General features: G+C 43.2%; 97 protein-coding genes and 1 pseudogene (1 of these 98 cut by a window edge). 68 read left to right on the top strand and 30 right to left on the bottom strand.

Annotated features, from left to right (window positions below; all coding sequences use genetic code 11):
• The 6 genes from FFM84_RS14650 to FFM84_RS14625 all read left to right on the top strand — a co-directional run.
• Positions 1 to 12 carry the final stretch of a BglG family transcription antiterminator gene (locus FFM84_RS14650; RefSeq protein WP_130846187.1) on the top strand. It extends 1,926 nt beyond the left edge of the window, so the window shows 12 of its 1,938 coding nt (coding positions 1,927–1,938); its start codon lies beyond the left edge, outside the window; the stop codon is at positions 10 to 12.
• Positions 9 to 455, top strand: coding sequence for a PTS sugar transporter subunit IIA (locus FFM84_RS14645; RefSeq protein WP_130846186.1), 447 nt, complete (start codon positions 9 to 11; stop codon positions 453 to 455). The genes FFM84_RS14650 and FFM84_RS14645 overlap by 4 nt, the downstream gene beginning before the upstream one ends.
• 10 nt (positions 456 to 465) lie before the next feature.
• Positions 466 to 786 carry a PTS fructose transporter subunit IIB gene (locus tag FFM84_RS14640; RefSeq protein WP_130846185.1) on the top strand — a complete coding sequence of 107 codons (321 nt, stop codon included), beginning with the start codon at positions 466 to 468 and terminating at the stop codon, positions 784 to 786.
• Positions 787 to 800: 14 nt separating this feature from the next.
• Positions 801 to 1,925 carry a PTS fructose transporter subunit IIC gene (locus tag FFM84_RS14635; RefSeq protein WP_130846184.1) on the top strand — a complete coding sequence of 375 codons (1,125 nt, stop codon included), beginning with the start codon at positions 801 to 803 and terminating at the stop codon, positions 1,923 to 1,925.
• A gap of 3 nt (positions 1,926 to 1,928) precedes the next feature.
• Positions 1,929 to 4,532, top strand: coding sequence for a glycoside hydrolase family 38 N-terminal domain-containing protein (locus tag FFM84_RS14630; protein WP_130846183.1), 2,604 nt, complete (start codon positions 1,929 to 1,931; stop codon positions 4,530 to 4,532).
• Between the two features lie 70 nt (positions 4,533 to 4,602).
• Positions 4,603 to 5,460, top strand: a complete 858-nt coding sequence (locus FFM84_RS14625) for a GRP family sugar transporter (protein ID WP_130846182.1) — start codon at positions 4,603 to 4,605, stop codon at positions 5,458 to 5,460.
• Here the strand turns inward: FFM84_RS14625 and FFM84_RS14620 are convergent.
• The gene (locus tag FFM84_RS14620; protein ID WP_165444407.1) at positions 5,419 to 6,018 is read right to left on the bottom strand and encodes a TetR/AcrR family transcriptional regulator; all 600 of its coding nucleotides are present in this window, start codon (positions 6,016 to 6,018) and stop codon (positions 5,419 to 5,421) included. The two genes, FFM84_RS14625 and FFM84_RS14620, sit on opposite strands and share 42 nt — an antisense overlap.
• 98 nt (positions 6,019 to 6,116) lie before the next feature.
• On the opposite strand from FFM84_RS14620, the gene FFM84_RS14615 reads away from it, so the two are divergent.
• Positions 6,117 to 6,605, top strand: a complete 489-nt coding sequence (locus FFM84_RS14615; RefSeq protein ID WP_225425335.1) for an HXXEE domain-containing protein — start codon at positions 6,117 to 6,119, stop codon at positions 6,603 to 6,605.
• A 112-nt stretch (positions 6,606 to 6,717) separates the two neighbouring features.
• On the opposite strand, the gene FFM84_RS14610 is transcribed toward FFM84_RS14615, so the two are convergent.
• Positions 6,718 to 7,041 carry a hypothetical protein gene (locus FFM84_RS14610; protein ID WP_130846181.1) on the bottom strand — a complete coding sequence of 108 codons (324 nt, stop codon included), beginning with the start codon at positions 7,039 to 7,041 and terminating at the stop codon, positions 6,718 to 6,720.
• Positions 7,038 to 7,241 carry a helix-turn-helix transcriptional regulator gene (locus FFM84_RS14605; RefSeq protein WP_130846215.1) on the bottom strand — a complete coding sequence of 68 codons (204 nt, stop codon included), beginning with the start codon at positions 7,239 to 7,241 and terminating at the stop codon, positions 7,038 to 7,040. Before FFM84_RS14605 ends, FFM84_RS14610 begins: the two co-directional genes overlap by 4 nt.
• Before the next feature lie 219 nt (positions 7,242 to 7,460).
• On the opposite strand from FFM84_RS14605, the gene FFM84_RS14600 reads away from it, so the two are divergent.
• From FFM84_RS14600 to FFM84_RS14570, 7 genes are all read left to right on the top strand, one after another.
• On the top strand, positions 7,461 to 8,030 hold the full coding sequence (locus FFM84_RS14600; RefSeq protein ID WP_130846180.1) for a helix-turn-helix transcriptional regulator: 570 nt from the start codon (positions 7,461 to 7,463) through the stop codon (positions 8,028 to 8,030).
• A gap of 177 nt (positions 8,031 to 8,207) precedes the next feature.
• The gene (locus tag FFM84_RS14595; RefSeq protein ID WP_130846179.1) at positions 8,208 to 9,104 is read left to right on the top strand and encodes an MBL fold metallo-hydrolase; all 897 of its coding nucleotides are present in this window, start codon (positions 8,208 to 8,210) and stop codon (positions 9,102 to 9,104) included.
• A 164-nt stretch (positions 9,105 to 9,268) separates the two neighbouring features.
• Positions 9,269 to 10,105, top strand: a complete 837-nt coding sequence (gene nudC, locus FFM84_RS14590) for an NAD(+) diphosphatase (protein ID WP_130846178.1) — start codon at positions 9,269 to 9,271, stop codon at positions 10,103 to 10,105.
• A 493-nt stretch (positions 10,106 to 10,598) separates the two neighbouring features.
• Positions 10,599 to 12,890, top strand: coding sequence for a lectin-like domain-containing protein (locus FFM84_RS14585; RefSeq protein ID WP_130846177.1), 2,292 nt, complete (start codon positions 10,599 to 10,601; stop codon positions 12,888 to 12,890).
• Positions 12,891 to 13,173: 283 nt separating this feature from the next.
• Positions 13,174 to 19,074 carry a beta strand repeat-containing protein gene (locus tag FFM84_RS14580; protein WP_130846176.1) on the top strand — a complete coding sequence of 1,967 codons (5,901 nt, stop codon included), beginning with the start codon at positions 13,174 to 13,176 and terminating at the stop codon, positions 19,072 to 19,074.
• 180 nt (positions 19,075 to 19,254) lie between these two features.
• Complete coding sequence (locus FFM84_RS14575; RefSeq protein WP_130846175.1) at positions 19,255 to 23,202, top strand: bacterial Ig-like domain-containing protein; 3,948 nt, start codon at positions 19,255 to 19,257, stop codon at positions 23,200 to 23,202.
• Between the two features lie 159 nt (positions 23,203 to 23,361).
• On the top strand, positions 23,362 to 24,105 hold the full coding sequence (locus tag FFM84_RS14570; protein ID WP_130846174.1) for an HAD-IIB family hydrolase: 744 nt from the start codon (positions 23,362 to 23,364) through the stop codon (positions 24,103 to 24,105).
• On the opposite strand, the gene FFM84_RS14565 is transcribed toward FFM84_RS14570, so the two are convergent.
• Complete coding sequence (locus FFM84_RS14565; RefSeq protein ID WP_130846173.1) at positions 24,094 to 24,501, bottom strand: SRPBCC family protein; 408 nt, start codon at positions 24,499 to 24,501, stop codon at positions 24,094 to 24,096. The two genes, FFM84_RS14570 and FFM84_RS14565, sit on opposite strands and share 12 nt — an antisense overlap.
• Positions 24,502 to 24,684: 183 nt before the next feature.
• On the opposite strand from FFM84_RS14565, the gene FFM84_RS14560 reads away from it, so the two are divergent.
• Positions 24,685 to 25,503, top strand: coding sequence for a zinc-ribbon domain-containing protein (locus FFM84_RS14560; RefSeq protein ID WP_130846172.1), 819 nt, complete (start codon positions 24,685 to 24,687; stop codon positions 25,501 to 25,503).
• 71 nt (positions 25,504 to 25,574) lie between these two features.
• Positions 25,575 to 26,189, top strand: a complete 615-nt coding sequence (locus FFM84_RS14555) for an NAD(P)-dependent oxidoreductase (RefSeq protein WP_130846171.1) — start codon at positions 25,575 to 25,577, stop codon at positions 26,187 to 26,189.
• A 60-nt stretch (positions 26,190 to 26,249) separates the two neighbouring features.
• Here the strand turns inward: FFM84_RS14555 and FFM84_RS14550 are convergent, their stop codons facing one another.
• Together FFM84_RS14550 and FFM84_RS14545 are read right to left on the bottom strand one after the other, a co-directional pair.
• Positions 26,250 to 30,821 carry a BspA family leucine-rich repeat surface protein gene (locus FFM84_RS14550; RefSeq protein WP_130846170.1) on the bottom strand — a complete coding sequence of 1,524 codons (4,572 nt, stop codon included), beginning with the start codon at positions 30,819 to 30,821 and terminating at the stop codon, positions 26,250 to 26,252.
• Between the two features lie 731 nt (positions 30,822 to 31,552).
• On the bottom strand, positions 31,553 to 32,038 hold the full coding sequence (locus tag FFM84_RS14545) for a MerR family transcriptional regulator (protein WP_130846169.1): 486 nt from the start codon (positions 32,036 to 32,038) through the stop codon (positions 31,553 to 31,555).
• 194 nt (positions 32,039 to 32,232) lie between these two features.
• Between FFM84_RS14545 and FFM84_RS14540 the strand changes: the two genes are divergently transcribed.
• On the top strand, positions 32,233 to 32,712 hold the full coding sequence (locus tag FFM84_RS14540; protein WP_130846168.1) for an RpiB/LacA/LacB family sugar-phosphate isomerase: 480 nt from the start codon (positions 32,233 to 32,235) through the stop codon (positions 32,710 to 32,712).
• A 71-nt stretch (positions 32,713 to 32,783) separates the two neighbouring features.
• Here FFM84_RS14540 and FFM84_RS14535 read toward each other — a convergent pair whose 3' ends face one another.
• Entirely contained in the window at positions 32,784 to 33,269 is a 486-nt protein-coding gene (locus FFM84_RS14535) for a transglycosylase SLT domain-containing protein (RefSeq protein WP_225425334.1), read from the bottom strand.
• A gap of 816 nt (positions 33,270 to 34,085) precedes the next feature.
• Positions 34,086 to 34,997: a helix-turn-helix domain-containing protein gene (locus tag FFM84_RS14530; protein WP_225425333.1), complete on the bottom strand. Its 912-nt coding sequence runs from the start codon at positions 34,995 to 34,997 to the stop codon at positions 34,086 to 34,088.
• A 123-nt stretch (positions 34,998 to 35,120) separates the two neighbouring features.
• Here FFM84_RS14530 and FFM84_RS14525 point away from each other — a divergent pair, with 123 nt between their 5' ends.
• The 4 genes from FFM84_RS14525 to FFM84_RS14510 all read left to right on the top strand — a co-directional run bounded on the left by FFM84_RS14525 (position 35,121) and on the right by FFM84_RS14510 (position 40,698).
• Positions 35,121 to 36,626 carry an FAD-dependent oxidoreductase gene (locus FFM84_RS14525; protein ID WP_130846166.1) on the top strand — a complete coding sequence of 502 codons (1,506 nt, stop codon included), beginning with the start codon at positions 35,121 to 35,123 and terminating at the stop codon, positions 36,624 to 36,626.
• 20 nt (positions 36,627 to 36,646) lie between these two features.
• Positions 36,647 to 37,837, top strand: a complete 1,191-nt coding sequence (locus FFM84_RS14520) for an MFS transporter (protein WP_130846165.1) — start codon at positions 36,647 to 36,649, stop codon at positions 37,835 to 37,837.
• Positions 37,838 to 38,401: 564 nt separating this feature from the next.
• Positions 38,402 to 38,773, top strand: coding sequence for a cupredoxin domain-containing protein (locus FFM84_RS14515; RefSeq protein ID WP_130846164.1), 372 nt, complete (start codon positions 38,402 to 38,404; stop codon positions 38,771 to 38,773).
• Entirely contained in the window at positions 38,773 to 40,698 is a 1,926-nt protein-coding gene (locus FFM84_RS14510) for a copper-translocating P-type ATPase (protein WP_130846163.1), read from the top strand. Before FFM84_RS14515 ends, FFM84_RS14510 begins: the two co-directional genes overlap by 1 nt.
• A 57-nt stretch (positions 40,699 to 40,755) precedes the next feature.
• Here the strand turns inward: FFM84_RS14510 and FFM84_RS14505 are convergent.
• Positions 40,756 to 41,301 (bottom strand): annotated as a pseudogene (locus tag FFM84_RS14505) (LysM peptidoglycan-binding domain-containing protein).
• A gap of 131 nt (positions 41,302 to 41,432) precedes the next feature.
• Here FFM84_RS14505 and FFM84_RS14500 point away from each other — a divergent pair.
• The 4 genes from FFM84_RS14500 to FFM84_RS14485 all read left to right on the top strand — a co-directional run bounded on the left by FFM84_RS14500 (position 41,433) and on the right by FFM84_RS14485 (position 46,469).
• On the top strand, positions 41,433 to 41,801 hold the full coding sequence (locus tag FFM84_RS14500) for a hypothetical protein (RefSeq protein WP_130846162.1): 369 nt from the start codon (positions 41,433 to 41,435) through the stop codon (positions 41,799 to 41,801).
• A 285-nt stretch (positions 41,802 to 42,086) separates the two neighbouring features.
• The gene (locus FFM84_RS14495; protein WP_130846161.1) at positions 42,087 to 45,467 is read left to right on the top strand and encodes a MucBP domain-containing protein; all 3,381 of its coding nucleotides are present in this window, start codon (positions 42,087 to 42,089) and stop codon (positions 45,465 to 45,467) included.
• Positions 45,468 to 45,571: 104 nt separating this feature from the next.
• Entirely contained in the window at positions 45,572 to 46,135 is a 564-nt protein-coding gene (locus FFM84_RS14490) for a cadmium resistance transporter (protein WP_130846160.1), read from the top strand.
• A gap of 19 nt (positions 46,136 to 46,154) precedes the next feature.
• Positions 46,155 to 46,469 (top strand): ArsR/SmtB family transcription factor, encoded by a 315-nt coding sequence (locus FFM84_RS14485; RefSeq protein WP_130846159.1) that lies wholly within the window; start codon positions 46,155 to 46,157, stop codon positions 46,467 to 46,469.
• A gap of 55 nt (positions 46,470 to 46,524) precedes the next feature.
• Here the strand turns inward: FFM84_RS14485 and FFM84_RS14480 are convergent, their stop codons facing one another.
• Positions 46,525 to 47,724 carry an MFS transporter gene (locus FFM84_RS14480; protein WP_130846158.1) on the bottom strand — a complete coding sequence of 400 codons (1,200 nt, stop codon included), beginning with the start codon at positions 47,722 to 47,724 and terminating at the stop codon, positions 46,525 to 46,527.
• Between the two features lie 124 nt (positions 47,725 to 47,848).
• Between FFM84_RS14480 and FFM84_RS14475 the strand changes: the two genes are divergently transcribed.
• Positions 47,849 to 48,211, top strand: a complete 363-nt coding sequence (locus FFM84_RS14475) for a winged helix-turn-helix transcriptional regulator (RefSeq protein ID WP_130846157.1) — start codon at positions 47,849 to 47,851, stop codon at positions 48,209 to 48,211.
• Positions 48,212 to 48,316: 105 nt separating this feature from the next.
• On the opposite strand, the gene FFM84_RS14470 is transcribed toward FFM84_RS14475, so the two are convergent.
• A complete protein-coding gene (locus tag FFM84_RS14470; protein WP_130846156.1) occupies positions 48,317 to 48,715 on the bottom strand; it encodes an aggregation-promoting factor C-terminal-like domain-containing protein in 399 nt (132 codons plus the stop codon).
• Positions 48,716 to 49,170: 455 nt separating this feature from the next.
• On the opposite strand from FFM84_RS14470, the gene FFM84_RS14465 reads away from it, so the two are divergent.
• The 6 genes from FFM84_RS14465 (at position 49,171) to asnB (ending at position 56,099) form a co-directional block, all read left to right on the top strand.
• Entirely contained in the window at positions 49,171 to 49,815 is a 645-nt protein-coding gene (locus tag FFM84_RS14465; RefSeq protein ID WP_130846155.1) for a helix-turn-helix domain-containing protein, read from the top strand.
• Positions 49,816 to 49,994: 179 nt separating this feature from the next.
• Positions 49,995 to 50,774 (top strand): matrixin family metalloprotease, encoded by a 780-nt coding sequence (locus FFM84_RS14460; RefSeq protein WP_130846154.1) that lies wholly within the window; start codon positions 49,995 to 49,997, stop codon positions 50,772 to 50,774.
• A 186-nt stretch (positions 50,775 to 50,960) separates the two neighbouring features.
• Positions 50,961 to 51,503 carry a GtrA family protein gene (locus tag FFM84_RS14455; protein WP_130846153.1) on the top strand — a complete coding sequence of 181 codons (543 nt, stop codon included), beginning with the start codon at positions 50,961 to 50,963 and terminating at the stop codon, positions 51,501 to 51,503.
• A 145-nt stretch (positions 51,504 to 51,648) separates the two neighbouring features.
• On the top strand, positions 51,649 to 52,899 hold the full coding sequence (locus tag FFM84_RS14450) for a sensor histidine kinase (RefSeq protein WP_130846152.1): 1,251 nt from the start codon (positions 51,649 to 51,651) through the stop codon (positions 52,897 to 52,899).
• On the top strand, positions 52,892 to 53,632 hold the full coding sequence (locus FFM84_RS14445; protein ID WP_130846151.1) for a LytR/AlgR family response regulator transcription factor: 741 nt from the start codon (positions 52,892 to 52,894) through the stop codon (positions 53,630 to 53,632). Before FFM84_RS14450 ends, FFM84_RS14445 begins: the two co-directional genes overlap by 8 nt.
• 559 nt (positions 53,633 to 54,191) lie before the next feature.
• On the top strand, positions 54,192 to 56,099 hold the full coding sequence (gene asnB, locus FFM84_RS14440) for an asparagine synthase (glutamine-hydrolyzing) (RefSeq protein ID WP_130846213.1): 1,908 nt from the start codon (positions 54,192 to 54,194) through the stop codon (positions 56,097 to 56,099).
• Between the two features lie 353 nt (positions 56,100 to 56,452).
• Here the strand turns inward: asnB and FFM84_RS14435 are convergent, their stop codons facing one another.
• A complete protein-coding gene (locus tag FFM84_RS14435; protein ID WP_130846150.1) occupies positions 56,453 to 56,884 on the bottom strand; it encodes a universal stress protein in 432 nt (143 codons plus the stop codon).
• Positions 56,884 to 58,473 carry an Nramp family divalent metal transporter gene (locus FFM84_RS14430; RefSeq protein ID WP_130846149.1) on the bottom strand — a complete coding sequence of 530 codons (1,590 nt, stop codon included), beginning with the start codon at positions 58,471 to 58,473 and terminating at the stop codon, positions 56,884 to 56,886. Before FFM84_RS14430 ends, FFM84_RS14435 begins: the two co-directional genes overlap by 1 nt.
• 108 nt (positions 58,474 to 58,581) lie before the next feature.
• Between FFM84_RS14430 and FFM84_RS14425 the strand changes: the two genes are divergently transcribed.
• Positions 58,582 to 59,226: a metal-dependent transcriptional regulator gene (locus FFM84_RS14425; RefSeq protein WP_130846148.1), complete on the top strand. Its 645-nt coding sequence runs from the start codon at positions 58,582 to 58,584 to the stop codon at positions 59,224 to 59,226.
• 74 nt (positions 59,227 to 59,300) lie between these two features.
• Complete coding sequence (locus FFM84_RS14420; protein ID WP_130846147.1) at positions 59,301 to 61,619, top strand: ABC transporter ATP-binding protein/permease; 2,319 nt, start codon at positions 59,301 to 59,303, stop codon at positions 61,617 to 61,619.
• A gap of 174 nt (positions 61,620 to 61,793) precedes the next feature.
• Here FFM84_RS14420 and FFM84_RS14415 read toward each other — a convergent pair whose 3' ends face one another.
• The 7 genes from FFM84_RS14415 to FFM84_RS14385 all read right to left on the bottom strand — a co-directional run bounded on the left by FFM84_RS14415 (position 61,794) and on the right by FFM84_RS14385 (position 67,665).
• Entirely contained in the window at positions 61,794 to 62,066 is a 273-nt protein-coding gene (locus FFM84_RS14415) for a hypothetical protein (protein ID WP_130846146.1), read from the bottom strand.
• Positions 62,067 to 62,488: 422 nt separating this feature from the next.
• Positions 62,489 to 63,124, bottom strand: a complete 636-nt coding sequence (locus FFM84_RS14410; RefSeq protein ID WP_130846145.1) for a CBS and ACT domain-containing protein — start codon at positions 63,122 to 63,124, stop codon at positions 62,489 to 62,491.
• Entirely contained in the window at positions 63,121 to 63,831 is a 711-nt protein-coding gene (locus tag FFM84_RS14405; protein ID WP_130846144.1) for an ABC transporter ATP-binding protein, read from the bottom strand. Before FFM84_RS14405 ends, FFM84_RS14410 begins: the two co-directional genes overlap by 4 nt.
• Positions 63,831 to 64,613: an ABC transporter ATP-binding protein gene (locus FFM84_RS14400; protein ID WP_130846143.1), complete on the bottom strand. Its 783-nt coding sequence runs from the start codon at positions 64,611 to 64,613 to the stop codon at positions 63,831 to 63,833. Before FFM84_RS14400 ends, FFM84_RS14405 begins: the two co-directional genes overlap by 1 nt.
• Positions 64,606 to 65,556, bottom strand: coding sequence for a branched-chain amino acid ABC transporter permease (locus FFM84_RS14395; RefSeq protein WP_130846142.1), 951 nt, complete (start codon positions 65,554 to 65,556; stop codon positions 64,606 to 64,608). Before FFM84_RS14395 ends, FFM84_RS14400 begins: the two co-directional genes overlap by 8 nt.
• 9 nt (positions 65,557 to 65,565) lie before the next feature.
• The gene (locus tag FFM84_RS14390) at positions 65,566 to 66,444 is read right to left on the bottom strand and encodes a branched-chain amino acid ABC transporter permease (RefSeq protein WP_130846141.1); all 879 of its coding nucleotides are present in this window, start codon (positions 66,442 to 66,444) and stop codon (positions 65,566 to 65,568) included.
• Positions 66,445 to 66,468: 24 nt separating this feature from the next.
• Positions 66,469 to 67,665: an ABC transporter substrate-binding protein gene (locus tag FFM84_RS14385; protein ID WP_130846140.1), complete on the bottom strand. Its 1,197-nt coding sequence runs from the start codon at positions 67,663 to 67,665 to the stop codon at positions 66,469 to 66,471.
• Positions 67,666 to 68,244: 579 nt separating this feature from the next.
• Between FFM84_RS14385 and FFM84_RS14380 the strand changes: the two genes are divergently transcribed.
• From FFM84_RS14380 to FFM84_RS14345, 8 genes are all read left to right on the top strand, one after another.
• Complete coding sequence (locus tag FFM84_RS14380) at positions 68,245 to 68,901, top strand: nitroreductase family protein (protein ID WP_130846139.1); 657 nt, start codon at positions 68,245 to 68,247, stop codon at positions 68,899 to 68,901.
• Between the two features lie 192 nt (positions 68,902 to 69,093).
• Positions 69,094 to 70,266, top strand: a complete 1,173-nt coding sequence (locus FFM84_RS14375) for a pyridoxal phosphate-dependent aminotransferase (RefSeq protein ID WP_130846138.1) — start codon at positions 69,094 to 69,096, stop codon at positions 70,264 to 70,266.
• A gap of 741 nt (positions 70,267 to 71,007) precedes the next feature.
• Positions 71,008 to 71,817, top strand: a complete 810-nt coding sequence (locus FFM84_RS14370) for an HAD family hydrolase (RefSeq protein WP_130845969.1) — start codon at positions 71,008 to 71,010, stop codon at positions 71,815 to 71,817.
• Positions 71,818 to 71,819: 2 nt separating this feature from the next.
• Positions 71,820 to 72,761 (top strand): LacI family DNA-binding transcriptional regulator, encoded by a 942-nt coding sequence (locus FFM84_RS14365; protein ID WP_130845968.1) that lies wholly within the window; start codon positions 71,820 to 71,822, stop codon positions 72,759 to 72,761.
• A gap of 177 nt (positions 72,762 to 72,938) precedes the next feature.
• Positions 72,939 to 73,463, top strand: coding sequence for a MarR family winged helix-turn-helix transcriptional regulator (locus tag FFM84_RS14360; RefSeq protein WP_130845967.1), 525 nt, complete (start codon positions 72,939 to 72,941; stop codon positions 73,461 to 73,463).
• Between the two features lie 25 nt (positions 73,464 to 73,488).
• A complete protein-coding gene (locus FFM84_RS14355) occupies positions 73,489 to 75,255 on the top strand; it encodes an ABC transporter ATP-binding protein (protein ID WP_130845966.1) in 1,767 nt (588 codons plus the stop codon).
• A gap of 10 nt (positions 75,256 to 75,265) precedes the next feature.
• Positions 75,266 to 76,000, top strand: a complete 735-nt coding sequence (locus FFM84_RS14350) for a DUF4886 domain-containing protein (RefSeq protein ID WP_130845965.1) — start codon at positions 75,266 to 75,268, stop codon at positions 75,998 to 76,000.
• A 233-nt stretch (positions 76,001 to 76,233) separates the two neighbouring features.
• Positions 76,234 to 79,353 (top strand): LamG-like jellyroll fold domain-containing protein, encoded by a 3,120-nt coding sequence (locus FFM84_RS14345; protein WP_130845964.1) that lies wholly within the window; start codon positions 76,234 to 76,236, stop codon positions 79,351 to 79,353.
• Between the two features lie 59 nt (positions 79,354 to 79,412).
• Here FFM84_RS14345 and FFM84_RS14340 read toward each other — a convergent pair whose 3' ends face one another.
• Positions 79,413 to 80,420 carry a LacI family DNA-binding transcriptional regulator gene (locus FFM84_RS14340; protein ID WP_130845963.1) on the bottom strand — a complete coding sequence of 336 codons (1,008 nt, stop codon included), beginning with the start codon at positions 80,418 to 80,420 and terminating at the stop codon, positions 79,413 to 79,415.
• Between the two features lie 283 nt (positions 80,421 to 80,703).
• On the opposite strand from FFM84_RS14340, the gene FFM84_RS14335 reads away from it, so the two are divergent.
• From FFM84_RS14335 to pcp, 5 genes are all read left to right on the top strand, one after another.
• Positions 80,704 to 82,758, top strand: coding sequence for a beta-galactosidase (locus FFM84_RS14335; protein ID WP_130845962.1), 2,055 nt, complete (start codon positions 80,704 to 80,706; stop codon positions 82,756 to 82,758).
• Positions 82,759 to 82,781: 23 nt separating this feature from the next.
• Positions 82,782 to 84,737 (top strand): sugar MFS transporter, encoded by a 1,956-nt coding sequence (locus FFM84_RS14330; protein ID WP_130845961.1) that lies wholly within the window; start codon positions 82,782 to 82,784, stop codon positions 84,735 to 84,737.
• A gap of 161 nt (positions 84,738 to 84,898) precedes the next feature.
• Positions 84,899 to 85,588, top strand: a complete 690-nt coding sequence (locus FFM84_RS14325; RefSeq protein ID WP_130845960.1) for a DUF969 domain-containing protein — start codon at positions 84,899 to 84,901, stop codon at positions 85,586 to 85,588.
• Positions 85,581 to 86,504: a DUF979 domain-containing protein gene (locus tag FFM84_RS14320; RefSeq protein WP_130845959.1), complete on the top strand. Its 924-nt coding sequence runs from the start codon at positions 85,581 to 85,583 to the stop codon at positions 86,502 to 86,504. Before FFM84_RS14325 ends, FFM84_RS14320 begins: the two co-directional genes overlap by 8 nt.
• A 16-nt stretch (positions 86,505 to 86,520) precedes the next feature.
• Positions 86,521 to 87,168: a pyroglutamyl-peptidase I gene (gene pcp / locus FFM84_RS14315; RefSeq protein WP_130845958.1), complete on the top strand. Its 648-nt coding sequence runs from the start codon at positions 86,521 to 86,523 to the stop codon at positions 87,166 to 87,168.
• A gap of 394 nt (positions 87,169 to 87,562) precedes the next feature.
• On the opposite strand, the gene FFM84_RS14310 is transcribed toward pcp, so the two are convergent.
• Positions 87,563 to 88,543 carry a Gfo/Idh/MocA family protein gene (locus tag FFM84_RS14310; protein ID WP_130845957.1) on the bottom strand — a complete coding sequence of 327 codons (981 nt, stop codon included), beginning with the start codon at positions 88,541 to 88,543 and terminating at the stop codon, positions 87,563 to 87,565.
• A gap of 1 nt (position 88,544) precedes the next feature.
• Positions 88,545 to 89,219 carry a ribose-5-phosphate isomerase A gene (locus tag FFM84_RS14305; protein ID WP_165444405.1) on the bottom strand — a complete coding sequence of 225 codons (675 nt, stop codon included), beginning with the start codon at positions 89,217 to 89,219 and terminating at the stop codon, positions 88,545 to 88,547.
• A 197-nt stretch (positions 89,220 to 89,416) separates the two neighbouring features.
• On the opposite strand from FFM84_RS14305, the gene FFM84_RS14300 reads away from it, so the two are divergent.
• From FFM84_RS14300 to FFM84_RS14280, 5 genes are all read left to right on the top strand, one after another.
• Entirely contained in the window at positions 89,417 to 90,253 is an 837-nt protein-coding gene (locus FFM84_RS14300; protein ID WP_130845955.1) for a MurR/RpiR family transcriptional regulator, read from the top strand.
• 126 nt (positions 90,254 to 90,379) lie between these two features.
• Positions 90,380 to 91,681, top strand: coding sequence for a hypothetical protein (locus tag FFM84_RS14295; RefSeq protein ID WP_130845954.1), 1,302 nt, complete (start codon positions 90,380 to 90,382; stop codon positions 91,679 to 91,681).
• A gap of 422 nt (positions 91,682 to 92,103) precedes the next feature.
• Positions 92,104 to 93,003 (top strand): proline iminopeptidase-family hydrolase, encoded by a 900-nt coding sequence (locus FFM84_RS14290; protein ID WP_130845953.1) that lies wholly within the window; start codon positions 92,104 to 92,106, stop codon positions 93,001 to 93,003.
• 12 nt (positions 93,004 to 93,015) lie between these two features.
• A complete protein-coding gene (locus FFM84_RS14285; protein WP_130845952.1) occupies positions 93,016 to 94,638 on the top strand; it encodes a peptide ABC transporter substrate-binding protein in 1,623 nt (540 codons plus the stop codon).
• An 84-nt stretch (positions 94,639 to 94,722) separates the two neighbouring features.
• Complete coding sequence (locus tag FFM84_RS14280; protein WP_225425326.1) at positions 94,723 to 95,019, top strand: winged helix-turn-helix transcriptional regulator; 297 nt, start codon at positions 94,723 to 94,725, stop codon at positions 95,017 to 95,019.
• Between the two features lie 48 nt (positions 95,020 to 95,067).
• Here the strand turns inward: FFM84_RS14280 and FFM84_RS14275 are convergent, their stop codons facing one another.
• Positions 95,068 to 95,769 (bottom strand): SGNH/GDSL hydrolase family protein, encoded by a 702-nt coding sequence (locus FFM84_RS14275; protein ID WP_130845950.1) that lies wholly within the window; start codon positions 95,767 to 95,769, stop codon positions 95,068 to 95,070.
• Positions 95,770 to 95,873: 104 nt separating this feature from the next.
• On the opposite strand from FFM84_RS14275, the gene FFM84_RS14270 reads away from it, so the two are divergent.
• The 9 genes from FFM84_RS14270 (at position 95,874) to FFM84_RS14230 (ending at position 104,984) form a co-directional block, all read left to right on the top strand.
• A complete protein-coding gene (locus FFM84_RS14270) occupies positions 95,874 to 97,226 on the top strand; it encodes a M20/M25/M40 family metallo-hydrolase (protein ID WP_225425325.1) in 1,353 nt (450 codons plus the stop codon).
• Between the two features lie 19 nt (positions 97,227 to 97,245).
• Positions 97,246 to 98,148 carry a DMT family transporter gene (locus FFM84_RS14265; protein WP_130845949.1) on the top strand — a complete coding sequence of 301 codons (903 nt, stop codon included), beginning with the start codon at positions 97,246 to 97,248 and terminating at the stop codon, positions 98,146 to 98,148.
• A gap of 595 nt (positions 98,149 to 98,743) precedes the next feature.
• Positions 98,744 to 100,150 carry a subtype B tannase gene (locus FFM84_RS14260; RefSeq protein WP_225425324.1) on the top strand — a complete coding sequence of 469 codons (1,407 nt, stop codon included), beginning with the start codon at positions 98,744 to 98,746 and terminating at the stop codon, positions 100,148 to 100,150.
• A gap of 121 nt (positions 100,151 to 100,271) precedes the next feature.
• Positions 100,272 to 100,517, top strand: a complete 246-nt coding sequence (locus FFM84_RS14255) for a Mor transcription activator family protein (protein ID WP_165444404.1) — start codon at positions 100,272 to 100,274, stop codon at positions 100,515 to 100,517.
• A gap of 97 nt (positions 100,518 to 100,614) precedes the next feature.
• The gene (locus FFM84_RS14250; RefSeq protein WP_130845947.1) at positions 100,615 to 100,902 is read left to right on the top strand and encodes a hypothetical protein; all 288 of its coding nucleotides are present in this window, start codon (positions 100,615 to 100,617) and stop codon (positions 100,900 to 100,902) included.
• A gap of 96 nt (positions 100,903 to 100,998) precedes the next feature.
• Positions 100,999 to 101,271 (top strand): hypothetical protein, encoded by a 273-nt coding sequence (locus FFM84_RS14245; RefSeq protein WP_130845946.1) that lies wholly within the window; start codon positions 100,999 to 101,001, stop codon positions 101,269 to 101,271.
• A gap of 457 nt (positions 101,272 to 101,728) precedes the next feature.
• The gene (locus tag FFM84_RS14240; protein WP_130845945.1) at positions 101,729 to 103,201 is read left to right on the top strand and encodes a UbiD family decarboxylase; all 1,473 of its coding nucleotides are present in this window, start codon (positions 101,729 to 101,731) and stop codon (positions 103,199 to 103,201) included.
• Positions 103,202 to 103,311: 110 nt separating this feature from the next.
• A complete protein-coding gene (locus FFM84_RS14235; RefSeq protein ID WP_130845944.1) occupies positions 103,312 to 104,691 on the top strand; it encodes an SLC13 family permease in 1,380 nt (459 codons plus the stop codon).
• A gap of 107 nt (positions 104,692 to 104,798) precedes the next feature.
• Positions 104,799 to 104,984 carry a hypothetical protein gene (locus FFM84_RS14230; protein WP_130845943.1) on the top strand — a complete coding sequence of 62 codons (186 nt, stop codon included), beginning with the start codon at positions 104,799 to 104,801 and terminating at the stop codon, positions 104,982 to 104,984.
• A gap of 44 nt (positions 104,985 to 105,028) precedes the next feature.
• Here FFM84_RS14230 and FFM84_RS14225 read toward each other — a convergent pair whose 3' ends face one another.
• Positions 105,029 to 105,697: a CPBP family intramembrane glutamic endopeptidase gene (locus FFM84_RS14225; protein ID WP_130845942.1), complete on the bottom strand. Its 669-nt coding sequence runs from the start codon at positions 105,695 to 105,697 to the stop codon at positions 105,029 to 105,031.
• Between the two features lie 136 nt (positions 105,698 to 105,833).
• Between FFM84_RS14225 and FFM84_RS14220 the strand changes: the two genes are divergently transcribed.
• Positions 105,834 to 106,232 (top strand): hypothetical protein, encoded by a 399-nt coding sequence (locus FFM84_RS14220; RefSeq protein ID WP_130845941.1) that lies wholly within the window; start codon positions 105,834 to 105,836, stop codon positions 106,230 to 106,232.
• A gap of 44 nt (positions 106,233 to 106,276) precedes the next feature.
• Here the strand turns inward: FFM84_RS14220 and FFM84_RS14215 are convergent, their stop codons facing one another.
• On the bottom strand, positions 106,277 to 106,927 hold the full coding sequence (locus FFM84_RS14215) for an endonuclease III domain-containing protein (protein WP_130845940.1): 651 nt from the start codon (positions 106,925 to 106,927) through the stop codon (positions 106,277 to 106,279).
• Positions 106,928 to 107,312: 385 nt separating this feature from the next.
• Complete coding sequence (locus FFM84_RS14210) at positions 107,313 to 108,212, bottom strand: LysR family transcriptional regulator (protein ID WP_130845939.1); 900 nt, start codon at positions 108,210 to 108,212, stop codon at positions 107,313 to 107,315.
• A gap of 215 nt (positions 108,213 to 108,427) precedes the next feature.
• Between FFM84_RS14210 and FFM84_RS14205 the strand changes: the two genes are divergently transcribed.
• From FFM84_RS14205 to FFM84_RS14185, 5 genes are all read left to right on the top strand, one after another.
• Complete coding sequence (locus tag FFM84_RS14205; protein WP_130845938.1) at positions 108,428 to 108,622, top strand: hypothetical protein; 195 nt, start codon at positions 108,428 to 108,430, stop codon at positions 108,620 to 108,622.
• Positions 108,623 to 108,894: 272 nt separating this feature from the next.
• Entirely contained in the window at positions 108,895 to 109,890 is a 996-nt protein-coding gene (locus tag FFM84_RS14200) for a tRNA dihydrouridine synthase (RefSeq protein ID WP_130845937.1), read from the top strand.
• A gap of 85 nt (positions 109,891 to 109,975) precedes the next feature.
• Entirely contained in the window at positions 109,976 to 110,818 is an 843-nt protein-coding gene (locus FFM84_RS14195) for an aldo/keto reductase (RefSeq protein ID WP_130845936.1), read from the top strand.
• Positions 110,819 to 110,950: 132 nt separating this feature from the next.
• Positions 110,951 to 111,688, top strand: a complete 738-nt coding sequence (gene deoC / locus FFM84_RS14190) for a deoxyribose-phosphate aldolase (RefSeq protein ID WP_130845935.1) — start codon at positions 110,951 to 110,953, stop codon at positions 111,686 to 111,688.
• A 64-nt stretch (positions 111,689 to 111,752) separates the two neighbouring features.
• Complete coding sequence (locus FFM84_RS14185) at positions 111,753 to 112,463, top strand: GntR family transcriptional regulator (RefSeq protein WP_130845978.1); 711 nt, start codon at positions 111,753 to 111,755, stop codon at positions 112,461 to 112,463.
• A 368-nt stretch (positions 112,464 to 112,831) separates the two neighbouring features.
• On the opposite strand, the gene FFM84_RS14180 is transcribed toward FFM84_RS14185, so the two are convergent.
• Together FFM84_RS14180 and FFM84_RS14175 are read right to left on the bottom strand one after the other, a co-directional pair.
• The gene (locus FFM84_RS14180) at positions 112,832 to 113,425 is read right to left on the bottom strand and encodes a WYL domain-containing protein (RefSeq protein ID WP_225428141.1); all 594 of its coding nucleotides are present in this window, start codon (positions 113,423 to 113,425) and stop codon (positions 112,832 to 112,834) included.
• 30 nt (positions 113,426 to 113,455) lie between these two features.
• Positions 113,456 to 113,845 carry a hypothetical protein gene (locus FFM84_RS14175; RefSeq protein WP_130845933.1) on the bottom strand — a complete coding sequence of 130 codons (390 nt, stop codon included), beginning with the start codon at positions 113,843 to 113,845 and terminating at the stop codon, positions 113,456 to 113,458.
• Positions 113,846 to 114,003: 158 nt separating this feature from the next.
• Between FFM84_RS14175 and FFM84_RS14170 the strand changes: the two genes are divergently transcribed.
• On the top strand, positions 114,004 to 114,303 hold the full coding sequence (locus FFM84_RS14170) for a Mor transcription activator family protein (protein WP_130845932.1): 300 nt from the start codon (positions 114,004 to 114,006) through the stop codon (positions 114,301 to 114,303).
• A 136-nt stretch (positions 114,304 to 114,439) separates the two neighbouring features.
• Here the strand turns inward: FFM84_RS14170 and FFM84_RS14165 are convergent, their stop codons facing one another.
• Complete coding sequence (locus FFM84_RS14165) at positions 114,440 to 115,273, bottom strand: metallophosphoesterase family protein (RefSeq protein WP_130845931.1); 834 nt, start codon at positions 115,271 to 115,273, stop codon at positions 114,440 to 114,442.
• Positions 115,274 to 115,343: the final 70 nt, after the last annotated feature.

Raw genomic sequence — 115,343 nt, 5'->3', positions numbered from 1 at the left:
ATTGAGAAATGACAGTAGCAGCGATTGTTCAACCAAATTTAGTGAAATTTAATGTTGTCGGTCAAGATCGACAAGCCATTATTAAGCAATTAGCAACACTTTATTTGCAAGAAGGGGTAATTGGCGATGTCGATGAATACATCGCCGCAGTTAATGAACGTGAGCAAGAAGGCACGACTGGTGTAGGCGGGGGTATTGCCATTCCACATGGTAAAGCCGATACCGTCACTCGTTCGGCTGTGGCCATTGCGAAGTTGGCCCAGCCAGTGGAATGGCAAGCGTTAGATGATCAACCAGTTGAATACGTCTTTTTGTTAGCGATTCCAAATGACGGCGACAATGAACACTTGAAATTATTATCAGAACTTGCCGGCACGTTGATGGATGATGATGTTCGTGCCAAGTTACAAGCCGCAACGTCTAGTCAAGATTTAGAACAAATATTTGAAAAGTGAGGAAAAGATTATGAGTCGAAAATTAATTGCAGTAACCGCATGTGCCACTGGTGTTGCCCATACGTACATGGCTGAAAAAGCCTTGATTCAACAAGCTAAAAAAATGGGGGTTTTAATCAAAGTTGAAACCCAAGGTGCCACGGGAATTGGTAACCGATTGAATGCGAAAGATTGTCAGATTGGTGAAGCCGTTATTTTTGCTACCGATACTAAAGTCCGGGATTCTGATCGTTTTGAAGGTAAAAAAATCTTACAAGTTAACGTTAGTGATCCAATTAAGAATGCACAAAAAGTCATCGAAGATGCATTAGCCTTAGCTGATCAAAATTAAGAGGAGGGTGTCACATGAACTGGAAGAAGTTAGGTAAAGAGCTTGAACAGCATGTCATGACGGGGATTTCATACATGATTCCGATTGTGATTGCCGGCGCCGTTTTGATGGCGATTAGCCGGGTCGGCGCGTCATTTTATGGCATTAATAATATCTGGGATGCCCAGTGGGCCAAGAGTGCCAATGCTGTTATTCAATTTTTGCATACCGATGACGGTTGGGGTGGGACTGCGCTTGGTTTAATGTTCCCAATTATTTCAGCCTATATTGCTTATTCTGTCGCTGATAAAGGTGGGATTGCCCCTGGGATTATTGGTGGAACCTTAGTTGCTAGCATGAATGCGGGCTTCTTAGGTGCGTTGGCATCTGGCTTGATTGCTGGTTATACCGTTAAGTTCTTAGTCGCCCATATTCATTTACCAGAAGCTGCAAAATCAGTTTTACCAGTCTTTATTGTGCCGGTCGTCGGTTCATTTATCACGCTATTTTTGATTCAATATGTCATTGGTGTGCCGTTCGCTGGGATTAACACTGGATTAGCCGCTTGGTTAAAAGGTATGACTGGGACGAACCGCGTCTTATTAGCGGCCATTATTGGTGGTATGGTTGGCTTTGACTTAGGTGGCCCAGTTAATAAAGCCGCCGTTACAACTGCGATGGCGTTATTAACCAGTGGGGTTTATGATCCAAACACTGCCGCGCAAGTCGCCATTATTATTCCACCGTTAGGCTTAGGATTAGCGACGATGATCAATAAACGGAAATTCTCACCTGAATTACAAGAAGCTGGGAATGCGTCATTAGTCATGGGCTTGATCGGTGTTAGTGAAGGTGCAATTCCGTTTGCAATTGAATCACCACTTAAAGTCATTCCTGCCAATATGATTGGTTCGGCATTAGGTAGTGCGATTGCGGTTGGCTTGGGTGCCGTTAACCGCGCCCCAATCTCTGGATTTTATGGCTGGTTCGCCGTTGAAAAATGGTGGATTTACATTTTTGCCATTTTAGTTGGGACTTTAACGGTCACTGCATTGACATTGCTCTTTAGAAAAAATGTGACGGTAACAACTGAAGAAACGGCAACAACGACGGAAGATGCCGATGCAACTTATTTTTCTGAAGATCAGTGGGAGAACTAAGTGATGACAACGGAAAAAACAAAAGTCTATTTGGTTAATCATACCCACTGGGATCGAGAATGGTATTTTTCTAGTCAAGACTCGATAATCTTAAGTGATTTGTTATTTACCAATGCGATTAAAGAATTACAACAACATCCAGAAGCGAGTTTTACATTAGATGGTCAGTTGTCGATCTTGGATAATTACGTCACGATTCATCCAGAGATGCGCATGACGATTCAACAATTAGTTGCGAATAAACAGCTACAGATTGGCCCCTGGTACACCCAGCCGGACGCCTTACATTTGCAAGGCGAATCCTTGTTACGTAACGGGATGCTTGGTCAGTTGTCGGCGATGAAGTATGGGCAGCGATTGCCAGTGGGTTATTTGCCAGATACGTTTGGCTTCAATAGTCAATTGCCAGTGGTGCTTAACGAACTTGGTTTACACAGCTTTGTTTTCTGGCGTGGTATCGATCCTAAAAAGACGCACGGCTTTTACTTCAAATGGCATAGTTTAGGTGGTCAGCGAACGGTCACCGCGGTGAATATGCCACAAGGTTATGGTACCGGGATGTTACTGACGCCAAGTCATGACTATGTGGATCAGCGGCTTGATCCGGCAGTTGACCTCATTACGCAGATCTCACCACAATCGGCAAAGGCGGTCTTGATTCCAACCGGTAACGATCAAATGGAAATCATTCATGACTTTACGGACAAAGTCGCTAAAATCAATCAAATGGGTAAATATGAGTATGAAGTCAGTGATTATCCAGGCTTTATTGCGAAGTTGAACCCGACTGATTTGGCTGATTATACTGGTGAGTTCTTAGATCCGATTTATGCACGTGTTCACCGGACTTGTGGGTCTAGTCGAATGGACATTAAATTAGCGGCAACGAAACTAGAAGATAAATTAATTTATCAAGTGGAACCGTTGATGGTAATTGGACAACGCTGCGGGATCGACTTGAGTAGCGGTGACTTAGTCTTGGCTTGGCAAAAGTTGCTTGAAAGCCAAGCCCATGACAGCATGGCTGGCAGCATTGTGGATTCGGTCGCAGCGGATATCTTACAAAGACTCAAGTCTGGTCATGAATTAGCCGATAGTTTAATCAATACGATTGAGCGGCTGATCGCATTGAATCTAGGCTTAACGGATCAACAAGTTCTATTGCTTAATCCAGCTTTAACCACCACGGATGCTTATCAAACGGTTAAAGTGACTACTGCGAGTCCAGATGTGTATTTTAAAGACGTTGAACATGCTGTCTTACAGGATCAAACGAAAGTTGCTAGCCGTGAAAATGTGTTGTCACAAACGGCGAGTGGTGATCACTATATCACCGAACCTGCTTATTATTTAAGTACGTATCAGTTGAAGACCACATTACCACCGTTAGGCTATCGGGTGATTGATTTTGAAGCCACAGTAGCGACAACTAATCGGTTACAGCTCATTGCAACCCAAACGATTAGTAATGATCAGCTTGAAATTGCGTTTAATGATGGGTCATTAACGGCTACTTTGTTCGATGGTACCGTCTTGTCAGATTTCTTAACCTTACAAGATCAAGGCAATGCCGGGGATACGTATGACTTTTCACCTCTGGCTGGTGATCAGCCTCAAGCATTACGCTTTCAAACGGCAACGGTCAAGGCTAATCAAGATTGGCAACTCATGCAATTAACCGGGCAACTTAAGTTACCTAAGAACTTGACCGAACGAAAAAATACCCAAGCTACCGTTATGTTTAAGTATCATGTGGATTTAATCTTAACGGCTAATCACAATCTCACGGCCAAGCTGCATGTTGATAACAACATTGCGGATCATAAGCTAAGCTTAGTCGTTAATACCGGGAGTTCTGTTCCGGCAGTGGCGTCAGTACCGTTTGGCTTTTTAACCCGAGATCGTCAAGAACCAGAGCAATGGCAAGATCGTTATGCAGAACGACCAGTCGCCATCTGGCCATTAGATCATAGTGTGAGTGTCAATGGGGCGACCCATACCATAACGGCGATGACTTCGGATGTTAAAGAGTACGAGCAACAAGGTGATCAACTATGGCTAACTTTGTTGGCGACAACGGATCAACTTGGTAAGCCTGATTTAATTAATCGTCCGGGTCGCGCTTCGGGTGATACGACCAAGCTAGGGCATCCATTCTTCCCAACGCCACAAGCAGAATTGCAACAAGCGTTTGATTATCAGGTCACGATTAGGATTGATGATCGGTTTGACGAATTAGTGATTGCACAGCAAGCCCTTCAAGTCAGTCAAACGGCATTGGCCTATCAATCACAACAGCTCAATTTGTTTATCAATCGTCTTGATAATAAGTTGCAAGATGAATTGGCGCCGAAAGCCCCATTACCAGCGACAATGAGTCTGTTTGAACTACCAGAGCATGTGGTGGCGGGTGCTTGTTATCCGGATTTCTTCGATCATGACGCCGTGATTGTACGCGTGGTCAATCCAACGAAACATGCAGTTGAGTTTGCACTGCCAACTGGTGCAAAAGTGGTCAATGCAATTGATGAAGCACAAGACTATCAGGGTACTATTGCCAGTTATGATGTGTTAACACTGAAATTTAATAAAGCAGTATTCAAGTAGGATTAAGGTGCCAGTTTGAGAATGATTCTCAGGTTGGTGCCTTTTGTTTTGATGAAAGGAAGGTAACGTGATGTTGGCAGTTGGTGCTGGTTTAGTACCCGCAGTGATTTGGGGGATTATGCCGGTCATTCTACATTATATTAAAGGCTCAGCTTTTGAACAGTTGTTGGGGACAACGCTGGGGACGCTAATTATGGCGACATTACTATTTATGTGGCAACGGCCAGTCATAGATGCCGCCACACTGGTGCTGGCGGCTTTATCAGGACTGGCGTGGAGCGTTGGTCAAGTCGGCCAGTATTGGAGTTATCAACAGTTGGGCGTGAGTAAAGCTTTTCCGATTTCCACTGGGCTACAAATTGTGGGTAACTCATTAATTGGTGGTTTAGGACTACATGAATGGGCGACTGGAGCGGCGATTGGTAAAGGGGTGATCGGGGTCGCAATCATTATCATCGGTATTTTAGTGGGAAATTTGATTCTTAAGTCAACAACTCAGGCAGCTAAGAGTCAGTTGAAAGCTTATATTGTACTGATCTTAACAACAATTGGTTATTGGGGATATTCGTTCTTCCCTAAATTGATCGTCCATGAGAATCCGGTGGCGGCTATGTTGCCACAAGCATTGGGCATGGTCATCATGGCCTTAATCTTGATCAAGCTATTACGAACTCAGCCACGGCTGAACGGTTACCGAATTAAGCTAAACACGCTGGGCGGTTTGTTATTTGGGGTGGCAGCTATGGCCTACTTAGTTTCGGTGACGTTAAATGGTATGGTTAATGCCTTTTTGTTGTCACAACTAAATATGGTGATTGCAACGCTATTAGGTGTTTATTTATTAAAAGAGCCGCGTCAAGTCAGTTGGTGGCGCCTGTATACTGGCTTAGCGTTGATTATTATTGGTGGTGGCGTGATCGTTTTGTAGCTGCCATTGTGTGACGATTTCAGACAAAGCCATTGTTAACTGTGTCGTCAGTTGTTCGGGCGTGATACTGGTTTTTGGTTGTGTAAATAACGTATTGAGTAAAATCGTAAAACCACCAATGGAATAAGTTAAGGCATAACGATAGTTAGTCGTGTTTTGAGTGGTCGATTGACGCCAGGGGACATCAATGGTTAAAAGCGACTTAATAATTGTCTCAAGATGACGAGTCATTAGTGGGACTAGCACGTCGCGTTGAGCCAGTAGTTGTAGTTCCTGATGATGCGGCCAGAGTGCGGTAATGATTTGGGCCGGGAGCTGCGCTGGTGCTAGATCGATGTGGCTAAGTCGATCATGATAAGCTTGAAGACGCTGGGTAAATAAAGTATCTAAAATGGCTTCTTTATCATGGAAATATCGATAATAGGTACGGCGAGAATAGCCGGATTCTAAGACTAATTGTTTAATCGTAATATCGGTGAACGATTCGGTTTCTAACAATCGTAATAATGCTTGAACAAAGGCTTGTTTAGATTGATTAATGAGTTGATCACGTGGCATGGCACAATTCCTCCTTTTTTGTGGCACATGGCGCCAACCTATTTATTTGAACAATCAGTCGCCATATACTGCCATTATAGACGAAAGGAGTCTTGATAATGGCATTTCAGTCATTTTGGTTGCTACCACTATTGTTTATGTGGCATGACTTTGAGGAGCTGGTCGTGGTCCCGACTTGGCTAAAAAATCATGATCCACACATTGGTCGTCGGACTTTGTTTGGTGGTGTTGCGCGGGCGGATATTTTAGCCGTGGGTATTTGGGAAGAGTTCTGGTTGCTGCTTTTAATTGTGGCAGGGGCTTATTGGTGGCACTTGCCGGTATTGGTCATGGCGGCTAGTTTTCCGTATTTAGGGCATCTAGTTTTGCATCTGGTTTTTGTGGTCATTAAGCACAGCTATGTGCCAGGCGTGGTGACGGCGGTGATTGAATTGCCGTTGATGAGCTGGTATGTGATGAAGTTGAGTGAGTCATTATCACTAAATTGGGTCGCTTGGTTAGCTATGATTGTTAGTGGCTTTGGCTTCTTTGGTGGCAATTTGGTCTTGATTCATTGGGGAATGCCGCGATTGAAATTGATCATGTAAAAAAATACCGAGTATGTTTCAGCTGCTGAAATGTGGCTGAAGCATACTCGGTATTTTAAACTGAAGGCGTGATTGAAGCACAGTTGTGGCGATTAAAAGCTTTTTGATGAGATTAGATTAAACGATCAAACCGCTTGATGGCCAAGTATTCCACAAAAGCCCCTAACCCAATGACTAAAGTAAAAATTAGCAAGACTCGGTCCAAACTAATAAGTAATTGTTGTGGTGCGAAGAGCGACCAAGTCATGACTAGTGCCACGATGATAATCAAACTTTCGTAATAACGTTTGACCAAGCGATTAGCGCGTAACCGAATCTGCTGCCAACGTTCATCGTTGTGATAACGGCGCTGCAAGACATCAGTTTGCCACAACGCATAGAAATATAATCCCATTACTAAAATAATAGCAATTAGAATACTCGTTTGATTAATCATAAGGACCCCTCCAAGTAGAAGATTTGTTCAATTGGTTGATCAAAAAGTTTGGCGATCTTAAAAGTGAGTTCAAGCGACGGTAGGTACTTATATTTTTCAATTGAAATGACCGCTTGACGTGAAATCTGCAGACGGTCAGCCAATTCGGCTTGCGTCCAATTCCGTTCGGCACGTAAAACTTTGAGACGATTCTTTATCAAGGTAACACCATCTTTACAAAATGTCATGTTTTGTTTACATCAATATTATAGCAAAATAGTCGCTAAATTGATAGCGTTTTTCTAGAAAATAATTGATTCAAAATCTTGTTAAATCAGCGTTGCCAAATGATTTTGACAGCGCCTTTTGAGTGATGTTGGTTGATTTAAGCAAGCATAACGTCGGCGAGTTTGCAATAATGTGATTGGAGGGGATGCCCAATGAACTTGAATAAACAGATCAAAGCTTATCGGACACAATTAGCGCTATCACAGGCAGACTTAGCTGCCAAAGTTTACGTGACCCGACAGACCGTTTCTAATTGGGAAACCGGGCGGAGTTATCACGATGTGGAAAACCTGTTATTATTAGCAACCTTATTTGACGTGACGTTGGATGAATTAGTCACTGGGGATTTAGACGAGATGCAACGGGTCATTGACGGTCATCGCCATCTTGACTGGAGCTATGCGGTATTCGCCATCATCGGGATATTTCCGATTTTGCTCGCTGCTAGTTTAGTGTTCTTACCTGTGAGTGTCGCCATCGGCTTGTCTGGTGTTATTGCGGTGTTATTGTTTATTGCTGACTGGCAACTGCGACGACTGACAGCGCAATATCACGTTAAAACGTATCAAGAGATTCTGGCGTTTATGACTGATAAAAGATCGCGTGATCCTTATGTTCAAACGCAAACGAAGCAATGGGGAGATAAAGGCTGGCTGATAATCAGCTTGGCTGTAGTTTGGTTTGTCGGTCTGTTGTTTATCAGCATCGGATTCTTTAAGTAATTTTGAAATGAAAATGGTTGTAAAAAGGCTGGGTGTCTGGCATCGATGACAATAGCTGACGTGATAAGTCTCAGCCCTGATATTCAGCTAGCGTAGCTTGGTTTAGTGGGCGATGTCAAACAGTCGTGAGTAGCCGAATCAGTGTATTTGGCGTATGGTAATTGATGAGGTGAGCGCATGATTGACTTTAGTAGTAAGCATCATATTTTAATTCAGAATAGTGAAACGGCTATTTTGCGGCCAATGGATTATCCTTTTTTTGAATCTAAACTCATTGCAACTGGTGTTTGGCAAATTTTGAGTGATGGTGATTTATCTTATCTAGTGGAAGGTAATCAAGAAGCAATTGTGATTGATTCAGGTTATGGTGCTGGTGATTTGCGGAGCTTTTGTGAGCAATTAACGCTACGGCCAGTTCGACGAATTTTAAATACACATGATCATTTTGATCATACAGCAAACAATAGTTATTTTGATGTGGCTTTGATGTCAGCTAAGACGGCCCCATTAGCAACATTGCCGTTTCCGAGCTTTGCAGGAATTGATTTCCCACGTGATTATCCCAAACAAATTATTGCGGCCGGTGATGTGATTGAACTTGGTCAGCGACAATTGAACGTTTATGCGTTACCAGATCATGCGGTTGGAAGTTTGGCATTTTTAGATCAACAATCACGAATTTTGTTTTGTGGCGATGAAATTACGCCACTGGGGAAAATCATTAACGGTTCTGTGAGCGTCGTACGACAACAATTCAAACGATTGATGGCAGTGCGTGATCAGTTTGATTGGTTATGCAGCGGGCCACAAGCGATGTTGCCAGCGACTATGTTGGATGTTATCTATCAAGATCTAATTGATATTGTCGATCATGATGCGGGAACGTCGTTTACCGAATTCCCGTTAACTTTTCCCCCGCATCAGATTCGGACGGATGTTGCCCAGACTGTTTATTTACGGCAAGAAGCCCGGCCAGAAGATCGTCAGCTATCGATGAAAAGTGAAGATGATACCGATCAGCGCGTAATTGTGCATGATGGTTTTATGACGATGTACCATGCAGATCAACGATAAAGCGCGCTTGACCGTAGTTTGATTTATCCGTCTGTTATTTATCAGCCTCGGATTCTTTAAGCAGTTTTGAAACCTTTCGTGCCGAAAACTTAATGAAGTTGGTTATAATAGGAAACGTTCTGAATTTTCGGCTCATCCAACTGGACTAAGAAAGTAGGCGCAACATGTTTCAAGATATTCAACCGCATCACTTACAAAATCAAAATGATCAACAACGGCCACCTCGTGCTGGGGACTATGTGTTAATTGGCCGGCAAGGCGCAGTTGTATTAACCGCAGCTAGTGAGTTACCCACTTATGAGATGACCCAAACCGACTGGTCATTTACGGCCGATCAGTATGTTTACTTGTTAGCTGTTGATAAAACGGCTTTTTATTGGGTGGATGTGGATGCCCAAGCGCAAGCGACCGATGCTTATCAAGTTGGCGCAACCAGAGATTTCCGTCGCATGACGCCCAGCTGGTTAGCGTTCAGTAGCGCAACAGCCGCCCACCTTGCTTGGTGGTATGATACGAACCGTTTTTGTGGGCATTGTGGACAACCATTACGCCGCGGGACGACTGAACGTTCGTTGGTGTGTGATGCTTGCGGACAGACGAGTTATCCAACGATCATGCCGGCGATTATTGTTGGTGTGACTCATGGGGATAAGTTGTTATTAACAAAGTTCTTGGCAGGATACAATCACTATTCACTTATCTCAGGCTATACCGAGATTGGGGAAAGCTTTGAAGATACCGTGCGCCGGGAAGTCTTTGAAGAAGTTGGCCTGCAAGTGCATAACCTGAAATACTTTGGTAGCCAGCCGTGGGCGCCATCCCATTCCTTATTGGCAGGATACTTTGCTGAATTGGATAAGGATATCGCCATTGATCTAGAAACCGATGAATTGGCGAAAGCCCAATGGTTCCATCGTGATGACTTACCACATAATGCTGAAGATGGCACCATGAGTTTGACTTGGACAATGATTGAAGCCTTCCGTCACAGCAAAAACTAATAAACTGAATTAGAGTTAACGCACTGCGTTAGCTCTTTTTTTATGAGCGCAAATGATTGACAGCGGTAAATAGTTTGCTTGAATATCGTGTCTGCTAATCTTATAATGAAGATGTTATGAAATGGTAATGACTAAACTAACAAATAGAACCTTTAACTATCAAGCAATACAGCTGGTAATTGATTGGTTGGTTCGATAGTTAAGGTGATTATCCATATAATTTAAATCCTAAGTCATAATTAGGAATAAGCGTTAGATACTTAGTAACAGGATTCTAGGCAAGCTAACACGGAACTGTCCGGATAGGTTCTTAGAAAATAGTGCAGCATGAATTCAGTTAAATAATTAACTAATATTAATCAACTATTTAGTTGAAAGATTAATAAACATAGTAAATTTCTTGTCATCAATCATTTTCACTGGGAGTTAAAAAGGGTAGCTTAGTGTGAAGTTGATCGGCAGCGCACGCAGACTGATAGAGGGGTGTACAAAATTGAGACAAAAAGTGAGTAACTATGATACCAAGGAACATTTAATTTTATATAAGGGGCACACGGGTTGGAAAGTAAAGACCCGTCTTTTTGGAACCTTAATGGTCACGCTTTCAGCATTGACGTTAATGGAAAGCGCAGCAGTCCTACAAGCGAAGGCCGATACGACTAATTCGACCCCAACGGTTGAGACAACGTCACAAACTGCTGGGAGCAGTGCGGCTACTTCGACTGAAACTAAATCAGTACAATCGGCCTCTTCGGCAGCCGGTTCATCAGCAAGTAGTGCGAGCCAGGCCGCAACCTCTGCAGATAGTAGCAAGCAACAATCATCGGCAGCATCAACGAGCAATGCGAGTGCAGCACCTTCCGCAACGAGTCAAGCCAGTTCATCGGCTGCTACTTCTACAGCCAAATCAGCTGCTACTTCGGCAGAAACTTCTGCTGCGTCATCTGAGGCTGGGTCCGCTGATAGTACTACTAGTAAACCCCTGAGTCGGGCTAGTTTAGTTAAAATGGCAAGTGTTGAAGCTGTTAGTGCCGATACGACAAGTACCACGGATACGACATCATCTACTGATAGTACTGCGACTACGACAACAACTTATCCAGTATTAAAGGATAATGTTAGTATTGGGGCCGATTCGACAGAAGTAAACTTAACGGCGGATCAAATCGCCGATCATTTTACGGCAACTGTTGAAAACCGTGATGGTGGCGATGCCGATGCAAATACGGCTAAAAATATTACGACAACGACCATCGGTTCAGATGGATCGGTTTCATTAACAAGTAATTCTTCACATACGGTTTATGACGCTAATGGTAATGCCAGCACAGTCACTGGGCACCAAGCGGCACATGTTTCTTTCGAGCATGAAATTGATTTCAGTCACAACTTTTCAATGACTGGTGCGATTGGGATTGGGAGTAAGTCTTCTGGTGGTGCTGATAGTGTTGGATTCATCTTTGCACCTGGCGATCCTTCCAAGGCAACTGAAGGTGGATCTGGTGGTTTATTAGGCTTAGGTGGCTTGGATAATGCTTTCGGGTTCGTCTACGATGAATATTACAACTCAAACTATAATGATCCAAGCAGTAGCCCATACATCGGTTGGCGGACGACTGATTCAAGTGGTAATTTGCAAGCTGTTTCAAGCAAAAATGAATGGGGTAAGGCAAGCACTGTTGGATTAACACGTAGTTCAAGCCCTGTGAATACTTTTACAATGGATTACGACGCAACTTCAAAAATGTTGACCGTGGTTCTGGGGTCAAGTACCTTTACTCGAGTGATTAGTGATACGAGTACCGGTTATTCAGTTTCAGTGTCAGCCTCAACTGGTGGGAGTTGGAATGATTATTCTGCCAAAATTGAGTCATTTAGTTATACGCCAAAAACAACTGACATTTCAGTTAATTTAGTGGATGCGACCGATGATGATGCGTTGTTAAACAATACCGATGTGACGGCGATTGCTAATATTGGGGATACAATTTCGGTGTTTTCAACACAAGCTGCTGCCGATCGAGCAGTTGCGGCTGGACTGGTTGATGCAAGCTTAGTTTCTGTTTTGCCAACGGATTCGGCTGGTAACGTTTATGTTATTGATAGTTCTCAAGCTGCAACTAGTGGTCATGGTGAAGCCCACACAATTACTGGTGAAGATGGCGTTGCTGATGCAACTTACTATACCTATACGGTGACTGACGGGACTACTCAATCAATGATTGTACCGGTTAAGTTGGCCTTTACCGCTACGGTAACGGCGGTTGATTCATCGGGCAAGGCGATTGCTGGTATTGATCCAATTACGGTTACAACTGTGGCAGGGGAGCAAGCCGTTGTCCAATTTCCTGGTTATACGGCGACGAAAGTTGTTTTAAATGCACCGACTACTGGACAAGCGGTCGCAAACGATACAGTCACTATTAATCAAGGAAACACGGCGACTGATAATAATACAACAACAACGGATACGTCTGATCCGCTTGCCCATTACTACACTAATACTGGGACAACTGTTGATGGTCAAAAAGTAACAACTACTGGTTCTGCTGGGACTGGCCAATCAATTACAAAGAATTTAAATGGAGATTCATATGTTGATGCCAATGGTAATGCCGTAACAAGTGGTGGTGAAACTGTCAGCAATACGACTTATTACTGGTCAGAAGTCGGAAATGCGAGCGCAACAGATTCAACAGATGAGTCAGCGCCACAAACTACGAAAAGTGTTTTAGTTCCAACTAAGTCCACTTTAGATTATTGGATTTACCCAAGCGACTGCTAACCAAACACAGGCCGATGATTATAGCACGCAAGCAACAGATTTATATAACAGCTTTATCAAAATCGAAGGATTAACGCAGGCTCAAATAGATGCGGCAACTAAGACTTTCAATACCATCAAGGACACTTATCAAAGCGTTTCAGATAGTAATGCAGCAGCGAAAGCGGACTTTGAAAAAGGCGAAGTAGATGGTACAGCTGATGCTGATATTTATCAAGCTGGTCAAGACGGTTATGCCGCGCTACAAAAAGCGCAAGATTTATTAGTCGGATTTAAGGCTGATTTGGATGACTTATCAACCACAAATAAGGATGCACAGGATGTTTTAGCAACTTTAGACACGACGACGGCTGTTTATGGTCAGGACTTGCCATTACCAAATGTTGAATTTGGGTCTGGTTTTGGGACTTTGACTGCGGCACAAATCGCGGGTATGCAACAAGCCGGCTATTTTGTGTATTACAGTGGTTCTGATTCTACAACGTCAGTGACACCAAAGAATGTCGGGACTTACATTGTAAAAATGACTGATGCCGGTCGAGCCTATTTGAAGACCTTGAATGCTGATGCTGGCTTGTTCGTGGCTAGTACCTTAACGATTACGCCAGCAGATGTGGCGCCAACTGTTAATGCCACAACTGCAACTTATGGTGGGACTAACAGTGATGGTACGGCGCTTACGTTAAGCGGCAAATTAGGCACGGCGGCAGCTGACCATACACTCGCTTCCACTGATTTTGAAATTATTGATAATACAACTGGTAAGGTGGTAACTGCAAAGCAATTACAAGCTGGTGGTGATTACACCATCCAATATACGGCAGCTGCACAGGATGCTTTAACCAAAGATACTAATTATACTTTTACCTCATTTGGAACAGCTAAATTAACGGTAGTACCAAAAGCGATTACTGTTACGGCCAATAACCATGCCAAAACCTATGGGACTACTGATGATCCAACTTTGGATTTAGCTAATAGTTCAACTAATGGGTTGGTTAATGGAGATAGTTTGGATGATCTAGGTGTCAAATTAGTACGTGCTAGTGGTGAAACTGCTGGTACTTACGCGATTAGCATCGATCCAACAGCTACTTTAAATTCGAATTATACGGTGTCACTGGATACAAGTGCCAACGAAGGCGTCTTTACGATTGCGCCACGGGCCATTACGGTTCAGATTTCAGATATCCAAAAGACGTATGGTGATGCCGATCCAACTAATAATATTACCTTAGCAACTGGTAGTAGTTCGTTAGTTGGCTCAGATACGCTAGCTGGTTTAGGCATGACATATACACGTGATACTGGTGAAAATGTCGAAACTTATACGATTACAGGGAGTGGTCATAACGCTAACTATTCAGTTACCGTTAATTCAGGGACTTTAACAATCAATCCACGAGAAGTGACGGTTAAAGCTGCTGATACTGGCAAGACTTATGGTACTGCTACTGATCCAACTTTAACATTGGTTGATCCATCATCCGTTTTAGTCAATGGTGATAAAGAAGCTGACTTAGATGTCACGTTGAGTCGAGCAACTGGCGAAAATGCTGGTGACTACGATATTACCGGGAGTAGTTCTAGCAAGAATTACACGGTAACAGTTGAAAAAGGCACTTTTACAATCAAAAAGTTAGCGGTCACAGTTACTGCGGCTAACAAGGAAATAACGTATGGTGATGCTGATGAAACTTTGACATTAGTCGATCCAAGCGGTGTTTTGGTTAAGGGTGATGATGAATCTGCATTAGGCGTGACCTTGAGTCGCACGGGTGATAAAAATGCTGGTAGTTATGTCATTTCTGGGACTGGTGCTGACAATACTAATTATGACGTGACTGTTGTTGATGGTGCTTATACGATTGATAAAAAGGCCGTTACCGTTGTAGCAGCTGATACTGGTAAAATTTATGGCGATACCGATCCTGCTTTATCGTTGAAAGATCCAACCAGTGTTTTAGTTACTGGCGATGATGAATCTGATTTGGGTGTCACCTTGAGTCGAGTAACTGGTGAAAATGTTGCTGACTATGCGATTACTGGTACAAGCAATAGTGCTAATTACAATGTGACGGTTACTGATGGTAAGTTCACCATTAGCAAACGTAACGTCACGGTTATCGCAGCCGATAATGGTAAAACGTATGGCGAAGCTGATCCAACCTTGGCCTTAGAAGATCCAACAAGTGTCTTAGTCAATGGTGACAAGGAAGAGGCATTAGCGGTTACCTTGAGTCGAGTGACTGGTGAAGATGTGAATACGTATGCAATCACTGGTAAGAGTACGAGTGCAAATTACAATGTTACGGTTACACCCGGTACGTTTAAGATTAGTCAGCGTGCAATTACAGTAACGGCTGATAGTTACACTAAGACGTATGGTTCAGCTGATCCGGAATTAAATTGGAAATTAACAGCTGGTTCATTGGCTGATAGTGATACTTTAGCTAGTCTAAAGATTAGCACGAGTCGTGATACGGGTAATGATGCTGGCGATTATACGATTAATGCTAGTGCTAATAATGCGAATTATGATATTACCTTTGTGGCTGGCAAGTTAACGATTAATCCGCTAGCAGTAACCGTCAAAGCTTCAGATATCACTAGTACGTATGGTGATGCTGAAAAAACATTGACGTTAGATGATCCAAGCGCGGTTTTGGCTAATGGTGATAAAGAAGCTGATTTAGACGTTTCATTAACGCGTGAACCTGGTACAGGTGCTGGAAAGTATACCATTACTGGTACGAGTACCAGCAAAAATTACATCGTAACAGTCACTGATGGAACTTACACGATTGATAAACGCAAAGTGAGTGTGACAGTGGCCGATAAAACTAAGACTTATGGTGATACAGACCCAGCGCTAACATTAGTTGATTCAACGTCAATGTTAGTTAACGGTGACAAAGCTACAGATTTAGGGGTGACATTATCACGTACCGGTGATGAAAATGTTGGCAATTATGTCATTAGTGGTACCAGTAATAGTGCTAATTATGATGTGACTGTAAATAACGGTAAGTTTGATATCACTAAACGAGCCGTTACCGTCAAAGCAGTTGATAATGGCAAGACATATGGCGGTACTGAACCAACTTTAACGCTGGATGATCCGGCAAGTGTGTTAGTTAATGGTGATACAGACCCTATTGCAGTATTAGCAATCACTTTGAAACGTGAAACAGGTGAAAATGTTGGCGAGTATGCGATTACTGGTAGCAGTGAAAGCAAGAACTATGCAGTCACGGTTACGCCAGCTAAGTTTACAATTAGTCAACAAGCCATTACGTTAACCGCTGATAGTTCTGAAATAACGTATGGTGACACAGAGCCAGCCTTGACTTGGAAAATAACGTCCGGTGCATTGACCAACGGTGATACTTTAGCAAAATTAAATGTTAAGACCAGTCGCGATTCGGGTGATGGTGCTGGAAAATACACGATTAAGTTAAGTGCCGATAATGCTAATTATAATTTCACGTTTGTGACGGGTAATTTAACGATTGATAAACGCGCAATCACGGTTAAGGCGAGTGATTTTAGTAAAACCTATGGTGATGCTGACCAGAAGCTAACAATCGAGACACCAACTTTGGTTGGTACCGATACGGAAGCAGCGTTAGGAATTAAATTGTCACGTAAGGCCGACGAAAATGTTGGTTCATATCAGATTAGTGGTACTGGTACGAGTGATAATTATTTGGTAACAGTTACTAATGGGACCTATACGATTAACAAACGCCAAGTTACGGTGACTGCTGATAGTTTGACGAAAGATTATGGTGATGCTGATCCAGCGTTAACTTTAACAATTCCAAAGGGTACCTTGGTTAACAACGAGGTTGTACATGATACTGATGCCTCTGCACTTGACGTGACATTAAGTAGAACAGATAAGAACGAGAATGTTGGTACGTATACGATTACAGGGACTAGCGATAGCCAAAACTATGCTGTGACAGTGACACCAGGAACATTAACCATTGGTCAACGGACGATTCATGTTCAAGCGACTGACGAGGATAAGACTTATGGTGATGCTGATCCAGCATTAGATTGGACAATCGAGCCAAATTCAGATCCTAATAAGCCAGCCTTAGCTAGTTGGGATACGAAAGACAGCTTAGGTGTTACTTTAGTTCGTGATACAGGTGACGGTACTGGTGAATCAGCTAATGCCTACACCATTCATCTTGGTGCTGATAAAGCTAGCTTAAATTCAAATTACAAGATTATTGTTGATCCTGGGACGTTTACAATTCATAAACGTGCGGCCACAATCACCCTTGATTCATTGACGAAGACTTATGGTGAGGACGATCCAGCCTTAACTTGGCAATTGACGAGTGGTGACTTACCAGCTGGCAAGACCTTGGCTGATCTTGGTATCGTGTTAACACGAGTCGCTGGAAATGACGTTGGCACTTATGCCATTACAGTTAAATCTTCTAATTCAGACTATGATTTAACCGTTGTCGGTCATGATTTAACGATCACGCCACGTCACATTACGGTACAAACAGATACACAAACCAAAGTTTACGGTGATGCTGATCCTGCGTTGACCATTGCAGCGATTACTGATTCAACCGCTTTAGGTTATCAAGACACGGCGGCTGATTTGAAACTTAGCTTGTCACGGGTAACCGGTGAAAATGTCGGCACGTACAAAATTACCGGTGTCAGTGGTAATAAGAACTATGACGTTACCGTAACGCCAGCCGACTTCAACATCACTAAACGAGTAGTTACCGTTCAAGCAGCTGATCAAACGAAGACGTATGGTGAGAGCGATCAAGCCTTGATTTTAGTTGATCCAACCGTCTTAAAGAATGGCGATGATGTCTCTGCTTTAGGTGTCACGCTAACCCGTCAAAGTGGTGAAAATGCTGGGACTTATGAAATTGATGGGACAGCCAATAGTGCCAATTATGTTGTGGCTATTTTACCAGCGACCTTGACGATTGAAAGAGCTGATGCGGCTGCTGGGGTTAAAGATGTATCGACCACTTATGGTGACGTGCCAAGCTTTACCGAAGAACTCAGTGCCGGTAACTTTGCTGGCTTGATGCAAACGGACTTTGAAATCTACAACTTGCAAGATCAACTTGTTTCCGCTAATAACTTATCTGCTGGTCAGTATACGGTTCGCTTGTCGAGAGCTGGTTTAGCACGTTTGATGGCCGTTAACGCCAACTACGATTACTCAGCGCTCAGTGGTCAGTTAAGTGTTGCTAAACGTAAGCTAACGGTGCAACTTGGTGATCAAGAGATGTTTGCTGGTGAATCGACGCCAGAAACGTCAGCAACGATTACAGATGGTACGTTGCCAGCTGGTGAAACGTTGAGTGACCTTGGATTAACTGTTGACCAACCGAACACGAAGACAGTTGGGGATTATGATTTAGCAGCGATTGTGAATAATCCGAACTACGATGTGGATGTTATTCCAGGTGAGTTAAAAGTGCTTGGTAAGACGGTGGATAGTGACGGCAATACCACGATTACTGAAAAAGATAAGAGTGGTCAGGTCGTTAATATTACCAAAGAATGGTCCGATCATAGTGAAACCACGTATACGTATGATCCAACAACTTCGAAGGTTACGGTAACTGAAATTGTTGATGGCAAGGTCGTTTCAAAGCAAACGGCAAATGCTTCGATTGGCAACATTATCTTAAAGGATGGCGATGGTGCAGCAACTGTGATTGACATTACCAATGTTGGTGGTGAACCAAAGATTGCGCATTACGAAGCTGACCCAGATCATGATGGTGTCCCAAGTGATATTGAATTGGAACACGGTACGAATCCATTGGTTGCGGATAATAATAACGATGGTCAGGCTGGTTCGAATCAGTCCGACCCGACAATAACAACGCCAACTTCGACGGCGCCAGTACCGACTTCAACCGCAGTATCACAACCAACCGTGGTACCTTTAGTTAAGGTAGACCATGATCGAGAAAGCACGATTAAGTCTGGTTCAACGACAACGACCTCGACTAGTCAAGCGCAAGCAGCCACAACTAGCTTGCGTGCCGCAGCTAAAGCAACGACGAAGTCACAAGCAACGCAATTACCACAAACCAACGAACAATCAACGAGCTTTTTAGCAGCATTGGGGCTCTTGTTATCAAGTTTCACGTTAGCCTTCTTCCGGAAACGGCACTAGGTGATAGGTGAAATAGAAATTTGAAAACTGTTACTGGTTAATCAGAATCTGATTAGCCGGTAGCAGTTTTTTGTTCACCCTTTTTGAAAGCGGTTGACTTAGTAGATATTCGTTGCGTTATAATGATTGTATAAGTTTAATTAAAAGGTGTTCGTTATTTTTGTGAGAGGGGTTTTGTAGATGTTAAAGGGTAATCAAACGGTTCATTATAAGATGTATAAGAAGGGCCGCGTTTGGGTATTTGCCGGAATTATGGCGTTAACTTGGCAAGTAGGGGCATTGTCAGCGAAGGCGGATACGAGCACGGCACCGGAGACTACGACGCCTGAAACGACTGAACCGGCAACAACAGATACGTCCAGTGGTCAGACGACCGTAACTTTGAAGACGGCAACGACCACGACAACCAATCATGATACGTCTAATCCGGATGGAGACGCTGCGTCAACTGATGGCAGTACATCAAATCAGACAACGGTGACTGATGGGAAGACTAACCAAACAAGTGTCCCGCAAGCAGACACGACTAATCATCAGGAAAATGACCAAAAAGAGACTCGATCATCTGATCAAACAAATCAGAAATCAGATACCTCAACACCTGATGTAACAGTAGATCCAGCGACTGAAAGTAAGGCTAACTCAGCGGATTCGACCGTTAATTCTTCAGAAAAAGTAGTTACCCAGCCGAAGAAAGACTCGGCATCAACGTCAGATGTATCTACTGAACAGTCTGATGCATCGGCTCCTAAAGTAGATGAGCCAGCAAGTTCTTCGCCAACCATTAACCAAACCCAAGCAACGCCAGCAAGTCTGGCAGTTAAAAGCGAGACGACGCCAGTTTCAAAGAAAGCTTTATTACGAGATGATACGACAGTGATGCCTGCTAAAGATTACACAGGCTATCAAAATGTTGATGCCGCAAATAAAGGTGTTTTTGGCACGAGTGAATGGTGGATTGACGGCACAGTTTTGCATATTGGTGAAGGGGTACTAGCTGATACAGTATTTGGTAGCAATGGATGGAATACAAATATTCCTTGGGTATCTAATAGTAGCATTACGTCAATTACTATTGATGATAAAGTTACGGCAGCGGTGAATTCATCTAGATTGTTTTTTAATATGGGTATATCTGAGATAAAAGGATTGGATAATCTAGACACTAGTCAAGTTGAAAATATGTCGTTCATGTTCAGTAATGATTATAATTTAACCGATTTAGACTTGACCAGTTGGGGGACAAAAGTTGGATCCGTAAAAAATATGTCTTACATGTTTCAAAATATGGGCAATCTTACGACCTTAAAATTGGACAATTGGCAAACTGGTTCACTTGAAAATTTAGGTAATACTTTTTCTGACTTAAGTAGTTTACAGAATCTATCGCTTGCAAGCTCTGGTGCTATTTGGAATACCAGCCATGTTGAAAATATGAATGCCACCTTTGCGGACATGACCAATTTGGTGTCTCTGGATGTTAGTGGTTGGAATGTCAGCAAGGTAAGCAATTTTCAAAGTATGTTTGCAAGAACTGGAGCGACACAAAAGCTGCAGTTGACTATTGATGATTGGAATTGGAAAGATGATGATGTTACAGATATTAATATGTCAGAAATGTTTTCAGGGAGTGGTGTAACCTCGCTGGATCTAAGTGATTGGGATATGAGTAACGTTACTGACAGTAGTTCAATGTTGAGCGAAACGCAGAATCTTAAAGCGCTTAGTGTGGGATCAAAATTCAAGTTTATCGGGGATTCATCCACTACGCCGACTTATGTTGATGAATTGAGTGGCTGGCTGAATACGGAAACTAACCAAATGTACACGAGTCAAGAATTGATGGACTTATATAGTCAAGCGGGTGATGGTCCGGCAGCAACTTATCGGTTGGATCGGAGTAGTATTGCGGCCGGGGATTTTTCAATTTATCAAGGTGATCAAGACTTTGATTTAGGTGCGAGTTCAAGTACTTATGATTCAAAAGGTGATCTAGTGGTTCCAAACAGGACGTCGCTATTAACATATGAAGGACAAATAGATGTTGATACGCTAGGTGATTATCCCATCACACTTATTTATGTTGATGATTTAGGCCAAAAGGTGACAGCTAAGATTACGGTAACAGTAGTCTCACGAAAGAGCCAAGCTTATTTAAATGGTCAAAATACGACTATTGTTCTTGGAAAAGACAATGTTAAAGAGAGTATTTGGAAGCAAGCTACAGCCCAAGTCAACGGTGTATCAGATGACGGTGTTACGCCGTTACCAATGATGACAATAATTTCAGATGATGAATTGGGTATGGATGGTATTATTTGTTATTGGGTACAGGATAATAAAATACTCGGATATGATGAAACGTTTGGAGGCCGTGTTTATCGTTCAGCAGAATCATTTTCACCTACTGATCCTGGGACGTATGATCTGGTGTATGCCTATCAAACATCGGATGGCGTGGAGCTAACACGTCGGATTACGGTTAAAATCATGAATACGGCAGCAGCGCTTAAATTAAAGTCGCCAACAATTGTGATTGGCCCTGATACTGAGAAAAACTTTAGTAGTACTGACTATTTTGATAGTGGACTGGATGGTACCGGGACTAAAGCGTTAACTGCTGACGATGTAACTTTTAGCGGTTTAGATAACATTAAATTCGATATACCCGGGGAATATCAGATTACTGCTAATTATACAGATGTAGGTGGCAATATCATCGAAGCTGAACCGGCTACGGTGATGGTTGTCGCGAATGACGATCAATTAAGTTTGAAGCCAGATGTGATGTTAGTTGCCAGTCCAACCGGAACCTTTGATCCAATGCAGGTTATCGAAACCGGTAAGACGACATTAGGTGAGACGATGACGACTGAAAATGGACTAACGATTATAAGCAATGTTGATCCTCAAAAAGCAGGAAACTATACGGTAACTGCTAGTTATAAAGATGCATCTGGTAATATCACAAATCGGCAAACGATCGTAACCGTTGTTGATAACCGTAGCCTTCAAACCCAACCTGTCACACTGACGACTAAACAAGCACTCGATGAAACTGCGGGGATCTTGTCCGCAAAGGATTCTGCGGGTAATGATATTGATCCAGCAAAATTAACGTATGATATACAAAATGTGAATACGGAAAAGGCCGGTACTTACACCGTCAATGTCAGTTATACGGATGATTATGGCAATGACATCACCGGCTCATACGAGGTAGTTGTTCAAGACAGTAAGTTAGCTATTCAAACCCAACCATTCTTGAACTTACGACTAGGCGAGAACTTTGATCCAAGCCAAGCAGTATTGGGCGTTACCGCTAATGGCGAAAATGTGACTAATCCAACCATTACCTATGATTCAAGCGAAGTTGACGTAACGAAAGCAGGGACGTATCAACTAAAGGTAAGCTACCAAGATCAATATGGTAATTCGGTAGATGAATTTGTCCCAGTTAATATTAGTGCGGTGAGTCTATCATTAGTTGATCCTATTACAATTACGCAAGGTGAACAATTCGATATGCACAGTTTAGTGAAATCAGCGACTGATGCATTAGGTCAAACATTGCCTGCTAGCGCGTTAACGTACACTGGCACGGTGAATACAGCGGCTGTGGGAGATTATCCCGTTACAGTGAGCTATCAAGATCAGTTTGGCAACACGGTATCGCAGACATTAACGGTGACTGTCAAAGCAGCTACGGTCACGCCAACGCCTGACCCTGATCCAAGTACGCCGGTTGATCCGGAACCAAGTACGCCGACTGAACCAGCAATACCAATTGATCCAGAACCAACACCACCAGCAAAACCAACGCCGACTGATCCAAAGACGAATACGACTAATAATCAGTCCGGATCACATGCATCATCGACAGTGACGGCTAAACATGTAGCCACGCCGTCAACGGGGGATGATCAGAAGGTCAAGGTGATACCAACAACTAATACTAGTGCCGCAGTGCCGGCGACCGCGACATCACGTTCTGTTGCACGGCAGCAGTTGGCGAAAACTAAGGCTCAAACTTTACCACAAACCAACGAACAATCAACGAGCTTCTTAGCGGCATTGGGGCTCTTGTTATCAAGTTTCACGTTAGCTTTCTTCCGGAAACGGCACTAAGTTAACAAAATAAGTGATCTAAAACGGCTACTAACTGTCAGGCTCATGCCAGTCGGTTAGTAGCCGTTTTTTGTAATGAGTCTCGCTTTAACTGGAAAATGACGGTATAATTCAATACCAGAATTGTACATTTGGCCAAAAGTTAAAGGAGTTAGGAAAATGCATTATATTTTTGACGTAGATGGCACGATTAGTTTTGATGGTCGCACAATTGGGGCTGCGATCCAAGCGGCGTTAGTGACTTTAAATCAGCAGCATCCGGTTTGGTTTGCTTCGGCACGCCCAATTCGAGACTTGATGCCAATTGTGCCGCAACTTGACCAATCGGTATTGATCGGTGCTAACGGCGCAATGGTGTCACGCGATCAACAGATTCAAGTGATGGCACCAATTACAACGGCTGATTTTGAAGTAGTCAAACAGCTGATTTTTAGTGAAAACTTGGACTATGTTGTTGATGGTCGTTGGGATCTGGCAGTAAAGGTCACGACACCTAATTCAATCTTGCGACAATTAGATCCAGCACAGCAAGCTAAACGGATTTCATTAGCTGAAATTGACGAGTCGGTCAAAATTATCTTGCTAGGCATGAGTTCTGATCAGCAGCAAAAAATCCACAGGCAATTGTCGGCTGAAACTGAGCTAGAAATCGTTGGTCATGCTGGTGAAGGTAATCTAGATTTAACCGCTAGGAAAATTAATAAATTGACGACTTTGCGTCAACTGGGCGTTCAAGACTATGTCGCGTTTGGCAACGATCAAAACGACCTCAAAATGTTAACCCAAGCCACAACCAGTGTGTGGATTAACAGCAAACCTAAACTGGCTGCATTGGGAAGCCAATTCGATTATCAATGCGAGCCAGCCGATGTAGCGGCCATGATCCAACAATTAAGCTGTTAAGCATAATTGTTGCAGGAGCTGCAAGTTATGATGAAAGGCTTGTTTAGCGACTGGCGCCATCAAAGCTAAACCGGGGAACGATGATTGTGGGGTGAGCTTTTCTTGAACTAATGTACCAGTTGGCGTTGTTGATAATGTAAATTCAAGTTGATAGGCTAAGCGACCACCGGTACTGGTATAAGTAACGGAGTCGGGTGTGGTGGTCAGTACTAGTTGTTCTTGCTGATTTAGGGCGGTTTTAGTTCGGGTGAGATCCCATGTTTGTGAGTCTAGTGGAGTAACTTGGCTGACGTCTGGATTCCAGCGGGGTAACGCCGTTGGTTGGATGAGCCAGTGCTGAACAGTGTCAATGGGTGCGGCAATATCGATCGTATTTGTAAATAATGATTTAGTCATAAAAAAAGCCTCCTAAATTTGATGTGCTTAGCATACACATTGGCGCATGCGCGCGTAAAATCAGTATGCTGATATTTTTCTCCTATTGGGAAAACTGGTGCAATACGCTATAATGGATAGTGCAAAAAACTAATAGTTAAATAACTTATTAGTTTGAATCAATTTTTTTGGAGGAGTAAGTAATTGGCAGAACATAAATTTTGTCCACAATGTGGAACTAAACTTAGGGCGGCAGTTAAGCTTTGTCCTAAGTGTGGGTTTAAGTTAGTAAATGACACGACGGCTCAAGCTAAGTCAACGACCCAAGCGACGATGCAACAGCCAGCAACGGCTACCCCTAAACGGCAGACAACCGATGGGGATTTCAATGCACGTTTGGATCGGATGATGAAATGGATTACGAATAATTGGGCAACCACGATTATTATTGTGATTGCATTAGTCGCTTTTTCGATGATGATGCAGATTTTCTTTTATCATGCTTGGATTGGCCTTATCGCGCTCGTGGCAGTACTAGTTTGGTTGTACAGTTTTGCTTGGAGTAATGGAGATGCGCCAACTAGTATGGAACAACAACTTCGCCATATGACGAAAAGCAGTGTTTCTGCGATGAAGACGGCTCAACAAAATCATGCGGAACAAGTTCAAGCTCAAAAGACGGCGGCTGCGACTGAACAGGCCACTGCACAACAAGCGACCCAAACAACGACACCGGGTGGGGCTAATAATATTTATGTCCAAGCAACACCACAAGCGCAAAGTAATGGACTAGGAACCGCTGGCTTTGTACTGGCACTGATTTCATTGCTATTTTCCTGGGTTCCTGGGGTTAATTTCGTTGTCTGGTTCTTAGGGATGTTATTCTCATTTATCGGTCTTTTCAAGCAACCAAAGGGATTGGCCATTGCGGGCTTTATCATCTCGTTTATTGATATTATTATCATTATTATTTTGATTACAGTTATCGGTAGTGTCGGGGCCGGTTTACTGGGGGCTCTTTAAGTGAAATGGCGATTGACTGGTGATATCATCAGTTGATTTTTTTTTTTATATTCAGGATTGGAGTTGAAGTAATGAAGTTAGCGATTATTGGTGCCACTGGCAAAACGGGACAGGCAGTCTTGAAGGTTGCGTTACAACGACAGTTAGCGACAACCGCGATTGTCCGGAATGCGGCTAAGTTGTCACAAGATGTGCCGACGTTAGAACGTGATATTTTTGACCTAACACCAGCGGATCTACAAGGGTTTGATGCGGTTATTTGTACGTTTGCTTCATCCAAAAAGGCCGATTATCCGCGGGTTAATCAACAGTTAACGACTATCTTAGCAGGAACTACGACACGGTTAATCGTGGTTGGATCTGGCGCAACACTTTTCTTAGATGAAAGCCGCCAAAAGACGGTTGCTGATAAGCTGCCTATTTTTATGCGGTCAGCTAGTCGGGCGCAGGTTAAGGCTCGAGAAATCTTGGAAGCTAGTGAGGTGAACTGGACTTACGTAGCACCGCCATACAATTACTTACCGACAGCACCCGCAACGGGGCACTATCAAGTTGGTCATGATGTCTTACTGTATGATCAGCATCATGATTCTAGTATTAGTTATGCCGATATGGCGTTGGCGTTAGTCGATGAAGTCCAGCACCCACACTTTGAACGACAACGAATGACCGTGGCTTGGCAATAGACCATAATGATTAATAGCAAAAAAAGCATGCCAATTTGGCATGCTTTTTTGATTAGTTGGTTATTTTTCAATCCGGCGACCTTTACCTAAAGTAGCGATAAGGGCACTAGCGCTGAGGAGCATTAAGCCTAAGACCGAAGTTGCCGTCGTCTTTTCATCGGTTTGTGGCAAGGCGGTCGCAGCTGGTTTAGCAGTATGAGTTGATTTAGCAGCGGTAACAGTATCATTAGCTGTCGTCATCTTGGCTACTTGCGTGACCGGAGTTGTTGCGGTCGTGCTTAAAGCTACTGGCGTTGCTTTAGCGGGTGATGATGGTGTTGTTGTGTTGATCGCGTCACCATCCCAATCGGCCGTTTCGGTACCGATTGTCGGTGTCGATGGGTGATCCTTAGTCGTTAATCCTGGATTAATCGTATCTCCAGCGGTTGTATCCGTTGTTGGGGTGGTATCCGGTTCACTAGGCGTGATCGTATTGCCACTACCATCGCCAGCATCTGGATTAGTCGGTGTTTCAGGATCAGTCGGTGTTGTCGTTTGACCACCGTTGTCCCCGGTATCTGGGTTAGTTGGTGTTGTGGTGTTGCCGCCGTTGTTCCCAGTGTCTGGGTTAGTTGGTGTTGTCGTATTGCCGCCATTGTCTCCAGTATCCGGTTTAGTTGGTGTTTCGGGATCAACGGTCTCACCAGTTTCGCCTTGATTATTGTCGTCAGGGTTAGTTGCTGCGGCAGTTACCGTAATCGATGCTTGAGCTGATTTGACGTTACCGTAACTATCGGTATAACTGTAAGTGACGGTATAGTTACCAGGCGTGTTGATCATCACTTGATTGGCACCGGTTACCGTGATATCTGCTAAGGTCAAGGGTTGACCGTTAACGTCAGTGGCACTCACAAAGTTATCCGCGGCCGTCCAAGATTTACCAGCGGTGAGAGAACTGTCTTTAACGTTGACACTTGCTTTAGTGGCAACAATTGTGACGATCACGTTAGCAGTTGCGGTGTTGCCGTAGACGTCGGTATAGCTAAATGTGACTGGATATTGACCCGGTATTTTCGTATCAACCGTCCCTGTAACCGTAACGTCATCGAGATCAATGACGTTACCATCGGCATCAGTGGCATCCGTCAAACTATCTGTTGCCGTCCATGCTTGGCCTTGAGTCAACGTTGTATCGTGGGCGAGGACATTTACTTGAGTATCAGCAATCGTGACAGTGATTGTCCGGCTAAATGGATTATCATTAGCATCGGTATAACTGTAGGTCACCTGATATTGTTGACCCACTTTTTGCGTATCGATTTGATCTGCGCCAGTGACAGTGATATCAGTTAAGCTCAACGGTTGACCATTAAGATCAGTCGCGCCGGCAAATGCAGCTTGCGCCGTCCAGTTAGCGCCTTTAGTTACCGTCATATCGTGGACGTTTAAGCCTGCTTGACTGGCAATAACGGTAATGGTTGCCGTTTTGGTTTGACCATTAGCGGCGGTATAGGTAACGGTGTAGGTCCCGGCCTTGGTTAAATCAACATCGCCGCTAGTGGCTAAATCAGCAGCGGTAAGTGACTTGCCAAGTGCATCGGTCGCACTCGTAAAGTTATCCACGGCTGTCCAAGTGGTCTTGTGGGTTTGCGTGACTGACGTGTCATGAACGTCAAGCGTTGTTTGGTCAGTTTGCCAAACATAGGTGCCCGCAACCGCGGTATCCGTACCATTGTAAAGGGCCATAAGTTCAGCGGACGTGAATTGTTGGCCTTCGGTGTTGATCCAGTGACCGTTGTAACCATCGGTCGTGGGCACGTCAGCTAAGTCGGCAGTAACACCATCACGAGTTAAGACGGTTTGCGTTCCGAGTGTTAATTTTTGCACGCCGGAGCCTTTTAATAATGTTTGGAAAGGAGTTAACGCGGTCATATCCAAGTTGGACAGGTCGAGATCGGTTAAGCTGGTCGTGTCAAAGAACAAGTTCCGCATCACGGTGACGTTGCTCGTGTTCCAACCGGTCAAGTTAACACTGGTTAAGGCGTAATCACGGTTAAACATCCCAGCAACGGTCGTGAAATGGCTCGTATCCCAATTAGAAAGATCGATGCTTTCTAATGACGTCATTTGATTAAACATCCCAGTCGCGTCAGTCACTTTGCTCATATTCCAACCGTTAACGGCCAGCTGTTTTAACGCAGCGGCTTGATAGAACATATTGATCGGATTAACCAAACTATCGGTTTGCCAGTTTGAGACATCTAATGTGGCCAGATTAGTGGTACCAAAAAACATGTTTTGCGCTTGCGCTAAGTTGCGGACATCCCAATTAGTGACGTCTAATGATTTTAGACTACTGTCGTAAATAAACATTTGCGTGGCATTGGTTAGGTTGCCTAATCCCCAATTACTGGTATTAAGGGCGGTTAAGCTTGGCGTGTTATAAAACATGTCAAAGGCATTACCAAGTTGAGTCAAGTGCCAGTCAGTGTTACCTAAGCTTGTCAGACTGGCATCGTTGAGAAACATGTAACTGGCATCAATTAACTGATCGAATTTCCAATTGCTGGTATCCAAGGTTGTTAGGCTAGGATCATTGCCAAACATATAGCTCGCATTGGTGACATTTTCTAACGACCAATTGCTAGTGTCCATGGTTGTTAACGCTCTAGTCCCACAGAACATGTAGCTGGCATCAGTCAGATTACTCAAGTTCCAGTCGGTGGTGTCGATTGTTTTGAGGGCATAAGCGCAATTAAACATCGCTTCACCGTCTTGTAATTGACTGAGATCAAGCTTGGCAGTATCAACCGCAGTTAAGACATAATCATTGGCGAACATAAAACTAGCATCGGTTACTTTAGGCATCGTCATATCAGGCATGATAATGGTGGTTAATACCGGATTATCGGCTAACATACTGATGGCGCTCTTAGCGCTAAGCAAGTTCCATCCGGTTAAGTCCAATGTTTCAAGTTTGGTATCACCATCAAAAATCATTGATGCGTTGACCACATTTTCAACATTCCAGCCTTTAACGTTGAGGTCGGTTAAGGCGTTGTTACCAGAAACCAGATTCATCATATTCGTGACTTTACTCGTATCCCAGGTATGCAAGTCTAGTTTGGCAATGCTTGTATGTGCAAACACACCTTGCATGTTAGTGACATTCCCAGTTTCCCAACCACTTGGGTCTAAGTCGGTGAGCGCACTATCACCATAGAACATGAGATACATATCGGTAACTTTACTGGTGTCCCAAGTGCTGGCTTTTAGCGATTGCAATTTGGTGTTGCCATAAAACATCATGAACATATCTTTAACATTGCTCGTATCCCAACTGCTTAAGTCCAGGCTGGTCAAACTTTGATCGCCAGAAAACATTGAAAACATGGTCGTGACTTTCCCGGTTTTCCACTTGTCGATTTTTAGTGTTGCCAACTGACTAGGATAGCCGTTTTGGGTGGCAAAAGTCGCATACATGTCGGTGACATTACTAGTGTCCCAACCATCTAAGTCCAGGCTAGTTAAACTGTTAGCCATGTAAAAAGTGTATCTTAAGGAGGTGACTTTGCTCGTGTCCCATTTACTAATGTTCAGACTAGTTAAGTTATGATCACCGTAAAACATGCTTGCCAGGCTAGTGACATTGCTGGTGTCCCAGCTACTTAGGTCTAATGTGGTGAGGCTGGTGTCACCGAGAAATAGTTGCGTCATATCGGTAACGTTACTAGTGTCAAATTTTTCAGGATTAGTAATCGTGGTCAGATTGGGTAGATTGTAAAATAAATCACTTGAATTGGCAGCTGCGGTAACTTGACCATCAAAAGTGACGGCGGTAATTTTAGTCCCATATTTGGTTTTCCATTCCGGGTCATAGGCCGCGACTAACGTACCAGCACCAATATGTAAGACGCCCGCGCTATCAATACGCCAAGTGCTGGTCCCTAATGTGCCAGTACCGATGTCAGTGGTTGTTACGGCAGTGGCTGCTTTGAGCAATGCTTGCCGATTGACCGTTTTGCTAGTGGTATTTTCAGTTGGCGTAGCGGCAACCTTCGGCGTTGTTGCTGCTGTTGTGGGGGCATTGTCAGTTGTGGCAACTGTAGCGGCTGTCGTCGTATTAGCATCTTTGGCCGGGCTAGTCGTCTGAGGAGTATTGCTGGTGTCAGCAATAGTTGCCGGTTTTGTCGTGTCAGCCGATTTCGTATTTGTTGTGGTCGTATCTTGAACCGTTGTTGGTTGTGTTTTGGTGTTATTAGCATCGCTAGTTTGATCCGAGGTAGTCGTGTTGTCGGTGTCTGTTTGACTAGTCTTCGCGTCAGGCGTAGTAGTGGTCGTATCAGTGGCTGTCTTAGTGTCGGTAGTCGAATTGTCAGTGGTTTCAGTGTTGCTTGTTGACTGAGTAGCCTTAGTTGTTGTTGCGTCAGTCGTCTGAGTGGTCGCACTGTCTTTTAAGGTGACTGTCGAGGCAGTCGTATCATTGCCAGTAGTCGTGGTTTCGCTGGTACTTGTTGTCGCAGGCGTTGTCGTGTCAGCTTGAACCAATACTTGGCCTTGCCAAGCGGTGGCAACTAGAACACCGGCGAATAACCAGAAGCGGCCTTTTTTATACATTTTATAATGAATTTTTTGATCAGTATGCATTGTCATGATTGAGCTCCCCTTTGAGAATCGAACTGGTTCCTTTTTTGAATACGTTGAATTTTATCTGTCGTTAAGCTTTATCTACATTAATAGTGTAACTGCTTAATGTGTACAATGCAACAACTGAATGAAGCTTAAACGCTGATATAACAGTGTTTTTAAGTCGATTTAAATGTTTTCATCCTCGAAAGGGTTGGGTTATTTAGATTGATTTTTACTAATAAACTAAATCGAGCTATAAATATTTTTTATTCAAAACGACGATTTTGAATGAAAAAATCATTTTTAACTCATTAAAAGATAAATTAATTATTAGTGATCGTTATACCTGATTAAAGCAGTTTAAGCCGTGGTTGATGTCAAAAATTAGTTAACGTATTGAATTAAAAACAATTCAAAAAAGCCACCTAAATTTGACAGGCTAGGGTCAAATTTAGGTGGTTTTAGGATTATGAGAAATTAGTCACCTACGCCAGCATGGACTTGTTAATTGGTTTCAGATCACTAACATAACCGAAAGTGAGTCCATATTGAGCCCAGCCGTGGGAAGCTCTTAGCGATTTATCGCTTAGAGCTTGGTGCTTTTGAAACACGGGTTTAGTGGTTCAAAACGACGGTTCAGACCGCCTTTTGGCTGAGCCGGTCCGCCCACAGCGTTCCGGCTCAATGTGGGCGAACGACAGGTGGCAAGCATAACTTTTTTTGACGGTTACCATATCAACGAGTATGACTTTCAACTAGGTGCGGTCTAATTCACCCAACTGTTTGGGATCAGCACCATCAGCAACGAGTTGATCGAATTTTGCACGAACCGCTGGATCAGTTAGGGTAGTTTCGGGCAAGCAATTGACACTTTCCGTGCCCGCTGCCAGTGCCCGTTTGTAATACCATTTTTTCCAACGTAGGAAGTCCAATGTATGTTGAAGGCTAGCCATTTTAGCTTCCAGATCGGTTTCTTGTTCCAATAAAAAGTCGTAGCGTTCATCTAAAGTCCGATCACCAGCTAAGCATAGTTCAATAAAACTGGCGATTTGTTTAACCGGGAGGCCAGCTTCCTTTAAGCAACTAATGGTTTCTAAGTAGTTGAAGTCTTCATCTTTGAAAACGCGTCGACCCGCCGCGTTGCGATCCACGAAGGGTAACAGCCCTTCTTTATCGTAGTAACGAAGTGTATACGTACTGATATCTAGTTTTTTGGCGACTTCACCAATTGAATATAACATTTTTAATGACTCCTTTAATTCACTTTATCGCTAACTCTAATGGGAACTAAGTCAGAAAGCAATTATTTTGACAATGGCGTCAATAAAAAAAGTTTTGAGAAAAGCTTGACTTAGAGCTAGCTCTAACTTTTATAGTAATAAACGTCGACAAATACAGAAAACAATTTTAACAAAAACAGAGGAGATTTTAACAGATGAAAGTAATTATGGGAGCCGATCCATTAGGTTATGACTTAAAAGAAGCCGTTAAGGCCTATTTATTGGCGCAACAAATTGAGGTTGAAGATGTGACGCCAACTAATGACGTTGATTATTTTGAAGTGAGTGCCGTGGTTGGTAAGCGCATTGCCAGCGGTGAGTTTACCCGTGGATTTATTTTCTGCGGTACTGGCATGGGCGTTAATATTGTCGCTAATAAATATCAAGGTGTCTACAGTGCCTTATGCGAAAGCATTGAAACGGCACGGTTATCACGAGTAATTAACAATGCCAATGTTCTCGCCATGGGTGGCATTATTGTGACACCATATCTAGGTAAGCAAATGGCGGATATTTTCTTACAGACACCGTTTTCGACCGGCTTTTCTGAAGCTGATCCAACCTTTTTAAAATCGGCCTATCAAAGTGTTCAGGTTACTGAAAAACAGATCACTGAATTCAATGCCCAAGCGTAGACACAAAAAACACCGACCAAGTTGGCCGGTGTTTTTGTCTATTTTAGGGGGGAATAGATTAAAAATTTAGATTAGTAGCCCCAAGCACTTAAACCTTGTGCTTCATAGAGGCTAACGGCAGCGTCCACTTGCGTTTCAACGGACCCACTGCTGATGTGCATATTTTGGAATAAGCCATAAGCACCACTAGAACTGTTCACAACGTAAGGTTCCCAGTTGGATTCGCGGGTAATAATCGTATTCCAAGTGGATTCAGACACGCCAGTCCGCGATGCCATTTGACTTAACACATAGCTCTTTAAGTTAGTCCCGGTATAAGTCGATGAACTTGACGAACTCGTGGTTGAGCTTGTGCTGGTAGTGGCGCTAGTCGTTGAACCAGTGCTAGATGTAGATAATTGTTGGTAACCGTAATGTTGGGTTGGTTGAGTATAACTGGTGTTGCTTTGATGAGCAGGTGCGGTAGTGGTATCCGCATTAGCTGAGACGCCACTGACAACGACTAATCCAGTTGCGATAGCTGAGGTTGTTAAGATGGTGCGCATGAATTTTTTCAAATTGATAAACTCCATTTCTGTTAAGAGAGATAGTTGTTTTTAGCTAAGCTCGAGTTTGCTTAATCGATTGACCCGAGTTTAGCGCCGTCAGATGACAAAACAATTTCAAGGATGTTAAGCTACCGTGGCGAAGATGGCGGTTAAGTTACAGTAGGCGTTAAATCTGGCAAGTGAAGTCTGTGTGAACTGTAGCAGGGACTGGGGTTTGGCAAGACAAAGGTTGGGTGAATGGAAAAACGCTGATTTTGAAAGAAATAGCTGGTTAAGATTAGTTTAAAAGGTTTACGATCAGCTAAAGACCGTGTTAATTGACGAGTTTGTAGTGGTTTGCCACCTGACGTTTGCCCACATTGAGCCGGAACGCTGTGGAAGGACCGGTTCAGCCAAGGAGCGGTCTGAACCGTCGTTTTGAACCACTAAACCCATGTGTTTCAAAAGCGCCAGGCTCTAAGCGATAAATCGCAAAGAGCGCCCACGGCTGGGCTCAATGTGAGCTCACTCTCGGTTATGGTGGTGATTGCTAGATTGATTCGTATTTGCTATATAGCCGGAGTCAGCCAGTGATGGCGCCGGCCGTGAAAACATCGTAAGTCCGGATGAGTTTTCCGGGCTTACGATGTGGACGACTTTTGAGACTAGCGGTCTTAGCTTGGCTCAAAAGCGAGGTGAAAGCCCGTTTTTTGGCTGGAACCGGTCCCCACAGCCGGCAGAATCACTGACTGGCGTAGGTGGCTAATTTAGTATGGCTTAGCAATCAGCATATTTTTTCAATTTTTAGTAGTAACTAAAAGGAATCTAACCGTTTGGATTCCTTTTTTAATCGTGTGAAGCTGACCGCCGGTAACCATGACTGGCGCGATAGTCATTGGGTGTCATGGACATGTCACGCTTGAAAACGGCAAAAAAACTACTACTATTTTTGTAGCCTAGTTCAAAAGCGATCTCTTCAATTGTTTTATTCGATAGCGCCAGCATTCGTTTGGCCAGCTCGATGCGAATAAAGGCTAATTGACCAGTGAAACTCTTATCGAATAACTTGCGGCAGAGGCGCGAAAAGTAGTTTTTATCGTAGCCAAAGTGGGTGGCAGTGCCTTGAAGGGTGGCGTTTTGACTATGCAAAACCAAGTAGTTAAAGATCAATCCAGACTGTGTATCGGCACTGGCGTGGTGCAAATCAGTACCGGGAAAGTCGGAATCTGAAATTGAAATCGTTTGTTCGTGGTTGCGAAGTAATTCGGTTAGCAATAATCCTGCCGCCATTTCACGTTGATAACTTAAAAAGACGTCATGCAAGTTTTGGCATTCAATTTCAGCGAGTAAATCAAAGTAGCGGTGCTTGAGTTGGTCGGTTAGATGACGGTAAACGATATAGTGTGGTTCATGTTCACCGGCATTCATTAAGTCGTGCACCATGGGATTGTCGCCGACAACGACCATATTTAAGGGGGTTGGCGCATGTAAGCATTCCGAAAAGACCCGTAATTGTGCCGGAGCGGTGAGGTTTTTAAGGGTTACTGGTTGGTCAGAGGACAACATAATGACATCAAATGGTGATAGTGAGACATAATGACCGCTCAAAAAGAGCTCGCAAGTCGTTAAACTTTCAATTAATCGAATGTGAAAACATTTACTATTGCTTTCAGTTTCGGGACTAAGCGGCTGATTTGTTTCATCAAAATCAGTCGTTTCCAAAATCAATTCAGTAGTAATGGTGATTGTTTTTGCCAAAAAAGCACCTTCTATTTTCTGTAAAGATACATTTCCGTAGTAATAAAGATATTATACACTATCTACTTGGGCATTTCTTAGCCGTATACTAAACTCGTAAATTAAGTTAAGGAGTGAGCAAGAATGACGAATACAACGATGAATACGGATGTTTTAGTAGCTGGGACTGGCGGTACCGGCTTAGCAGCAGCTTATGCAGCGGCTGAAAAAGGGTTACAGGTTTTAGTCATTGAAAAGCAACCACAAATTGGTGGCAATACGAAAATTTCCAGTGGCTTTTTCGCAATTAATTCCAAAGAACAACAAGCCGCGGGCATGCAATTATCGACTAAAGAAGCGATTAATGAATTAGCGAGCTACAATCACTATTTATCTAACGGGGTGTTATTATCTCGCATTGTGAATCGTTCGGCCGATACGTTGGCTTGGTTGGAAAAAATGGGCATGGAAATTAAGCTCAACCCAACCACGAATACCACTCAGTTTGCGCATCGTGACAATCCTTATCGTGGTGGCTCTTATCACATGTATCAACATAAAGATGACAGTTATCAACGCATTCAACAAACATTAGAACAAGCTGGGGTTAAATTCCAATTTGAGACGACGATGACGGATTTAATCACGACTGATGGTAAGGTCGCTGGCGTTACCGCGACAACCGCTGATGGCAAGACGTTAACGATCAATGCCAAAGCTGTGGTGGTCGCAACTGGTGGTTATGGTGGTGATGCGAAAAAGGTTGCTAAGACGATGCATACGCCGAACTTACGGACACTTGGGGTGCCGAACAATGGTGAAGGGATGGCAGCGATGGTCAAGGCCGGCGCAACGGATATTGATAGTCATGCGTTGATTCACGCGGCCCAACTAGCCAAATCCAAAGTGACCCAAAAGACCTCTAACCAACATTTGGCGGGTTTTTCATCTAATGCCTTGACGCAATTATTATTGACGCCACAGCTGTGGGTTAATATGAAGGGCAAGCGTTTCGCCAATGAAGACGTGGTTTACGATACCGTTGAATGGGCGAATGCCGCGTGGTCACAAGGTGGCAAATACTTATTTGTCGTTGATCAAGCGACTTTAGATACCTTTACGGCCGATCAAAATGTCGAAGAAGTGTCTCAAGCTGGTCCTGGTGCTGCAACTGGTCGTGGTGACTTTACCAAGTTAGCCGAAGAAGCTATCAAAGGTGAGACCGCATATAAAGGCGCTACTTTAGCCGAATTAGCTGACCATGCTGGTTTAGACTCAGCTGCATTGGCTAAAACTGTGGCGACTTATAACGAAGCGGTCAGCGCTAAAGATGATCAAGAATTCAGTAAGTCAACGAAATCATTGGCTTATTCAGTTGAACAAGGGCCATTCTATGCCTTTATCAGCCAGGCCGCTTACCTAGGGACCGTTGGTGGTGTTCGAGTCGATGAAAACTTAGCCGTCTTAGACGATAACTTTGTGCCAATTCCTGGGCTTTATACCGGTGGTGCCAATGCCGGTGGTTATTATGAAGGTCACAGTTATCCAGCCTATGAAGGGTTAGCCTCTGGTTTTACGTGGACGTCTGGGCGAATCGCGGGGACTAGTGCCGCTGAATATGTTCAGCAGGCCATGACAACACAACGGTAGGTTGAAAGGGGGTCATCAGCATGGAAGTACCCAGTCAAGCTTATGTTTCGAAGACGCGAATTGGGGTTTTAGCAGTCAGTTCGATGGGCATGGCAGCGTTGGCGATCACGCCATCGTATGCGGCCATTGCCAAAACATTTGCCTTAAGTAACACGAGCGTTCAAATGTTAACCTCGTTACCGAACTTGTTCATGATGATTGCAGGATTGATTATTGGGAAATTAACAGCTAGCAAAATCAACCTTAAAACGTTGACAATCAGCGCCATCATCCTCGTGGTGATTGGTGGGTTCATGCCGCTAGCGTTCCATACGAGCTTTATGTTTTTGCTGTTTTGCTCTTGCCTAGTTGGACTCGGACAAGGGGCCTGTACCAACTTGTCACAAGTTTTGATTTCACAAATGCTACCTGAAAAGGAACGGCAGTCCACGATGGGCTTAACGACAACGTTTACCAATATCGGGGGGATCATCTTCATCATGGGTGGTGGTCAATTAGCTGCGACTAACACTTGGGTGAATAACTATTGGATTTACATTTTTACTTTGTTAATCTTAGTGGTGACTTTAGCGTTAGTGCCTTGGCATCCAGAAAAAGTTAACCCAGATGATGACAATCAAGGCGGCAAGATTCAATTAAACAAATACGTCTTCTACTGTGCGTTTTGGGGCTTTTGCGTCATGCTCTTAAACAACGTATTGAACAACAATATTTCATTATTTGTTGTAGAGGAAAAGTTAGGGGCAACGTCTCAAGCGGCCTTAACGTCGACCATTTCACTTATTGGTGGGATGTTGTGCGGCTTGATTGTTGGTATCATTGGGAAGAAATTTAAATATACGTCGATTTCAATTTCGTTTATTTTATATGGTCTCTCTTACTTATTAGTTGGTTTCGGACATTCCTTACTATTAGCATTTGTCGGTAGTTTCTTTGTCGGGGCAGCGATGAGTATTGCAATGGGGCAATTCCCATATTTAATCTCAATTGCGGTCGGTAAGAATAGTGTTTCAATGGCGTTAGGTGTTTATGTAGCGATCTACTCTATTGGTGGAGTGGTTAGTCCGTTTATCATCAATCCGTTGACCTCAGCTGTACAAGGCATGGGATTAAATGTGTTCTCTGTAAGTGGGATTATCGCGTTGATCCTAGGTATTGGGTGTATTCTGGTTAACTTCCAGAAGAAGTTAGTCACTGCAGCACAAAATTAAAATTAGTTAATTGGTCCTCATGGCATGAAGTGGTGTCATGGGAATTTTTGGTAAACTAATGATTGAAACATAAATATAGTGTGGAAGCCTTGTTAATATTAATTGGTTACCTACGCCAGCCAGTGATTCTGCCGGCTGTGGGACCGACTCCAGCCAAAGTACGGGCTTACGATGTTTTCACGGCCGGCGCCATCACTGGTTGGCTCCGGCTATATCGTGAAATTAATCAATCTAGTAACTATCATAACCGAGAGTGAGTTCACATTGAGCCCAGCCGTGGGAATCTCTTAGCGATTTATCGCTTAGAGATTGGCGCTTTTGAAACACGGGCTTGGTGGTTCAAAACGACGATTCAGACCGCTTTTTGGCTGAGCCGGTCCGCCCACAGCGTTCCGGCTCAAGGTGGACGAACGGTAGGCAGCAAGCTGTGAGTTACTTTTATTCAACCCTTAGCCCCAAAATCAAAATTTCATCGTTGACATTTGTAAACGATACGGGTAAACTGTATTTTGTGGTTTACAAACGTAATCTTAAATAATTGGCATTAAGAGAGGATTGACTGTAATGATTAAATTAATCGTATTGGGAATTGGCTTGGTTTTGATTGGGTTTATTTTATGGTGGTTCTTTGGCAAGCATACGACTGAAACAGCTGCTGCCGCGATGACTAATGATCAACAAAGTGTGGATATTGAAGTGAGTGGCGGTTATTCACCGGAGAAGGTAGTCTTAAAGCAAGGGGTCCCAGCGGTCTTGAACTTTACGCGTACAGACGCATCAAGTTGTTTGGATCATGTCGTCTTTAGTGACTTTGGGATTAACCAAGAATTGCCTAAGAATCAAGTGCAATCCGTGACGATCGATACGAGTAAGCCGGGTGAATACCAATGGGCTTGTGGCATGGATATGTTTCATGGGAAAGTGGTGATTGAGTAATGAGCATTACCAAGCGGTTTTGGATTGCGTTGATTTTCTCCCTACCATTGTTAGCGAATATGGTGTTGATGCCTTTTGGAATCATGTTACCAGGTGGCGATTGGACGCAACTTGTTTTAACAACTATCGTCATGTTAGTCGCCGCGGGACCATTTATCCAAAGCGCTTGGGCGGCCTTTAAAAAGCACCATGCGAACATGGATACGTTGGTGGCGATTGGAACCGTTACGGCCTACGTGTACAGCCTCTACGCCATGATGACTGATCAGCCGGTATTTTTCGAAAGTGCGGCATTAGTCACGACGTTTGTGTTACTAGGTCAAGTTTTTGAAGAACGAATGCGCCACAATGCGTCTAACGCAGTAGAAAAACTCGTCAATTTACAGGCAAAAGATGCCGAAGTATTACGTGATGATCAGTTTGTTAAGATGCCAATCACCGAAGTCGCGTTAAATGATGTGATTCGGGTGAAACCTGGTCAAAAGATTCCGGTTGATGGCGTGATTATCAAAGGCAGTTCAAGTATTGATGAATCGATGGTTACTGGCGAAAGTATGCCAGTAACTAAAAAAGTCGATGATCAGGTTATTGGCGCGACGATGAATAGTACGGGGACGTTCTTATTTAAAGCCAATAAAATCGGTGAGCAAACGATGTTGTCACAAATCGTGGAGCTAGTTAAAAAGGCTCAGAACAGTCACGCACCGATTCAAAAGTTAACGGATAAAGTATCCGATATCTTTGTGCCAGTTGTCTTGATTTTAGCAATTCTAACCTTTTTGACTTGGTTTGTTTTCTTAGATGCGAGTGTTGCCCGGGCGTTGATTTTTGCAGTTTCGGTCGTGGTAATTGCTTGTCCGTGTGCCTTAGGACTAGCGACCCCAACAGCTTTAATGGTCGGAACTGGTCGTGGTGCCAAGATGGGTATTCTAATTAAAAATGGCGAAGTTTTAGAAGCCGTCAATGATGTGAAGACCGTTGTCTTTGATAAAACGGGGACGATCACTGTTGGCAAGCCCCAAGTGACGAATATTGTTGGCGATGAAGCCCAAGTTTTAAAAGTAGCTGCTAGCTTAGAAGCCGGCTCGGAACATCCATTGGCGACCGCAATTTTAGCACGGGCTAAAACTGAACAAATTACGCCGAGTGACGTGGTTGATTTTGAAGCGATTGAAGGTAAAGGGGTTACGGCCCGATTAGCTGATCAACAAGGCGTAGTCGGTAATCATAAATTGTTAGATACGTTTAAAATTGATGATGAGTTGGTGCAAACAGAAACACGATTACAAAATGAAGCTAAAACAGTTGTTTTCGTTGGCTTAGGTGATCGAATAATTGGGCTAATTGCGATTCAAGATACCCCTAAGACCACCTCGACTGAAGCGATTGCGGCTTTGCGTGCGCGGGGGTTAAAGACGGTCATGTTGACTGGGGACAATCAGCGCGTTGCTGAAGCGGTTGCCCAACAAGTGGGGATCGATGAAGTAATTGCCGATGTCTTGCCTGGTGATAAAGCCGATCATGTTCAACAATTGCAACGTGACGGCAAAGTTGCTTTTGTCGGTGATGGCATTAATGATGCGCCCGCACTCACGATTGCCGATGTCGGCATTGCGATGGGATCGGGGACTGATATTGCGATTGATGCTGGTGGAATCGTTCTAGTTAAGAATGATTTACGTGATGTCGACCGGGCATTGGCCTTGAGCCAAAAGACGTTTAACCGGATTAAATTGAATCTATTTTGGGCGTTTATTTACAATGTGCTGGGAATTCCAGTTGCGGCTGGGGTGTTCTTTGCCTTAGGCTTTACATTGAGTCCTGAATTAGCTGGTTTAGCGATGGCATTTAGTTCGTTGTCGGTTGTGACAAGTTCGGTGTTGCTAAATCGGGCTCGGATAACAAAGAAAAGTCAACTGGCCTAATATGTAAGCAATATAAAACCGGCGATTCACGAAATGTGAGTCGCCGTTTACTTTAATTTAAAGTGCCCAAGCCGCCATCCCTTGTGCATTGTAGAGGCTCACTGCTGCATCAACTTGGGCATCAACTGAGCCGCCATTAATGTGCATATTTTGGAATAAACCATAGGCACCACTAGTACTATTACGTACAGTTGGTTGCCAGTTAGATTCACGCGTAATAATAGCATCTCAAGTGGCCGCTGATACGCCAGTCCGTGATGCCATTTGACTTAAGACGTAGCTCTTCAAGTTGTCACCAGTATAGCTAGTTGTGCTAGTACTAGTTGTTGAGCTGGTGTTGGTCTTAGCTGGAGTGGTCGTTGAAGCCGTGCTAGTAGTTGGAATGGTCAACTTTTGTCCGGGTAAGATTAAATGACCTTGAATATTATTGTCTTTTTCAAGTTGATTAATAGTTAAATCGTATGTTTGAGAGATTTTCCATGATGAATCACCTGCTTTAACGGTATAAGTTGAGTCAGCGTTGGCAGTAACTGCTCCGGCGATAAAAATAGCGAAATTAACTGGAAACTGATGGGTGACGCACTTTGATCGTGAATGTCTAATCACGTTATGTGTCGGTTGTGACAAGCCTACCGAGCATTTGATTTAAACTTGTAACAAAAGTCCCTCAGCGGTTGACCGCAGAACCAACAGCCGACTATAATGCATTAAGAGTTAAAATCGGAGGTTATTTGATGAATTTTGCACTGGCGGAATGGTTTGGCTTTAATCAGCGAGTTAAACAAGATATGATTTTTGAAAAAGAAATTAATGGCGAACGGGTTACGAAAAAAGTTTATGGTCGCTTTAATTGGTGGGCGCTGTTGTTTACTTGGTTCTATGCGCTATTTAGCCCTCGCTGCCAGGTTCGCTTTTTTATTATCAAAGCAACCGTCCCATTTTTAGCCATGATACTCGTTAACACAATTGTCGGCCTATTCTTCGTTGATGATGTGGTCCTGATTGTGGGGCTGATTGGCGATATTTGGTATGGGTTCATGTTTGAAACGTGGTTTAAAAATCAATTAGTTGCGGATGGGTTTGAACCGGTTGCCGCTGCTTAAAGGTAAAGTGTCCTAGTAAATTGTTACTGGGACTTTTTTTTGTGCTTATGAAGAAGTAACTGAAAATTTATTAATTATTCTTTTAAAACAGGGCATTTATGATAAAATACAAGTATAGTATAAGTACTTGATAATTGTTAGTTATGTTGATTTTGATGGTTTCTTCTCGTAATGAGGGAGCTATGGCTGTCAGACTAATATCTTGGCTAATTGAATTGTTGATACTTATTTAATCGACATTAATTTTTTTAATGCTTGTTAGATTTTTAATTCGGGGGGATTATTGTGATTAATTCGAAACAGCATTTTAAGATGTATAAAAAAGGTAAACTTTGGCTCGTGGCGGGGATTACCACGTCAGTATTAGTACTTGGCACGTGGCAGACCACGATGGCACAAGCTGATACGGCCAGTGAGTCGACTGAGACTGGGACGACAGCGGTAACGGCATCAACAACGGCCTCTAAATCGGTCGCCTTACCAGCAAGCACAGCAACGGCGCAATTGACCACTTCTGCGGCAACACAACCCGCGACTTCAGCTGACCAAAAAACAACGAGTGAGGCTAGCCAAGCCACTTCAGCGACAAGCTCAGCAACGCCTAAATCAACGACTTCAGCCGGGTCAACAGCGCCGGCTTCGAATAGTAGTAGTGAACCGGCAGCTTCAGCTGGAACCTCAAGTACGACCTCTAATGAAAACGCTGCAACTCCGGCGACATCTACCGAATCGGCGTCATCAGTTGCGCAGCCAGTTAGTGCAGCAACCCCAGCTAAGTCGGTTGCCAAGCCACAGCGGGCTACGCGAACGATGGCCACTCCTGTAGCGGCGGTGGCAGCAGTAGACAATGAAACCATTGATCAATGGATGCCAAATAAAACGTTGCAACAGGCTGTTCTGTATAATTTGAATGCAAGTGATGCAGGAAAGACGTGGGCCAGTGTTGCAGATATTAAACAAAGTGACCTATTGTACTTAACACAATTTTCATTACAAAATTCTCGAGTATCCAGCTATATCGATGGCAAAAGTTCGTTTTCATTAGCGGGGCTACAATATGCAACCAATCTAACAAGTTTGGATCTTCTCAATAATTTAAATGCTAGTGAGGCAATGCGTGGTGATATTGTGGATATTACGCCATTGGCTGCCTTAACAAAGCTAACTTATTTGCAGTTAGTTAGTCAGCGAGTTTCTGATATTACACCAATTGCCAATTTAAAAAACTTAGTTGATTTAAATTTAAACAATGATTGTATCGCGGATTTTTCATCGTTAGATGCGGCCCAGTATACAGCGGGATTCGGTTTTACGGGTCAATTTATTGATAATACGGCGGTCTACATTCCAACGACTGGTAAATATACCATGACCAATCCGGTGAAAGCACCAAAGGGTATGACCTTTATGTTGACCGATTCAGCTAGCCGAGCAATTCCGATTTTTCCAACTGGTTTTCCTAATGCGGCGGTTCGATTATTTTACAATGGTGGAACCAATACGCTTAATGGCGATCAAATTGACTATCAAATGATGCGGAGTCAAATCACGCCAGGGCCAACAACAAGTCCTTACCCAGGTTACGGAGTGGTTCAAAGCCCATATACGTACTACATGATTTCTATTTTTAATGATGCGGCTGGTAACGAGGTTGCGGATATGTTTACACCGTATATTGTTGCGAACGATGCCGAAGACGTTACGGTTAATTATGTTGATGAGCAGGGCAAGATTTTGGCTGATACTGAAACGCTATCTGGGTTAGTTGGCGAAAGCTATGCGGCCCAAGCCAAAGCGATTACTGGCTATCAGTTGAAGACCGTCCCGACTAACATGACGGGGATGTTCTCAGATACGGCACAAACCGTGAACTTTGTTTATCAGATGGCCTATTCAACGGTAACGGTTCACTATCAAAATGCGAGTGGTAAAACGCTCAAGGCCGATACGACCGAAACCGGGCAAATCGGAACGGACTTTAATATTCAAGCGCCAACGTTATTAGGATACACATACCAATCAACACAAGGTAATGCCAGCGGGACTTACGGCGATACGCCAACCGAAGTGACGTTCATTTACAATGAAGCCTATTCAACAATAACGGTTCACTACCAAAATGCGAGCGGTAAAATGCTCAAGGCTGATACGATTGAAACGGGACAAATCGGAACAGATTTTGCGATTCAAGCACCAACTTTATTAGGTTATACGTATCAATCAACACAAGGCAATGCCAGTGGAACTTACGGTGACACGCCAACCAAAGTGACGTTCATTTATGATGAAGCTTACTCAACGGTGACGGTTCATTATCAAGATATGAGTGGCAAGACACTTAAAGCTGATACGATTGAAACGGGGCAAATCGGGACAGACTTTGCGATTCAAGCACCAACCTTATTAGGTTATACGTATCAATCAACGCAAGGTAACGCCAGCGGGACTTACAGTGATACGCCAACCGAAGTCACATTCATTTATAATGAAGCCCAATCAACGGTAACGGTTCATTATCAAGATACAACTGGTAAGACATTACAGGCTGATGATGTTTTAACGGGACAAATTGGGACAGATTATGCGGTTCAAACACCAACGATTAAAGGTTACACGTATCAAGATGCCCAAGGTGACGTGACGGGGACTTATGGTGAACAACCAACTGAAGTAACATTAGTTTATGCGACGGCACAAAATACGGTGACGGTGCATTACCAAGATACGGATGGCAAGACGTTACAAGCGGACACGATTTTAACGGGACAAGTGGGTTCAACTTATACAGTCGCCACGCCAACGATTGGCGGATACACGTACCAAAGTGCGCAAGGTGATATCACCGGGGTATATGATGAACACCCAGCCGAAGTCACGTTGATTTATGCGATTGCGGAACAAACGAATACCGTGACAGTTCGATATCAAGATGCCACTGGTAAAACATTGCAAGCTGATACTGTTTTAACTGGCAAAATCGGGACTAGTTATGCGGTGACGGCACCGACTATCACTGGATACACGTATCAAACGGTTCAAGGACAGCCTTCAGGGATGTATGGTAGTCAGCCAGTAATCTTAACCTTCATTTATCAAGTGGATCCGGTGACACCACCAGTAACACCGGATCACACTGTCACGGTAACCGCACGTTATGTCACGGCGACCGGTCAACAATTAGCGCCAAATCAGCAATTTACCGGCAAAACGGGTGAAAGCTACGCGACTACGGCTGCAACGATTGATGGTTACCGATTAGTGTCGCAACCGGACAATGCCAATGGTACGTTTGGTTTGACCGATTTAACGATAACTTATATCTACGAACCAATTGAAAATCCTGGTACGGGTGATACTGTTAATCCAGGCCCGGGTACCGATGTTGATCAACCAGAACAGCCAACGTTATCTGAACCAACAGCGGCTAAGATTAAGGGCGTCACGGCACAACCAACTAAGCAAATGGCTGCTGCGAAAATCACGCCAACAGATAAAGTGGTATTGACTAAACCGACAGCCCACGCAGCAACAGTCCAAATTAAGACCGCAAATAAACAAGCAACGAGTTTACCACAAACGTCCGACCAAACCGTCTCACCGTTATGGGGGTTGACCTTGTTAGGGAGTTTACTTGGTTTGACCGGTTGGCGTAAGCGTGAACATTAAATTAACAGAAGCGTCGTCGTTAATGACGGCGTTTTTATTTTACTTCTTTACATATTACATATGTGGCATATAATATGTATTAAAGAGTGAAAGAGGGTTAAATCGTGAATTATTGGTTATTAACAGTAACATTTTTAAGTGTCAATTTGGATTTTTTCTTTATGTTGATCTTTTTGTTGAAAAAGTATCGGGTCAGTCAGGTCATGATCGGCTATCTAATTGGTAACTTGATTTTATTGACGGCAAGTTTCTTCATTGGTAAAGCCTTGGCTTTATTTTTGCCAGAATGGATTTTAGGGGTATTAGGGATTCTACCTATTTATCTGGCTTTTCACGATGACGATGATGACGATGGGGATAAAACGAGTCACTCACCGATGTTAAGTGTGTTAATGACGTACCTCTCTGTTTGTGCGGGATGTAATCTCTCAATTTTCTTACCAGTCTTAGTTGGTGAAACTATGGTACACTTCTTAATGACCTTAGTTTTCATCGGTGTCTTGACGATTCTCGTGGTATTAGTGATCAAGTTGATTGCGGACGTCCCAGCTGTGTCACGGGTCATGACGGCTCACGGTGAAAAACTAATGAAGGTTTGTTATGTCCTAATTGGGTTGTATGTCTTCTGGGATAGTGGCCTAATTAGTCATTTAATTGCCTTATTTTAACTAAACGGAGGGGTTTAACGTGGAAGTGAACGATGCGATTTTAGCAGAAGCGGTGAAAATTTATAAAGTGTTGAGTAATGTTAATCGGATCAAGATCTTATACTTTTTAGAGAATCACGAAGCCGATGTTTCAAGTATCGTCGCGCACGTAAATTTACCTCAACCCATGGTTTCCCACCAACTGGCTATTTTATATGAGTATCAATTAGTCACTCGTAGTAAACAGGGTAAGCATGTTTATTACTGCTTGGATGATCCGCATATTCTAGAAATGGTGAATGCCATGTTAGGCCATGTTGCCCATGAAATTAAACACGAACCACATCATGATTAAACTGTATACGAAAAAAGACGCTTAGAATTTCAAAATTCTAAGCGTCTTTTGGTAATTAGCGATGTTTGCGTGCGAGTTGCCGAACGGGTTTGGCTAGCCAGATGAGGCCACCGAGTAAGATTAAACTAACGGCCACCATGATCGCGCCAAAGACCGGTGTCCAAGCCAAACCAAATTGTGTGGTGACTTGACCACCAATACCAGAACCTAAAGCAATCCCGACATTAAAAGCCGCGATGTTCAAGGCTGAAGCCATCGTAATATCATTGGGGGTCTGATCCTCAGCTAATTGAACGATATAGAGCTGTAAACCAGGCACATTCATAAAGGCGAAGATCCCCATCACGAGAATCGTGAGTAGGCCTAACCAATGGCTGTGAGCGGTGACACCAAGGACGAGTAATGTTACAAATAATCCAACGAACATTTTAAACAGAGCGGTTAATGGCTTAGCATTGGCTAAGCGGCCACCCATGGTATTCCCAAAAGCAACCATCAACCCATAAACAACCAAGATGATGACGACGGCATTGGCGGACCAGCCCATCGATTGTTCCAATAGTGGTGACAAGTAAGTGTAAGCCACAAAAGTCCCACCATAACCTAAAGCCGTAACGAGTAAAGCCAGCAAAAGTTGCGGATTGGTCAAAATTCGTAAGATTCCAGCGGCCGTAGCTTTAGCTGGTAATGGTAAATGGCGTGGAATTAACCAATAGTCAGCCAATAAGCCGATCACGCCAATGCCACTAATGAAGATAAATGACCAGCGCCAGCCACCCAGTTGACCGATCATGGTACCCAGTGGCACACCGGTGACGGTAGCGACGGTTAGACCGGTAAACATGACTGCGATGGCTGAGGCCCGTTTTTCAGGGGCGACAACATCTGCGGCAATGACAGAAGCAACGGTCATAAAGATCCCATGTGCTAATGCCGCGATAACGCGTCCAACGAGCAAGACTTGAAAGGTTGGGGCGATAGCGGCAAGCAGATTACCGGCAATAAATAGGCCCATAATCAGGAGCATTAACCGATGACGATTGAGTTGTCCTGTTAATAACGTCATCACCGGCGCGCCGACCATGATACCTAGGGCGTAGACTGAAACGGTTAACCCCGCTTGAGCTAAGTCAATGTGGAAACTGTTAACGAGCATCGGCATTAAGCCGACACTAATGAATTCGGTAGAGCCGATGGCAAAGGCACTGATGGCCAACGCGAGGAGCGTCCAGCTGGCTGAAATTTGTTTTTGCATATGTTCCTCCTAAAGGTTGCTAAGTTGATAAATATTGATTATACTAGCGAGGAACTTTTAAACAAGTACATACTTAAAAGTGCCATACGTACTAAAAAGTAACCATGGATTAGGAGGAAAACAGATGCCAACCAAAACGTATCATATTGGTGTTGAAGCCACGATGGAAATTATCGGTGGCAAATGGAAGTCGATTATTTTATGTCACTTACGTCATCAAACTATGCGTAATAGTGATTTAAAGCGTGCGATTCCCCAAATCACGCAAAAAATGTTGACGCAACAATTACGGGAACTAGAAGCGGCGCAAATTGTGCAACGGCATGTCTATCAACAAGTCCCACCACGAGTTGATTATCAACTCACCGAGTATGGGCAAAGCTTATCAGGTATTTTACATGAACTTTGCACGTGGGGTGAAGACAATATTGATCGCCGTCGTGCCGATGGTGAAACGATTGAATTGCTTAATCGCGATGATATTTAAGTAAAAAGAGATAAAAAAATCCCAGCGTAGTTAACGACCATCTGTCGTCCAACCACGCTGGGTATTTTATATGGGTGTCATTAAAAATGTGAAAGGCTAATAGGTCTAGTACCAGTGATGACTTTGCCAGAAACGTTTAGCACCAGTCCAGTTACCATAACGACCAGCAACATACTTGTTAGCCATCTTTTCTTGGTTAACAGCAGAGTAGTTACCGTGAAGGTATGACCGTAATAATTGGTAACGACCGTAACAATTCCCATTACGAGCCGTGTAGCTGTAACTTGATTCGCGGTAAGCGATCCAGTTTTTAGCAGCTTTTTGTTTTTTTGATAAGCCAGCATTGATGGCTTTGATTTGTTTCTTTTGGCTAGCGGTGAGTGAAGCGGCTTGGGCTGTAACCGTGGTTGAAGGTACTAAGTCAGCAGCGACATTGGTCACTAAACCAAAGGCACAACTGAAGATTAATAATAAGGCTGCAAATTTCACTTTAAGATTTTTCATATTTTTAATTATTCCCCGTTCGTTTATCGAATACTAATAGCATACCGGACTAGTGTTACAGTTGTGTTAATAGGCAATTACTATGCCGTTAAATACCCGTCACAGTTGGGAAAACTAGGGTATATTGGGTAATTTTACGTTTTTTTAACTTTTGAGATTGGGAATAACAGCGGTTAGACAAGGTTTTAAGGATTAAATAAACCAACCTATTTTTTGTGCAATAAAGTGGTCAAAAAGTGAAAGTTAGCATTAATTGAAACAATTCTGTAATATTTGATTAACTTTTGTCATCTTCAAGTAGGCTAGCAATGATCGATTGACGTTTTTTAGTGTTAGGATACTTAATTTAGGTCAAGCTGGATTAGGCTCAAAAGCTTGGCTTAATCGATATGCTATGATTCTTAGCCTGTTAAAATTGGAGATGCTTTGTAAGCTGATATCAGGTGGTGGGGCAGATGAAGTTTGCTGAAAATTTAAAAGTACTGCGACAACAACGACAATTGACACAGGCTCAAGTGGCCGAACAATTGCAGGTGTCGCGGAAAACGATTTCCAGTTGGGAGACTGAACGAAGTTATCCTGATTTAGGGATGCTGATTGAAATTAGTAATCAATATGAGTTATCACTGGATCAATTATTGAAAGGGGATCTGACAATGATTAAAACATATGATCAACAAGCTAAGGTGAGCCGGCGCAATGATCAAATCGTGACGGTGAGTTACTATCTCAATGTGGTGTGCTTATTCATCACTTATTTGGTGAAATTTGCGCATTGGCAACGTTATTTCCAGGGAAATGTTGATATGGTTCTGAATTTGATTTTCGTTGTTAACTTGGGCATTTTAGTGACGTTATATCATGGCTATGACCATTGGGCGGCAACTAATACGCAGGCGGTTCGACTTTTAGTGGCTTTGACCATGTTAACGATATTAAACGTGGCATTAAATCTGCCGTTGGATTTGACTGGAGCGGTAACGGGCGCATATGCGGCTGGTGAGATGGCTGGTTATGCGACAGGGGTCATGTTTCATGTCGGCATGCTGATTATTAGTGGTTTGATGATCTTATTTGCTAAACCGCGAAGTTTAAAATAAGGTCAAGAAGCGTTTGGAAAAATTTCCAGACGCTTTTAGTTTGCTTAAAGGTGGTTAAGCAATACGTAAGTAATTATTACAAATTAACGACAACGCCCGCAAAAGATGATATTCGTGGTATAAATAGTGTCTTAGGTAAACGCCGTCACTCATGGTTTGTTTGAGAGGAACGATAGAGATTGAAAACTATTCGTCAATGGCTAAGTGTCATTGCCCTAGCGTTAATCGTTGTTTGGGCGTTGCAAAATCGCGCCACCTTAAAACCGCAACTTGCGTCCATTGTTAGCGAAGGCCAGGCTAAATTAGGTGCTGCTTTGTCCGGTAAGTTGGGGAGTCAGTTGGTGACGACTGATGATGACACGTCATCTTCAGCGGCATCATCACAGACAAGTCGTCATGCTAAAACGACCCACACAACTGGTTCAACCAAAGCGCAAAGTGCACGTTCAGCATCCAAGATAACCACTACGGGAACGCCGATTGAGTCGATTGTGCAAAACACGACACTATCCAGAACGTACTACTATCACTTTGATACCAAGTTATCCGCAGCCGGTCGTCAAGTTTTTAAGGATGCGGTGGCGACTTATAACCAAACCGGCATTGTGAAGCTCATTGCGGGTAAGGCCACGAATCAACAAAATTCGATTACCTTTTCGGTTTATCATAAAAAGATGCAACATTGGTCAACTAGCATCGAGTTAGGCCATGGTGGACCAAAGATTATTGAACGGATTAGTTGGTATGATCGGCAATACCATAATCAAGCCACGGCCAGTTTAAACGGCAGTTATTCGCAGTCATATAGTGATGCGGTGGCTGTTCATGAACTGGGACACGCGCTTGGGTTAGACCATAGTACCGATAAAACATCGGTGATGTATCCGGTGAGTCAAGGTCAGACGCAGTTGTCGAGTGCTGACTTGACGAGTTTAAAAGCGATTTATCAAAAATCTTAACCATTCACTAGAACCTATTTTTCAAGATAGGTTCTTTTTTTACATTCTCAGAAATAAGAACGGTATAATAAGAATAGTAATAGCGCAAAATGAATTAATAGCTAACGATTAATTCTTGTGCTGATTAATAGGCTATTGGGTCACCAAGTTGTGGACCATAACTATATATGAAAGGTTCGATTGGTAATGGAGATGGACAAGCAAGATAAATCAGTGTTACGGCATGATCACTATCCAGCGAATGCGGCGGAATATGAGGCTGAATTGACGGAAACCGAAACAGAGTATGAGGCGAAACTCGAGGCAACTGAGGAAGCCTACACTGAAAAGCTTGAGGCTGTGGAGGAATCTGCAAAGAAACAAGCCCAACGTTATATTTTGTGGGGATCGCTCAGTGTTATCGTCAATATTTCAATGTTTTATGTCTTTTATCGGATGTTGGGGATTGAATATCAGATTGCTAACTTCATGGCATGGGTCTTAAGTGTGCAATGTGCCTTTTGGGTGGATCGCATGATTGTCTTTAAGCACCAGTCATCACATCCGTTTCGTGAAATGGGGACCTTCTATGGGACACGCGTGGTCACTTACATTTTAGAAAGTGCCATTTTATGGATCGGCATCTCGTTACTAGGTATTCCGGGAACGTTCACCAAGATTATTGGTCATGGGCTAGCCGTGGTGGGGAACTTCTTCCTATCTAAATTAGTTGTCTTTCGAAAGAAATAGTAACAGATTGAGTTAGTCATTTGAGCTTGGGATAAAACCCAAGCTCTTTTTGATTATTGAGCCGGCCTTTCCAATTAATCGTTGATGCTTTAGAATAACCAGTATAGTTAGGTCGCTAGTGAATTGGGATTGGGGAAAAGACAGCATGGTATTTTTTTTAACGCAGCAATTATTCTTATTTGTCTTAATAAAACTCGTTTTACGTGATCACAGCCGCAAGATTTATAACGGCCTGTTTTTAATCCTTATTCTGGGTCTGAGTTTTGGCTTGTATACGTCACTGAAACTCTGGTTGTCGATCATATTGGTGATTCTGTACCTACTCTACGTTTATTGGCATCGACGTGTTTTGAGTCAGTCGATTATTATTACCATGGAAACGCATATTTTATCGTTAATTAGTGCTCAACTGGCGATTGGTTTGAGTCATCAGCCCGATTGGAAACTAACAATTTTTATCGGTTTACAGATTATCGTCATTAGTTTAGTCATGTTCATTTTGATGCACACTAAACTGAGTTTGACGTTTAAGACCTATCGACTCAATCGTTATTTGGCAGCGTTGCTGGCGACGATCTATTTGGCAATTATTCTAGTTTCAGATTGGCAGTACCAACCGGAGACGTGGTTTATCAATCTGGTCATTTTGTTCGTGTTGGCCGGTTTGTTAACGATTCTGTATATGGAGTATCTAAAAACCGTCAAAACGCGGTATCAAATTGAGAAACAAAGTCAACAAATGCAGGCGGATGCGCGGTATTTGTCGGAAGTGGAAACGCACTATAATGAATTGCGACAATTTCGTCATGATTATCAAAATATGCTAATTTCAATTGAGGATTATTTAACTTCAGATGATTTACCCGGATTGAAAACGTATTATGAAACGAATATTAAACCAGTTTCACAACAACTAATGACGGACAAATATCATCTAGAAGATTTGAGTCGGGTCCAAGTTAAAGCGATTAAGAGTATCCTGTTTAGTAAACTCAGTTATGCGCAGGCCCATCATATTGAGACGCATTTTGAACTAAAAACACCATTTTCAGCATTGGCGGTTAACGATTTAGATGTCGTTGTGGCATTGGGGATTATTTTAGATAATGCGATTGACGCGTTGATGGGGCATCCGGATGGCAAACTAATGAGTGGCATTTTTGTGGATCAGCAAAACGTGGTCTTCATGGTGCAAAATGACACTTATGACAAGCTGCCGCCAATCTGGCAACTGCAGCAAAGGGGCTTTTCAACTAAAGGACCTGATCGTGGACTTGGCTTAGCACACTTAAATCAAATTGTTGAACGTAATGATCAGATGATTTTGGAAACGAGACAATTAGGCACGTTGTTTTTACAGCAGTTAACCGTAAAGCGAGCGAAGAATAATGATTAATGTTTATATTTGTGAAGATGATCCAAAACAATTAACTCAACTCAAACACCTAGTGACGACAGCGATTGTCGCACATCAATTAGATATGCAACTGGGGCTAGCTTGCCAAAAACCAGCCGAACTTCGACAAGAGTTACAGGCCCATCGACCCCAGCAAGCGTTGTATTTTTTAGATATTTCACTTAAAGCAGAGGTCAATGGGATTGAACTAGCAACTGAGTTACGCGCTCAAGATCCGCAAAGCAAGATTGTGTTTATTACGACACATTCAGAATTAGCTTTGTTAGTCTTTAAGTATCAAATTGAAGCCCTTGATTTCATTATTAAGGATGCTCCGGAAGCCTTAGCGCCACGGATAGAACGAGTCTTACAAGTGGCCCAAGATCGGTTTGCGGCCACGGCTACGGACGTGAATGATTATATTGAGATCAAAGTCGGTCCCAATTTGCGCACGATTAAGGTTGATAAAATTCTGTTTTTTGAAAGTTCGGCTAATGCGCATAAACTTATTTTGCATCTGGATGACGGTCAGGTCGAATTCTATGGGCTGTTAAAAGAAGTGCCGGCATTAAATACGGCCTTTTATAAGTGTCATAAATCATATGTCGTTAATCTTAATAAGATTACGGGATTGAATAAAGCCTTACGCACATTGACGCTAACCGATGGTGAAACGATTCTGTGTTCGTTAACAGCTAGTCGTTATTTAGTTAAAAAAGGATTCGGTCATTAAATAGGGGCGTCGAAACTTTGCCGACATTGATTTGAGTTGGCACCCCCGCCAGCCAGTGATTCTACCGGCTGTGGGGACCGGTTTCAGCCAAGGATCGGGCTTCCACCTCGCTTTTAAGCCTAGCCAAAACCGCTAGTCTTAAAAGTCGTCCACATCGTAAAGTCCGGCAAAATCATCCGGCCTAACGATGTTTTCACGGCCGGCGCCATCACTGGCTAGCTCCGGTTAGTTCGTTATATCTGTTTCGCAATCAGCATCATAGTCGAGAGTGCCTTCACATTGAGTCAGCCATGAGAAGCTTTTAGCGATTTATCGCTTAGAGGTGGGCGAACGGTAGGTGGCAGGGATGGCTACTTTTAGTTATAAGCGTGCTTGGTTTGTTAACCGAGGCGCTTTTTTTGATGTCGTAAAAGCACTGTTTTTAATCTTAAACGGTTGGTTGCTTAGTCGCGTGGTCTTAAACGCAACTACTAATGATAGTCCGTTCTCCTATAATAGAAACTTGTAAGCAGGGTGCTGATTAAAAAAATAAATTAAAAAAGATTGTGAGATGGCTCAAATGTGTGGCTTTGCAGGATGTTTAACTGATCGAACTAAGGCTGACCAAACCGACTATGACGAAACTGTTCATGAAATGACCAAGATGATGGTTCATCGTGGCCCCGACGATTCGGGTTATTTTGCCGATGATAAAATCACCATGGGTTTCAGACGGCTCAGTATTATTGATTTAGATGGTGGTCATCAACCACTATCATATGAAAATGAACGTTACTGGCTCACTTATAACGGTGAAATTTATAACTATTTAGAATTACGCGAAGGCTTGTTGGCAGAAGGTTATGAATTTAAAACCGATTCAGATTCTGAAGTGATCTTGGGCATGTATGCAAAATACCATGACCAATTAACGACCTATTTACGCGGTATGTTTGCGTTTGTCATTTGGGACAAGCAGGAACAAACGTTGTTTGCGGCGCGTGATCAATTTGGCATTAAGCCATTTTATTACGCATTAGCGAACCAAAACTTCTATTATGCGAGTGAAAGTAAGGCAATCTACAAGATTTTAAAGGCCAAAACGTTTGATAAGGACGCGTTGCAGGATTATATGACATTCCAATATGTTCCCGAAACGGCAACGCTAACTAAAGAAATTAAACAGTTGGCACCCGGTTGTACCTTAACGAAAAAAGTTGGCTCAGCGCCGGTGATTAAACGGTATTATCATCGTGAATTTCATCCAGTTCCACGGCCTGAAGCCGTTTATGCCAAAAAAATTAAGGAGACATTGTTCGATTCTGTCAAGATTCATATGCGTTCAGATGTCCCAGTCGGAGCCTTTCTATCAGGCGGCATTGATTCATCGATTGTGGTGGCGATGGCTAAACAGTTTAATCCGAATCTTCAAACGATTTCGGTGGGGTTTGAACGCGAAGGGTATAGCGAATTAGATGTCGCTCAAGAAACTGCCGAGCAATTAGGTGTGGATAACTTTAGCATGACGATCACGCCAGAAACTTTTATGAAAGCTTTTCCACATTTTGTGTGGAGCATGGATGAACCGTTGGCTGATCCGGCCGCAGTGCCACAGTATTTCTTAACTAAAGAAGCGCGCAAACATGTCAAAGTGGCGCTAACAGGGGAAGGTGCCGATGAACTCTTTGGCGGCTATACGATTTATCACGAACCAGAATCGCTAAAGGCCTTTCAGTATACGAAACCAATTAACGGGGCCTTGAATCGAATTGGTGCGATGATGCCAGCCGGAATGCGCGGTCGGTCCTTCTTATTGCGAGGGACAACACCACTAGCAGAACGCTATGTCGGAAATGCCTTTATCTTCAATGAAGCTGAAAAGCAGCGTTTCTTCAAGAATTACGATCAAACGCATCCGTTCCAAAACGTGACGCGACCATTCTATGAAGAATCCGTCGATTATGACCCCATCAGTCGGATGCAATTTATCGATATGCACACTTGGTTAAACGGAGATTTGTTACACAACGCGGATCGGACGGCCTTGGCACATAGCCTAGAATTACGGACACCGTTTGTTGATCGTGAGGTGTACAACTTAGCGGCAGAGATTCCAGCCGATCTTCGGATTAGTCATGGTACGACCAAATATATTTTACGTAAGGCCGTTGAAGATGTAGTTCCAGCCCATGTTTTGCACCGTAAGAAGCTTGGTTTCCCCGTGCCTATTCGTTTCTGGTTAAAGGACGAAATGTACGATTGGGCACGCCAGATTATCAATGAATCACAAACTGATGACTACTTTGATAAAGGGTATTTTCTAAAGCTGTTAGATGATCATCGCGATGGCGTTGCCGATAACTCCCGGAAGCTTTGGACGATTTTAACGTTTATGATGTGGCATAAGATCTATGTTGAAAGTGACACATTAATGGATAGCGTCACCGCTAATGCGCAAGCACAACGCGTGGAATTGCCCTTGAGTTAAGTTGAAAAGTGACAGGTGATTAGCAGTTAAAAATCCTTTTTGATTGTCGCCTACCGTTCGCCCACATTGAGCCGGAACGCTGTGGGTGGACCGGCCTAGCCAAAAAGTGGTCTAGGCCGTCGTTTTGAACCACCAAAACCGTGTTTCAAAAGCGCCAGTCTCTAAGCGATAAATCGCCAAGAGACGCCTACGGCTGGGCTCAATGTGGACTCACTCTTGGCTATGATGGTGGGCTAGCTAGGATCAATACATTCACGATTACCAAGGTTAAATCTTTAGAAAATGAAAAGCAGTTGTTGACCATCGAGTATAACTCGGTGATCAACAACTGCTTTTTTAGTGCTAATTAAGTTTTAACGGACAACCATGACGGCAATTGGTGAATACTTAGCCATATAAGCGGCTTGGCTCCCAAAGTGCCGAGCAATGCCGCGTTTAGCGATTGACCCAATCACTAATAAATCTGGTTGAACATGAGGAATCACATCTTTAACGATGGTTTCACCAGGTTCACCTTCCGCGATCATGGCGCGAACTTTAGTCACACCAGCTTCTTGAGCTTGTTTTTGATATTTCAGAATATGTTGTTCAAGTTCGGCACGTTCACCATGCACGTAATCTTTACTGAGAGCTTGATAAACGTTCATATCATCATCTTCTAAGACGGATACAATGACAAGTTCAGCATCATCTTGAACAGCTTGATGAATCGCGTAATCAAAGGCCAATAAAGCATCGGCTGAATCATCGACCCCGACTAAAATACGTTGAAATTTTGTACTCATTATTTGGCCTCCTTAGCGGCAGCAGCCAATTGTTGTTCAGCGTAACGCTTGTTCCCACGTTGTAAGTCGTAGATGGCCCAAGCAAGTAACGCTAAGATAGCAACGATTAAGATGTAAGCGATGATCTTAGCTGCTGATTGTTCGCCTGATGATGGGTTATCACCAAAGAAGGCGAGGACTGAATCAGGTAACCCAATTAAGTTCAAGACAGTTAACCCAATAACGGATAACCAGCCTAACCCTTTAACCCATAAAGAGTTCTTGAAACGTTTACCCATTTCAGCTTCACTGTCAGTCATCATGAGTAATGGCAACATTGAGAATGGTAAAGCGAAGGCTAAGAAGACTTGTGAGTTATTCATTAAGTTATTCAAAGCGGTATGTTCATCAATGGCACTCTTACCACTGGTTAATAAGACACAGATTAGCACTGGAATAACAGAAATCAAACGAGTCACTAACCGACGTAACCAGAGTGGCATCCGCATGTGGACGAACCCTTCCATGATCACTTGACCAGTTAAGGTCCCGGTAATGGTTGAGTTTTGACCAGAAGCAAGTAAGGCCACGGCGAATAAGACCGATAAGATCCCAGATTTGGCAACGCCAATCAGCACACCGTTACTTAATGTTGAAGTGTCTGATAAGGCTTGGAACAAACCGAAGAATGATGGATCTTTAACAGCACCAGTCTTGAAGACGGCAACCCCCATGATTAATAAGAGGGAGTTGACGACAAAGGCAAATGATAATTGGATGTTTGAATCCCAAGCTGAGAACTTAACCGTCCGAGCGACATCTTCCTCATCGTTATGATCAACTTTCCGTGTTTGTGAAACCGCGGAATGCAAGTACAAGTTATGTGGCATAACGGTTGCCCCGATGATCCCGAGTGATCCAGATAAGGGGGTCATCCCAGCAACACTCTTAGAGGTTGAGAACGTTGCAGCAGTTGGCACTAAGCCTTTGATCACGCCACCCCAATCAGGATCTGATAAGGCAACTTGATAAACAAAGACTAAAAGAATCACGACAATCAAACAAACGACGATGGCTTCGATTTTCCGGAACCCAATTTTCGTCAATAATAGCAAAACTAAAACATCTAAAACGGTAATAAATACTGAAATGACTAATGGAATATGGAATAAAAGATATAACGCAATTGCGGCCCCGATAACTTCAGCGATATCGGTCGCCATGATAGCTAATTCAGTGAGTAACCATAAAACAATCCCTAAAGATTTACTGGTCCGAGCACGAATGGCTTGGGCTAAATCCATCTGACTCACGATACCAAGTTTGGCTGCCATGTATTGTAACAACATCGCGATCAAACTTGAGATCAAGATGACAGACATCAACATATATTGGAAATTTTGTCCCCCAGTAATTGACGTTGACCAGTTACCTGGATCCATGTACCCCACGGCAACTAACGCACCAGGACCGGAATAGGCCAATAAGGTCTTCCAAAAACTCATGTTCTTCGGAACTTCAATCGTCCCGTTAATTTCTTCTAGCGAAGGGCCGTTCGCATATTCAATTAGTTTATGCTTGCGCCCCGCCGTTTCTTTACCTTCGCTCAATGTAATTTCCCCTTTCTTAACTCATGGAACGATTATTATTGTACAATAAATAAATAAAAAGTAAACTATTTTTTAGGGCAACCTAGAAAAGAAATTGGATGTGAGAGAATGCGCAAGAGTGTGGCGAATTATTTGAAAGCGATTTACGAAGCGAGCTATTTGCAGGGGGGGACGAGTAATAAGCAAATCGCTGAATTACTACAGGTGGCGGCGGGTTCAGTGACTGAAATGGTCAGTTATTTAGCGGATGAAGGCCTTGTTCAGCGGCAGAAGTATGGTCAGATTCAACTGAGTCAAAATGGTATGAAAAAAGCTTGGAAATTAATTTATCGATACCGGCTATTTGAAGTTTGGCTCTCCGAAGTTTTGAAATTACCATTATTAAAAATACCGACGCAGGCATGGCATCTTGCAACGGCTAATGATGAGTTGTTAATTAGCCGATTAAATATGACTCTAGCTGAGCCACAGCATAGTCCGTTTGGCGGCTGTATTCATACGCCGAATGAGCAGCCTGTCCAGCTACAACCGTTAATTGAAGCTCAAAAAACACAGTTTGTGACCATTCATAGTTATTTGGAACAACCGGATATGATTCAATACTTTGACTACGCGGCGTTGCATTTAGGCCAAAAACTACAGTTGATTGATAAGAATCCTGACTTACAGGTGATCGCTTTGCAGGATGCTGATGGGCACAAATACCTACTCAATTGGCGCTTAGCCCGCTATATTTATGTGGTAAACGCTTAGTCTTTAGTGGCAATTAATGATATAGTTACAACACACACATGAACCTACACAGCCAAAGGGAAGGACTATGTAAAATGTTGGAACTAAAGCATATTAAAAAGTATTACCAAGTGGGCGATTCAACGACTAAAGCGCTTGATGACGTCTCGGTATCATTTCGACAACGTGAATTCGTTGCCATTCTAGGACCAAGTGGTTCTGGGAAGACGACCATGCTTAATGGTATCGGCGGGCTAGATGTTTATGATTCTGGCGATCTGATTATCAAAGGAAAATCAACGAAAGACTTTAAGGCAAGCGATTGGGACGCTTACCGGAACAATTCCGTTGGGTTTATTTTCCAGAGTTATAATATTATCGGCCATTTAAGCATTCTCAATAACGTGGAAATGGGAATGACTTTAAGTGGTGTTGGCAACGCTGAAAAGAAAGCCAAAGCGATTAAAGCCCTAGAACGGGTTGGCTTAGGACCACACATGAATAAACGGCCTAATCAACTTTCTGGTGGGCAAATGCAACGGGTCGCCATTGCCCGCGCGATTGCTAATGATCCTGAAATCTTGTTATGTGATGAACCCACTGGGGCGTTAGATACAGAAACCAGTGTTCAAATCATGGACCTGATTAAGGAATTATCAGCGGAACGCTTAGTTATTATGGTGACACATAATCCAGAATTAGCTCAACAATATGCTAACCGGATTATCAATTTTGCTGATGGGAAGATTCAACATGATTCGAATCCGTATGAAGAAGTGGCCGCGGACGATAATTTTGCCTTGAAGAAAACCAAGATGACGTTCTGGACCGCTTTGAAGTTGTCCTTTACCAATATTAAGACTAAGAAAGGGCGGACCGCCTTAACAGCTTTTGCCTCAAGTATTGGGATTATTGGAATTGCGGTGGTCTTGTCCTTATCTAATGGGTTCCAAAAGCAAATTGATAAGACCCAAAGTAACACGTTAGCGCAAATGCCGATTACGATTTCGCAAACGGTGACGAGTCAAAGTACGGGCACTAAAGATACGACGAAGACAGCTAAAACGGGTCAAATCAAGGCCAAAACCAGTCAGTCTGATCAAGCAACACATACGAATAAGTTAACGAAAAGCTACCTAACGTATATTAAAAATCTTGATCCAAAACTAAGTAAAAATGTGACTTATACGTATTCGACGGGGATGAACTTAATCCGTAAAGTCGATGGTAAGGTCAAAACGGTCTCATTTTCAAACCAAAATAGTAAAAATGGAAATAGTGCTTCGGCCGCAATGGCTAGCATGACCGGCGTTGGCACGTCAGTTTATCCTGGCGGTAGCCAACAACAATCATTCTTAAAGAAACACTACACGGTCATCAATGGGAGTTTGCCAACTAAGGCTAACGAAGTAGTTTTGATTACTGACCGTAAACGGAATACCAACATCAATGCATTAAAGAACCTAGGCTTTGATGTGAAGAGCAACCAAAACTTGAGTTATGCCAAGGTAGTGGGTACGACGATTAAGTTGGTTAACAACAACGATTACTATCAAAGTTTACCAACTGGGAATTACTTACCAAATAAGTTGACAACGAGCCTTTATCAGAATTCAGACAATCAAACGATTAAGGTTGTCGGTATTTTGAAGGCCAAGAATAAGGATTCTGAAAATGTTTTGGCAACGGGGATTGCGTACAGTGATCAATTATCCAAAAACGTGATCAGTGCCAACAAGAATTCTAAGATTGTAAAGGCGCAAAAAAAGAGTGATAGTAATGTCATGACTGGCGCTAAGGTGGATTCGGATACGAAGACCAGCTTAGTGAGCTACTTAGGTGGTTCAACGACACCCGCTAGTATTTTGATCTATCCAAATAGTTTCAAGAACAAAGATAAAGTCTTGAAATACTTGGATAAGTACAATAAAGGCAAGTCTAAAGCCAACAAGGTGATCTATACCGACTTGGCTGGGACAGTGTCAACGTTAACCGGTGGTTTAATGGACGCGATTACTTATGTCTTAGTTGCCTTTGCCGGCATTTCGTTAGTCACGAGTATGATTATGATTGCGATCATCACGTACACGTCAGTCCTTGAGCGGACCAAAGAAATCGGGATTTTGAAAGCCTTGGGGGCACGTAAGAAGGATATTACGCGGGTCTTTGATGCTGAAACTACGATTTTAGGAGTGGCTTCAGGTTGCTTAGGGGTTTTGATTGCGTGGGGCTTAACGTTCCCAGCCAATGCGATTTTGAGTAATATTACAGGACTCAATAATGTGGCGCAATTGAATCCAGTACATGGATTAATCTTGATTATCATTAGTACCGTCTTAACGGTCTTAGGTGGTCATGTGCCAGCTCGGATGGCAGCGAAGAAAGATGCCGCAACGGCGTTACGTTCAGAATAGTTCAGAGTGTAAGCCAAGGCGGTTAACGATCGAGCATAGCCTAGTCAAGACAATGATTGGGGTTTTCAATCGTTGTCTTGACGTAGCTAAGCGGAGAGCGTTACCTTTGGTTGCACGTTTCGACAGCTCCACACAAAAAGCACTTGAGATGAATTCTCAAGTGCTTTTTTAGACTTAACCAAGCGCTGCAGCGGGCTGTGGTAAAACGGCCAGTTGGGCTTTAGTTAAGGTAAATTGTTGTTGTAAGTGAAAGTCGCCGGACATTTCTGTCTGAGAGGAGGCTTGGAACACTTTCAAACTTTGTTGCGCTAGGTCTAATTGATAGACTTGGCGTTTACCATCGACATCGACTTCAATGGCGGTTCGACCAAAAGGCTGCCACCAGAAATCTTGGGTAGGTAAAACTTGGATGCGTTGTAAATAAAGAACTAAATCATTTGGGCTCATTAAGATTACTCCCTTCCGTTTGAACCATCTTTATTATACATCGTTAGGTTGATAATTTAAAATGTTTTGGTGATCCTAATTAAAAACAAGAGCTTTATCTTGCCGCCTAACGTTCGCCCACGTTGAGCCGGAACGCTGTGGGGGGACAATTCAAGCCAAAGTGCGGTCTTGAATTTCGTTTTGAACCGCCAACACCGCGTTTCAAAAGCGCCAGACTCTAAGCGATAAAATCGCTAAGAGTTCCCACGGCTGGGCTCAATGTGGACTCACTGTCGGCTATGATAGTGACTAATTTGGTCTGGTTAATCATAACAATTTTATTGGAGCCAACCGACGATAAAGTCATTAGTTCGAATGACTTTCTTTACAGCGATTAGTCTATTATCGATAAGGGTTCTAACGCTGTATTTATCCTTCAAATCCTAATTTACAGATCGTTCAACTTCAAATCCAGCAGCGGTCAAGACGGCATTTACCGAAGCCACAGTTGGACTATCAACGCGTATTTCAATAATACGGTCGGTATGTCGGCGGACGACCATTAAGGTTTTGATGCTTAAGCTGTGTTCGGCTAAGACTTGACCGAGTTTGAAAATGACACCCGGACGGTCATGATGAATGATGACTCGGGTAACCACGCCATTGTCACCATAATCAGTGATGTTTAAGAAGGCAGCCAAAATGTCATTATTGGTGATAATGCCGACTAAACGGTCAGCTTGCATGACGGGTAAAACACCAATTTTGTGGCGATGCATTTTGTCAATTGCGGCTTCTAATTGAGCGGTAGCCGCAATCGTTTGAACAGTGGTGATCATAATACTGGCGACGGTCGCTTTGGTTAATAAATAATTGGTTTCATAGACGGACAAACTGGTGGCAGACGAGGGTAACGCTTTGGCAATGCTGCCCTGGGTGACTAACCCCACCAGTTGATTGTCAGCCAGAACCGGTAAGCGATGAATATCATTAGTTCGCATTAATTCAATTGCCACACTGATACTCGTATCGGGATGGGCCACGATTAATTTAGTGGTCATGTAATCTGCTACACTCATAGTTTCCCTCCTAGATAGGCTTCTTGGACAGCGGGGTTAGCCAAAAGTTCTGCGCCAGTCCCACTTAACTTAATATGACCGCTGGCAAGCACGTAACCACGGTTGGCAATGGACAAGGCTTGTTTGGCGTTTTGTTCGATTAGTAAAACGGTGGTGCCTGCCGCGTTGATGGCTTGAATAATGGTGAAGATCTCTTGAATGAAGATTGGGGCCAAACCCATCGAGGGTTCGTCAAGGAGCATCAATTTCGGCTTAGCCATGAGGGCACGTCCCATCGCGAGCATTTGTTGTTCGCCACCGGAAAGCGTTGCGGCATCTTGGTGCCGACGTTGTTTAAGCACGGGAAAATAGTTATACACGTCTTGATAACTTTGCGCTAAGTTAGCCCGGTCGCGTCGCAAAAAGGCACCTAGTTGTAAATTTTCTTGAACTGATAACCCCGGGAAAATATGACGGCCTTCAGGAACTTGAGAAATGCCAGCATGCACGATCTTAGGTGCGGCTACTTTTTGCAAAGATTGTTGTTGGTAGGTGATTTGACCACTGGTTGGTCGTAAAATTCCCGAAATTGTCTTTAAAATAGTGGATTTTCCAGCCCCGTTTGCCCCAATTAGCGTGACAATCTCGCCAGTGTGAATGTCAAAACTGACTTTTTTAACGGCCTGAATCGCGCCATAGTTTACGACTAAGTCTTTAACAGTTAGCATTAAGCGTCACCTCCTAAATAAGCTTTAATCACCGCCGGATTTTGTTGGATTTCACGTGGCGTTCCTTCAGCTAATAACGCGCCGTGTTCCAGGACATAGAGCCTTTCGACGACCGTCATGACAAGAGACATATCATGTTCGATTAACACCACAGTAATGTGAAAGTCTTGCTGAATTTGTCGGATTAGTCGGGTTAAATCAGCGGTTTCTTCAGGATTCATTCCTGCAGCAGGTTCATCCAAAAAGAGTAATTTGGGTTTTGTCGCCAAGGCACGAACAATTTCTAATCGTCGTTGGACGCCGTAAGGGAGATTTTTGGCCGGCTGATCGGCAACGGCGCTTAGGTCGAAAATCGCAATCAGCTTTTCGGCGGCTACGGTCATGGCCGTTTCGGTGCGATAAAATTTGGGTGTCCGTAATAAACTACTGATGAATCCTTCATGATAATGGTTCGTCATGGCAATTCGAACGTTGTCCAAAACCGTTAGTTCTTTAAATAGGCGGATGTTTTGGAAAGTTCGCGACACACCGGCTTGAGCAACTTGTGCCGGTGTTTGACCGTTAACCGTTTTGACGCCATGATCAGTATAGAGACTAATCGTCCCAGCACTAACCGGGGTAACGCCGGTTAGTAAGTTGAAAAGCGTGGTTTTGCCAGCCCCGTTTGGCCCGATGAGGCCGATGAGTTCATTTTGATCGAAGTGAACTGAGACATTGCTGATGGCGTTTAAGCCGCCAAAGTTTTTGACGAGCTGGGTGGCTGTTAATAATGGACTACTCATGGTCAGCCACCTCCTGACGGTTGAAACGTTTAAAGGATAGTTCCCAAGTGCCGAGCAGGCCGGCTGGTTTAAAGATCATGATCAGAATTAAGGCTAATGAATAAATGATCATCCGTAACGTCCCGAAATTTTGCAAAATCGTGTCCAACGCACCTAAAACAATCGCGGCTACAAAGGTTCCAGTAATACTGCCAACGCCACCAAGGACGACGATAATCAAAATGGCAATCGATGCCATGATGTTGAAGTCACTAGGGGCGATTGTTTGAATGTAAGCGGCATGTAATGAACCACCAACGGCTGCGGTAGCCGCCCCGAAAACGAAAGCTGCGAGTTTCCAGCGAGTGGTATTTAACCCCATTGCTTCAGCGGCAATCTCATCTTCGCGAATTGCCATGATGGCTCGGCCACTGCGACTGTGGATAAAATTCACGGTCATGATGGTGGTGATACACATGATGACATAGACGGTAGCCCATGAGGCGAGGGCGGGAATGTTGAAAATTCCGGCGGCGCCATTGGTGATTTTTAAATTATTAATTAACAACCGAATGATTTCGGCCGCCCCCATGGTGGCGATGGCTAAGTAGTCCCCGCGCAAACGCAAGGTGGGGATCCCAACGATTAAGGCGGCGATAATGGCGATGATGACGCCAATGAACATTGACAAGTAAAAGCCACCAATAGTCGTGATAGTGGGAGTGATAATCCCAGTGGCGTAAGCCCCAATTGCCATAAAGCCGGCATGGCCTAGTGAAAATTGGCCAGAAAAGCCAATAATTAAATTCAAACCGATGGCTAAAATCACGTTAATGCCAATGGTGACCAACATATTTTCAATAAAGGTATTAATGATCCCTGCAAATTCAAGACCATCAATCAAGATGAAGCCGAAAATCATTAAGCCGGCCCAAACTAAATTTGCTTTTAATCGTGTGCGCATAGCAGTCACCTACACTTTCTCTTTAACGTTTTTACCGAAGATTCCCGCTGGCATCACCAGTAAGATGACGATGAGGACCAGGTAAACAACGGCATCTTTATAAGCTGAGAGGCCAATCGCTTGGACGGCCGTTTCCAGAATCCCGATAATGAAGCCACCTAATGACGCACCTGGAACTGAACCAATGCCACCAATAACGGCCGCTACGAATGCTTTAATGCCGGGCGTCATCCCCATCAATGGATCAATCGAGTTATAGTACAAACCGATCAAAACGCCCGCGGCACCAGCCATCGCTGAGCCTAAAGCAAACGTAAATGAAATGGTGTGGTTAAGGTTAATGCCCACCAATTGGGCCGCAGTTGGATCAACAGCAACGGCCCGCATGGCTTTGCCCATGGTCGTTTTTTTGATAATTAATTCTAGGAGTAACATCAAGCCACAAGCCGTCCCTAAAATCAGCAATTGGACATTAGAAATCTGCAGGGAACCTAAGTGATAGGTCACGGTTTTAATCACTTGTGGAAAACTACGGGTATTGGCGGTGAATAAGTAAGACATGCCATTTTCTAATAAGAAGGACACCCCAATCGCGGTAATCAAGGCCGTAATCCGTGGTGAATGTCGTAGGGGACGGTAGGCACAATATTCAATAATGACGCCAACTAAGGCACAAAATAGCATCGCTGAAAGCATCGCCGCGATGAAACTGAAATGTAGGACGTTAATCACGTAGTACCCCCAAAAGGCACCCAACATATAAATATCACCATGAGCGAAGTTAATTAATTTAATAATGCCGTAAACCATGGTATAGCCCAAAGCTAGTAACGCATAAATACTGCCTAATGAGAGGCCGTTAATGAGTTGTTGTCCAATTGTTTGCATGAAATTCCTCCCTGAAAATGGCCGTTATTTGACGTTATAGGTTTGTTTTACGATGCCGTTAGTCAACTTTTCAACGACGATTGATTTTTCTGGATTATGTTGTTTGTTCATGGTAATGGTGCCAGTGACCCCTTTGAAGTTCTTCAAGCTGGCCAAGCCGTTCGCAATTTTGACCGAGTTAGCGGAGTCTTCTTTTTCAATCGCCGCTTTAATCATGTAAACCGAATCGTAAGCCAAGGCTGAGAAGGTTGGCGCTGTCGTGTGATATTTGGCTTTGAAAGCTTTCAAGAATTTTGCGGCGGTCGTGTTGGTCGTCCCAGATTTCGTTGAAAATGGTGTGGTGTAGTAAACGTTGTTGGCGTTTGAATTACCTGCAATTTTAGCCAACTTAGCATCGGCCATGCCGTCACTCCCCACAATTGGCACCTTGATGCCAGCTTGGCGGGCTTGCTTAATAATCAAGCCGAGTTCGGAATAGTAACCTGGCGCGTAAATGGCGTCAATCTTTTTATGTTTCAAAGCGGTCAAGATGGCATTGAAATCTTTGTCGCCTTCTTGGAATGTTTGACTGCTGGCAACGGTGCCGGTGTAGGCCTTTTTGAACGCTTTAGTCAGGCCAGTCCCGTAATCGCTAGAATTATCGGTCAAAATGGCCACGCGTTTGGCTTTCAACGTTTTAGTGACAAATGTTGCGGCTGATGAGCCTTGGAAATTATTTTGGTAGCAGGCGCGGAATATGTAGGGCTGAACCTTACCGCTCTTTTGAAGCGTATAGCCGGGATCAGTCGCCGATGGGCTAACCGATGGGACGGCGGCTTTGGTCATGTTGGGAATTGCCGCGGTTCCGGCATTGGTAGCGGCTGGACCAACAACGGCAACGACTTTATCGTTGTTAACGAGTTGTGCGGCGACCGAAGCGGAGGTGGTGTTTGACGTTTTGTTGTCACGGATGACCAATTGAACTTTCTTTTTGGTGTTGCCAACCTTAATGCCGCCTTGCTGGTTGATCTGGTTAACGGCTAATTGAATCCCTTGTTTTTCTTGTTCTCCGTAGCCAGCTGCTGAACCAGAGAGTTCCATATTGACCCCAATTTTAATCGTTTTGCCGGCAGTGTTGCCTTGGCTACTGCCATTGGATTTAGCGGTGCTACAACCAGCAAGTAGCATGGCGATCGCGCCCCAGGTAGTTAGTTTAGTGGTGATATTTGCCCATTTTTTCATAATCAATTCCTACTTTCTTTTTTTGATGGTGCGGGTGGTGCGTGGACTAGCGGACCTCCTTTTGACTAACAAAAAAGCCTCATCCACTGTCGTGAATGAGGCGAAAAAAATAGTACCAAGCCTCATTACCACAATGGGAAAGAAGGGCTCAGTACTTGAATTTGAGTGGTTAAGCTCAAGGTCAAGTGACCGGGTCCTTCTTCAATAATAATAAGGCTAAGTTTTGAACAGCAAGGGTGGTTACTAGGTTAAGTTGTTTAGCTGCTTGCAATTTCATCATGGTAACGCCCTCGCTTTCAAAATGGTTTTGGTTTAGTTGATGTGCTCTAGAATAATTAAAAAAAGATGTGATGTCAAGGACGTTTTTAATTTTATACATCATTTTATTAACGAAAAATGAAGCTATCTTATAGAAGAGATGAATATTGAAAAAAATTACGATAAATAATTTTGAAGCATGCTGGATAGGATGCAGTGCATTTTTTAATTAAACTTTTGTGAAATTTAATACAAACGAGCGTAAATCAGTTATAATGGAGACTATAGTAAACGGTTGCGAAGAGAAAGGAAGTTATTTAAATGGTAGAAACAGTTTTGCAAAAAGAATTGGTTAATAATGATTTTAAAGATGTGCTGTTTGGTCGGCGTTCAGTACGTAAGTTTGATCCAACGGTAACCATTCCAGCTGAGGAATTACAAGCAATGATCGCCGAAGCAACGAGTGCCCCATCGGCCTGTAATTTACAATCATGGCATTTTGTGGTGGCCAATAGTGAGGCAGGTAAAGCCAAAGCAAAATCAGTCTTGATGCCATTTAATTACCCACAAATTGATACTTGCTCAGCGATGATCTTTGTCTTAGGTGACACGCAATCACATACGGTTTATCGTGATGTGTGGAATAAAGCGTGTGAAGAAGGCAAGATCACGCCAGAAAAACGCGATGAAATCTTCAGTAGCTTCCTCCCAATGTATGAAAAAGGGAGTCGTGAATTTTTAATTGGTGATGCCACAATTGATAGTAGTATGGTAGCGATGCAGTTGCTCTTGGTTGCGCGGGCTCACGGCTATGCGGCTAATCCAATCGCTGGCTATGCGGCTGATAAAGTGGCAACGACCTTTGGGTTAGATGCAGAACGTTACGTGCCTGTGATGGCGATTGCGTTAGGTAAGGCTGCGGAAACGCCAATTGAATCTGATCGTTATGATGCAAAAACGTTAACTGATTTTATTTAAACTGAATAATTTGGGAGCAATGTTAGCTGATAACTGACATTGCTCTTTTTATTTGTTGGTGAAATTTAATCCTATTGACATTGTTTAATCAAAATCTCATAATAGTGATCATTATAAAAGCTGGTTCAGACGGTGATGTTAGTAGTATCACGTTATCTTTGTTCCAAGTGATCGTAAAAGGAAGTCATTAACTTGAAATTTGAAGAATCAAAAATTTTACAACAGTTACCGAAGCAATTTTTTGCTAATTTAGTGAAAAAAGTAAATGCCAAGGTCGCGTCAGGGGCTGATGTGATTAATTTGGGCCAAGGTAATCCTGATCAGCCAACGCCCGAGTTTGTGGTCAAGGCGATGCAACAAGCTACGGCCGATCCGGCTGATCATAAGTACTCTTTATTTCGTGGATTACCACGACTTAAACAAGCGGCGGCTGATTTTTATCAACGCGAATATGGGGTTGAACTAGACCCGGAAAAAGAAATTGCCATTTTGGGTGGGAGCAAGACTGGGTTAGTGGAACTACCGTTGGCCTTGTTGAACCCTGGCGATACGATGATTTTGCCTGATCCAGGTTATCCAGACTATTTATCGGGGATTACGCTAGCCCAAGTTAAACTCGAATTGTTGCGATTAAAGGCCAAAAATCAATTCTTACCGGACTATGCCGACCTTGACCCAAAAGTTGCGGCTGCTGCTAAATTACTCTATTTGAATTATCCGAATAATCCAACCGGTGCGGTGGCAACACCAGAATTTTTCCAACAAACGGTTGATTTCGCTAACGACAAGCAAATTGGCATCGTCCATGACTTTGCATATGGTGCGATTGGGTTTGATGGGCAACGTCCCGTAAGTTTTTTACAAACACCGGGAGCTAAAGATGTCGGAATTGAAATGTATACATTGTCGAAATCTTTCAACATGGCCGGCTGGCGTATTGGCTTTGCGGCTGGGAATGCCGATATGATCGAAGCAATTAATCTGATTCAAGATCACCTCTTTGTCAGTGTCTTTCCAGCTATTCAAGATGCGGCGATTGCGGCTTTAAATAGTGATCAAAGCACCGTTAATTCCTTAGTAGCGTTGTATGAAAAACGGCGCAATCAATTTTGGACAGCCGCGCGCAAGATTGGCTGGAAACCTTATCCATCTGGCGGATCATTTTATGCTTGGATGCCGGTACCCGAAGGCTATACGAGTGAAAGCTTTGCGGATCTGCTATTAGACAAAGCTGCGGTAGCTGTTGCGCCTGGTAATGGATTTGGTGACGGTGGTGAAGGTTATGTGCGTGTGGGGTTATTGATTGATGAACCACGCTTCACCGAAGCTTGCGAACGGATCGCGAAGTTACATTTATTTGACTAAAGGTTGAAAGCTAAATGTATTGGTCGAAACCTTAGCAACATTGACTTAAGTTGAATTAAATTTTTCACCTACGCCAGCCAGCGATTCTGCCGGCTGTGGGGACCGATTCCAGCCACAGTGCCGGCTTCCATCTCGCTTTTAAGCCTAGCCAGAACCGCTAGTCTCAAAAGTCGTCCACATCGTAAGCCCGGGAAAACCATCCGGACTAACGCTGTTTTCACGGCCGGCGCCATCACTGGCTGACTCCAGTTATCATGCGGATGCTAGTTAATTAGCGATCACTATTATAACCGAGAGTGAGCCCACATTGAGCCCAGCCGTGGGAGTCTCTAAGCGATTTATCGCTTAGAGCCTGGCGTTTTTGAAACACGGGTTTAGTGGTTCAAAACGACGGTTCAGACCGCTTTTTGGCTGAACCGGTCCGCCCACAGCGTTCCGGCTCAATGTGGGCGAACGGTAGGTGGCAAGTATGACTACTTTTGATCGATGAATGCTTATCATATCAACGATTATTGTTAAAACCTAGCTTTCAACCTTTAGTTATTTGATAAATAAGTTGTTTACTTGAGTTTGGGATAAGACCTAAGCTCTTTTTTGTGCAGCTTGTTCGAGAATAGATCCTTGATTTAACAGTGTTAGTCTAACTAAAAGTCGTTATTTGTCATCTTTTTCTTGACCTCGAACGCGTTCGAGAACGTATGCTTGATTTATCGAAAAACGAGTTGAGGGATGTGGAGATTGATGATTAAATATTTATTTGCTGATTTAGATGGGACATTGTTAGATCCAACCGGAAAAGTTAACGCGGAGACAGCCCAAGCGGTTCAAACACGAGGCTTGCCGGTGACGTTAGTTTCAGCGCGGGCACCAATGGAAATGCAGGCCGCTGTTGAAGCGTTACAATTAAGTGGCCCACAGATTGCGTTTAATGGCGGCTTAATTTATGAACAACAAGCAGGTCAAATCGTGCCATTACAAATGCACCCAATGAAACATACGCGAGCCGAGATGTTATTGGACTTTATTAAAAATGAGTTTCCTGGGGTAAGCTTGAGTTGCTATACCAGAGATCAATGGTATACCGAACGGGTTGATGGCGGGGTCCGACATGAGCAACAGTTGACGGGGCAACCAGTGACCGTCACTAAATATGATGACCTATTGGCTGATACTGCTAATCGGATTTTTAAAATTACGGTCATTACGTTAGACTTTAAGTTAATCAGTGCGTTGGCAGCGGCGCTAAAAAAGTTAAATTACCCAGATATTAGTGCTAAATTGTCGGGATTGACTTATTTGGAAATTACGAGTGATGCGGCTCAAAAGTCGCGTGGAATCCACTTTATTCAAGATGAATATCAGTTGGCTAAAGCCGAGCTGGCCGCGATTGGGGACAGTGAAAATGATCTGCCAATGTTTGAACAAGTGGGAATGCCGATCGTGATGGGCAATGCCGCGCCTAATATTCAAGCAATCAGTCCTTATATAACGCAAACTAACGCTGAAAATGGCGTGGCTTATGCCTTACAACATTTCTTGAAGGAGGACTAAATATGGCTAATATTCGGGATGTTGCTCGGATTTCCGGTTATTCGGTATCGACCGTTTCCCGAGTGATTAATCAAAAAAATTATGTCTCTGAAAAGACGCGGGCCGCAATTCAAAAAGTTGTTGATGACTTAGATTATGTCCCTAACGACGTGGCTCGCGATTTAAGTCGCGGGAAGACGTTCAACGTTGGGGTCGTTTTACCACATTCAGATCATCCGTACTTTACTCAGTTGATTCATGGGATTACTACCGCAGCTTTTGCGGCTAAATATCATGTGGTCTTATTGTCATCACGTTATGATGCCGAATTAGAGCGTGATTACTTGGAAGGATTACGTCGGAAGGCCTATGATGCATTGATCTTTACATCGCATGGGTTGCCATTAACACAACTAGCACGCTATCGGAAATATGGTTCGATTGTTGTTTGTGAACAGCCAGGGGCGAGTGGCATTCCAGCCGCGTATGCGCATCGCCGAACGACTTATCGTGAAGCGCTGGCATATTTAAAAGCGCAAGGCTATCACCACATTGGCTTGATGTTGAGTCGACCGATTGCGGTTAGTGCAACGAGTCAAGCAACTGCCGATGCCTATCGGGCCGTCTTTGGTAGCAAACCAGCTACTAAGGATTGTGCCACTGATGTGATTACGTTAGCTGATGGTCAACGAGCGGCTACTGATTTTATTAAACGGGGGCTACAGTTCGATGCAATCTTGGCTAATAGTGATGATATTGCGATTGGGGTGACCCGTGCTTATCGACAAGCAGGCTTACCGGTCCCGTTTTTAATTGGCCAAGAACACCAACTTTCAGGAGAAGTCGCCCATTTACCGACGATTGATCACTATTTCAAAAAAGTCGGTGAAAATGCCTTACAATTGGCGATTAGCGGGGCGGCCACTAATATTGCCATTGATGCTACGTTTATTGCCAAACAATAAAGATAGTTAGGCTAAATGAAAAAAACTAACAAAATTTTATCGCACCAAATCCTAGCATTGGTAAGGGTTAGTGCGATTTTATTTCGATTTTAGTTAGAAAAATAGTTAGTTTTTGTTGTATTAAACTAACAATGGTGCTAATATAATGATCATTCAAGTTAACAGGAGGAAAAAACAATGACAACTTCAAGTCGAGACTTATTTAATAGCTTTGGTAAATTGATGCAGAATCGGGCATTTATGATGGCGGTGATGCACCAGCGTGAAATTGCTGGCATGGACGGTATGCGCAATAACGGTCGTGGTCAAATGCGATTGTTACAACTGTTATCGCAATCACCAGATGGCCTAACCAATGCGGAAATTGCCGAATTATTAGACATTCGGCCAAGCTCAGTTAGTGCCACGATTAGTCGGTTGGAAGATGCTGAGTTAGTGGAACGAATTCCGAGTGAACGTGATAAGCGGGCGGTAATCGTCCGGTTGAGTGAGAACGGGCAAAAGTTATTTGCCAATCATGACGATAAAGTCGATGACCTGACTGACAAACTTTTCAGTGGGTTGACCGATGAGGATAAGGCTGATTTACAACGATTATTGACGAAATTAAGTCACAGCGTTGCTGATTTAGATTTACGGGACTTCATGCCGCGTGGTGGTGAAATGCATCATCATGGTGGCTGGGGTCGGCGCTGGTTTTAAAAATTAGAAGATCGAGGCATTTGAGATGGAACGTAGAATGAGTGCACCGCGTTCGGCGGCGTCAGCAAAGCGTAGCAAGTTTGATTTACGGGGATTTTTACATTTGATTCGACAAACGAAGCCCCGTTACTGGCAGTTATGGATTGGGTTAATCCTTGGCATGATTGCCACCGGGGCTCAACTAATTGTCCCGAAGTTTGCCCAGACGTTAATTAATGGCTTTAGTCATGGGATTAACCAAACACTGTTGTGGGCTGTGATTGGTTTATTCGTTGCCAGTGCGGTGATTAGTGCATTGTCGGGAACCTTGCTAGGTATTTTTGGTGAGAATGTTGTGGCTAACTTACGGCAAACGTTATGGCAAAAGTTAGTTCGACTAAAGGTAAGTTACTTTGATGATGTGAAAACCGGTGAGATGACGTCGCGGTTAGTGAATGATACGACACAAATTAAAGATTTGCTCGCCAATTCGTTTCCACAAATGATCACCTCGTTATTACAACTCTTTGGTGCCTTAGCAATCATGTTGTTGATGGACTGGAAGATGACCGCCCTTATGTTTATTGCGGTACCGTTACTCTTGTTGTTGATGCTACCAATCATGAATCAATCAAGTAAAGTCGGCCGCCAACGGCAAGATGCGTTAGCGAAATTTAGTGGCGAGACTGATGAAACCTTGAGCGAAATTCGATTAGTAAAATCATCCAATGCTGAAGCGTACGAAACGACTACCGGTTTTGGGCAAATTAAAGCGTTATACCAAATTGGTTTAAAAGAAGCGATCTATGATTCTGTCGCGGGTCCGATCATGACGGCGGGCATGCTGGCCTTGTTTGTTGGCGTATTAGTGTATGCCGCTGCTCGAGTTGCTGCTGGGACAATGACGATGGGCACGTTGGTTTCATTCTTAATGTATCTCTTTCAAATTGTGGGACCAGCCGGGACGTTAGCCCAGTTCTTTACGACTTTGTCCAAGGCAAATGGGTCAACAGAGCGTGTACGCGATTTGTTAAAAGAACCAGAAGAAGCTTTAGATAGTGGTCACACGCAGTCAGTCACGGACCAAACTTTGGCAATGTCACACGTTGACTTTGCGTATGATGATGGGCAAAACGTGTTGCAAGATGTGAACTTTGAAGCTAAACCAAATACGGTTGTAGCGTTTGCTGGGCCTTCGGGTGGTGGTAAATCAACCATCTTTGGCTTACTGGAACGTTACTATCAACCAAGCACTGGTCAAGTCACGATTGGTGGTCAAAATGTGGCTGATTTGAATTTGAGTGATTGGCGGTCACAAATTGGCTACGTTAGTCAAGATTCGGCGATTATGGCGGGGACAATTCGTCATAACTTAACGTATGGGTTTGATCGTGATTTTAGTGATGATGAGCTTTGGCATGCTTTACAATTGGCTTCGGCTGATCAATTTGTTAAAGCCATGACGGATGGCTTAGATACGCAGGTCGGTGAACGTGGCGTCAAGGTCAGTGGTGGTCAACGACAACGGTTAGCGATCGCTAGAGCTTTCTTACGTGATCCAAAGATTTTGATGTTGGACGAAGCAACGGCCAGTTTGGATTCAGAATCAGAAGCAATGGTTCAAAAGGCTTTGAGTGAATTGATGAAAGGGCGGACAACGCTCGTCATTGCTCATCGTTTGAGTACGATTGTGGATGCAGATCAAATCTACTTTGTTGAAAATGGCCATGTTAGTGGGCACGGTACGCATCAAGAGTTAATGGATCAACTACCGTTGTACCGCGATTATGTGAAGATTCAGTTTAAGGAATAGTGGTGATTAGATGCAGAAAATTCTCTGTATTGGCAGTAGCTTTGGCAGTGATGGGACGCATTATGTACATGAACTCGCTGCGAGTTATGGGATTGAGACGAAAGTTGTTAATCTATTTTTGCCAGGTGGGACGTTTGAACAACATTGGACGAATTTACAGGATGAGACGCCAGTCTACCTATATGAAGAAAACGGCCAGTTCACTAAGCAAAAAGTAAGTTTGTCGGCGGTACTAGCTGCTGAGGATTGGGATGATATTGTGTCCCATCAAGCGAGTGGTTTTACCGGAATTCAAGACCCAGCCTGTCATTATGCGGCGTTACTGTTTGACTATTTGAAGCATCATTGTCCACAAGCGCATCTATGGCTGCAACAAACTTGGGCTTATGAAGTTGGCTGTGAACGCGAAGCTTTTGCTAAGTATGATTATAATCAATTCTTGATGTATCAGGAATTAACGGTGATTTATCAAGCCTTGGCGGAAGAATTTCATGTTGGCGTGATTCCAGTAGGAACGGTTATTCAAAAGTTACGTCAAACGGCCCCATTTGACGTTGCTAAAGGTGGTCGTTCATTGAATCGTGATGGTATGCATTTGGACTTCGTGTATGGTCGTTATGCGGCTGGTACAACTTGGGCAAAAGCGTTGTTGGATCTGGATTTGAGTGATCATCGATTTGAACCGACAGCCCAGTCTGAGGCTGAACTGACGACATTGATTGATGAAACAGTGATGACAACTTAAAGGAATAATTGGCGATTAACTTGAATGAAGTTGATCGCTTTTTTGGTACGTAAATGATCAGTTATTTCATTTTTTAAAATTGGCATATGATAAATTTTTACATGAATAATACAATCTTTTTCTGAAAATGAACACAATGTTTACCCATCACTTTCATGATTTTTACATTGATTCAGTAGACTTGTCTTTATAGATAGCTGGCTATCAAAATAAAAAAGTGGAGTGATGATATTTTGAATTCCCGAGTGTTGACAACGATTGCGCTGTGTTCAGCGACCTTAATTTTAATGACGACGGCCGCCCCAGCAACGGCGGCAATTAAGACTAATGCCAACCAACCGCGAGTAAGCCGGGCAACAACGCCGGCGACAGCCGTAAAACCGTTTGCGGATATTGATCTTTCGAAGGCTAGTCCAGTGGATAAAGCTGGTGCGTTTAAAGATGTTAAAACGATTGGTAGTGGCAAGCCAACAATTACGGATGATCGTAATGTCGATGGTAAAGTAACAGCCTTTGACGGTAACTCTGGCTATGCACTCCCGTTAGATACTGATTTCTATAAAAAGCTTGATAAAGGCGTTACGATCGAAGCCTTCTTTAAATACAGCGGCTCCGATAGTGGCGAACACGATATTTTATCAAATCAACAGGGTGGTGGACTAGGCCTTGGGGTTTATAATGGCAAACTAACTTTTTTTGCTAATGACAAAACACATAATGAACAACAACTACAAGGCGAATTTAAACATAATACCTGGATTCATGCGGTCGGTGTGATTGACACTCAGGCTAAAAAGAGTCGGCTATATATTAATGGTCAGTTAGTCAAAGAAGCCGATAATGATGGGACAATCAAACGACCGAACAGTGCGGCTAATAATTTTGTGATCGGTGGCGATAGTGGTCCTAATAATGCGCTTCAATTTGGAATGACTGGTGAAATTAAGACCGCTAAACTTTATGATCAGGTTTTAACCAAGAAAAACGTTGAAAAGTTAAGTACCATGTCATTAGCTGATGTTCATGCACCAACGGATACGATTAAACAAGGCTTTAACACTCAATTAGTCGGGCCAAGTGATGTAGTTGCTGGACATACGTATAATTTAAATGTTCATACCCGTCAATTGAAAAAAGGTGACATTAATAAATTAGAATATGATGTTATTTTTGACGCAGATAAATTTGAATATTCGGGAGCCGATAGTTTATTAGGTGGGGGGCAGCGTACACAAGTCACGCAAAAAAATGATCACACCTTACACATTGTTTCAACAGCAGGATTATCGTCGGCTGAAGTTAAACAATTTAGTCAGACACGTTTGGCTCGAGTTCAATTGAAGGCGAAGCCAGCTAAACAAAATACTAAAACCCAGCTAACGGTTAAAAACGTGAAGGCTAGTATTGATGATACCAAAGTGACTAAAGTAGACATGGATGCGGTCAATGAACAAAATGTGATGATTCATGCTAAAGATGTCAACGATTACAATGGTGACGGTATCATTGGTGTGGGTGATGTTGCGCTTGCACCTACTAAGCGTAAAGCGGCTGTTGCTAAGGCAGCTGAGATCCGGCCTTACAAGCACGTTGTTTTGTTAACAACCGATGGTGGTGGTAATCCATGGGATCCAAACGGTATGTATTATGATGATGGGACGACTAAATTCCCACATTGGACAACTGATCCTAAAATTTTAGCGAAACGCCAGAATACGCATACGATGGATTTATTCAATAATAAATTTGCTATGAGTACCACTGCTAGTGCTGTACAACCGACAATTTCTGGACAAAACTACGCATCAATGTTACATGGTTTAGCTTGGGGTGATATGGACTCGGCGTATCAATTGACAAATGCAACAGCTGGACAAAAATATTTTGAAGATTTCGGTAAAAAACAAGCTAAGTACCCATCGGTCTTTAAAGTATTACAGGCTAATAATGCTAATCAAGGTTTAGCGGCTTTCTCTGAATGGAATCCAATTTTAGATGGGATTACTGAACCTGATGCTGCGGTAGAAAAAGGGCGCTCAGCAGCTTGGCAATCTTTTGATGATGTCGCAAATTATATTGATAGTGATAAGTATGAAGATACGTCTTTAGTTTATATGCAAAGTGATCAAATGGATCATCAAGGTCATGGTCATGGTTTTTACAATGATGGCTATTGGAACAACTATAAACGATATGATGATTTATTTAAGAAAGTCATGGATAAGTTAGAAAAGACTGGCCATATTCATGATACGTTAGTGATCGCTAATGCTGATCATGGCGGGAGTGGTACCAATCATGGTGGTGTTGGCACACATGACGCTTCTAACTATAATATCTTTATTGGCCTTGGTGGTGAAACGGTTGATGCTGGACGTCGCTTAAAAGGTGGTAGCAATGCCGATATTAGTGCATTAGTATTAAATGCATTACAAGTTAAAAAACCAGCTTCTATGAAGGGCGAAGTTTTTGATACATCAGCTTTCTTACCACAAACTGAATTAGCTAAGAAAAATCGTTCAGTAGAAGGAATTACTCTTGAACGGACAACTGATCAGTTTGCGTTGAAGTTTAAGGCTCAAGGTGATCGTCAGATTCGAACTGTCGATACTCGCATTGATTTAGATGGACAAAATTTTGATCGGATCACATTGCCAGATGGTGCAAAAGTGGTTCGACAAGTCGTTGAAAATGGCATTTTGAAATTAACTCTTAGTTTCGATCGACAACCTAGTGGAACTTTAGCAAAGGTCACATTGAAAAATGAATCAGCAAAATCAGCTGGTAAAGTGGCAATCAAGGAAGCAATGCTAGGAACTGATAAAGGACAAGAAATCTTATCTGATTTAGCTAATGAGGATGCTAAAACACCTGAAAAGTCTAAACAGGATAAACTTAAAGGCAAAATTGTTTACGCGAAAAAGAAGATTGGTTTCTACAAGACAACTAGATTTACTAAGCAAAACTTATATAAAGTATTTAACGCTAAGTCTCAGAATAAATGGTCGCAATTTAAAATTGTGAAAAAACAAGGCAAGCGTTATCAAGTTAAGGATATCAATATGTGGTCCAAGACTTATGGTAAGGTGGGATATATCACAGCTAATAGCAGATATGTGACTGCTTCAGAATATACCAAGAAAGCTGTTAAAGTTAAGGTGATCAACACTTATGGTTTAGTATCTTACAAGACAGAAAGTCTAATGGGGAAGGTATCTCATTATTATAAGAAAGATACTGTCTTGAAGGTTGAACAAATCGTGAAAGTTAAGGGCAAGTATCGTTTCCAATTGAAGAACGGTAAATATATCACGGCTGACAAGCACATGATTAAAGCCTACTTTACGAAATAAGTTTTACTAAAATAAAGCACGAATCGCCCGTTAAAAAGGTGATTCGTGTTTTTTTTGAGTTAATGTTCAATTGGTTTAGAAAAACTCTTGCGATAGATCAAATCGGCATCTAGTAAAATGGTTCGTTTACCACGAGTATCAAAGATGAGCGATTCTTTCAGTGCATTGATAGCCAGTTGACCAAGTTCGTTAGTATCAATCCGAAAAGTGGTTAATGGTGGTGAAACATACTGGGCGATATCAATATCGTTAATACTAATAATCGCGGCATCTACAGGAACAGTAATCTTATGCTCATTAAAGGCTTGCAAGACGCCAACTGCCAATGGATCTGACGCCACTAAAAAACCCTTTGGTAAAGGTTGATCAACAAGTGAGGTAATGACTTGCTCACCCAAAGCTCGACCGCTTTCTACGGAAAAGTCTTTGCCGATAAAAACAAAGCGATCATCGAAGCATCCTAATTCACGCATATGACTCTCGAAATATTTTTGACGAGCGTCCATATGATGATGATTACTCTGACTGGTTGACCAGAAACCGCCCCCAATAAAACCAATTGGGGTGCAATGGCCTTTGCAAAACAAATCAATTGCGCGTTCAGTCATGGACTGCAAGTCAGGTTGAACCGAGCTGAAATGATGTGAATCCGGATTGGAGTCAACAAAGATTCTGTGCGGTGACAATTGCCGTAATTTTAACAAACTTGTTTTAGAAAATTCCCCCACAGCAATAAAGCCATCGATGTCTAATGGAACGGCTTCAAGGTTATGGTAAAAAGTTAACTGTAAATTTGCTTGTTCGCCATGTTTCACGATACTTTTTCGTAAATTACTGTAGTAGATATCCTCTAATTCCTTTTGTGGTGCGACCGCAAAAATCACGGCAATCTTATAAGCTAACCCGTGCGTTGTATTGGGTTGCTGGTAATTTAGACTTTGAGCCGTTTTGAGAATTCGTTTACGAGCCGTATCTGAAATTGAAAAAGTGGGGTCATTATTTAGTAACCGTGAAACGGTTGCCGGTGAATACCCCGCTTTAGCGGCAATTTCACGAATTGTTGTCATTTTTGCTGGCCTCCCCAGGTAATGGTTTAGTAAAAACTGTCTCATGATAGGTTGAAATAAATTGGCTAATACATAAACAACGTTAAATCCAACAATTTAATAATACGCTTACAATGGCGAAAGTAAAGGCAAGTAATGCTAGTAAATGTGTTTAAATTTTGTTTACTAGGTTTTAGTAATTAATTTATTAAACCGCTTTCATCGCCGTGAAAAATCAGCTATGCTTAAGCCATCAAAGAACGATGCAACGAAATTAATGATATGAAAGTGAGTGAGATTAGCAATGACGAATCCCTTAAAGGTAAATGAGTTTCTTCATGGCGGTGATTACAATCCCGACCAATGGCTCGATCAGCCAGCAATTATTGATCAAGACTTTAAGTTTTTTAAAGAAGCAAAATTAAATACCTTAACGCTTGGTATTTTTTCATGGGCCAAATTAGAACCGACAGAAGGTCATTACGATTTTAGTTGGCTCGATGATATTTTTGATCGAGCGGCTGCGCAAAATGGCAAAGTCATTCTGGCAACACCAAGTGGCGCACGCCCACAGTGGTTAGCACAAAAATATCTGGAGGTTTTGCGAGTCGCAGCCAATGGTCAACGCAATCAATTTGGCGAACGACACAATCACTGCTACACGTCACCGATTTACCGCGAAAAAGTCCAAACAATTAATCGAAAATTAGCAGAACGCTATGGAGATCGTGATAACTTAGTACTTTGGCACATCTCTAACGAATACGGTGGCCAATGCTATTGTGAGCTTTGCCAGGCTGAATTTCGTAACTGGCTTAAGCGAAAGTATCAAACCCTAGCAAACTTGAATCATGCTTATTGGAGTGACTTTTGGGCGCATACCTATACTGATTGGAGTCAGATTCAGGCTCCAGCGCCACAAGGTGAAAGTGATGTGATGGGCTTAAATCTTGATTGGAAACGATTTGTTACTGATCGGACGATTGATTTTTACGAAAATGAAATTAAACCGTTACGAGAATTAACGCCAAATATCCCGATTACCACAAATTTCATGGGGGGCAATCCACCAGAGTCACATGTCTTTTACGACCTGAATTATCAAAAATTTGCGCAACATGTTGATATTGTCAGTTGGGATTCTTATCCAAACTGGAGTAACGGTTATGAAAGTAGTGCGCATTTGGCAATGAAAACAGCCTTGATGAATGATATGATGCGCAGTTTGAAACATGATAATTACTTGATTATGGAAAACACGCCATCCCAAGTGAACTGGCATCCAGTTAATCGGGCGAAACGACCAGGGATGCATGAAATGGCCAGTTTACAAGAAATTGCCCATGGTGCCGATTCTGTCATGTACTTCCAATTACATCAATCACGTGGCGCGTCTGAAATGTTTCATGGCTCGGTGATCACCAACAAATTAAGTGATCAAACTCGAGTTTTCCATGATGTGACGACGGTGGGCAAGGATTTGAAGCAATTACAGGCGGCTCATAATACGCAACGAGTTACGGCTAAAGTAGCGATTGTCTTTGATTATGACAACATGTGGGCCTTGGATGACGCGCGTAATTATGCCCAAGCCACTAAACAGTATTGGCAAACGATTCAAACGCATTATCAATATTTCTGGGAACATGATATTCCAGTTGAATTTGTCAGCACGACCGATGACTTAACGGCTTATGACTTAGTGATTGACCCGATGCATTTCATGATGAGTGACGCTTTTGCAGCTAAACTCAAAGCTTATGTTGCCCAAGGTGGACATCTCGTGGGTACTTACATTACTGGTGTGGTTGATCGCAACTTCTTAGCCATTCAAGGTGCTTGGTTACCTGATTTACAAGCGACTTATGGCTTAACCGTAACGGAAACCGATACGTATTATCCAGAGCAACATAATCAATTGAAAGCGTTTAATCAGACGTATCAAGTCAATGATTATAGTGATTTGCTTGACTTGACGACAGCCAAAACGTTGGGTACTTATGAACAAGACTTCTATGCCGGTAGTGCGGCAGTGACTGAAAACCAGCTAGAACGGGGCACGGCTTATTATTTGGCAGCCCGAACGGAACAGTCATTTTTAACAGATTTTTATCAGCATATTGTCCAGCAATTACAGTTGCAACCAAGTTTGGCTGTGACAAAGACAACGGCGGCGGTTTCGATTCAAGTTCGTGAAAATGCGACGACTAACTATTACTTTGTGATCAACTTTAGTCATGTGCCAACAACCGTAACCGTCAAAGCTGGGGTGGCTGATGCACTTAATGCCAATCAACCAGTCGCTGGTGAGCAATTAATTGGGGCATATGGCGTTCGGGTATTCGCGGTAAGTAAATAATTAAATCTAATGGGGTGAAACAGATGGAAGAAAATGTTGGGCAACAAGTCGAAACCAAAAAGAAGTTATCATGGCATCAAGTCAATGAAGGCATCGCATTTGCGTTAGGGAACTTAGGGCATTCCGCATTCTATGGGGCTTTGAGTACGTACTTTATTGTGTATGTAACGAGCGGCATGTTTAGTGGGCTACCAGCGTCAATTGCGAATAAGCTGATTGGCTTGATTACTGGATTGGTTGTGGTGATCCGTTTAGCCGAAGTTGTGATTGATCCGATTCTAGGTAATGTGGTGGATAACACTAAGACACGTTGGGGAAAGTTTAAACCTTGGCAAGTCATTGGGAGTATTGTCAGTTCGGTTTTACTAGTCATTATTTTTACCGGGATTTTTGGTTTAGCTAAAGTGAACTGGGTCTTGTTTGCCATTGTTTTTGTGATTTTGTTTGTGGTGTTAGATATCTTTTATTCATTAGCGGATGTGTCTTATTGGGGCATGGTACCAGCGATTAGTGAAGATAGTCATGCTCGGGGAATCTTTACCTCGTTAGGAAGTTTTACCGGATCAATTGGTTGGAATGGTTTAACGATGGTTGTCGTACCTATCACGACTTATTTCACCTTTGTCGCTACGGGAAAACATACCCAAGGCCCACAAGGATGGTTAGCTTTTGCCATTATCGTTGGGGTAGTTGCTGTCTTATCCGCCTTATGTGTAGCCTTTGGGACGACTGAAAAAAATAACGCGATTCGCCAAGCAGCCAACGAAAAAACATCCATTAAAGATGTTTTTGTAGGGATTGCGAAGAATGATCAAATCTTATGGATTAGTTTGGCGTACTTAATGTATTCTTTGGCTTATGTTGTCACAAACGGGGTTCTGTTTTACCTCTTCAAGTTCGTTGTCGGTAAACCAGGTGAATTCTGGATTGCAGGGGCCGTTGCCACCGTTATCGGATTTGGGACCGCACCACTATATCCAATTTTGAATCGGTTTATTCCACGGAAAGTGCTATTTGCGATTGGCCAAATTTGCATGATCTTATCTTATGTTATTTTCATCGCCGCACATACGAATATGACGTTGTTAATTATTGGTTTGATTCTCTTTAACTTTACGTTTGCCCAATTAGTTGTTGTTTTATCTTTAACTGACTCGATTGAATATGGTCAGTTGAAAAATGGAAACCGTAATGAAGCCGTTGTTTTAGCGGTTCGTCCAATGTTAGATAAAATTACTGGTGCATTTTCTAATGGGATTGTTGGCTCGATCGCTTTAGTAGCCGGGATGACTGGGAGCGCGACCGCGGCGGACATGACAAGCCACGATATCAACACGTTTAATACGTTAGCGTTCTACTTACCGTTAGCTTGTTCGATTTTGTCATTATTGATTTTTATGTTTAAAGTAAAAATTACTGAAAAACAACATGCGATTATTGTGGATGAATTACAAGCTAAGTTAGCTACTGGTGATATGAGTATCAGTGATGACGCCTCAGCTGTAACGGCGGATGTGACAACCACCGTCTTAGCACCAGTGAGTGGTCAAATCTTGCCACTAGATGAAGTCGATAATGGTCGTGACCAACAAGGCTTACCAGGAACGGGGTTTGCGATTGAACCTAGTGATGGTCGAATTTATGCGCCATTTGATGGGACGATTAAGTTCACTTTCTCCACGAAGCATACATTTGGGATTGTTTCTGAACAAGGGTTAGAAACAATTATCCATGCCGGTATTGATACAGTTAATTTACGCGGTGAAGGCTTTACGACTTATTATCAAGATGGTCAACAAGTTCACACGGGTGATTTATTATTAACCTTTGATCGTGATTTAATTCGTCAAAGCGGGTACAACGATGTGGTGATTACGTTCTTCACCCAACCAGGTCGGATTACTCAGGCCACGCCATTGGTATCCAAGGTTATTGATCATGGTGATCAAGTGATGCAAGTAACGTTAAGCGATAAATAATGCTATTAAACGGATCTCATTCAAAGAGATTCGTTTTTTGTTGTCTATCAATTCAATAATATTTGACGGCCATGAAACCCACATGATAATCTATAAAAAACATGTATTAATAATAGCTTCATTAAACTATAATGATAAACTATGAAAACGGGGGTATTCAGATGGAATACTTAAAGCTAATTGGGATTGCCATCATTATTTTAGGTTTTGCCTTTAAACTAGATACGATTGCGGTGGTTATTGTCTCAGCTGTTGCAACCGCTTTAGTTGCGGGCATTTCGGTGCCAGATTTGTTAACTTTGTTGGGTAAGAGTTTTATTGAAAATCGAGTGGTTTCGTTGTTCTTCTTAACGTTGCCGATGATTGGCGTCATTGAACGACATGGCTTGAAAGAAGCCGCCGTCAATGCCATTCAAAAGTTGAAAAATTTAACACCCGGACGTATTTTGAATCTTTACTTGCTCATTCGGGAAGTGGCCTGTGCCTTTGGGATTACGTTATCTGGTCAAGTTCAATTTGTGCGGCCTTTAATCAGTCCAATGGTCCAAGCTGCAGCGAGTGTACATGAAAAATTAACGTCTAAACAAGTTGATTTAATCAAAGGTCGCTCTGCCGCCGTGGATAATTTTGGAAACTTCTATGCCCAAAACTTATTCGTTGCTTCTGGTGGGGTCTTATTGATGGCTAGTACGATGAAATCGCTTGGGCATGCCATCGAACCAACTAGTATCGTCCTATATTCAATTCCAATGGCGATTATTACGTTGGTCATTACGAGTTTGTATAATATTCACTTTGATCGTCAATTTAATTTAAAAGGCAATCAAAAATCGGAGGCTAACCATGACTAATTTTATAACGAATTTCTTGGAAGTCTTCTATGTCTTAATCGGATTAATTATGTTATTTGCTGGGATTGAATCTTTCCGTGATAAGGAGAATCCAGCGCGGATTGGGACTGGCCTTTTCTGGGTGATCTTGGCCGTGATTTTCGCGGGTGGTCGTTTATTGCCTTACCCAGTTATTGGTGGGTTAATCTTGTTATTGGGTGTTTTATCCTTGCTCAAACAGATCAAACCAGGCAATATCAAAGGGATTGATGAAAAGATCGCCGAGACTTCAGCCAAACGTTTAGGTGGCTGGATTTTTATGCCTAGTGTAGTCTTAGCTATCTTATCGATTGTGATTGCCCAGTTTACGCCATTAGGTGGTCAAATTGGGATCGGGATTTCATCAGTGGTCGCTTTAATTACGGCTGTCTGGATGACGAAATCAAGTGCCAAGACGGCCTATCATGATAGCGAACGGATGGTACGTTCGATGGGAACCGCCGGAATTTTACCACAATTATTAGCCATGCTGGGGGCCGTCTTTACGGCTTCTGGGGTTGGTGAATTAACGGCCAAGGCGATTTCAGGGGTCTTCCCAGTCGGCAACCATTTATTAGGCGTGGTGCTCTATTGTTTAGCAATGGCGATTTTCACGATGATCATGGGGAATGGTTTTGCCGCTTTTGCCGTGATCACCGCTGGGATTGGGATTCCATTCGTCGTGGCTCAAGGTGGGTCACCGGTTGTGGTCGCCGCCATCGGGATGACGTCTGGGTATTGTGGGACGTTGATGACCCCCATGGCAGCCAACTTTAACTCATTGCCAGTTGCCTTAATGGAAATGAAAGACAACATGGGTGTCATCAAACAACAAGCCCCAATTGCATTGACTTTATTAGTGATTCAAATCTTTTTGATGTATTTCTTAGCATTTTAATGGGAGGTTACTCAGTATGAAAATTTTAGTAACAGGTTTTGATCCATTTGGTGACGATAAGATTAATCCAGCCATTGAAACGGTGAAACGTTTACCGGACACAATTGCCGGCGCTGAAATTATTAAACTTGAAATTCCGACTGTTTTTGATCGCTGTGCCGAAGTCGTGCATGAGGCGATTGTTAAGGAACAACCTGATTACGTGTTAAATGTCGGTCAAGCTGGTGGGCGTTTTGGACTAACACCAGAACGGGTGGCGATTAACTTTGATGATGGTCGGATTGCCGATAATGCCGGGTTCCAACCTTTAAACCGCACGATTCATGATGATGGTGACAATGCGTACTTTACGCAATTACCAGTTAAAGCCATGGCTCGAGCAATTCGGGCCGCTGGCTTACCAAGTGCGGTATCGACTACGGCGGGGACGTATGTCTGCAACCACATCATGTATCAAGTTCAATATATGCGGGCTAAAGAATTTCCACAACTCAAGGCGGGGTTCATTCATATTCCATTCCTACCTGACCAAGTCACCACGCGGCCAAATACACCAGCGATGTCGTTAGTTGATGATGTTCGTGGATTAACGGCGGCGTTAACCGCGATTGTTGAGCGTGATGGCAAAGCAGATATTGAAACTATTGAAGGTAGTATTGCTTAAAAACAAAACGAGTCGTTTAAATCTAATTTAGATTTAAACGGCTTTTTTCTTTTGACATGAAAGCTAGGCCAATTAGCCATCTATGTCAGTCAGTGATTCTGCCAGCTATATTGTGAATACAGATTGATCTAATAATCGCTATTACAGCCGTGAGTGAGTTCATATTGAGCCCAGCCGTGGGGGCCTCTTAGCGATTTATCGCTTAGAGGCCGGCATTTTTGAAACACGGGTTTTGTGGTTCAAAATGATGGTCGAGACCGTTCTGTGGCTCGACCAGTCCGCCCACAGCGTTCCGGCTCAATGTGGGCGAACGGCAGGTGGCAAGTAGAGCTGATTTTAATCAGTGATGGCAATATAAAAACACCAATCAGTGCGATTGGTGTTTTTTTTGAGATTAATCAAATGGGTATTTCATGCCCCAAGCATTGCGGACATTGTTTAGAATATGGGTGACATCATGTGAACGATCGAGTTGACCGTCATCATGACCTTGATCGATGTAACGTTGCATGTCAGCAACTTCGTATTGTAAAGCTTTAGTGTCGTCACCAGCACTAATGGTTTCAGTCGTTTGCGTGTGTGCGTCAACCGTGTAAGTGATTTTGGCTTCGGTAGCGCGTGGATAGTTGTCGATTTCAACGTAGCCTTTAGTCCCAGAAACGACCCCACGTTTTGGTTGTTTAGCCCGCATGGATAAAGCCATGACAGCGAGTTGTTCGTCATCGTTCTTTAAGATAATGCCGGATTGTTCATCAACGCCAGTTTCAAAATACTTAGCTGTAGTTAGGGTGACATCGGGTTGTGAGTTCAAGAAGGTGCGGGCAAAAGCGGTGGCATAACCGCCAATATCAAGTAAAGCGCCACCGGCAAGTTGCTTATTGAAGAAACGATTCTTAGGATCATAGTCTTTCAAACTCCCAAAGTTAACTTGAACCAGCTTAATGTCACCGAGCTTGCCGGCCGCAATTAAGTCTTGAACTTGTTGGAAGATCGGCATGTGATAAAGGGTGAAGCCTTCAGTTAAAATCAGGTGTTTTTCTTTAGCGATTGCTTGGACTTCGTCAAATTGACGCGCATTGACGGTAATCGCCTTTTCGCAAAAGACGTGTTTACCAGCGAGCAAGGCTTTTTTGATGTAGTCGTAGTGGTATGTGTGTGGTGTGGCGATATAAACAATATCGACATTTGGATCAGCGATCAAATCGTCAGGATTTTGATAACGATTAGTAATGTTTTTTTCATCAGCAAACTTGTTTAACATTTCAGCGTTAACGTCAGCGACCGCGTAAATCTGACCGTTAACGGCATTTAAAGCATCAGCCATCTCATGTGCGATCCAGCCAGTTCCAATCATACCCCAGTTATAAGTTGTCATTTTAAAGTTCCTTTCTTTGATGTTGACTGTGTGTATCATCTGTAAATGTAATGAAGTCGGTCATTTCATGGTCAAAATAAGATGTTGCAATCACGCCGGTTAACGGTTGCAACTTTTCAGCTGCAGTAATGAGTTGATCGGCCTGTTCAAAGGTTGCATCCACTAATAAGTTACCCAGTGGTGTCCGGCTAAAGCTAGCGACACTGGCATCAGCGCGTTGTTCGGCGTGACCACCTAGTTGCTCAACTTGTTGCATGATAGCGGGTAATGCCGGTGCAACGACTTCTAAACATAGTGGGATCGTGACGTTTAAAGTGGGCGTCAGTCGTTCGGCTGGTGCTAAGATCACGTATCGCTTGGCTTGATGTGCATATAATTTTTCTAATGTATGAATACCACCACGACTTTTCAACACATGCCAGTTTTCGTCTAAGCTGTCGCAACCATCAAACATAATATCGATTGTAGCCGGCAAATCGGTTAAAACGGGTAGCCCGAGTGCTCGACAAGTTTGACGGGTTAATTCTGAGGGTGTTGCGACTTGTAAGTCGAGTGCCGGTTTCGTTGCGAGTGCTTGGACTAAGTTTTGGACATTGTGACCACCGCCTAAGCCAACGGTGGTATGTGGCTTGATTAAGCTTAAAGCGGTTTGAATAACTGCTTCGATAAAAATCACCTTCCAAATATTGTGAGGAAAAATTTCAATTTGAAATTAGTTTTGAAATTAAATTTCATAAAAAGAATAACGTTGAAAGATAATTTTGTCAAGCACCATCATGAATTTAATTGACATTATTGCCGATAACCGGTACGTTAAACGGTAGTAAATACCAATTGAACGGATTAATAGAAATTTTATTTCAGGAGGACGTCATGGCTCAAAATATCATTGATAAGGTGTATAGCCAATTGCCAAAAATGACGGCGACCGATCAAAAAGTTGCTCAAGTTATTTTAGATGAACCAGTTGCGGCGATTAATTGGACGATTGCGATGTTAGCTAAAAAGGCCAGTGTTAGTGAAGCTTCAGTGTCGCGTTTTTGTAAGTCATTAGGTTTGGCAGGATTTCATCAATTAAAAATTTTGCTGGCTCAAGTGTCGGAAACTACCGCATCTTATGAGCAAGAAGTTAATCTAGATGACATGCAGCGGTCTTTGCGAAATATTCGGGATAACAAGATTGCCGAAATTACGAATAGCTTAGGTAATTTGGATACGGCGTTAATCCAGCAAACGTTGACGACCTTAAAACAGGCCCGAGTTTTACAAGTCGTGGCCGAAGGAAATACGTATCCGGTCGCCAGCGATGCGATTTATAAGTTTAGTCAAATCGGAATTTTGGCGATTGGCTCAGAATCATGGGCAACGGCGATGGCACAGACCTTGAACTTAACGGCGGTTGATGTCCTGTTAGTTATTTCCAATTCTGGTGAATCACGAGAGTTGTTGAGTCAAATTGAAGCGGCGCACCAACAACGAGTGACGGTGGTTGCGATTACCAATCGCCCAGATTCACCGATTGCGCAACAAGCCGATATTCATTTGACAACGGCAGTGCGTCAACGGGTGTTTCAAGCCGAATACTATTTCTCACGGATTGCGGCGGGAACTGTTATTGAAGCCTTGTTCTTACTGTTGATTGCCGATGATCAAGAACGATTAGCGGCGATTAAGCGGCATGAAGCGTTGATTTCAAATACCAAAATTTAAACTGACGATGTGATTACTTTCGAGTAGTCACATTTTTTTGATGGAAATGATGAGGCGTTTGCGTAACTAAGTAAGATCGTTAATCAAATGTATGGATTAACGGCTAATGGTAGGGGGAAATACAGGATGAAGTTAGGGAAAACAGTATTGATGTTAGTGGCAACATTGGGGATTAGTAGCGCCATGACACAAGTCGCACAGGCAAAGACCGGGTATCATCGGACAAAAACGACAGCGATTAAATCTAAGCTGTTTTATGCCAAGGGGACTAAAGGTGCAACTTATCAACGAAATGGCTCACTAACGAACTTTAAGTTCAAAAAGAGTCAGTTGCTAAAAAATCACCAACATACAACTTGGGCAGCATCCAGCAAAACTTACATTAAAATACATGGTAAAAATCGGCTGTATTACTATGTTCATAATGCTGATTTACATGCGCAAGGCTGGGTCTGGAGTGGCTATTTGAAGGCTGGTCGCGATGGTCAAATTGACTTTCGAGAATTAAAGGGCACACCGAAAAAGTTTGTAATGGCACAACCTGGAAAAGTGTATCAATTAGGTGAAAATCCGTTTAATATTCATTTTAGTCATGGGAAGCTGTTGAATGCTAAAATGACTTATCTGCGGACTAAAACGGGGATTATTTACTTGCAAAATAAACCTTACCGGTATTACTACGTGATTAGCGCGGATAAGAAAGTTAAGGGCTGGGTTTGGCATAAGTATTTAAAGGCTGGTCAGTTTACTGAACACAATGTGAACCCATCGGCCAAACCGGTTCAAATAGAAGCAAGCCAGGTGGTTAGTGGTGGTAGTCAGACTAAGCCAACGGAAACAATGAAACCAACTAAACCTACAGAAACTGATGAAATCGAAGAGCCCGAAGAAGTGTATTCAGAATGGGCTAAAGATGATGGTAAGCGTGAACGATTGGTAGTCAAATCAAATGATATGCAACGATATATTTTTCGGGGTGGTCATTATCAATTGGGGCTTTATTGGTTGGAACAGTCATTTATGAGTACTGATGGAACGGAAAAGCTACGTCAATTTAATGATCTTAGTTACCGAATTGATGAATCAAGTCCTTATAAACGTAAGTATTATTATTATGGTATTGAAAATAAAAAAGAATATAAAATTGATTATTTAAATAGTGAAAAAATGGTATTGATTAATGGAGATATTTTGTATGATGAAAGTTTAGATAATATGGTCAGCATTAATCCACCCAAAAAACATTTGAAATATCGAGGGGAAGAACTGAAGTTTAGCGATGTTGAAGGCGATTATCCAGTTTGGTTTCAGTATAACGTAAAACGTAATGACTTTACCCTTTGGCGATATAATAGAATTACACAGGATTGGGATAACTCTGGACAACACACCAATCATATTGATCATCACTATTTTGATAGAGACTGATTTAGGTTGTATGTGTGACTCATGGTAGTTGGCACCTAGTGGTTACTTGATAAAATTTAAAGTTGACAACCAAATTTAATCTATGTTAAATTAACCATTGTTAAAAACAAATGAGAAATTAATTAAACGCAATGATTAGGACAGTAGCAATTAAGTGGTTCCCACAGCGAGTCGTCATTTGGTGAAAGACGATGAAAACACTCTTTTGTGAACATCCCCTAATCACGGTAGGAACGAACTTTTTGGGAGTTCCTGATGGCGGCATCCATTATCTTGCTAGCGTATCGTAGGCGACTACCGTACGTGAATTTAAGGTCATTTTAATGACAACGCATAGGTGGTACCGCGGCGACGCCCTATGGAAATCAAGCAATTGGTTTCTGTAGGGCTTTTTTAATGGCTCAAAATCTGGGAGGAATTAGATGGGAACTCGGTTATTACAATTAAAGAACGGTCATCGATTATTTAGTCGGACGGTTGGTCATGGGCCAGTTAAACTGTTATGTTTGCATGGTGGTCCGGGTGGGACGCATGAGGAATTTGAAAATTTTGCAGCAGAATTAGGTGAGGATCGCGTTCAAGTGAGCATGTATGACCAACTAGGGTCGTTTTACTCGGATCAACCGGATTATCAACAACCTGAGAATAAAAAGTATTTAACGCTAGCTTATTTCTTATCAGAATTAGAAGAAGTCCGTCAGCAACTAGGATTAGATCAATTTTACTTATTAGGCCATTCCTGGGGTGGTCTGCTGGCACAAGAGTATGCGCTAAAGTATGGTGACCATTTGAAAGGATTAGTTGTCATGAGCATGATTGATAACATTGCCGAATATACGGTTAATATCAATCAGTTACGTGCACAAACGTTAACCGCTGATCAAGTTAGTTATATGCAAGGTATCGAAAAAGCAGGCGCCTTTGATGATCCAGAGTATCACCGATTAGTGGATGTGTTAGACAAGCAGTTTGTGGTACGGCATCCAGAAAAAAGTTATCACCACTTAGTTCCAACCACGGCAACACCCGTGTATAACTATTTTCAAGGCAATAATGAATTCGTGATGGTCGGTACCTTAAACGGTTGGGACCGTCGCCAAGACTTACATAAGATTACCGTGCCAACGTTATTAACCTTTGGCGAGTATGACACCATGCCCCTTAAAACGGCACGGCGTATGCAACAAACACTACCACAGGCACGCTTGGTATTAACGCCAGATGGTGGACATGGACATAGTATGGATAATCCACAGGCCTTTTTCCACACGTTGGGGCAGTATTTACAAGATGTGGAAAACAATCAATTTACGGCCTATTAGGGGGATAATCGAATGAAAATTAAACAATTAGTGGTTGCTGGTAGCTTAGTCTTAATGGCTGGTGGTTTAGCGGCCTGTGGACAAGCTAAGGCACAAACATCGAAACAAAAGACGCTGCATCTGATGCAAGATACTGATTTGACATCATTGGACACGTCGAACACGGCAACGTTGACGCAATGGAATGTTTTACAACAATCCATGGAAGGCCTATATCGGGTCAATTCTAAAAATAAAGTGGTTGGGGCGATGGCAACTAAAGTTGTGAAACCAACCAACAATGGCAAGACCTACACGTTCCATTTACGGAAAAATGCCAAGTGGAATAATGGTGATCAGGTCACGGCCCAAGATTTTGTGACCGCATGGCGGCGATCGGTGAGCTCAACGTCGACGTCGGGCTATAGTTACATTTACGAAGGAATCAAAAATGCCACCCAAATTTCAGCGGGAAAAAAGGCCACGAAGACGTTAGGTGTTCAGGCGGTCAACAAGACGACGTTGAAAGTGACGTTATCACGGGCAATGCCATATTTGAGTAAGATGTTGACGATGCCGGCTTTCTTCCCACAAAATCACCAAGTAGTGGCGAAGTATGGGAAAAATTATGGCACAACTAGTACTAAAATGGCTTACAATGGGCCGTTTACCGTCAAAGGGTGGACTGGAACGAACGATAGTTGGAACCTGGTTAAAAATACATATTATTACGATAAATCGGCTATTAAACTTAACAAGATGACGATGCAAGTTGTTAAGGACTCGACAACGGCGCATAACTTATTTTCACAAGGCAAGTTGGATGATGTCACCGTGACGGGAGCTACCGCGCAAGGGTTACAGCACGATAAGCACTTAAAACACGTCAGCAAAGCCGGGACCTATTATTTGCGACTTAACATGGCGAAAAATCATGCTTTACATAATCAATACTTACGACAAGCGCTGAATTTAGTTTTGAACAAGAACAGCTTGACCAAAAAAGTCTTGAGTGACGGTTCAACGGCGGCGCATAACTATGTGACACCAACGTTAGTGACTGATCCGACGACCGGTAAAGACTTCGGAACTGAAACGGCCAATACGGCACGCTATAACGTCAAAAAAGCGCAACAACTTTGGAAAAAGGGCTTAAAGCAATTGGGTAAAAAGTCGGTAACGTTGAAGTTAGTCGGTGATGATACATCGGTTTCCAAAACAATCACGCAATTTGTTCAAGCGGCGGTTGAACAGAATCTGAGCGGTGCCAAGGTGACCGTTTCATCAGTACCAGAAAAGGCTGAAAGTGCGGCCGTTTCATCTGGAAACTATGACATGCAATATGCTTTGTGGTTGGCAGATTATGCAGATCCGGTGTCATTCTTTGATATCTTAACCAAGAACAATCCGCAAAATTATGGGAAATATACTGATTCGGTCTTTAATGCACAGATCACCGCGGCGCATGGTAAAAACGCAACGAACACCAAGGCTTATTGGCAAAATATGCGGACCGCGGCGCAACGATTGAATACCACGGCTGCGGTGGTCCCACTATACAACATGACGGAGAGTCATTTAGTGAGTTCAAAATTAACTGGGGTCGTTTATCATTCAGTTGGTGAAAATGATTATACACGGGCAACTTTTAAATAAGTTGCGAACTTCAAACTCGCAATTGACGGCGTGACCGGCTAAACTAAAGCCATCTAAGTGATAAAGGAGTCGTTGGTTGTGGTCATGCGTGATTTGAATATTGGCACCAAGGTGGGATTAGCCTTGTTAACAGATAAATGGAATGCGTTAACAATCTGCAATCTAACCACTACGCCAGCTGGATTTATGGGATTACGGCAACAAGTTCGTGGCATTTCCACGCTCAAGTTGTTAACGGTGTTGGCGAAGTTAGAACAACTTGATTTGGTCGTTTCTACGCCAAATTATACCTATGCGTTAACCCCAGCTGGGGAACAGTTTCAACAGAGTTTAATGATGCTAGAGGCCTGGGGCGATCAAGTTATTACAGCGATGCAATAAAAGACACGTTTTAGCTACGATGACGTAGTTGAAACGTGTCTTTTACAATTATTTACGACCATATTTAGCTAGCGCTTGACCGACAGTTGACGTATATTCTCGTTCTCCCAAGGTATTGGGGTGGAGGTTGTCATCGATAAACCAATTTCGATTATCTTGACTAACATACAACCAATCAACTAAATGCACATTGGCATATTTTTTAGCTGCTGTGGCGATTAATTGATTATTACTGTCTTGCCAAGCTTTACCGGGTACCCGTGTATTTACCCAGAAGATTTCATGATGCTGACCAATCTGGTTAATAATACTATCAATTGTTTGTGTGTCGGTAGGACCATTAGTCCCCAAGTTGATTAGCACATTTTTGGCGAGCTGTTGATTGTCTTTTAACTGTGTGATGATGGCTGGCGCCGCAGAAACTTGGCGACCAACTTTGGCGTTTACCGTGAATTGTCCAAGAACCGCTTTTAAGTCTGACGTGGTTCGCACCATGATCGAGTCACCAATACCAGTCACTTTTAAGTTGTTGAGCGTGGCTAGGTCACTAGTTGATAGTTGATATTTTTGGCCCAATTTGGAATCAGCGACCTGATGACTAGGTGCTTTAGTCGTTGATTGTCCGGTGAATAAGTTGCTAAATGTGGTGACTTGTTTTTTAATCGTTGGCGTTGGAATGATTAAAGCCCCACCGATAAAAATAATGGCGAATAGTCCTAATGCCCAATTGATTACTCTTTGATGTCGCATCCCCGATAACTCCTTTTTTCGTTAATAGCGTAGTCGACTAAAAGTGAATTGTCAATTGGCTAGTAGCGTGCGGTATACTAAATTTATGAAGGGATGTGCAGTAAATGATGACTCGTGATCAATTGATTCAAACACATTTGACAGTTTATAAGGATCGTTTACGACAATTAATCGGGTTTGATACGGTTAGCCGTTCGACATCGCAATTGCCAGCTGGCGGTCAATATTTGGTTAATCTGTTGGAACACTTACTAAATGCCAGTGTGGATGTGGTACCGACAACCGGTGCGCCAGCGATTGTGGGCAAAATAGCTGGGGCTAGTGAGCGGACAGTTTTGTTTTACGGACATTATGACACGATGGCACCTGGCGACTTAACCTTGTGGGATAGTAAACCGTTCGAACTAACTGCTCGCAACGGGCGTTTCTATGGGCGGGGGATTGGCGATAATAAAGGTCAACTGCTAGCACAAATTCTAGGTTTTGATACATATTTACAACAACATGATCAACTACCGTTTTCAGCTGCTTTTTTCATTGAAGGTGAAGAAGAACAAGGGAGTTTACATTTAGCCGAAACGGTTGAAAAACTGAAAGACAGTTTGTTGGCGGCAGTTGAGCTAGCGGTCGTCGTTGACGGATCGATGAGTCAGTCGGGACAACACGTCTTGCGGTTAGGCAATCGTGGCCTATTCGGATTTGAACTTACTGCGACAACGGGGCAAGTCGATAATCATTCGGGAAATGCCGGTAATGTCATGCCCAATGCAGTCAGTGTCTTAACGCAAACCCTTGATCGGTTAGTGCAGCATGGTCGCGTTCAGTTACCGCACTTTTACGATGGTGTCCCAAGCGAAGTCGACATTCCGTGGGATTTAATCGATGCGCTGCCATTTGATGCGGTGGCCATCGCCCAACAATTAGGTCTAGCGGCTGTGCCGACAAAACGCGACTATTATCAACGGTTAATGTTTGAACCAACGTTTAATATCAATAGTTTTCAAGCCGGAGCGGTCGGTGATCAATTCAAGACGATCATTCCACACCAAGCCACAGCTAAAATTGACTGCCGTTTGGTTGGTCAACAGTCGATTCCTGCCATTGAGGCGGATTTACGCCAATTGTTGGCGCCAGAACTGGCTAAAGGTCAATTAACCTTAACGATTCGGGGCCGCATTCCGGTCAGCGTGACGCATTTGAATCAGGCCAAAATTAAGCAAATTGCGGCAATCATCAAGTTAGCAACTGGCAATGTTGTGATTGAACCGATGATGCCCGGAACGGTACCGAATTATGTTTGGACCGATTGCTTAGAGGTACCGGTCGTGACGATTCCCTACGCTAACTTTGATCAACATAATCATGCGCCCAACGAGAACTTAACCGAAGCGGCATTTGTGAACGGGATTAAAGTCAGTTATGAGCTAGCCAATCACTTGGCTGACGTGTTAGGCTAGTTGGATTAGGGGGGATTCGATGCAAAAGAAAACTGTTGGCTTAATCTTGGCCAGTAGTGGGCCATTTTTGTGGGGGAGTTCCGGAACGGTTGCCCAGCATCTATTTGAAACAACTAACATCGATCCATTGTGGTTAGTCTCATTGCGGATGGTTGTTTCGGGACTATTATTACTTGGATACGGGGCGCTGACGCAGACTCAAATCGGTTGGGTCTTTCATTCACGGCAGGCCACGATAAAATTAGTGAGTTTTAGCTTGTGTGGAATGGCGGCGGTCCAATTAACGTATTTTATGGCGATTAGTACTGGCAATGCGGCCACAGCAGCGATTCTGCAATTTTTATCACCGGTGATCATCATCATCTATTTAGCATTAAAATTGTGGCAGATTCCTAGCAAGATTGATATGATTTCAGTATTTTCGGCCATATTGGGGACGGTCTTAATTGTGACTGAAGGCCGCTTGGATTCATTAGCTCTACCGGTAGTGGCGGTTGTTTGGGGCTTGTTGGCGGCAGTTGGTGCGGCCGTGTACACATTGATGCCCACGCAACTCTTAAAAACTTACGGTGCGGTCCCGATTGTGGGATGGTCAATGTTGATCGGTGGGGTACTCGTTAGTTTAGCCACTGGTGCTTGGCGAATTTGGCCAGTGTTACCGTTAATGGCCTGGTTGGAAGTTGGGTTTGTGGTCATCTTCGGGACCATGTTTGCTTATTTGTGCTTCTTACAAAGTTTGGCGTATATTTATCCCACAACGGCAAGTGTTCTGGGGGCGATTGAACCGTTGTCGGCGACGATTTTAAGTGCCTTATTTTTAAGTGTACATTTTAATTGGATCGGTATTATTGGGGCTATCTTAATTGTTGGCGTGACGTTCTTACAATTTTGGGCGACACAAAAAATTGTGGTTAAGTCTTAAATATTGGAGAGTGGGACAGAAGACGATTTGCTACCGAGCATAGCCTAGGAATACGAATGATTATGTACTTTCAATCCTTCGTATTTCGTAGCTAAGCGGAGGGAGCAGTCTTTTGTCGCACGTTTCGACTATAAAAATTCGGAGATAGCAAAAGCGTTTGGGCCTTGTCCCAAACGCTTTTTTATTATGCTGACTAAAGCTTAAAATGGTCACCTACGCCATCCAGTGATTCTGCCGGCTGTGGGGACCGGCTCCAGCCAAAAAGCGGGCTTCCACCTCGCTTTTAAGCCTAGCCAAAACCGCTAGTCTCAAAAGTCGTCCACATCATAAGTCCGGGAAAATCACCCGGACTAACGATGTTTGCACGGCCGGCGCCATCACTGGCTGGCTCCGGTTAGTTGGCGATGTCAATTTAGTCATCACTAACATAACTGAGAGTGAGGTCACAGTGAATGTGGCGAACCTTAGGTGTCAAATATGATGTTTGACCTTTTGTTATGCTGAATATGAATAATAGCCGGCCAAAAACGAGTTGATTATTGTCGTGATTTTCCAGTACAGTTGAAGTAACTAAAGTTAATTTGGAGGGTTCAAGATGGCAAAGCTAAGTTTTGATAGTACCCAGTTTACGTTAAGAACAAGTCAATTTGGTCGCCAGAAGATCGATTATCAGGCCGCCATGGATATTCCGTATGTAGCGGATCCAGTTGATTCAATTCAAAAACTGAATATCTTTGTGCCAGCGGGGTATTTTGCTGGGGCAAAGATTAATGGTTATCAACGCGATACCGCACCAATCTTGATGCCAAATACGGTTGGCGGTTACATGCCAGGACCACGAGATGATCCAGAAAACACGCAGTGGCCAACTAATGCCAAGACAATCATAGCCGCGTTAGCGCACGGGTATGTCGTGATTTCAGCTGGTCTGCGTGGGCGTACACAAACGGATGCGCAAGGACAATTTATTGGCAAGGCGCCGGCATTTATTGTGGATATGAAAGCAGCGGTTCGTTATGTCAAAGCCAATGCCGATCGAATTCCTGGCGATGTTGACTGTATCGTGACAAATGGGACAAGTGCTGGTGGGGCAACTTCGGCGTTAATGGGCGCGTCTGGAAATGCGGCTTATTTTGAACCGGCATTAGCCGCTTTAGGTGCCGCTCAAGCTAGTGATGATATTTTTGCAGTTTCAGCGTATTGCCCAATTCATAATTTAGAACATGCCGATATGGCTTACGAATGGGAATTCAATGGTCTCAATGACTGGTACCGACAAAAGATGGCGATGAGTGATGGTAAAATGACCTTTACTCCTTGGCAAGGGACGTTAACGGTTGAGCAACAACAGTTATCCACAACGTTGAAAGCTGATTTTATTACTTATTTAAATGGACTTCACTTAACAGCTGAAAATGGTCAACCATTGACGCTAGATGATCAGGGTAATGGGCCATTCAAAGACTTAATGCGAGATTATTTGATGGCAGCTGGTCAACGCGCGGTCGATGCAGGGGTTGATGTGCATAAGTATGCGGGCTTTACGGTTAGTGATGGTCAGGTTACTGATCTGGATGTCACGGCATATCTAACATCATTAACCCGAATGAAGGCCGTGCCAGCCTTTGATGACTTAGCCCTCAGTAGTCCGGAAACATCATTGTTTGGTGATAAGACGACACCAGCTAAGCACTTTACGGCTTTTGCACAGGCCCATACACAGGTCAGCGCGGTTCTCGCGCCGGCTGAATTGATTGCCGCGGTTAATCCGGTGACTTATTTAAGTGAAACGCAATCGACACGGTCGATCGCGCCACATTGGCGAATCCGCCATGGCGCTGCGGATCGTGATACGGCCTTTGCGATCCCGATGATTTTAGCGACGTTGTTAAAAAATCGTGGTTTGGATGTCGATTTCGCATTGCCATGGGACACGCCGCACAGTGGTGATTATGATTTAGATCAATTGTTTGCGTGGATTGATCGGCTTTGTCAAAAATAGCGTGGCACAAAATGACTAATTCTCGGATTAGTCATTTTTTTATCTCAATTATTTAAGTAGACATATTTTGTCTAGACAACTTGATATGCTAGAAGCATCAAATCAAAAGGAGGCGAGTCAAATGACAATTAATGTAGCGGCACTTAACGAGATTTATGCAGATCTTTACACGATAGTGGGCGCAGAAAAAGTGGCACAAATTTTTAAGCAACAAGCTGGGATTCAAGTGACGTTTCCGACCCATTTATATAACCGGCAAAAACTCATTCCAATTATCAAAGCAGAATATAATGGGCACAATAGTCGTGAGCTAGCACGTACTTATGGCTATTCGGAACGGTGGGTTAAACGCATGCTACGTGATTAATCGGGACAGTTACAAGGAAAATGACTAGTTATAAGTGCCTAGTCGTTGTCAGGGTGCTTTTCTATAATGAACAAGTACCATAAGGAGGAGTCCGCGCATGACGTTACCAACGGATAGTCAAGCATTTCATCCATTGATGCACGCAATGAGCGACTTGATTGGATTACCAGCAACCATGCAATTTTTCGAGCAGTACCGGGGAATGCGGTTAAATATTCCCGCACATTTGTATGACAGTGCAATTGTCGCCACTCGAATTAGCCAACTGGGTGAGTCACGGCCGAATTCACAAGTCTTGGCAGCAAAGTATGGGTATTCACGGCGCTGGGTTGATCAAGTTTTACGAACGGCTAAAAGGAGTCGCGAAGCAGTTTCTTCGCACTAAAAGGGTGATGGTTGACGGTATTGTCGTTTAACCAGCACCTTTTTACGTGGTCGGTCAATTACGTTATACTGAAGCTAACGTTAGGGGGACGCGACGATGCAAGTACTAAAACGGGGGATGCTCAGGGCCATTCGCTGGATTGGATATAGTCTAATGTTGGCCTTTTTAAAAATACCCATTGATTTATTGCGTCACCGACCGATTTTGAATGGCCTTTGGCATGATTGGCAGGTTGCGAGTTGGCCATTGCGGGGGCAATTATTAGGCCTATTTTTAGCGGTGATTGGGATTGGATGGTTGGTCTTAACCCTGATCTTTAGTCTCATTTATGGGATTAAACAGTGGTTAGCACAACAGGATTCGGAGTGATCAAGATGAAATTAAAACCATTAACACAAACGGCGACCACAGCCGGGTTATTGATCGTAGCGATCATGAGCTTAGTCAAATTAGCTAAGACCTTGAAGTGATAGTTTTTGAAAAAAGCAATCTGTTAACAGGTTGCTTTTTTTGTTTGGTCAGGGATGTTCATAACTTTTAGGCGATAAACTTATTTTAATTGCCTACCTGTGGATAACTAATGGATAATCGCTTTCTTTAGTGTTAAATCAGTGATTATGTGTGTAAGTTAGGGGATAAGTGCTTAAATTGGTCTAGTTTTTATTTATCAGTGGGGGATAACTAGTCGGTGACCAGTGGATAACTGAACGTAACCGACTAGTTTTTATTATTCCGTCCATGAATAATAGACCTGCCGATTTAGAATTGAACCCGCTTTCGTCTGGACGTATGATGAACTTGTAAATTTCAAAGGAGATGACATTCGATGGCAGAACAACCATGGGATCTACGGCGAGTGCTTGATGAACTCAAAGATGATCCAAAGAATTATCACGAAACAGATGTCCCTGTTGATCCAAACGCTGAACTTTCTGGTGTTTATCGTTATATCGGTGCTGGTGGGACGGTTCAACGTCCAACTCAAGAAGGCCCAGCGATGATGTTTAACAACGTTAAAGGCTTTCCAGATACGCGTGTCTTAACTGGGTTAATGGCTAGTCGGCAACGGGTTGGGAAAATGTTCCATCATGATTTCAAGACATTAGGTCAATTCATGAATGAATCTGTTTCTAATCCAATTGCACCGGTCACCGTAGCTGAAGCTGATGCGCCTGCTCATGAAGTCGTTTATAAAGCAACTGATGAAGGCTTTGATATTCGGAAATTAGTGGCCGCACCAACTAATACGCCACAAGATGCTGGTCCTTACATCACTGTTGGGGTGGTCTTTGGTTCTAGCATGGACAAATCCAAGAGTGATGTCACCATTCATCGGATGGTCTTAGAAGATAAAGATAAATTAGGTATTTACATCATGCCTGGTGGTCGGCATATTGGGGCGTTTGCGGAAGAATACGAAGCCGCTAATAAGCCAATGCCAATCACGATTAATATTGGTTTGGACCCAGCCGTAACCATTGGGGCCACTTTCGAGCCACCTACCACGCCATTTGGTTATAACGAATTAGGTGTTGCCGGTGCCATTCGGAATGAAGCCGTGCAATTAGTTGATGGGATTACCGTTGATGAAAAAGCGATTGCGCGTTCTGAATATACGTTGGAAGGCTACATCATGCCTAACGAACGTATTCAAGAAGATATCAACACCCATACAGGTAAAGCAATGCCTGAATTCCCTGGTTATGATGGCGATGCTAATCCAGCCTTACAAGTGATTAAAGTAACGGCCGTGACTCATCGTGAAAATGCCATCATGCAAAGTGTGATCGGACCTTCCGAAGAACATGTCAGCATGGCTGGGATTCCAACTGAAGCAAGTATCTTACAGTTAGTTGACCGTGCCATTCCTGGTAAAGTCTTAAACGTTTATAATCCGCCAGCAGGTGGTGGGAAGTTAATGACCATCATGCAAATCCACAAGGAAAACGAAGCTGATGAAGGGATTCAACGTCAAGCAGCCTTGCTAGCCTTCTCAGCATTCAAGGAATTGAAGACCGTTATTTTAGTGGATGAAGATGTGGATATCTTCGACATGAATGATGTGATCTGGACGATGAATACGCGTTTCCAAGCTGACCAAGACTTAATGGTCTTATCTGGTATGCGGAACCATCCATTAGATCCATCTGAACGTCCACAATATGATCCTAAGTCTATTCGTTTCCGTGGGATGAGTTCAAAATTAGTCATCGATGGCACGGTGCCATTTGATATGAAAGACCAATTTGAACGGGCCCAATTCATGGAAGTGCCAGACTGGGAAAAGTATTTGAAATAGAATTTAATCATTTAAAAACAAGCTATTAACCTCTGAATCCGCCATCCCAACTGGCATTATCACCGCTGGAATGGCGGATTTACTGTGTTAATGGGAGGAGTGTTTTCGTCATGAATAAAAAGTCGATTGGCTTTTTTAGTGGGATAATCGTGTTTGCGGTTATCTATCTGCTTCCCATCCAAGGCCTTTCTGCTAAGGGCCAGATGGATTTAGCCTTGAGTTTAATGACGGTTGTTTGGTGGGCGATGCAAATCGCCCAACCAGCTTTCGTCGGTGGGCTTTATTTAATGCTATTAATTATTTGCAATGTGGCAACGCCCAGTCAGGTGTTCTCATCGGCGTGGACCGGATCGATTATGTGGTTGGTCATTGGGGCTTACTTAATTGCCGGTGCCGTTAATGAATCTGGCTTAGGTCAACGGATTGCGTATGCCTTTATCATCAAGTTTGTCCGAAGTTGGAAAGGGATTGTCATCTCCATCTTCGCCTTGACCTTTATCTTGGCCTTACTCATTCCCCATCCATGGCCACGGGCATTTATGATCATGTCAGTGATTTCCGTCGTAGCAGAAACTGCTCATATGCCAAAACGGGATTTAGCTAAATTAGGGTTGGCCGTCTTTGCGGCGTCATGTCCATTATCCGGGGTGTTCTATACTGGTGATACGTCATTGAACCCCTTAGCCGTTGCCGATTCTGGTGTTCACGTAAACTTCGTGTCTTACTTTGTTTATATGGGTGTGCCAATGATTATCGCGGCCGTCTTGACGATGTTTGTTTTCTTGTTCATGTTCAAACCTAGTCAAGAAGTCCACATTGATGTCGCTGCCTTGAAGGTTAAACAAGCCGAAATGGGTAAGATGACGGGTAAAGAAATTCGGACCATTGTCTGGTTAGTGATCGCGATTGCCTTATGGTTAACAAGTGGGATTACTGGCTTAGATGTGGGTTGGTTAACCTTAATTGTGGCCTTAATGATGAGTATGCCAGTGATTGGCGGGATCTTAACCGCTAAATCATGGGAAGGTGTGCCCGTTAATGTGTTGGTCTTCTTAACATCTGCCATTGCGATTGGGGATGTTGGGACGGTTACTGGGATGAATAAGTGGATTGCCAATACGGTTATCCCAAGTAATTTGCCAACCAATATTTATTTGTTAGCAATCTTTATTACCGTTTTTGCTATGATTATTCACATGTTCATGGGTTCTGTTATCGCTGTGATGGGAATTACGATTCCAGCGTTTGTGACCGCAACGGCGCATATGGGCATTAGTCCCTTAGCCGTGTCATTGTTAGTCTTCACGGTCACCAACTTGCATTACATTTTGCCATTCCACAACTTGGCAGTGCTTGTTGGGAGCGATCCTGATACTGGTGGTGGTTATACCCAAGCCGATGTCATGCGTTTAGGGATTCCAATGACTGGTGTGATCTTTATCATCGCGTTGATTGAAATGTTCTGGTTCCACTTAGTTGGTTTAGCTTAAATTAAAATTGAGTTCGTTGATTAATCGGTTGTTTCGGTTGATTGGCGGGCTTTTTTTGTTTAAAAAATTAGCGTATGCTTAGCTTAACAAATCGGGGAGGGGTCAAGATGAACCTGCAATTTTATAAGGTATCTGATTTTTGGTGGGGATTGGTGATCTTGTTATTAAGTGTGCGGACAGCGGTCACCCAAATTAATTTTAGTAGTTTAAACTGGTACGTTGAAGCGGCGTTTACACTAGTTTCACTGGGATTGATTGTCCACGCAATTTTCTTTAAACCTGAAGCCAAATAATAAAAACTAGGCCAGTTCAAGTTCGAATTAGCCTAGTTTTTAAATTATTTGAGGAGGAGCAGATTGATTAATGTGACTAGCCAATTAGTGGCGCTGTGGGCGAACATCGAGGTACCTAAGTTTTTGGTTTTGAGGTAGATCGCTGAGAATAAACAACCGGTAATGAAGATCCCAACTGTGTTCACACCACTGTAGCCGTGGGCAAAAGCGAAACAGATATTTGTGATGATCACGGCGATCCAGATATTGACGTATCGGTTGAAGAAACCTTGGACGATGCCTCTAAAAAACAGTTCTTCCAATACTGGACTGATAATGTTAGCTGAAATTAAGGTGATTAAACCAAGCCGACTATGTATTAAGTTGATAATCTCATAGTTTTGATCCTCGGTGCTTGCACCACCAGCAAAGATTGTGGAGATAAGCATTTGTGCTAATACGGATAGCACTGCGGTCCCCAAGGCTAATGCAAGTTGCCGCCAGGTGATTATGTGTAGATCTGCAGGATGATGCTTTCGATAAATTGACCATAGCGCCCAAAAGGTAAGCATGGTTAGGCCAATTAGTGCGAGCCAATGCCCCCAGATATTAACATTATGACTGTTCTCTGAATCAGACCAATAAATGTCACCTAACACTGGCAGTTGCATCAAGAATAATAATAAAAAACCAATAAACAAGTGCATTAAAAAATTGAATCCTTTTGTCAGCATGTGAAACGTCCCCCGAAAGATGGATCAGTTGAACCATATTATTTATTTTATTATATCGATTACTGGCGAAGAAAACGTTCAAAGACTTAAACGTCACTATTTGATGTTTATTCGTCGTATGAAGGGAGCTAAATTAATGAAAAAGTGGCTGTTGGATGATTACTTATTAGGCTTCCCTGGGGTGCTCATGACGGTGTATGTTGGGATGCAAATTGAGCAGTCCATTTGGCGGTGGGGTGTTTTGGGCTTTAGCGTCATTAGTTTTTTGATCACCTATCCATGGTTGCTGACGAAACGGCCAAAACTGCGAGCAACTCGGTCATTAGATCGATTTAACCAACCTGATATGGGACGTAAAGCTGGTGAAAAAGCTTTAGGTATTTCTGATATGAATAATGCGCAAGGTAATGCCTCCCAACAACGTGAGCTGGCTGGCTTTGCGGGGCTAGTTAGCTTAGTCGGGGTATGGCTGAAACGTTGGGGGTTAATGCTTATTTCGATCCCGTGGTTAATCGTGATCAAACTTAAAAAGTAAAAAATAATCCACAACCAAGCAATATTGGTTGTGGATTATTTTTGCTAAGCGAGCCCTTCATTTTCCTCATTGAGCTTGTCACAATCAATAATTAATTGACAAACTTCTTTATCAGGGGCGAGTTTCATTGAATACTTACGGCCATATTCAATCATCGTGTGATGAGCTTGATGTAGTTCTTCAGCCGGTAGCACGCCAACGATTTTTTGTTCGACTTGTAACGGTGTGGCGGCTTGATCAACAAAATGAAGTCGTTTGGAAATGGCAGAGACATGAGTATCGACGGCAAAGGTATTTTGTTCGAAGACATCACTCAAAACGACATTCGCTGTTTTACGCCCAGCCCCTGGCAACGCCATAATGCCTTTGCGATCGGTTGGCACGACATCATTTAGCTCTTCATGCACGATCCGGGCAGTCTTGATAATGTTTTTTGCTTTGTTATGGAATAAGCCAACGCTCTTGATAATGGCTTCGACATCAGTTACATCAGCGACCATTAGATCTTTGGGTTCCGGATACTTGGCAAATAATATTGGTGTGACTTTATTTACCGAAACATCGGTGGCCTGAGCACTTAAAATCACTGAAACTAAGTATTGAAACGGTGTCCGTGAATCCAATGATGGTCCAACTGGGCCGATGTCCGCTTCCATCTGATGAATGGCCCACACAATTTGATTATCTTTTAACATACTTTTCAACCCCACTCTTTTTGATAGTTCTGATCCTAGTTTACGCTAAATTAGGTTAATTGCTAAAAAGTAACTTCACCTAACGTTCACTCACATTGAGCCGTACCGGTTCAATGTGGAGGCACTCTCGGTTAGGATAGTGATCACTGATTAATTAATATCTGCATGATAACCGGAGCTAGCCAGTGATGGCACCGGCCGTGAAAACATCGTTAGTCCGGATGATTTTGCCGGACTTTACGATGTGGACGACTTTTGAGACTAGTGGTTTTGGCTAGGCTCAAAAGCGAGGTGGAAGCCCGAATCTTGGCTGGAACCGGTCCCCACAGCCGGCAGAATCGCTGGCTAGCGTAGGTGGCATATTTAGCATAACTCAAACCGCCAGTTAATTAGTCACGGTGGCATTCACCGTTAAATAGTCAATCAAGTCAGTCATCAGCTGATTACCGTCGCGTTGTGGATAAACAAACTGTAACTGACTCATGACTGGAATGGCGAGGGAACGCATAACGACGTCATCGGTCATAAATGGTGTCACGGATTGTTTAAAAAGTAACGTCACGTTATCGCTATTTGGCAACATGCCTAATAATGTTTCAATGTGAGTGCTTTCAAAGAAAATATGCGGCGTTAAGTTCTGCCGCGCAAATAAAGACATACTGAGTTCGTAAACGCCTGAACCAGCTGGTAAACTCACCATTTGAGCATGTGCGAGATCGTGTAACCGAATGAGCTTTTGTTGCACAAGGGGGTGGTTAGCGGGCAAGATGACTTTGAGTTCATCCGCTAACAATGGTTGTTTTTGAAATTCGGTTGGCTGTAGGCTACTGGTCTGAGTATCGCGAATAATCGCAGCTTGAAATTCGCCATCGAGTAAGCGTTGCCGAACATGATCACCTTCATCCTCGATGAGTTTTAACTCAACTTCTGGCTGTAGGCTACTAAAGCTGGCAATCTTTTGGGCAATGTTATATTGACCGGATACTGGAATCGACCCAATTGTTAGCTTGCTCGTTTGATTTGGTCGATTAGGGGCTAAGTCGTGCATCATTGACTCGTAATCGGCGATCATGGTTTGGGCATGGTGATAGAACGTTTCACCGGCCGGGGTGATTTGCAACCGGCGTTTGTTGTAAGTATCAATAAGTTGAATATTTAATTCATTTTCAACTGCGCGCATGCGTTTAGAAAGTTCCGATTGGGACATATGCAGTTCAACTGCAGCGTTAGAAATATGCCGTAACTCGTAGACCATAATAAACGCTTGGATATCATTAATTGTCACCGAAAGTCACCCCTTAAAAGACGTTAGTTTAAGATTAAGTTCTATTCTAACACGGGATGTTAGATCCGTCCTGAACCGCTAAGTTTACTTAATAAAAAATCACTAAGAACTACTGATTTTTGTCGTTAAAAACTTGCTTGAAACGGGGACCTGGTCCACAATGAACGTGGTTTGAGAAACCGCTTTAAAAAAATAATTTAGAGGAGTTGAGTTTGATGATTGCGACTAGTTTAGCATTTTTGGTTGTCTTGGTAATTGGGATTTTATTGAGTGGGGTTTTCTTCCGATATATGGATGCGACTGCGGGCGTGTCGTTTGGCTCGATTAAACTCACTGGTTTACGGACAGAATTTTTAAACATTGCGTTGATGATCGGATTATTGATCTTGGCGCTCATGTGGATTCACTAAGTTTAGCTATTATCGGGAGTTTGGGACAAAAACCAAACTCTTTTGTTATCTCCGAATATTTATAGTCGAAACGTGCGACAAAAGACTAACGATGCAACCGAGCTACGGCATACGAACGATTGAAAATACACAATCACTCGTATGCCTAGGCTATGCTCGGTAGCAAACCGTCTTTTGTCGCACTCTCTTTTTATTTGCTGGCTTAATGCTTGCGTTTCATAGGTAAAACTCGCTATAGTTAAGAGATTAGATTTTTAGAGGAGATGATGGACGTGACCCAGTCAGCGTACTGGCAACGGATTGCCACCAAAGCAAAACAGGAGCAGCGACCATTTTTTAGTTTGGCCCCGATGGAAGCCGTGACTGGTTCAGTCTTTCGGCGAGTTGTGATGAAAGCAGCGGCACCTGATGTATTTTATACGGAGTTTACGAATGCGTTAAGCATTACCCATCCGAAAGCGAAGTTTACCACCCGCGGGCGGTTATATATTGATCCGACTGAACAGCCAAAACCCATTGTTCAACTTTGGGGGAATGATGGCGGTGACTTTACTAAGGCGGCACAAGAAGTGCAACGTCTTGGTTACGAAGCGATTGATTTAAACATGGGATGCCCCGATATGGCCGTCATTAAAAACCACAGTGGTAGTGACTTGATTCGACATTTTGATCGCGCACAAGCCGTCATTGACGGCGCGCGTCAAAGCGATTTGCCAGTGACCGTCAAAACGCGGCTAGGTTTTGATGATTTAAATGAATACGAAACCTGGATTCCATTCTTATTGAAACAACAAGTGCCCGTCTTAACAGTGCACGTGCGGACTCGCGCAGAAATGAGTAAAGTCCCAGCGCATTACGAATTAATTGATAATTTAGTGCAAATGCGCGATACGCTAGCACCGGAAACCCTCCTACAAATTAATGGGGACGTGGCGGACTATCAAGCCGGTGTCAAATTGGCAGCGGAACATCCCGGCGTTGATGGTGTGATGATTGGTCGGGGAATTTTTACGAATCCCTATGCGTTTGAAAAAGACCCACAACCACATTCGACCCATGAATTATTAGGTTTATTACGTTACCAATTAGATCTATACGATCAATTTGTAGCGATGGGGATTCAAGGTCACTTTGCGCCATTGCAACGGTTCTTCAAGATTTATGTGCGCGGCATGCGCCACGCCGCAGAAATTCGCAATGACTTGATGCAAACGCAAACGACCGATGATGTTCGCAAAATTTTGGATCAGATTGAACAGGATAATTAGACTGAAAACGATTACTTGATGATTAACGATAAATCAGGTATGCTTTAATATGTAATAACAAATTAAATAAAGGTAGGTTATCCACATGGAAACAATCACTTTAAATAATGGTGTTAAGATTCCCCAACTAGGCCTAGGTGTCTTTAAAGTTGCGGATGATGATAGCTTAAAAAATTCAATCAATGCTGCGTTGGCTGCGGGCTATCGGCATTTTGATACCGCCAAGATTTATCATAACGAAGATGGTGTTGGTCAGGCCTTAGCTGATGCTGACGTTAAGCGCGAAGATTTATTTGTGACCTCGAAGCTATGGGACAATGTCACCACTTATGATGACACGAAACGGGCCTTTGAAGCCAGTCTAAAACGGCTCCAAATGGACTATTTAGACATGTATTTAATTCATTGGCCAAGTGAAGGCTACACTGAAAAGTGGCGGGCAATGGAAGACCTTTACAACGAAGGGTTAATTAAAGCGATTGGGTTATCCAACTTTGAACAACCACATTTGGAAAAATTATTGGCTAGCGCTAAAGTTTTACCGGTTGTGGATCAAATTGAAACGCATCCTTACTTCCAACAAGGCACGTTACATGGCTTATTGCATGATTTGAACATTCGTCATGAAGCCTGGGGCCCATTAGGTCAAGGGAAGAGTGATGTTTTGACCAATCCAGTCTTAGCAGATATTGCGACTGCTTACAATAAGAGTACTGCCCAAGTCATTTTACGTTGGCACTTACAACGTGGTGAAATTGTGATTCCGAAGTCCATTCATGAAGCGCGGATTCAACAAAATATCGATGTGTTTGATTTTGCTTTAACACCAGCTGAAATGGCAAAGATCGCTGGTTTAGATCGTAACCAACGCGGATCATCCGATCCTCAAGATGAAGCCTGGTTACAAAAATCAACAACGATGGCATAGGCCTCACACATTAAAAATAGACTATTCGGCCTTTTAAAGACTGGATAGTCTATTTTTTTGAGCAGTTGACAATTCTAAAAGAAATCGCTAACATCTAATATGTAATGACTTATTGAAATGGAGAGGATAAAAATGCCTGCTTATACAATTGATGATTTTGCCCGGATGATTGACCATACTAACTTGAAAACGGATGCTTCGGCAGCTGATATGCGAAAGCTTTGTGATGAAGCCAAACAATATCATTTTAAAATGGTCGCCATTAATCAAGTCCAGTCCCAAATATGTGCGGCACAATTGGCCGGAACTGATATTGATACGGGGGCAGCAATTAGTTTTCCGCTTGGTCAAACGAGTATTGCGTCAAAAGTGTTTGATACGGAAGATGCGATCAAAAATGGCGCTAATGAAATTGATTATGTCGTGAACCAAACTGAGGTCAAGAATGGCAACTGGGATTATGTGCAAGACGAGATGACGCAGCTAGTTGCAGCTTGTCACGCACATCAAGTGCCTTGTAAGGTGATTTTTGAGAATTGCTATTTAACAACTGCTGAAACGAAGCAACTAGCTGAAATTGCTAAAGTTGTGCGACCGGACTTTATTAAAACATCAACTGGTTTTGGGACTGGTGGGGCTACAGTGGCTGATGTGACGCTCATGAAATCAGTTGTTGGCGATACCGTGAAGGTCAAAGCGGCCGGTGGTATCCGTAATTCCGATGATTTTTTGGCGATGATTAAGGCGGGAGCGGATCGCATCGGTTGTAGTGCTGGCATCAAAATTATCGACGCATTAAAGGCGCGCATGACCGTGGATCATGTGACTCAGATTGACATTGATCGGCCGTATCCTAAAGTTGATCAATAATTCTGCCACTGAGGGTTTTATGATATAGTATGATCAATATATCATGACAAAAAGGGGTGGCATCATGACGAGTATCGCCAAGCATACTCAAATTGAACAAGACTTGCGAACGAAGATTCAAGACGGCACCTATCCGCCCCAAACTTTGATTCCACGTGAAGTTGATCTCATGGCGACTTATCAGGTGAGTCGGCCAACAGTACGCCAAGCAATCCAGACCTTAGTTGAACAGGGGTTGCTAGAGAAACGCAAGCGGCGAGGCACCATGGTTAAGCAAGCCAAGATCGCTCAGGCGTTTACGCAAGTGATTGAGGGCTACGATGCGGAAATGGCGGACAAAGGGTTGCAACCACAGACCAAGGTGCTCTTATTTAAAACGGAACCAGCTACGGCTGAGGTTGCCAGTAAGTTACAACTATCAGTAACGGCGGTTGTCTATAAATTAGTGCGATTACGTTATGCGAATGGACAACCGGTTGTTTTGTTAACCAGTTATCTTCCAACAGATGGACTAGATTTAGCAACGGTTGATTTTACAACCGTTTCACTGTATGACACATTAACCCAGCAACAAGCAGCTGTTGAACGGGTGCGGCGACGGTTAGATGTGTTGAAGGCCGATGAAACGACTGCTGATTTATTAAATGTCGCCGTTGATGAGCCGTTATTTTATTTCCACACGCAAGGATTGACGGCCCAAGGTACGCCAGTTGAATATTCAATCGCCAAGTATCGCGGTGATTTGAATTACTTTATGATGGATTTACAACGTTAAAAATAGTCGTGTGATTTAACCAATTGAGGTTGAGTCACGCGACTATTTTTAATCACTAAAGTTTGAAAAACACTTACGGCAGGCTAAATTTGTCACCTGCGCCAGCCAGTGATTCTGCCGGCTGTGGGACCTGCGCCAGCCAAAATGCGGACTTCCGCCTCGCTTTTGAGCCTAGCTAAAACCGCTAGTCTCAAAAGTCGTCCACATCGTCAGCCCGGGAAAGCCACCCGGACTAACGATGTTTTCACGGCCGGCTCCATCACTGGCTGGCTCCGGCTCGAGGTGGGCGAACGGCAGGTGGTAAGGATAACTATTTTGATTGGAGAATATTTGCAAAATCAACGAATATTGCAAAAAATAATGTTCAGCTAATTATAGCGAGCTTGAATATTAGCCAATTCTTGTTTAAATGAGGTCACCAATGACGCTGGGGCCAGTACTTTGACGTTGGCGCCTTGGCTAAGGAGCCACATTGTAATTCCGCGAGCTCCGTAAACTTCAGCAGTGATGACGACACTACCACCGGCGGCTGGTTGTTGGTTGCGATGTTGTTCATTTTTAATAGGTTCGGCAGTCCCATCGGCATGAAACCGGTGTATAACTTTAGCAGTTGGGAGCCGATCCAACGCCGCTTCAACGATGCCCCAGAATTGAAACGTTAACGTTAGTAGTTGACCGGGGTACATAAATTGAATACGTTGCCGAAATTGACCATCTTCAAAACGTTCCGCACGGGTTCGCTGAATCACCGTGTCAGCTGGGCGATAGGCTTGGATGCGATCGGCGCGATAAAAGAGTGTTGTTTGATACTTGGCATTATAGGCGGCGACATAAAAATAATATTCTGAAAAGATCAAGGCTGCTGGCAACACGGTTCGCTGAACGACTTGATTGTCAGAACGATGATAGGTCAGTTGCAAGGTAGTCTGATGCTCAATCGCGTGACTAAGATCAGTTAGCAAGGTGAGCAACGGTTGGTCGTGATGAACAGGTTAATGGAAGAAGCGCTCGTTTTTAATAATAGGCAGTACCGTTTTTTGTTCCGCGGGTTTAATGAGACGCAACAGGCCATCCAGCATGCTATCGAGTTCTTGCTTAGCAAAGGCGCGGCTGGCGAGTAAAACCTTGGCAATGACGATAATCTCACGAGCCGAGAGTTCATGTTGATCGGTGGTGAGCTGGTAACCACCACGAGCACGATGATAAGTCAGTGTTTGATATGGATTAGCAACGGTCACGAAAGCTTTTAACGCTTGAAAGTCACGTTGAATGGAGCGTGGGTCAACGCCGTAGTGAGCTGCAAGGTCAGTTTTATTAAGTGTTTTACCGGTTAGTAACTGTTGATACATTTCTAATTGTCGACGGGTATTTAGTTCAGTCATAAGGCTCTCTTTTCATTAAAACCAGTTTTGTCATTAGTTTACCACGTTCAATGGTTGTTTTAGATGACGTTTTCAAGTAAAAGGACTAGACAAAGTGCTGTATCGAAAGGCGGTTGAACTGATTACAATAAAGGTAAACGTAAGGAGTGTGCGTACAAATGACAGAAGAAATCGATGTGACGGCCCTACATCAATTTTATCGCGGTTTGAGCGACCTCATTGGTGTTGAACCGATGCTGCAAATTTATCAACAATATAAAGGCATGCAAATGACGATCCCCACACATTTGTATGATCGCCAATTAGCTGCTCAGCAGGTGCTAGCCGAATATAATGGTCATAATCAGCAGAAGTTAGCGCGAAAGTATGGTTATTCACAAAAGTGGGTGCAGCAAGTCTTGCATCGAACCCAAGTGACGGATGAGTCAGCACCTAATGATCATTTAATTCATCATTAAATCGGTAAGCTTCAAACGACATCAGGTGGCAAGCATGATCATTTTTGATTGGAAAACACCTCAACGAAGATTGCCAAAAATTGTGAAAACAAATAGGGTAGACCATCTTGCAGCAATGCAAAATGATCTACCTTATTTATGGTTTTAATAATTGATCTAGTTGTTGATCATAGCCGAGCCGTTTTGTCATGGCTTGTAAGGTTGGTTCATCGTGTGTGTGCACGACACCGGTATGCAATTGTTCATCGTAAAGGGGCAAATAGGGCAATTGTTTGGCCTGAGCTAAGGCGAGTTCGGCATCAGCATCATAAGCAACACGACGAAAATCAACTTCTGGGACAGCCCCTGATGGTTGTGGGGTAATAATGGCATATTGTGCCCGTAAGTCCGTGGCAAAATGTGACCAGTTTTGAAAAGGCATGCCAATGGTTCCAGGATTTAAAATCAGTTGACCAGCACTACTTTGACGCAATAATTGATGGTGAATATGGGCATAAACCATCACGTCGGCTTGGCGACTGGATAGGTCATCAAAAGCCGGTTGATTCTCGGTTGGCATCAAAGCACCGCCCCAATTCTTAGCCAATTCATTGTGCGTGAGCTGGTATTGCAAGCCAGCTATTGTTTTAGTTTGAACGAGTGGTAGTTGTCGAATGCGTTGTAAAGCCTGTGTTGATAGTCGATGATAGGCGTAGTCGGCCAGGCACGTGTAATAGATATCAATAGCATTTCTAGGTTTGAACGGGTGATCAAGCGCTTCTAATAAGGTGCTCTCCCAGTTTCCCATGACGTAAGCCTCAATGGGTAAGGCGTCTAACATCGTTAATAACTCAGTCGTGCCCGGTCCTGGTAAGAATAAATCACCTAAGAACCAATAAGTTGTACAACCTTGTTGTTGCGCATCGGCAATCGCCGCTTTGAGGGCGGTAACATTGCCGTGAACATCCGCCATGACTGCAATTTTTGTCATCCCATCATCCCCTAGTTAGTATGAGGCCAATTATATCACGCTACTGGTGACTTGAATGAAGTTACTAAAG

The organism is Lactiplantibacillus mudanjiangensis (assembly GCF_005405385.1).
Lineage (GTDB): Bacteria > Bacillota > Bacilli > Lactobacillales > Lactobacillaceae > Lactiplantibacillus > Lactiplantibacillus mudanjiangensis.
Note: the sequence above shows the minus strand (reverse complement) of the source record. Positions and strands in the feature narration are given on the sequence as shown.

Coding starts and splice junctions, on each gene's coding strand:
- FFM84_RS14380 (WP_130846139.1), top strand. CDS start 68,245: ATGGTAGAAACAGTTTTGCAAAAAGAATTGGTTAATAATGATTTTAAA.
- FFM84_RS14450 (WP_130846152.1), top strand. CDS start 51,649: ATGGTATTTTTTTTAACGCAGCAATTATTCTTATTTGTCTTAATAAAA.
- FFM84_RS14290 (WP_130845953.1), top strand. CDS start 92,104: ATGGGAACTCGGTTATTACAATTAAAGAACGGTCATCGATTATTTAGT.
- FFM84_RS14295 (WP_130845954.1), top strand. CDS start 90,380: ATGAAGTTAGGGAAAACAGTATTGATGTTAGTGGCAACATTGGGGATT.
- FFM84_RS14205 (WP_130845938.1), top strand. CDS start 108,428: ATGATTGCGACTAGTTTAGCATTTTTGGTTGTCTTGGTAATTGGGATT.
- FFM84_RS14335 (WP_130845962.1), top strand. CDS start 80,704: ATGACGAATCCCTTAAAGGTAAATGAGTTTCTTCATGGCGGTGATTAC.
- FFM84_RS14215 (WP_130845940.1), bottom strand. CDS start 106,927: ATGTTAAAAGATAATCAAATTGTGTGGGCCATTCATCAGATGGAAGCG.
- FFM84_RS14620 (WP_165444407.1), bottom strand. CDS start 6,018: ATGCCACGTGATCAACTCATTAATCAATCTAAACAAGCCTTTGTTCAA.
- FFM84_RS14575 (WP_130846175.1), top strand. CDS start 19,255: ATGTTAAAGGGTAATCAAACGGTTCATTATAAGATGTATAAGAAGGGC.
- FFM84_RS14365 (WP_130845968.1), top strand. CDS start 71,820: ATGGCTAATATTCGGGATGTTGCTCGGATTTCCGGTTATTCGGTATCG.
- FFM84_RS14360 (WP_130845967.1), top strand. CDS start 72,939: ATGACAACTTCAAGTCGAGACTTATTTAATAGCTTTGGTAAATTGATG.
- FFM84_RS14510 (WP_130846163.1), top strand. CDS start 38,773: ATGAGCATTACCAAGCGGTTTTGGATTGCGTTGATTTTCTCCCTACCA.
- FFM84_RS14285 (WP_130845952.1), top strand. CDS start 93,016: ATGAAAATTAAACAATTAGTGGTTGCTGGTAGCTTAGTCTTAATGGCT.
- deoC (WP_130845935.1), top strand. CDS start 110,951: ATGCCTGCTTATACAATTGATGATTTTGCCCGGATGATTGACCATACT.
- FFM84_RS14600 (WP_130846180.1), top strand. CDS start 7,461: ATGAACTTGAATAAACAGATCAAAGCTTATCGGACACAATTAGCGCTA.
- FFM84_RS14170 (WP_130845932.1), top strand. CDS start 114,004: ATGACAGAAGAAATCGATGTGACGGCCCTACATCAATTTTATCGCGGT.
- FFM84_RS14175 (WP_130845933.1), bottom strand. CDS start 113,845: ATGACTGAACTAAATACCCGTCGACAATTAGAAATGTATCAACAGTTA.
- FFM84_RS14390 (WP_130846141.1), bottom strand. CDS start 66,444: ATGCAAACAATTGGACAACAACTCATTAACGGCCTCTCATTAGGCAGT.
- FFM84_RS14555 (WP_130846171.1), top strand. CDS start 25,575: ATGAAGTTAGCGATTATTGGTGCCACTGGCAAAACGGGACAGGCAGTC.
- FFM84_RS14415 (WP_130846146.1), bottom strand. CDS start 62,066: ATGAGCCCAAATGATTTAGTTCTTTATTTACAACGCATCCAAGTTTTA.
- pcp (WP_130845958.1), top strand. CDS start 86,521: ATGAAAATTTTAGTAACAGGTTTTGATCCATTTGGTGACGATAAGATT.
- FFM84_RS14395 (WP_130846142.1), bottom strand. CDS start 65,556: ATGCGCACACGATTAAAAGCAAATTTAGTTTGGGCCGGCTTAATGATT.
- FFM84_RS14275 (WP_130845950.1), bottom strand. CDS start 95,769: ATGCGACATCAAAGAGTAATCAATTGGGCATTAGGACTATTCGCCATT.
- FFM84_RS14270 (WP_225425325.1), top strand. CDS start 95,874: ATGATGACTCGTGATCAATTGATTCAAACACATTTGACAGTTTATAAG.
- FFM84_RS14320 (WP_130845959.1), top strand. CDS start 85,581: ATGACTAATTTTATAACGAATTTCTTGGAAGTCTTCTATGTCTTAATC.
- FFM84_RS14610 (WP_130846181.1), bottom strand. CDS start 7,041: ATGATTAATCAAACGAGTATTCTAATTGCTATTATTTTAGTAATGGGA.
- FFM84_RS14525 (WP_130846166.1), top strand. CDS start 35,121: ATGACGAATACAACGATGAATACGGATGTTTTAGTAGCTGGGACTGGC.
- nudC (WP_130846178.1), top strand. CDS start 9,269: ATGTTTCAAGATATTCAACCGCATCACTTACAAAATCAAAATGATCAA.
- FFM84_RS14515 (WP_130846164.1), top strand. CDS start 38,402: ATGATTAAATTAATCGTATTGGGAATTGGCTTGGTTTTGATTGGGTTT.
- FFM84_RS14520 (WP_130846165.1), top strand. CDS start 36,647: ATGGAAGTACCCAGTCAAGCTTATGTTTCGAAGACGCGAATTGGGGTT.
- FFM84_RS14220 (WP_130845941.1), top strand. CDS start 105,834: ATGAAAAAGTGGCTGTTGGATGATTACTTATTAGGCTTCCCTGGGGTG.
- FFM84_RS14245 (WP_130845946.1), top strand. CDS start 100,999: ATGCAAGTACTAAAACGGGGGATGCTCAGGGCCATTCGCTGGATTGGA.
- FFM84_RS14480 (WP_130846158.1), bottom strand. CDS start 47,724: ATGCAAAAACAAATTTCAGCCAGCTGGACGCTCCTCGCGTTGGCCATC.
- asnB (WP_130846213.1), top strand. CDS start 54,192: ATGTGTGGCTTTGCAGGATGTTTAACTGATCGAACTAAGGCTGACCAA.
- FFM84_RS14435 (WP_130846150.1), bottom strand. CDS start 56,884: ATGAGTACAAAATTTCAACGTATTTTAGTCGGGGTCGATGATTCAGCC.
- FFM84_RS14250 (WP_130845947.1), top strand. CDS start 100,615: ATGACGTTACCAACGGATAGTCAAGCATTTCATCCATTGATGCACGCA.
- FFM84_RS14400 (WP_130846143.1), bottom strand. CDS start 64,613: ATGAGTAGTCCATTATTAACAGCCACCCAGCTCGTCAAAAACTTTGGC.
- FFM84_RS14280 (WP_225425326.1), top strand. CDS start 94,723: ATGCGTGATTTGAATATTGGCACCAAGGTGGGATTAGCCTTGTTAACA.
- FFM84_RS14405 (WP_130846144.1), bottom strand. CDS start 63,831: ATGCTAACTGTTAAAGACTTAGTCGTAAACTATGGCGCGATTCAGGCC.
- FFM84_RS14355 (WP_130845966.1), top strand. CDS start 73,489: ATGGAACGTAGAATGAGTGCACCGCGTTCGGCGGCGTCAGCAAAGCGT.
- FFM84_RS14370 (WP_130845969.1), top strand. CDS start 71,008: ATGATTAAATATTTATTTGCTGATTTAGATGGGACATTGTTAGATCCA.
- FFM84_RS14635 (WP_130846184.1), top strand. CDS start 801: ATGAACTGGAAGAAGTTAGGTAAAGAGCTTGAACAGCATGTCATGACG.
- FFM84_RS14300 (WP_130845955.1), top strand. CDS start 89,417: ATGGCTCAAAATATCATTGATAAGGTGTATAGCCAATTGCCAAAAATG.
- FFM84_RS14225 (WP_130845942.1), bottom strand. CDS start 105,697: ATGCTGACAAAAGGATTCAATTTTTTAATGCACTTGTTTATTGGTTTT.
- FFM84_RS14475 (WP_130846157.1), top strand. CDS start 47,849: ATGCCAACCAAAACGTATCATATTGGTGTTGAAGCCACGATGGAAATT.
- FFM84_RS14265 (WP_130845949.1), top strand. CDS start 97,246: ATGCAAAAGAAAACTGTTGGCTTAATCTTGGCCAGTAGTGGGCCATTT.
- FFM84_RS14195 (WP_130845936.1), top strand. CDS start 109,976: ATGGAAACAATCACTTTAAATAATGGTGTTAAGATTCCCCAACTAGGC.
- FFM84_RS14500 (WP_130846162.1), top strand. CDS start 41,433: ATGAATTTTGCACTGGCGGAATGGTTTGGCTTTAATCAGCGAGTTAAA.
- FFM84_RS14330 (WP_130845961.1), top strand. CDS start 82,782: ATGGAAGAAAATGTTGGGCAACAAGTCGAAACCAAAAAGAAGTTATCA.
- FFM84_RS14465 (WP_130846155.1), top strand. CDS start 49,171: ATGAAGTTTGCTGAAAATTTAAAAGTACTGCGACAACAACGACAATTG.
- FFM84_RS14455 (WP_130846153.1), top strand. CDS start 50,961: ATGGAGATGGACAAGCAAGATAAATCAGTGTTACGGCATGATCACTAT.
- FFM84_RS14260 (WP_225425324.1), top strand. CDS start 98,744: ATGGCAAAGCTAAGTTTTGATAGTACCCAGTTTACGTTAAGAACAAGT.
- FFM84_RS14565 (WP_130846173.1), bottom strand. CDS start 24,501: ATGACTAAATCATTATTTACAAATACGATCGATATTGCCGCACCCATT.
- FFM84_RS14595 (WP_130846179.1), top strand. CDS start 8,208: ATGATTGACTTTAGTAGTAAGCATCATATTTTAATTCAGAATAGTGAA.
- FFM84_RS14350 (WP_130845965.1), top strand. CDS start 75,266: ATGCAGAAAATTCTCTGTATTGGCAGTAGCTTTGGCAGTGATGGGACG.
- FFM84_RS14235 (WP_130845944.1), top strand. CDS start 103,312: ATGAATAAAAAGTCGATTGGCTTTTTTAGTGGGATAATCGTGTTTGCG.
- FFM84_RS14615 (WP_225425335.1), top strand. CDS start 6,117: ATGGCATTTCAGTCATTTTGGTTGCTACCACTATTGTTTATGTGGCAT.
- FFM84_RS14550 (WP_130846170.1), bottom strand. CDS start 30,821: ATGACAATGCATACTGATCAAAAAATTCATTATAAAATGTATAAAAAA.
- FFM84_RS14410 (WP_130846145.1), bottom strand. CDS start 63,124: ATGAGTGTAGCAGATTACATGACCACTAAATTAATCGTGGCCCATCCC.
- FFM84_RS14255 (WP_165444404.1), top strand. CDS start 100,272: ATGACAATTAATGTAGCGGCACTTAACGAGATTTATGCAGATCTTTAC.
- FFM84_RS14420 (WP_130846147.1), top strand. CDS start 59,301: ATGTTGGAACTAAAGCATATTAAAAAGTATTACCAAGTGGGCGATTCA.
- FFM84_RS14185 (WP_130845978.1), top strand. CDS start 111,753: ATGACGAGTATCGCCAAGCATACTCAAATTGAACAAGACTTGCGAACG.
- FFM84_RS14445 (WP_130846151.1), top strand. CDS start 52,892: ATGATTAATGTTTATATTTGTGAAGATGATCCAAAACAATTAACTCAA.
- FFM84_RS14545 (WP_130846169.1), bottom strand. CDS start 32,038: ATGTTATATTCAATTGGTGAAGTCGCCAAAAAACTAGATATCAGTACG.
- FFM84_RS14625 (WP_130846182.1), top strand. CDS start 4,603: ATGTTGGCAGTTGGTGCTGGTTTAGTACCCGCAGTGATTTGGGGGATT.
- FFM84_RS14325 (WP_130845960.1), top strand. CDS start 84,899: ATGGAATACTTAAAGCTAATTGGGATTGCCATCATTATTTTAGGTTTT.
- FFM84_RS14645 (WP_130846186.1), top strand. CDS start 9: ATGACAGTAGCAGCGATTGTTCAACCAAATTTAGTGAAATTTAATGTT.
- FFM84_RS14640 (WP_130846185.1), top strand. CDS start 466: ATGAGTCGAAAATTAATTGCAGTAACCGCATGTGCCACTGGTGTTGCC.
- FFM84_RS14425 (WP_130846148.1), top strand. CDS start 58,582: ATGCGCAAGAGTGTGGCGAATTATTTGAAAGCGATTTACGAAGCGAGC.
- FFM84_RS14340 (WP_130845963.1), bottom strand. CDS start 80,420: ATGACAACAATTCGTGAAATTGCCGCTAAAGCGGGGTATTCACCGGCA.
- FFM84_RS14570 (WP_130846174.1), top strand. CDS start 23,362: ATGCATTATATTTTTGACGTAGATGGCACGATTAGTTTTGATGGTCGC.
- FFM84_RS14470 (WP_130846156.1), bottom strand. CDS start 48,715: ATGAAAAATCTTAAAGTGAAATTTGCAGCCTTATTATTAATCTTCAGT.
- FFM84_RS14630 (WP_130846183.1), top strand. CDS start 1,929: ATGACAACGGAAAAAACAAAAGTCTATTTGGTTAATCATACCCACTGG.
- FFM84_RS14540 (WP_130846168.1), top strand. CDS start 32,233: ATGAAAGTAATTATGGGAGCCGATCCATTAGGTTATGACTTAAAAGAA.
- FFM84_RS14240 (WP_130845945.1), top strand. CDS start 101,729: ATGGCAGAACAACCATGGGATCTACGGCGAGTGCTTGATGAACTCAAA.
- FFM84_RS14230 (WP_130845943.1), top strand. CDS start 104,799: ATGAACCTGCAATTTTATAAGGTATCTGATTTTTGGTGGGGATTGGTG.
- FFM84_RS14385 (WP_130846140.1), bottom strand. CDS start 67,665: ATGAAAAAATGGGCAAATATCACCACTAAACTAACTACCTGGGGCGCG.
- FFM84_RS14165 (WP_130845931.1), bottom strand. CDS start 115,273: ATGACAAAAATTGCAGTCATGGCGGATGTTCACGGCAATGTTACCGCC.
- FFM84_RS14310 (WP_130845957.1), bottom strand. CDS start 88,543: ATGACAACTTATAACTGGGGTATGATTGGAACTGGCTGGATCGCACAT.